This is a genomic window from Aurantiacibacter gilvus, assembly GCF_038289935.1.
GTDB classification, from domain to species: Bacteria; Pseudomonadota; Alphaproteobacteria; order Sphingomonadales; family Sphingomonadaceae; genus Alteraurantiacibacter; species Alteraurantiacibacter gilvus.
In genome coordinates, this window is the sequence record NZ_JBBYHV010000001.1 from 1,790,770 (window position 1) to 1,898,102 (window position 107,333).

Here is a 107,333-nt window from a genome sequence, read left to right on the forward strand (position 1 = left end):
GTGGGCCCAGCCGCGTTCCTCGTCCGTCTCGTGGATGGAACCCGCATCGATGGCGATGCGCAGGCTCATCTGGCACGGCGGCACCCCGTTCTCGCGCACGGCATAGCGCACCCCGTTGGGCAGTTCGCCGAACAGCCACTGCTCGTCGATGGGAATATCGGTGCCGCGATAGATCCATGGGTCGTCAGGGCGCGCGTATTCGGGTTCGTCCTGTCCCGGCACCGCCGTGATCGTGCAGCTTTCTTGCGCAAGGGCAGGCAACGGCAGCAGGAGGACGAAGGGGAGGAAGGCGGCGGCAACGCGCTTGGTAAAGGTCATGGCGGCCCAATAGGTAGGAAAGGGATGAAGGTCGGGTGAATAGGCAGGAAGATCAGCTTGCGCCACCAAAGGTTTTGCCAGCTTGCCCTGCGCCGCCTGCCTTCCTACATCGCTGATATGTTCATTGAGACCGAAACGACCCCGAACCCCGCCACGCTGAAATTCCTGCCCGGGCGGCAGGTCATGCCTTCGGGCACGCGTGACTTTGCCTCCCCCGAAGAAGCCGAGGCCAGCCCGCTGGCACAGGCCCTGTTCGACACTGGCGAGGTGACCGGCGTGTTCTTCGGCAGCAATTTCGTCTCGGTCACGGCCGCCCCCGGCGTTTCCTGGGGCGACCTGAAGCCGCAGGTGGTGGCCGTACTGCTTGACCATTTCGTGTCCGAAGCCCCGCTGTTCACCGGTGGTGATGCCAGCGGCTTCTCGGTCCCGCCCGAAAGCGACGACGGCGACCTCGGCGACGATGACGGCACCGAGGACGTGGTCGCCCAGATCAAGGAGCTGATCGAAACCCGCGTCCGCCCCGCCGTGGCCAACGACGGCGGCGACATCCGCTACCGCGGCTTCCGTTCGGGCGTGGTCTACCTGCAGATGCAGGGGGCCTGTTCGGGCTGCCCCAGCTCCACCGCCACGCTCAAGCACGGCATCGAAAGCCTGCTGAAGCACTACGTCCCGGAAGTGAGCGAAGTTCGCGCGGCGTGAACCAATGGCGCCTTGCGCCGTTGACTTGACGAACCCTCCCCTTTTCCGATTCCGGAGCTGATTTCTCATGTCCGCAACACTATCCGACGAAGCCCTCGACCTGATTTTCCGCGAGGCGCGCACCTACAACGGCTGGCTCGACAAGCCGGTCAGCGACGAACAGATCCACCAGATCTACGAACTGCTGAAGATGGGGCCGACCTCGGCCAACCAGCAGCCGGGCCGGTTCGTCTGGTGCAAGTCGCAGGAATCGCGCGAGCGCCTGGCGCAGCATGCGATGGAAGGAAACAGGGAGAAGATCCGCACCGCGCCGGTCTGCGCAATCATCGGCTACGACCTCGATTTCCACGAGCAACTGCCGTGGCTGTTCCCGCATACCGACGCCAAGAGCTGGTTCGAAGGCGACGAGGAAGGTCGCCGTGAACACGCCTTCCGCAACAGCGCCCTGCAGGGGGCCTACCTGCTGCTTGCCGCCCGCGCGTTGGGCCTCGATTGCGGCCCCATGTCGGGCTTCGACCAGGAAGCGACGACAAAGGAATTCTTCGCTGACCAGCCGCGCTACCGGGCCGACTGGCTCTGTGCCATCGGCTATGGCGATCGCACGACGATCTTCGACCGCAGCCCGCGCCCCGAATTCGACACCTTCAATCAACTGATCTGACGCGTTAAGCGGGGGGCGTGAGAACACTTGCAATAGAGTGCGCGACCGAGGCCTGCTCGGCGGCGCTGTTTGACGGCTCGACGCTGGTCGATGGCCGGTGCGAGGTGCTGGGGCGCGGCCATGCCGAGCAGCTGGTGCCGATGATCGCCGAATTGCCGGACAAGGGCCGCGCGGACCGCATCCTCGTTTCGCTCGGTCCTGGCAGCTTCACCGGCGTCCGTATCGGCATCGCCGCTGCCCGCGCGCTGGGACTGGCCTGGGGCGCCGAGGTGCTTGGCTATCCCACGCTTGAACTCGTCCGCGCCCACGCCAGCGCCAAAGAATCTCGCGCCATCACGGTCTGCATGAACGGCGGTCATGGCGAATTCTTCGTGCAGAACTTCGCTGCCGATGGCACGCCAGAGGGCGATGTTCGCTCGCTGGTGCCCGAAGCGGCCGCAAAGGCCTGCAACCACCGCGTCATCGCGGGCAACCGGGCGCAAGAGCTGGCAGACCTGCTGGGCGACGATCGCCTCGCCATCAACCTGCTGCCCGACGCCAACCAGGCCCACCAGCTGCGCGAGGCCCGGCTGACGCGCGACCTGACGCCGATCTACGGGCGGGGGCCGGACGCCACGCCGATGGACCAACGCAAGTGAACGACGCGCTCGACGCCATCATGCTGGTAATGCAGGAGGCTTTCGACAGCCGCTATGGCGAAGCGTGGACACGGCGGCAGGTGGCGGATTCGCTCGCCCTGCCGGGGACTCATTTCACGCTTTCGGGCGTTGAGCTCGGCGAACCCTTCACGCTGGACGAGGTGACCGGTTTCGCGCTCACCCGGCAGGTGCTCGACGAAGAGGAAATCCTGCTCATCGCCATCCGCCCCCGATTCCGCGGCCAGGGCAAGGGCAAGACGCTGTTGCAGGACGTTATCGACGCCGCCCGTGCCCGCTCGGTGGCGCGGATATTCCTCGAAATGCGCGACGGCAACTCCGCCGAACACCTTTACCGCAGCTTCGGATTCGAGAAGATCGGCCATCGACCCGGCTATTATCGCGGCGCAGTTGGCGGTCCGATCGACGCCATTACTTTCGCGAAGGCATTAACTCGCCAGTAGCAATTCGCCCCACAAAACAAACGGGTCGAAAATCTCCCGGGGAACTTCCCGCAATTACACCTATTCTATGCTTGTAGAGACCCAATCATTGGGCCATGGGCTTGCCGCCGGTCCGGACCGAGACCGGGACAACGGGTACGCACAACAGAGGTATTTATGGAAAATTCGGACAACGCCGCGAACGAAATGCTGATCACGCTGACAGCCGATATCGTCACCGCGCATGTCGCCAACAACAACACCGACGCTGACGCCCTGCCGTCGCTGATCGAGAACGTCTACGCGGCCCTGTCCGGCCTCGGCACCAGCGAAGCAGTCGAAGAAAAGCCCGAGCCGGCCGTTTCGATCCGCGCTTCGGTGAAGAAGGACAAGATCGTCTGCCTCGACTGCGGTCGCGACATGAAGATGCTGAAGCGGCACCTGTCGACCGACCACGGCCTGACGCCCGACGAATATCGCGAGCGCTGGAACCTGCCTGCCGACTACCCGATGGTCGCGCCGGCCTATTCGGACACCCGCCGCCAGCTGGCCAAGGATATCGGCCTTGGCCGCAAGCCCGGCCAGAAGCGCGGCCGCCGCAAGGCTGCTGCCAAGTAGAGCTTCGGTGACGGCCTTCGGGCCGCGCTTGAGTGAAACGCCTCGTGGTCCTATGACTGCGGGGCGTTTTCAATTTCTGCGACAGGAAGCCCATTGCACCAGCCGATCGACCTTGAAGCCCTCTGCGCCGAACGCGGTCTGCGGATCACCGACCAGCGCCGCGTGATCGCCAAGGTCTTGTCGGAAAGCACCGACCATCCCGACGTGGAGAAACTGCACGAGCGCGCCTCTGCCGTGGATCCCAAGATTTCGATTGCCACGGTCTACCGCACCGTGCGCCTGTTCGAGGAAGCGGGCATCCTCGACCGGCACGATTTCGGTGACGGCCGCGCGCGCTACGAAGCCGCGCCCGAGGCCCACCACGACCACCTGATCGACGTCGAAACCGGCAAGGTCGTCGAATTCGTCGACCCCGAACTGGAAGCCCTGCAGAAGCAGATCGCCGAGAAGCTGGGCTACCGCCTGGTCGATCACCGCATGGAACTCTACGGCGTGCGCATCGGCCGCGACGAGGACAAGGGCTGAGCCCGACGTGACCCGGGCGATTGCTCCCGAAATACGGCGCATCGCCCCGGCCGCCTACATGCTCATTGCCCTGCGGCTGGTCCTGATGGTCCTGCTGCTGCTGGTCTGCGTTCCCTTGCATTACCTGTGGCGCTTGGTCGGGCTGGACCGGCTGTGGCCGCGTGTGTTCCTGACCGGAATAGGCACCATCGCGGGGCTCGATCTGCGCCGGCATGGCAAGCGGGTGCCCGGCGCGCTGCTATTGTCCAACCATGTCAGCTGGCTGGATATCCCCGCGCTTTCGCATGCCGCCAACGCCGCCTTCATCGCGCACGACGGGCTGGCCCGGTTCGGTTTGCTGAAATGGCTGTGCGACATGAACGAAACCGTCTTCATCGCCCGCCACAAGCGCGCGGACGTGAGCAACCAGATGCAGGCGATCAAGGAAGCGATGGACCATGGCGGCACGCTGACCCTCTTCCCCGAGGGCACGACCAGCGACGGGACCGGCATCATTCCGTTCAAGTCCAGCCTGCTCGGCGCGCTGGAACCCCTGCCCGATGGCGCTGTCGTCCAGCCCGTGGCGCTGGTCTATGCCGATGTGCCTGAGGTCAGCTGGGTGGGAGACGAGCCCGGTCTCGACAATTTCAAGCGAATCCTCGCTCGCCTGCGCCCGGTGCGGGTGGATGTCCATTTCCTGCCAGCCATTGCCGGCGACAACCTCGCCAACCGCAAAACGATTACGGCTGCGGCACAGTATGCGGTGGGGGGCGTGCTGGATGCTGCGTCGGACGGTCAGCCGACTTAGGCTTCACCCTTCGCCCTGTATGGTATAGGGGCGCGCGCCATGAAACCCAGTGACACCCCCAAGACCTACCGGGTCAAGAGCTTCGGCTGCCAGATGAACGTCTATGATGGCGAGCGCATGGCCGAGCTGCTCGACGCCAAGGGCATCAAGCCTGCCGCCGAGGGCGAGGACGCGGACCTGGTGGTGCTCAATACCTGCCACATCCGCGAGAAGGCGACCGAGAAGGTCTATTCCGACATCGGCCGCATCGAGAAGGCCGGGCGTGCGGCTGGCAAGAAGCCGATGATCGCCGTAGCGGGCTGCGTGGCACAGGCCGAGGGCGAAGAGATCATGGCACGCGCGCCAGCCGTCGGCATGGTGGTCGGTCCGCAGGCCTATCACCGGCTGGGCGACATGCTCGATCGCGCGGTGAAGGGCGAGCGCAGTACCGACACCGACATGCCGGAGGACGCCAAGTTCGCCGCCCTGCCCCAGCGGCGCAAGGTTTCGCCCACGGCCTTCCTGACGGTGCAGGAAGGGTGCGACAAGTTCTGCACCTATTGCGTGGTGCCCTACACCCGCGGTGCGGAAATCTCGCGACCTTTCAGTGACCTGGTCGACGAAGCGGCGAAACTGGTCGATGCCGGTGCGCGCGAGATCACGCTGCTGGGGCAGAACGTCAACGCCTGGTCGGGCGAGGACGACAAGGGTCGCATGCAGGGCCTCGACGGGCTGATCCGCGAGCTGGCCAAGCTGCCGGACCTCAAGCGCATCCGCTATACCACCAGCCACCCCAACGACATGACCGAAGGCCTGATCGCCGCCCACGGCGAGGTCGACAAGCTCATGCCATACCTGCACCTGCCGGTGCAGAGCGGGTCCGACCGGGTGCTCAAGGCCATGAACCGCAGCCACACGGCGGAAAGCTACCTCAAGGTGCTCGACCGCGTGCGCGCCGCGCGTCCCGACATTGCGCTGTCGGGCGATTTCATCGTCGGCTTCCCCGGCGAGACCGAAGCAGAGTTCGAAGAGACGCTGAGCCTGATCGACGCGGTAGGCTATGCCGCCGCCTTCAGCTTCAAGTACTCGCCCCGCCCCGGCACCCCGGCCGCCTCCATGGACGGCCAGATCGCCCCCGAGGTGATGGACGAGCGACTGCAACGCCTGCAGGCGCACCTGGGTCGCGACCAGCTGGCCTTCAACGAGGCTTCGGTGGGCAAGACCTGCGACGTGCTGATCGAGCGCAAGGGCCGCAAACCGGGCCAGTGGCTCGGCAAGTCTCCGTGGCTGCAATCGGTGTTCTTCGACAGCGAACTGGCCATCGGCGATGTCGTGCGCGCCGAACTGGTCCATGCCGGACCCAGCTCGCTGCAGGGCCGTCTGCTGGAACGCGTTTCCGCCTGATCCACTCTCCGCTTTGTGGCACTTCGGTGACTTTCCACCGTCCATTTGCCGCACCACGCTTGCGACTCCCGCCGGGCGGCCTATTCTCGGTCCTGCCCAGTGCGAAAGGAAACGCCACAACACACATGGCTCGCAAAGCACACCCCGGTGACGGTAACCACGCTGCCACCATCGCCCATCCGGAAGAACGCCGCGACGCATCGCGCCGTGCACGGATTGAAGTCAGCTTCGATGACCAGGCCGTGCTTGGCGCGCTGTTCGGGGAATTCGACGCCAACCTCGTGCAGATCGAAAACCGCCTCGGCGTCTTTATCGCGGCGCGCGGGGACAAGGTCTCCATCGAAGGGCTGGAAGACGACGTGGCCCGCGCCCGCGACGTCATGCTCAAGCTGCACGAGAAGCTGGTGGCGGGCGAGGAAATGGATGCCGGCGCCATCGACGCGCTGATCAACATGTCCGACGAACCCATCCTCGACGGAATCATCACCGGCGACGCCAAGGTGCCGCCGATCATGATCCGTACGCGCAAGAAGACCATCACCCCGCGCAGCGCCATGCAGGGCGAATACATGCGCCAGCTGACCAGCCGCGACGTGATCTTCGCGCTCGGACCGGCCGGTACCGGCAAGACCTACCTCGCCGTGGCGCAGGCGGTCAGCCAGCTGATCACCGGCTCCGTGCAGCGGCTGATCCTGTCCCGCCCCGCCGTGGAGGCAGGCGAGAAGCTGGGCTTCCTGCCCGGCGACATGAAGGACAAGGTCGACCCCTACCTGCGTCCGCTATATGACGCATTGTTCGACTGCATGCCGCCCGAACAGGTGGAGCGCCGCATCGCCTCGGGCGAGATCGAGATCGCGCCCATCGCCTTCATGCGCGGGCGTACGCTGGCCGATGCCTTCGTCATCCTCGACGAGGCGCAGAACACCACGCGCGAACAGATGAAGATGTTCCTCACCCGCTTCGGCCAGAACAGCCGCATGGTGGTCTGCGGCGACCCGCGGCAGGTCGACATTCCCGGCGGCGACCGCATGAGCGGCCTCGCCGACGCGGTCCAGCGGCTGGAAGGCGTCGAAGGCATCGGCGTCACCCGCTTCACCGCCGCCGACGTTGTGCGCCACCCGATCGTGGGACGCATCGTCGAAGCCTACGAGGGCGACGGCCACGCGGATTGATCGCGATGGAACTCGAAATGGACATCGAAGACTGGCCCGCCGGGGACTGGGAGGCTCTGGCCGAGCGCGCTGCCGATGCCGCTTCGCAAGTCGTGGAGTCACTCGCCAACCCGCGCCTTGTCACCAGCCTGCTGTTCACCTCCGACGCCCGCATCCACGAACTCAACCGCGACTGGCGCCAGCGCGACAAGCCGACCAATGTCCTCAGCTTCCCCATGCTGGAACGCACCGACCTCGTCCATCTCGACCCGGACGGGCCGCCCGAAATGCTGGGCGATATCGCCCTCGCCTATGAAACCTGCGCGCGCGAGGCGGAGGAGAAGGGCGTGCCGCTGGAACACCACGCCAGCCACCTGATCGTCCACGGCCTGCTGCACCTGGCGGGCTACGACCATGAAATTTCGGACGCCGATGCCGAAGAAATGGAAGCGCTGGAGGTCAAGGCGCTTGCACTATTGGACATTGGCAACCCATATAGTGACCACGAAACGCCCTAGGGGGCTACGAAAGGGAATAGCGACAGGGCGATGCCCGACACAGACAGACCCGACGACTCCCAGACGGGAGAGTCAGAGAGTAGCAGCTCCCAGTCTACGGGAGGCGGATTGTGGACCGCGATCCGCGGCCTGTTCGAGGAGCAGTCCGACACCAGCCTGCGCGCGCAGCTGGAAGAGGCCATCGACGAGCACGAGGACGGCAACGGCAATGGCGACCATTCGCCTGGCACGGGTGACCTGTCATCGGCGGAGCTCGTCATGCTCAAGAACCTGCTGCACTTCAGCGAGCACGATGCCGACGACGTCGCCATCCCGCGCAGCGAGATCATCGCCATTTCGGCAGACGCCAGCTGGGACGACCTGGTCGCCATGTTCGCCGAGCACGGACATTCGCGCGTACCGGTCTACCGCGACCAGCTGGATGACGTGATCGGCATGATCCACATCAAGGACGTGTTTGCCTTTCTTGCCACCGGCGACACCCCGCCGCCGGACTGGACCGTGCTGCTGCGCCAGCCGCTCTACGTGCCGCAGGCGCGCAGCGCGCTCGACGTGCTCGCCGACATGCGCGCCAAGCGCATGCACCTGGCCATCGTGGTCGACGAGTTTTCCGGCACCGACGGCATCATCACCATCGAGGACCTGGTCGAGGAGATCGTCGGCGAGATCGAGGACGAGCACGACGAAACTCCGCAGGAGCTGGTCGTGCCGATCGACGACGGCGTGTGGGATGCAGATGCCCGCGCCGAGCTGGACGACGTGGCGAAGACCGTGGGCGATCCGGCGCTGGCCGAGGTCGAAGAGGCTGTCGATACGCTTGGCGGCCTCGCCTTCGTGCTGGCGGAGGAGGTACCGCAGCCCGGTACCGTGCTCATGCATCCCAGCGGCTGGCGAATCGAAGTGACCGCCGGCGATGAAACCCACGTCACGCGGCTGCGCCTGTACCGCCCAGAACCGCAAGAGGAGGCTGCAGAGGACTGATCTGGCGGCGGGCAGAAGCAATGTCTTGTGCACTGCAACAAAAATCTGTCGGTTGAGCGCACTTTACGCTCGACAGTTCGCCATTTCGCCACGAAGTTGCCGCAATGCGCCGCCTGCCACCCTTGCGAGCCCTGGAGGCATTCATCCGGGTTGTCCGGCTTGGCTCGGCGCGCTCGGCGGCCACCGAGCTGGGTCTCAGCCCCTCGGCGCTGTCGCGGCGGATCAGCAACCTCGAGAGTTTCACCGGGCGCAAGCTGTTCTCGCGTTCGGGGCAGACGATGAAGCTGACGGACGAAGGGCGCACTTTCTACGATGCCGTGGCGCCGCACCTCGAATCGCTGGCAGCGGCAGTGGAATCGCAGTCGGAGAACCTGCAGCTGCAGCGCCTGCGGCTGGGGGTCATGCCGCTGTTCGGCACGCAGCGGCTTTTCCCGCGGCTTAACGAATTGCGCGCGGTCCATCCGCGGCTGCATCTGGATATCGACACCAGCCCGCACCTGGTGGACCGCGTGGGAGACACGCTGGACGCCGCCATCGCCCTCGCGGTGCGCCCCGATCCTGTGCTCTATTCGGTCCAGCTGGACCAGAACATGGTGCATGCGATCACCAGCAAGGAACTGGCAGACAAGCTGGGCGAGAACCCGGATATCGAAGCCCTGCGGCAACAGACCTTCCTGCTGCATACCGACATGCCCAACAGCTTTGACGCGTGGAAGGCGGCGCTTGGCTTCGAAAGCCTGCAACCGGCGGCAGTCGACCACTTCGATTCGGGCCAGCTGATTCTCGAAGCCGCCGCCCAGGGCATGGGCATCGCCATGATGCACGACGATCACCTCGCCCGGAACAAGGACCCGCGCCTTGCCAAGCTGTTCGATGTCGAGGTGAAAAGTCCCTATTCTTACTGGTTCATGTGCCGGCCGGCAGACCTGGAAGCGCGGCCGGTCAAGATCTTCCACGATTGGATTGTCAGCGCAGGGCTCTAGCCTTTGGCCGCCGAATCGGGCAGGTTCGGGCAAAGTCAAAAAGAGGGGAACTGCCTGATGAAATTCACCAACTTGCTGCTTGCCGCCACGGCGGTGGTCTCGCTTGCCACGCCCGCCAGTGCGCAGATGCGCGCGCTCAGCGATCCCGTGGTGCCGCATCCGGATCCGGAAAGCCTGTTCACCAGCGACGATCCCGTCCTGCATCGCAACAAGCAGGCCGCCCTGCATATCCAGCGCAACCTGCTCAAGTGCAACGAGTGGGACCGCGCGCCCGAGTGGCTGACCGACGCCTATATCCAGCACAACCCCGTCGCCGCCTCCGGCCTCGAAGGGGTAATGTACTATTTCACCCAGGTCGCCCGCCGTCCGGTGCTCGATCCCTGCCCGGCCCTGAGCCCGGATGATCCCAACGGCGTGGTCGCGGTGATGGCGGAAGGCGACTATGTCACCATCCTCACCCGCCGTATCGTTCCCTACGCCGACGATCCGACGCAGACCTATACCACCACTTGGTTCGATACCTGGCGCTTCGTCGATGGGCGCGCTGACGAGCACTGGGACCCGGCCACCCTGCCCGATACCACCCAGCCGCAGGCGCTCGACGTCAACACCCTGCTGCAGGAAGCCCGCGACCGGGCCGAGATCGAGGCGCTGATGTGGAACTACGTCCGCGCCATCGACAGTTGGGATGCCGATGCCTACGCCGCGGTCTTCACCGAGGACGGCAGCTTCGGCAACACCGTCGGGCGCGATGCACTGCGCGACATGGTCTCCGGCATGGCTGCCGGACGTGCCGAGCGCGCGGAAGCGGGGGAAGAGGTGCTGCCGCTGCACCACGTCATGTCCAACCAGTCGATCGAGTTCCTCTCGCCCAGCGTGGCGGTGGTGAACTACTACTGGCAGACCGTGTCACGCGGTTCGCCGGGTGGTCCCGCTCCGCGCATGCTGGCGCAGGGCTGGGGCCGCGATGAAGTGGTCAAGGTCGATGGCGAGTGGCTGATCCGCAGCCGCGACGTGGCGCCCGACGGCGAATGATGAAGTCGCTGATGGCAGCAGCAATGCTGCTGCCGGGCGCTGCGGGTATGCCCGCGGCCGCACAGAACAGCGAACAGGACGCGGGGCCGGTCGGACCGGCCTCGCAGTTCGCCATGCTGGCCGAATTGCAGGGCGAATGGACCGTCGACCAGACCGAGCAGCTGCGCATCGTGTTCGAAGTCACGGCGGGCGGCACCACGGTGATGGAGCGGTGGATGGTGGGTGAACGCACCCATTCGCTGACGCTCTACCACCTCGACGGTGCGCGCCTGGTCGCCACCCATTACTGCCCGCAAGGCAACCAGCCCCGGCTGGAGGCGCAGGCGGATGGAGAGGGGGGAATCGACTTCGGCTTTGCCAGTGCCACGGACCTCGATTCGTCCGAATCCTACCAGCACGACCTGCATATCGCACCGCAGGCCGATGGCAGCGTGGTGCGGTCGGAGGTCTACTTCGGGCCGGACGGACCTGGCGATCCGTCAGCGCTGATCCTGCGCCGCGCAGGCTAGGAAGAGAAAGGGGCGCCGCAGCGGGCGCCCCTTCTTGTATCAGGCGACGGTCGCCTTGACGATCTTGCCGGGCGAGGCCGGCGGCTCGCCCTTGGGCAGTGCGTGGACGTGTTCCATGCCGCTCTCGACTTCGCCCCAGACGGTGTACTGGTTGTCGAGGAAGCCCGCGTCGGCAAGGCAGATGAAGAACTGCGAATTGGCGCTGTTGGGGTCCTGCGTGCGGGCCATCGAGCAAACGCCCTCGGCGTGCGGCGCACTGGAGAACTCCTGCTTCAGGTTGGGCTTGTCCGAGCCGCTCATGCCGGTGCCGGTCGGATCGCCGCCCTGTGCCATGAAACCGGGGATCACGCGGTGGAACACCACGCCGTCGTAGAAACCCTCGCCGGCCAGCTCGGTGATGCGGGCCACGTGGTTCGGCGCGAGATCGTCGCGCAGCTTGATCACGACATCGCCGCCCTTTCCGTCGCCGCAATCGAGGGTGAAGGTCAGTTTCTGGTCGGCCATGTAGTCAATCTCCTGTTGGGTGTGGCGGCGGATATAGGGATGGCAGCGCGAATGTCACGCCCATGCACAAGGGCTGCTTGCTTTTGCGGCTCATCTGCATAGACCCACGCCCATGGCCGAAACCGATCTCGAGGACCGCGATGTCGAAGCCCCGGTGTCCGGAGAACGGGTACAGGGCGAAGGCGAGCAGTTCGACGAGGAGAACCGGCTGAAGCCCGAATTCGTCGAGCAGGTGCGCGAGGCGCTCTACGACGAGATCGAGGACAGCGTCTACGACCTGGTCGAGCCGCTCCACCCCGCTGACATTGCTGACCTGTTCGAACTGCTCGACCGGCGTGAACGCACGGACCTTGCCGCTGCCATCACTGACCTGATGAGCAGCGAGGTGGTAGCCGAGCTCAACGACTATGTCCGCGAGGACATGGTCGAGTCCCTGCCGCATGGCGCTGTGGCCGATATCGTCGACCAGCTCGACACCGATGACGCCGTCCAGCTGATCGAGGATCTCGACCACGCGGACCAGCAGGCCATCCTCGCCGAGGTCGAGCCCGAAGACCGCGCCGCGATCGAGAACGCCCTCGCCTATCCGGAGGAGAGCGCCGGCCGCCTGATGCAGCGCGAGCTGGTGGCCGTGCCCGAGAGCATGACCGTGGGCGACCTGATCGACTACCTGCGCGCCGAGGACCAGCTGACCACCGAGTTCTGGGAAGTCTTCGTGGTCGATCACCGTTTCCACCCGGTCGGCACCTGCCAGCTGTCGTGGGTGCTGCGCACCCCGCGCGACGTGGCGCTGACCGACGTGATGAAGCGCGACCAGACGCTTATCCCGACCGACATGGACCAGGAAGAGGTCGCCCTGCGCTTCCAGAAGTACGCCCTGATCTCCGCCGCCGTGGTGGACGAGAGCGGGCGGCTGGTGGGCCAGCTGACGGTCGACGATATCGTCCACATCATCTCCGAAGAGGCGGGCGAGGACGCCCTGCTGATGAGCGGTGCAGGTGAAGGTGACATCAACGAGCCGCTGCGCGATGCCTATTCGGCGCGCGTGCGCTGGCTGGTGGCGAACCTCGGCACTGCGGTGGTGGCCAGCGCCATCATCGCCTTCTTCGGCGGTGCCATCGAGCAGCTTGTGGCGCTCGCCGTGCTCATGCCCATCGTCGCCTCGATCGGCGGCAATGCGGGGACCCAGACCATGGCCGTGACCGTGCGCGCCATCGCCATGAACCAGCTGACCAAGTCCAACACCAAGCGGCTCGTGATACGCGAGCTCAAGGTAGCGCTGATGAACGGCGTGACCGTGGCGGTGCTGATCGGCCTGGCAACATCGGCCATCTTCGACTGGCAACTGGGCGCGGTGATTGCGCTGGCCATGGTGATCAACATCATCGTCTCGGGCATGGCCGGCGTGCTGGTGCCCGTGGCCTTCGAGCGGATGGACCAGGACCCGGCGGTGGCCTCCAGCGTCTTCGTGACCATGATCACCGACTCGATGGGCTTCTTCGCGTTCCTCGGCCTTGCCGTGGCGAGCGGACTGGTGAGCCTCTAGGCCGCATTCTTCCTGACTTTCAACGGCTCCCCGGCTGCGCATCCGACGTCGCGGATGTGCTACAATGGCAGGGGAGTTGGAGGAGAAAGCAAATGAAGATCGATGCCATCAGGTTGGGCCTTGCCACTGCAATCGTGGTCGGGCTCCTCTGGATCCTGTGCAGCCTGTTCGTCTTTTCCATGCCCACAGGAATGTCGCAATTCGGCGGGCACATGATGCACATGGACTACGGCCACTTTGCGTGGACGCTTTCTTGGGGAGGATTCCTCTACGGGCTGCTGGCATGGTCCGTCATCGCCGGGCTGACAGCATGGGCGATAGCGGCCATCTACAACCGCCTCCTTGGATAGCGCGCCGGAGCAAGGCCATCAGGGGGTCACTGCCGTCTGAGCAGGGCGCGCACACAAGCCAGGCACGTCGCAACGTCGCCCTTCACATTTGTTGCCGCACTTGAATGCGACTACCGCCGCACGACCAGGCTCGCCCCCGCCACGAAGGCCCCGCCCGGACGCGGGCCGGTCAGGCTGGCGCCGACGCCGCCGCTGGGGCTTGGCATGCTTGCATCGCTGCCGTCGTCGACTACCAGCTTGACCCACAGGCCGTCGTCGGAAGCGAACCATGCGGTCTGGTCTGCCGCCTGAAGCGCCTCGGCGCTGGTGACTTGCAGCCCGCCGTCGGCAGCGGTGAAACCGGGAATCTCGACCACCAGCGAGGAGCCGTCATCCATCTCGCGCAGCGACAGCGCCAGTTCGTCGCGGCCCGTTTCCACGCGCACTTCGGAGCCGCTGCGGATGGTGGTCTCGCCGGTATATTCGAAGCGCCGCCCGTCGCGGCTGAGTACGACCGGATCGGCGATCGGGCCGTTGCCGAAGCCGAACTGGCCGCCCACGCTGAAGCGGCCCATGTCGCCCTCGCAGATGGCCGCACCCCATGCCGGGCGGATGTCGCAGGTCTCGCGGTCCGAGGCGATGCCGTTGTCGAGCACGATATAGGCCCCCGGAACGCCGCCCACCGAACCGTCACGATCGTGGATGGTCGCGCCGCGCCAGGCATTGCCGCGGCCAAGGTCCGACGCCCAGCGCTGGACAATTGGCGGGAAGCTGACCGGTTTGGAATTGACGAAGGTGGCGCCCTCCACCGCGTTCTCGGTGCTCATGCCGAAGCTGGTGTACATCAGGTACGACAGCGCCCCGGCATCGCGCAGTTCATTCGGCTGGTAGTTGACGAAGGTGGTGTCCACCACGTCGTGCCGCAGGTCGTAGTATTCGTAGCCGCGAATGGGGAAGTCCGGCAGGTCGTTGGGCAGGCTACGGCCATAGGCAATCTCTTCCGGGGTGCGCGGGTTGCCCACGTTGTCGCTCTCGCCCACGAAGATGCCGTTCTCCACCCGCGAGGTATATTCGGCGAAGCCGACACGCGATGCCGCGTGGGTGAAGCCGATGGCATTGTCCGCCGCGTGCAGGTTGGTGAACAGGTGCAGCTCGCCGCGCCCCCAGACGCCGCCGTTGCGGTTCTTGTAGGTGGTGAAGTCGGCGAAATGCGACACCAGCGGGGTGCTGTCGGGGTCAGCGGGATCTTCCGTGGGGAAGTGGTAGTTGCTGCCGCCGACGCTGAAGGTGCCGTCGGGGTTCGGCCCGCGGTCGAACATGAACCCGTCGTAGTTGGAATGGGCCGTGTTGCCGCTGAATTCGCGCACGCGGGTGCGGCGCGGCCAGGTGTTGGCGCTCTGCTCGGTGCCTTCGAAGGCCCCCGTCGGGTGGACCGGCAAGGCGAACCAGAAGCCGATCTGGTCAGACCCTGCCGCCACATTGTCGCGGTAGACGTTGTCCGGATTGGTGATCCAGAAGGTCGAGGCGGTGTTGTCCGACGGCAGCAGGATATGCTCGCTCTGCTGGCCGGTGCTGCCGAACTGCGAAGCCAGGACCGAACCGTCAGGCCCGAGGTTGGTCGGGTCGCAGGGCAAGGTCGGGTGACACTTGGTCTGGATGCCGAGGTTGCGGATGAACTGATTGCCCGTCTCCACCCCGTCTTCGAGGAAGAAGCAGTGGCCCACGGTGTTGAAGGTAACGTTGTTTTCCACCCGCGCGTTGTTGGTGCCGTGGACGGTGACGCAGCGGCTGTAGGTGTCGTGGATCGAGCTGTTCTGGATGTACTGCCCCGCGGCTTCGCCGACGAGGTGCCAGTGCATCGGATAGCGCGCCAGCGTCAGGTGCTGGCCCATGCGGCTGAGTTCCACGCCCGAGATGTTCACCGTGCTGCCGGCCATGGCCATGATGTGGCCGCCGAAATAGTCCTCGTCCGCGTCTTCCGAGGCCTGGATGCGGATATTGCGCGTCAGCAGGCCGACTTCGCCGCGCTGGTCCACGCCGTAGGTGACCTCGCCGAAGTGCATGTATTCGAGCGGTGCATCGAGCGTGAGGCTGTTGCCGCTGATGGCGGTGATCGTGCGGCGCTCGGCCTGGCGGGGGTCGAAGTCGGTGGAGGCGAGGACGATCTCGTCGCCCGTGCGCCAGCCGGAGGCATCGAGCACCTGGATCTGGTTCGCTCCCGCCTCAGCCGTGGCGGCGAGCTGGGTCCAGGTATGCTCGCGGTCGCCGTGCAGACTGATCGTACCCGCCATCGAAACGATGCCGCGGTCGCCCATGGTGTTGATGTCTTCGCCGGGAAACTCGTCGGTCAGGGTGATCGAAGCCTGGTGCGTGTATGGCTCATGCTCGCTGCCGATCTGCAGGGTGCCGCCGCGCAGGTAGATCCACTCGGTCTCGAGGCTGAGGTCGCGATCCTCGGCAAAGCGCAGCGCACCGTTGACGGTGATCGAACGCAAGGCCGGCGGACTGACGTCGAGCACCACTTCGGTGCCGCGCGGAATGGTGACGGCATCGCCCTCGCCCGGCACTTCGCCGTCCGGCCAGGCTGCGGGATCGGACCACATGACCGTGCGCAAGGCCGCAGCAGGTGCCGCCGCGGCGTGCTCCATCTGGGCATGGTCGTCCTGCGCCACTGCCGCCACCGGCAGGAGCGAAGCCGAAGCCAGCAGGCACGAAAGATACAGTCCAGGCTGCAGACGCATAACAGAAATCCCCTCATCCGGGGCTTTCCCGCCCCGTGCTAATTGATTCTGTCCAGTTTGCCGCAGAAAGACTGAAATGCAACTTCCAAAAGTGTCGCAGCTTGTAGCTACCCGGTGATGGGCGTCACGCGGTAGGACTCGCTGCCGTCATCGCGCGTCGTCATGAAGCTGCCGTCTGCGTCCGGCGGCGCGTTGGTCCAGCAGCGTTCCTGCTGCCCCAGGTCGTCGCCTTCGGGATCGAAGCACATGGTCGCACCCTCGGCGCTCCAAGTGCCGGTGCCGACGACCTCTTCGCCGTTCATGTCGACATAGGTGCCGTCGGCGTTCAGCTGCGAACGGCCGTATTCCGTGGTCTCGTCGCCCACGGCGTAGAGGCCAGGAGTGATCGCCGCGACACTAGCCTCGGCAGTTTCTTCGGTCGCAGCCGCTTCGACGTCCTCCTCCGCCGTTTGCCCGCAGCCGGCCATGGCCAGGGCCGCAGCAGCAATCGCAATGCGTTTCATGAGCCTGCCCCTCACCTGATGGCTACCGGATTGACGATCGCCTGCACGCTGCCCTGCAGGCGCGGGGCGCCGAGGACGAACATGAATTCGTGCGTGCCGTCCGCCGCCAGTTCGCGGGTGTCGACTGTTTCGAGGATATAGATGCCGTGCTCGGCAATCAGCGTGGCGTGGACCGGCAGGACCCGGCCTTCCGGATCGGGCGCGTTGGTTTCGCCCGAGGAACTGTCGGACCCGACGGCCACCACGCCCTGCTCCGCCAGCCAGTCCGCCGCGTCGCCATTGATGCCGGGTGCCTGGTTGATAAACACGTCGGGCTCGCCGATCCGTGCCAGCCAGCCGGTGTGGACCAGTACCACGTCACCGCGGCGCACCTCGACTCCCTGCGCCTCTGCCGCGGCCTGCAGGTCTGCCGCGCCGAAGCTGTCGTTCGGTTCGTTCACCTCGACGCCGCGATAGGCGGCCATGTCGATCATCACGCCGCGCGTGACGATGGGCGGGATGTTCTCCGCCCCGTAGCGCACCAGCCCGTCCGGCTGCACGACTTCGCTGCGCGGCACGCCGTTATAGTGCACCCCGGAAATGCCGATGTGCCCCAGCCCGTCGATCTGCGTGCCGATGCCGAGGTGGGTTGTCACGCGGTCGTCGTTGCCGGTCACCTCGTTGGGGCCGAACATGCCGAGGTCGATGATCTCCATGGCGTAGGAGCGGTCACCGAACACCGGGCTGTCGGGGCCGCTGACCACGCCAAGGCGGTAAACCTTGCCGTCGGTGACGAGGTCCGCCGCGTCGCGCACCATGCCCGTCGTCAGGTTGCCGGCAGCGCCCACGTCGGGATCGCTGTAAAGCTGCTCTCCCGGATCGCTCTCCGCCGTATTGTCCGCCGCCGGACTGCATGCCGCCACGGCGAGAGCCGCCATTGCCACCAGTTTATGCATCGATTTTCTCCCCGTTCCCTTTGCCGTCCAGACTGCGACGGGGATGCGCGCTTGGCAAGGCTTGTGGTGTTGGGCTTGTGGTGTTGGGCTTGTGGTGTTGGGCTTGTGGTGTTGGGCTTGTGGTGTTGGGCTTGAGGTGTTCGCCCGATGCCCTATCTAGTCCTCATGCCGCTCAACCTGACCAAGATCGCTTTCGGCGCCAAGAGTTTTGCCGATATCGAGGAATGGTACGCCAACCGTAAGAGCTTCAAGGTCAACACCCGCTATCGCCCGACGCGGTGGGAGGAGACCATCGGCGGCTCGCTCTACTGGATCCACGAGCACAACATCGTCGCCCGCTCGACAATTCTTGGCTACGAGCAGCAGGACAATGGCCGCTGGTGGATCAATGTCGAGCCCAGGCTGGTCCGCGTCATGCCGCGCCCCAAACGCGCACACCAGGGCTGGCGTTACCTCAAGGGCGAACCTCCGCGCGACCTCGGCGATGGAGAAGATATCGGCGAAATCATTCCCGGCAAGCTGGCGGGCAAGCTGTCGCGGCTGGGTCTGATCTGACAACCCGGCGCAATCTGGCAGGCCGGGCCTGAATCGGGACAGTCAGCACAGAATCGCTTGAATCCTTACCTGCTCAGGAACCATAAAGCTGCACGGTCCTTATTAAGGGGCTGGAGCGATTCTTATGACCGACCACAAAACCGTCCATCCCAATCCTGAGCTTATCGCACGCCTGCACGAAGCCTGCATGCCGTGGCTCAAGCATCGGCACCAGAGCGCGTTCACCTTCGCGCAGGGTGAAGAGGCGCAGATGGAACATGTGCTGGAAACACCGGGTAACTCGCAGCAAGTGGGGCAGCAGCCCGTTGCCAACGATTACGAGCCGGACAAGGCCTGATCATAGCCCGCCGCCGGCGGCACAGTTTCGGAACCTTGCGCTTCTCTGTCCCGTTGTCTGGGAAAGGAGAAAGTCGATGCCCGAACGCCAGAAAACCCATTCCGACAAGGACCTGATCGATCGCATGCGCGACGAGGAGACACCATCGCAGCAGGACCGTTCCGGCGGCGAGGTGAACACCCGCGTCGGCAGCCGCGACGAGCTCAAGCGCGCCACCACGCCCGACAACCGCGAACCGGTGGTCGGTAGCGACAATCCCGCAGAAGACGCGAAGAAGGGCCCGAAAACGCGGGCCGAGATCCAGCGCGAACGCAATAAGTCCTAGGCCGCTGCTTCCATATTGGCGATCTGGAGCAGTGCGCGGGCGAAAGCGTCGGGTTCCTGCGCGCCTTGCAGCATATACTTGTAATTGATGACGAAGGTCGGAACGGCAGTGATGCCGTGCTCGCGCCCGCGCTCTTCTTCCGAACGCACGGCAATGGCCAGCGCATCGTCATCGAGTGCCTCGGCGGCCTTGGCGCGGTCCAGCCCCGCTTCCGCGCACAGGCCCAGCAGCACCTCGCGGTCGCCCATGTTGGCGCGCTGCTGGAAGTGCGCGGCGAACATGGCCTCCTTCAGCGCGGTCTGCTCTGGCGGGCCATATTCGGCGAGTGCCCAGCGCAGCAGCTTGTGCGCGTCGAAGGTGTTCCACATCTTCGCGGGCGGTTCCTCGCCTTCCCCCTGCCATGCCATCGAGAAACCCACGCGCTCGGCCGCTGCGGCCAGTTGTGCGCGCATTTGCTCGATCTCTTCCTCGGTGCGGTTGTAGACCTTGGCGAGGTGCTTCGCCTGCTCGCGGCCTTCGGGGGCCATGTCGGGATTCAGCTCGAAGGGCATCCAGCGAATCGTCACGTCGACATCGTCGCCCGCCTGCTCGACGCCCAGCTTGAACGAGCGGTAGCCGACGAGACACCACGGACACATGACGTCCGACCATATGTCTACAACAATCGGTACACCCATCAGTCTTGCTCCAGCCACCAGGTCAGCATGTAGGAGGCAATAGCAGTGGGCAGCGGTGGAATGAAGCTCTCCGCATGGCGGCCATTCTCCATCGCCTCGGCCACTTCTGCGCGGGTGAACCAGCGCGCGTCCTCGATCTCGGTATAGTCGATGGTGAGCTCGCGGTTGTCGGTGAAACCGTGGCAGCCGATCATCAGCTGCGAGGGGAACGGCCACGGCTGGCTGGCGATATAGCTGACGTCGCGTACCTTAACGCCGACTTCCTCCAGCACTTCGCGCACCACGCCTTCCTCGATGGACTCGCCGGGTTCGATGAAACCTGCGAGCGCCGAGTAGGCGCGGTCGGGCCAGCCCTTGCCACGTCCCATCAGCAGGTCGCCCTCGTTCTCTACCAGCATGATTGCCACGGGATCGACGCGGGGAAAGTGCTGCCCTTCACAGGAGGTGCAATTGCGCTGCCAGCCGCCCTTGGCGATCTGCGTATGGCCGCCGCAGCGCGCGCAGAAACGGTGGCGGGCGTGCCAGTCGGCCACGCTTCGCGCACCGCCGAACATGGCCAGTTCCGCCGGGTCCAGCCGCATCAGCGCCAGCATGGTCTCGCGCAGGGTGACCGCCTGCCGCATGTCGCCTTCGGGCGGAACCTGCACGAACAGCGGCGCGCCGCCGCGCAGTCCGAGGTAGACCAGCTCTGTATCGTCGCCGATGCCAGACAGGTCGGAGATCACCAGCCCGTGCTCGTCGAGCTGCGGCAGCAACCCGTCGAGCACGAGCAGGCGCGCGTCGCCGCGGGCGCGCATGGCTGCCAGTCTTTCAGGGTCGGCACGGGTATGGTCGTCACGATCGAGGTCGTGACCGGTAAAGGAAAGGTGGGCCATCAGGCTCCCATCTGGTTGGCGGCGTCCGCGGCGACAACCAGCGGGAACTCGTTCTGCACCGGCAATTCGGTGGAGGGCATGTACTGCGTCATCAGGTTGTGGCGCAGGCCCCACTTCATGTTGACGAGGCCTGCCGTGCCGGCTGCACCGAACCAGCCGTATAGGCCTTCTGCCGTGCCAAGGCCCACGAGCCCGCCGGCACCGAAGCCGAAGGTGCGCCCGCCGCTGCTGAAGCCGTCGTCGCCGGCAAGGGTATCCGGGAACAGGTTGGAGGTTGCCAGCCGCACCGCCGGTTCGCTGACAACACGGTTGCCTTCGATCATGCCCCAGCCTGCCAGCATGCGCAGGAAGCGGTCGTAATCGTTGCTGCTGGAAACGAGCCCCGCCCCGCCGAAGGGGAAGGCCGGTTCGTCGAGGTAGATCGAGCTGTCTGGCAGGTCGATGGGCACCGGCACGTCGCCCAGCAGGAAGTAATTGGCCGTGAGGCGGCCCTTGTCCTGTTCGGCGACGCGGAAGGTGGTGGAGGTCATGCCGCAGGGGCCAAGGATGCGGTCCTGCAGGAAGGTGTCGAAGCTCTTCCCGCTCACCACCTCGATCACACGGCCCAGCAGGTCGAGCGAGACCGAATAGGACCAGCGCGTGCCCGGCTGGTGGACCAGCGGCATTGTGGCCAGCCGGTCCGCGAACAGTTCAAGGCTGTCCACCGCCTCGCCGCGGAAGGCACCGGGCAGCGGCAGGCGCGTGACCTGTCCGGGCACAAGTCCCGCCTCGACATAGGCATCGGCAATCGGTCCCTGCTGGACGATCGAATAGCCGAGGCCCGAAGTGTGCGTCAGCAAATGTCGGATGGTGATCTGCCGCTCGGCCGGTTCGAGATTATCTGCCGTGATCGGCCCGTCGTACTGGCGCTGAACCTGCATGTTGGAGAAGGCGGGAAGGATCTCGGCCAGCGGCTGGTCGAGCGACAGCAGGCCGTCCTCGATACAGAGAACCGTGGCGAGGCCGGTGATCGGCTTGGTCATCGAATAGATGCGGAACAGGGTATCGGCATCGACGCCGCCCGAGCCGCCGAAGCTGCGCTGTCCCACGGCAATGGTGTCGGCTTCCTGCTGCCCCCAGCCCATGGTGGCGATCATGCAGGCAACGTCGCCTTCGCCGACAAACCCGTTCACGAATTGCGCCACTCCCGGCCAGCGCGTCACGCTGCCTTCGCGCGCCCATGCGGCAGAGAACGGCAGCGATGAGAAGGCCGCGCCCGCTCCCATCATGGCGCTGCTGCGGAAGAGCGCGCGGCGGCTGAAAGCGGCGGTCAGGGTCTGGTGCTGCATGGAAAGGCATCCTGGCAATGTTTTGTGGCAACAGCCTTACGCAGCGATTTTTCCTGCGACAAGGTTGCAGGATGCCACTGTGTTATCTATGTATAACACATGCTGAACATTCTCTCGATCCTCATCGGACTCGTTTCGCTGGTTGTCGTGATTGTCGGGCAGATTCCCCTGCTCGGCTCGCTCAACTGGCTGGCCCTGCCATTCCTCGCCGTGGGCGCAGGCCTTGGCGCACTGTCGAGCAGCAATAGCGGGCGCAACTTCTGCCTCGTCGTGATGGTAATCGCCGTGATCCGCCTGTGGCTGGGCGGCGGCATCCTCTAGTCTAGTCCCGAGACGCCAGCACCAGCCGCGCCGCCTTGGCGAACAGGGTCGGCAGTCCGGCAGCTTCGATTTCCTCGACTGCCCACCACTCGCCTTCGCCTTCGATGACCGGTTTTTCGCCCGCATGAACGGCAACGCCCAGTTCGAGGTCGAAATGGGTGAAGGAGTGGCGCACCACGCCGCCCGCCTTCCACGCCCCTGCCAGCGGCGCGTCGCCATGGCCGTCGCCGCGCGCTGACCAGCCGTCGTCGGGCAAGGCGCGCATGCCTCCAAGCATGCCGGTGCCGGGCCGCTTGACCAGCCAGACCTCACCCTCGCGCTCGATCCAGAAGGCCGTGCCTGTCCGGCTGGGCTTGGCCTTCTTGGGCGCCTTGACCGGCAGCGTGAGCGGATCGCCTTCGGCCCTGCCCCGGCACTCGCCAGATAGCGGACAGAGCAGGCACTTGGCATCACGCGCCGAGCAAATGGTCGCGCCGAGGTCCATCATGGCCTGCGCGAAGTCGCCCGCGCGCTCGTCCGGCGTGATCGCATCGGCCGCCGCGCGGATTTCCTTGCGCGCGGCGGGCAACGGATCACGAATAGCGAAGAGCCGCGCCACCACCCGCTCGACATTGGCATCGACCACCACCGCGCGCTCGCCAAAAGCAATCGCGGCGACCGCAGCCGCGGTATAGTCGCCCAGCCCCGGCAGCTTGCGCAATTCGGCTTCGGTTCTGGGAAAGCCTCCCATTTCCGCGACTTGCCGCGCGCATTTCACCAGGTTTCGCGCTCGCGAGTAGTAGCCGAGACCCGCCCATGCGGCCATGACCTCCTCCTCCGGCGCGGCGGCCAGCGCCTCGACCGTGGGCCAGGTCTCGACGAACCCGGCGAAGTAAGGCGCGACAGCCGCCACGGTGGTCTGCTGCAGCATGACCTCGGACAGCCATACGCGGTAGGGATCCGGGCGCGGCGCACCTGGTCTCGCACGCCACTGCAAGTCGCGCGCTGAGCGATCGTACCAGTCCAGGAGCAAGGCAGAGACGGTGGCGGACACGCGCGCGCTATGGCATGGGAGCGCCAGCCATGGAACGCGATCCACCATCGAAGCCGGGGAAGACTCCGCCGAAGCGCCCTGCGCGCAAGACGGCGAAGCCCTACGAGCGCCCGCGCGGCGGTCCGGCCAAGCCTGTGGCGGACCTCGTGCCGCAGATCGGCCGCGCGGCCTTCCGCCGCTTCGGCTTCGTGCAGAGCTCGGTGGTCACCCGTTGGCCGGAGATCGTCGGCCCGCAGCACGCCAAGGTCTGCGCGCCGGAATCCATCCGCTTCCCGCCGGGCGAGAAGAGCGAAGGCATCCTGCAGCTGGTGGTGCTGCCCGCGCACGCGCCGCTGATCCAGCACGTGATTCCCGAGATCATCGAGCGGGTGAACCGCTTCTTCGGCTATCGCGCCGTGGTGCGGGCCAAAATCCGGCAAGGTGCGGTTAAGCCGCCGGCTGCTCAGGAAAAACGCACGGCCCCACCCTCGCTCAAGCCGATCCCTATGGAATTGGGCGACAGTCTGCGCGATATCGGCGATCCCGAGCTGCGCGCCGTGCTGGAATCGCTGGCGCGATCCGTCGCGCACCAGGAAGAGAAGGACGAACAGGAATGAAACGCTGGGCAATAGCCGCTCTGGCACTGGCGGTGACACCGGTCACCATGGTGGTAGCGCAGGACTGGAACCTCACCTACGAACAGACCGATCGCGGCCACCTTGTCGGCAATCCCGACGCGCAGCTGCACCTGATCGAATTCGTCAGCTACACCTGTCCGCACTGCGCGCATTTCGAAGAACAGTCGGATGCGGCCATGCGCCTGCATTACCTGCACCAGGGCCTGGCCCAGGTCGAAGTGCGCAGCTACCTGCGCAACCCGGTAGACCTTGCCGCCACGCTGGTGGCGCAATGCGGCGCGCCCGAAGACTTCTTCGGCAACCACCGCGCACTGATGCTGTCGCAGGACCGCTGGATGGAAAAGGCTCGCGAAGCCACAGATGCGCAGATGCAGCGCTGGTCGAGCGGCCCGATCCCGTCGCGAATGCGCGCCATCGGCGACGATCTCGACTTTCACGAACTGATGGAGCCGCGCGGCATGACCCGCGCCCAGGTGGACCGCTGCCTGTCCGACGAAGCCAAGACCCAGGAAATCATCGCCGCACACGAAGCCAACACCGCCGAATGGGACCTTGCCGGCACGCCGAGCTTCGCCATCAACGGCACGCTGCTTGACGGCGTGCACTCCTGGGAAGTGCTCCAGCACGTGATGGACGACCCTTCGCTGCTTGAAACCTCCGCCGAATAGGGGACAACCCTGTGCAAAAACGCCGATTCGCCCGGATCGGCGGTTTTCAAAGCCACCATAGACCGGTCTAAACTGGGAATTGCCCGGGGGCCGGACAGATCATGACAGGATTTTCGACATGACCATTTCGCGCCGTATCGCTTTCGCCACCCTCGCCGCGCCGCTCGCGCTGGCGCTATCCGCCTGTGGTGGCGGTGAAGAAGACGGCCCCGTCGCGGCGCTCGACCCGATCGAAGCGCCCGCCGGTTCCTTGTGGACCGAGACGGTCGAGATCACCGACAGCGACGGCTACCTGCTGGGCAACCCCGACGCGCCGATCAAGCTGGTCGAATATGCCTCGCTCACCTGCCCGGCTTGCGCCAACTTCTCGCAGACCGGCGAACGTCCGCTGGTGGAAGACTACGTCAGCACCGGCCTCGTCTCCTACGAACTGCGCAACCAGGTGCACAACATCTGGGACCTGGCGCTGGCGCGCCTGGTGCGCTGCTCGGCACCGGAAAGCTTCCACCCGCTGTCGAACCAGGTCTGGGCCAACCTCGGCCAGCTGCAGAACCAGATGGGCCAGTCGCAGCCGGTACTGCAGGCCATGGGTGACGTTGCCGAGGAAGAACGCTTCGTGATGGTCGCCCAGGCCTCCGGCTTCCTCGATTTCTTCGCTTCGCGCGGGATCAGCAACGACCAGGCCGTAGCCTGCCTGTCCGACGCCGAATCCGTGATCGCCATCGGTGACCGCTCGACCGAGCAGTCCGACGAACTGGGCATCAACTCCACTCCCACTTTCATCCTCAACGGCCGCGTGCTCGAAGAACGCTCGTGGCCCAGCCTCGAGCCCCTGCTGCAGAACGCAGGGGCGCGCCCGGCTGAAGGCTAAGGGGTAGCGGCAGGCGCCTATGGAGTTTCGCAAGCTTAGACTAAGCGGCTTCAAGAGCTTCGTAGAGCCTGCCGAACTGCGCATCGAACCGGGCCTGACCGGGGTCGTCGGCCCCAACGGCTGCGGCAAGTCCAACCTGCTCGAAGCGATCCGCTGGGTGATGGGCGAAAACTCGCCCAAGTCCATGCGGTCGGGCGGGATGGAAGACGTGATCTTCGCCGGCACCACCGCGCGCCCGCCGCGCGACTTTGCCGAGGTCCAGCTGCACGCCACCGACGACAAGGGCGAACCGCTCGAAGTTACCCGCCGGATCGAACGCGGTGCGGGCAGCGCCTACCGCCTCAACGGCGACGACGTGCGCGCCAAGGATGTTGGCCTGATTTTCGCTGACGCTGCCACCGGCGCACACAGCCCCGCGCTGGTGAGCCAGGGCAAGATCGCCCAGGTGATCGCTGCCAAGCCGGTCGAACGGCGCATGATGCTGGAAGAAGCGGCGGGAATCGCCGGTCTCCACGTCCGCCGCCGCGATGCCGAGAGCAAGCTGCGCAGCACCGAGAAGAACCTCGAACGCCTCGAAGACCTGATGGCGAGCCAGGACTCGCAGATCGCCTCGCTGCGGCGGCAGGCCAAGCAGGCGGAACGCTACAAGGTCCTGTCCGACCAGATCCGCGTCGCCGAAGCCCGCCTGCTGTTCGCCCGCTGGCGCGATGCTGCCGCTGCTGCCGAGGCTGCGCGCGAACAGGCACACACGGCGGAAAGCAAGGTTGCCGAGGCGCAGGAATTGGCGCGCGAGGCACAGAAGGCACAGGCCGCGCTGGCCGAAGGGCTCCACGAATTGCGTGACGAACTGGCGGACCGGCGCGACGATGCCTCGGCCCACGGCCACCGCATGGCCGCCCTCGCCAGCCAGCTCGAAGCCGCCGAAGAACGCCTGCGCGACCTCGACCGGCAGAAGGCGCGGCTGGAGGAAGACAAGGTCGATGCCGACCGCATGACGCGCGATGCTGCCAATGCCCTGCGCGAACTCGAAGTCGCGCTCGACAGCGGGGCCAAGGCGCTGGTGACAGACGAAGCACGGCGGCCCGAATTCCAGAACTCGGTCGAAAAGGCCGAAAGCGCCGCGCGCAAGGCCGAGCTGGCACTGGCCAACGCCACGGCAGACCATGCCGGTGTCGAGGCCGAATGGCGTGTGGCCGAAGCCGAGATCGCGCAGGCCAGGTCGCGGGTCGAACGACTGGAGGCCGAAGTCCGGCGGCTGGACGACGCGCGCACCGCGCTGCTGGGCGAAAGCGATCCCGAAGAGGATGTCGCGGCAGCGCAACAGGCGGTCGCCGCCGCACAGGCAGAGGTCGCCAGCCTGCGCGAGGAACTGGATGCCGCCCGCGCCCGCAAGGACGAGTTGACCGAAGCGCGCGATGCTGCCGGCTCCACGCTCTCCACCGCCAAGGCCGAACTGGCTGGCATCGAACGCGAATGGCAGGCGCTGAAGCGCGACCGCGAAGCGCGCGAGCGGCAGAAATCGGGCAAGCACGGCCTCCCCGCCGCGCTCGACAAGCTCGCCGCCGAACCCGGCTACGAGCGCGCGCTGGCCGCGGTGCTGGGCCGCGATGCCCGCTCACCGCTCGGCGCGCCCGAAGGCGGCGCCGATGGCCGGTTCTGGACCGGGTCCAAGCCGCCCTCGCCCGTGACGGACAGCCTCGCCCGGCACCTGCGCGACTGCCCCGATCAGTTGCAGGCACGCCTCGCACTTGTCCACGTCGCCGATGCCGACGACGGCCGCGACCTCGCTCCCGGCGAATGGCTGGTGACCAAGGACGGCTTCCTGCGCCGCTGGGACGGATTCGTCGCCCGCGGCGAAGGTGCTGCCGAAGCGGCCAAACTGGAAGCCGACAACCGCTTTGTCGCGCTCGAAGGCGAACTGCCCGCGCTGCGCGAAGCCGTCGACACCGCGACTGCCGCGCAGGACGCCGCCCAGGCCGAACTGGCCGAGTTGCAACGCGACCTTGTCGTCCGCGACCGTGCGCTGTCGCAGAAGATCGAGGACGAGAGGCAGGCCCTGCGCGCGCTCGACCAGGCCGAGAGCCGCCGCGAGCGCCTCGCCAACCGCCGCGCCGAACTGGCCCAGAGCGGCAAGGAACTGGAAAGCCAGCGCCAGCAGGCCGCCGACGAACTCAGCGCTGCCGAAGCGCGCAAGGCCCAATTGCCCGATCCCGAGGCTGGCCGCGCCGCGCTCGACGCTGCCCGTGCCAAGAACGAGGCCGCCCGCGAAAGCGCGCAGGCCGCCGTCGCCGCGCTTGCCGCACATGACCAGGCACTGGCCGTGGCCCGCGAGCGCGTCGCCACCCAGCGTGCCGACATCAAGGGCTGGCAGGCCCGCGCCGGCGATGCTGCCCAGCGGCTTGCAGGCATGGAAACCCGGTTCGAGGAAATCGAACAGGAACGCGCCGTAGTCGCTGCCAAGCCTGCCGGGCTGATGAAGGAAATCGAAGGCGGCGAAGCCGTGCGGGCGCGGCTGGGCGAAGAACTGGCCAAGGCCGAAGCCGCCGTCCGCGAAGCCGAAGAACAGGCACGCGAGGCCGACAGCCGGCTCGCCGACCTCAACGAGGCGCTCTCCACCGCGCGCGAAGCCCGCGCCACGCTGGCCACCCGCGCCGAGAACGAGGAACAGCGCCGCGAGGAAATGGCACGCATGTCGGGCGAGCGTTTCCAGTCGCCCCCGCCGCTGCTGCCGCAGAAGTTCGAATTCGCCGAAGAGGCGGTGAAGGATTCGCAGGCCGAGAACGAGGAGATGGACCGCCTCGTCGCCAGCCGCGAGCGGATCGGCCCGGTCAATCTGGTCGCCGCCGAGGAACTGGCGCGGATCGAGGAAGAACACGGCGCCAGCGCCGAGGAACAGGCCGAACTGGTCGAGGCCGTGGCCCGCCTGCGCGGCTCCATCGGCAACCTCAACCGCGAGGGTCGCGAGCGGCTGCGCAAGGCCTTTGACGAGGTGAACGAGCACTTCAAGCGGCTGTTCTCCCGCCTGTTCGACGGCGGCGAGGCGCACCTCGCGCTGATCGACAGCGACGATCCGCTCGAAGCCGGTCTCGAGATCTTCGCCCAGCCGCCGGGCAAGCGCCTGCAGTCGCTCAGCCTGCTGTCAGGCGGCGAACAGGCGCTGACCGCTACGGCGCTGATCTTCGCACTGTTCCTGACCAACCCGGCCCCTATCTGCGTGCTGGACGAAGTCGACGCGCCGCTCGACGATGCCAATATCGAACGCTTCTGCGACCTGCTCGATTCGATGAACCAGGAAACCGCGACGCGTTACCTGATCGTCACCCACAACGCCGTCACCATGAGCCGCATGCACCGCCTGTTCGGCGTGACCATGGTCGAACGCGGCATTTCGCGGCTGGTGAGCGTGGACCTTGGCGAGGCGGAAGCGCTGGCGGCTGAGTAGCGCCAGCCTTGGGAGCCCCGAGACCATGAGCAACGAGCCGCACCCGCTGGACGTCGTATCGCCTGCCCGCATCGCGCAACTGGTGGAAGACGTGGCGGTCCGCAAGGCCAAGCTCGGTTTCGTGCAGGTCTTCGCCCTCGCAGTGCTCGCGGGAGCCTTTATCGCCATGGGCGCAGCCTTCTTCACCGCCACGATCACCGGCAGCGAACTGGGCATGGGGCCAACCCGGCTGATCGGCGGGCTGGCTTTCTCGCTCGGCCTGGTGCTCGTCATCATCGGCGGCGCGGAGCTGTTCACCGGCAACAGCCTGATCGTGCTCGCGCGCGCTGACGGGCGGATCACCTGGGGCCAGCTGCTGCGCAACTGGGGCATCGTCTATGTCGGGAACATGGTGGGCGGGGTCGGTACGGCCGTGCTGGTGCACCTGACCGGCCTGCTGGACGGAAGCGACGTAGGGGCCACGGCCATCAGTGTCGCGGAAGCCAAGATGGCGCTGCCCGCCAGCGAGGCCTTTTTCCGCGGGGTGCTGTGCAACGTGCTGGTCTGCCTCGCCGTGTGGATGTGCTTCGCCGCCCATAGCGTGTCGGGCAAGATGGCGGTGATCGTCTTCCCGATCACGGCCTTCGTCGCGCTCGGGTTCGAGCACTCGGTCGCCAACATGTACATGATCCCCGTCGGCATCCTTGCCGGTGCCGAAGCCGATGTGGCCGGCCTGCTGGGAAACCTGCTGTTCGTCACGTTGGGCAACGTGGTCGGCGGCGGCGTGCTGGTCGCGCTGGTCTACTGGCTGATCTACCTGCGACCGGTGAAGGGATAGCCGCGATACGAACCGGCGCGGCGGAGGTCCTGACAGGGAAGCAGGCGGCGCCTACTTTTCCTTCAGCAAATTGTCCCGCTGCCACTTGCTCGGCGCCTTGTCGGTGCGATGAATGCAGCCCGGCCAGCAGCACGGGCGGCGCTTGCCTTCGAGCAGGCTCTCCACTGTTCGCGCGATGCGCTTCTCGCGAGTAGGAGCGCGCTTGGCGTCGTCGACCCAGCAGATGTATTCGTTGCGTGCCAGCGGGGTGAGGGCTTGCCACAGGGCCAGCGCTTCCTCGTCGGCCAGCAGCGCGGCCTGCATGTCTTCGCCCGCCACGTGGACTGTTCCATGGGAAAATGTCTCAGCCATTTGCGCAAGTTACCAATTCCCGAGCGGACCCGCAATCGCGCTCGCCGGACGCAAAAAGGCCGCCCCACCTCTCGGCAGGACGGCCCTTTCTTCCAGCCGGTGAAGGCGCGCGTCAGGCGGCTTTCTTGCCGGACATGGCGTGGACATCGCTGGCGCCCAGGCGCTGGCCGCCGATGGCCCAGTCGCCCTGTTCGACTTCCATGATCCGCACCCAGGTCACGGGGCGCATGGCTTCGCCTTCGACCTTCACCATGGCTTCGGTGACATTGTCGATCAGTTCGTGCTTCTGCTCTTCGGTGAAAACGTCCTTGATGACATCGATGGTAACGAGCGGCATTTCAATTCTCCTTGTTGGTGTTCGGGATCGGCTGATCCGATGACCGGGAGATACGCCCGCTTTTCCGGCAATGCTTGACGCGGGCATGAAGATGGCTGACCTTTTCATGAAGATTGCGGGAAGGGGCTGCATTTGTCGGGATCAGGCCAGCGAATCTACCGCTTCGGCGACTACGAGCTCGACGCCGCGCAGTTCGAGCTGCGGCAGGCCGGTGCCCATGTGCACGTCGAACCGCAGGTGCTCACCCTGATGCTGCTGCTGGCCGAGAACCACGGCCGCATGGTCAGCAAGGACGAGATCATCGACCAGGTCTGGGACGGACGGATCGTGTCGGAGTCCGCCGTTGCCGCGCGGATCAAGGCGGCGCGCAAGGCGATCGGCGACAACGGCAAGGACCAGCTGCTGATCCGGACGATCCACGGCAAGGGCTTCCGCTTCGTCGGCGAGGTCAGCGTCAGCGGCGCGGCACCGGCACAGGTGATCGAGGCCGCTCCCGAAGCGCCCGCCCCCGCGCCCCCGGCGCTGGACGGTCGCCCCTCGATTGCCGTTCTGCCGTTCCAGCTGGCCGGACCGAGCGGCCCGCACGATATCATCGCCGACGCCCTGCCCGCCGATGTGCTGATGGACCTGTCGCGCTTCGGCTGGCTGTTCGTAATCGCGCGCGGATCGAGCTTCCGCTTCCGCGCGCCGGATACCGATCCGGTCGCCGTTGGGAAACAGCTTGGCGTGCGCTACTGCCTCACCGGCACGGTCGAAACATTCGCCGACAGCGTCGCCGTTACCGCAAGCCTGGTCGATACCACGCGCGGCGGCACGATCTGGGCGGAACAGTACCGCAGCGGCCTGCGCGAGCTGCAGGACATGCGCCCCGAGATCGAGGCGCAGGTGGTCAACGCACTGGAAGTGCAGATTCCGCGTAACGAGGTCCGCCTGGCGCGCGGCCGGCCAATGGCCGACCTCGATGCATGGTCGGCCATGCACCTGGGGCTGGACCACATGTACCGCTTCAACAAGGCCGACAACGCCCGTGCGTCGGACCTGTTCGCCCATTCACTGCAGCTGGACCCGTGGTCCTCGCGCGCCATGGGCGGGCTGTCCTTCACCCATTTCCAGAATGCTTTCCTGAAATATGCCGGCGATCCGGCGGCGGAGATGGAGCAGGCCCGCCAGTTCGCGCACCGCGCGGTGGAGGCCGACCGGCTCGATCCCTTCGCGCACTTCAATGTCGGGCGCAGCCTGTGGCTCGACGGGCGGCTGGGCGATTCGGTCGACTGGTTCGACCGCGCCACGGGCCTCGCTCCCAGCTTTGCGCAGGGCCTCTACAATCGCGGGCTGGTCAACACGATGGCAGGCAAGGCGGAGGAAGCCGACCGCGACCTGGCCATGGCGCTGGACCTCAGCCCGCTGGATCCGCTGGCCTATGCCATGGTCTCCAGCCGGTCGCTGACGCACCTGCAGATGGGCGATATCGAGCGTGCCGCCGAACTGGGGACCAAGGCCGCCATGATGCCGGGTGCGCACAAGCACATCGAGCTGATCGCGGGAGTCACCGCGCAGCTTGCCGGTCGCCCCGAAGAAGCGGCCATGTGGCTGGCCAAGGTCAAGGCCGCCGATCCGGACTTCAAGGTCGAGACCTTCTTCCAGTCCTTCCCCTTCGCCCGGACCGCCGGGCGCGAGGTGATCGAACGCTGCATGAAGGACCTGGGGCTTTAGCCTCGAGTCCGGCACCGCGCCTAATCGAGAACGGCCCTCGGCCCCGGCCCCTTCAGGCCAAGCTGGTCATCCTTGTTGTAGAGCTGGCACTTCTGCAGGCTGAGGCAGCCGCAGCCGATGCACTGGTCCAGCTGGTTGCGGGTGCGGTTGAGCAGGCGGATCTTGTCGTCGATCTGCTCGCGCATGGCGCGGCTGATCTTCTGCCAGTCGGCCAGTGTCGGGTTGCGGCCCTCGGGCAGCTTGGCCAACTGCTCCTCGATCTCGGCGAGTCCCAGCCCCAGCTTCTGCGCGATCAGGACGAAGCTGACGCGGCGGATATCGCTCTTGAGGAAGCGCCGCTGGTTGCCGCCCGTGCGCAGCGGATGGAGCAGGCCCTTCTCTTCGTAAAAGCGCAGCGCCGATACGGCGACGCCCGTACGCCGCGAGAGGTGGCCGATGGTGATGAAGTTCGCTTGCGCCATGAGTCCCCGGTTGCGCCCCGCTTCAATAATTTTCCACAAAAGCTTGACCTCAACTTAGCTTGAGGTTGCATAGAGATGCAAGCAGTGATTCGCAGGCCCTCCACCAGGATTGCCTGCAACCATTGCAAGACAATGACTTGCACAAGGAAGCTTGCACCATGACTGAAGTAAGACCGACCGGGCGGATCGAACACGTAAACCTCACCGTCACCGACCCTGAACGCTCCGCCGCGCTGTTCGAAAAGCTGCTCGGCTGGAACATTCGCTGGCAGGGCCCGGCCATGAACGGTGGCCATACGATCCACGTCGGCGAAGAAAATACCTACCTCGCGCTCTATACCGACAGGCAGGATCACGCGGGCCAGACCAAGGGCCGGCCCTTGAACCATGTCGGCTTGCTGGTGGACGATCTCGACGCCGCCGAAGCCGTAGTGAAAGCGCACGGCTTCGAACCCTGGGGGCATGACGATTACGAACCCGGGCGGCGGTTCTACTTCTTCGACTGGGACGGCATCGAGTTCGAGGTGGTCAGCTATGCTTGAGCCGATGCGAACCCCCGAACGGCAATTCTTTGCCGCCGCGAGCCGCGATCACATCCCCGATGCGGCTCCTCGCGGCACCCAGACAGGGCGCATGAAAACGTCCGGGATTTCCTTTGTCCTGTGCCTGGCAATCGTCACGGCGCCGCTGTTCCTGCAGCACCTGTGCGAAGACGTCTGGCTCCAGGCGGCGAGCGTCGTCCTGCTCTAGCTGGAGCAGGAAGGCCCCCGCTGCGGCGGGCCTCAGAAGCTCTGTTCGTAGATGCGGCTGATGTCCCCGCCCCACGCGCCGTGGTAGAGATCGAGCAGCAGCTCGGCCGGCACCTTGCCGCTGTCCACAATCTCTCGCAGCGGGTTGAGGAAACCCGTTTCGTTGTCGCCCATGGAGTTCAGCCGCGCGCGCGCGGCCAGGCCTTCGTGGGCGATATCGAGCACTTCGCGGGCGAGGTCACGCATGGTGCCGCCGCCGGGGATCGGCGCTGACAGTGCCTGTGCGGGTACGGCGTCGCGCAATGCCTCGCGCTCTTCCATGGTCCAGTCCTTGACCAGGTCCCAGGCGGCATCGAGCGCGGTGCTGTCATAAAGCAGGCCCACCCACAGCGCGGGCAGCGCGCAGATGCGGTTCCACGGACCGCCATCGGCGCCGCGCATCTCGAGGAAGCTCTTGAGCCGCACTTCGGGGAAGGCGGTGGAGAGGTGATCCCACCAGTCGCTTTCGGTCGGCAGTTCACCCGGAAGCGCGGGCAGTTCGCCCCTCAGGAAGTCGCGGAAGCTCTGTCCGGCGGCGTCTATGTACACGCCGTCGCGGTAGACGAAGTACATCGGCACATCGAGCATGTAGTCGACATAGCGTTCGTAGCCGAAGCCGTCCTCGAACACGAAGGGCAGCATGCCGGTGCGGTGCGGATCGGTGTCCGACCAGATGTGGCTGCGGTAGGAAAGGAAGCCATTGGGCTTGCCTTCGGTAAAGGGCGAATTGGCGAACAGCGCCGTAGCGACCGGCTGCAAGGCCAGCGAAGTGCGAAATTTCTTCGCCATGCAGGCCTCGCTCGCATAGTCGAGGTTCACCTGGATGGTGCAGGTCCGCAGCATCATGTCGAGTCCGAGATTGCCCACGCGCGGCATGTGCCGCATCATGATCGAATAGCGCTGCTTGGGCATGACCGGCAGCTCTTCACGGGTCTTGTCCGGCCACATGCCGAGGCCGAGGAAGCCCACGCCCATTGCCTTGCCCACCTGCTTGCACTGGTCGAGGTGGCGGCCGGTTTCGGCGCAGGTCTGGTGCAGCGTTTCCAGCGGCGCACCCGACAGTTCGAGCTGGCCGGCGGGTTCGAGGCTGATCGTGCCATCGCTGCCGCTCATGGCGATGACATTGGTGGTGCCGTCTGGGCCCAACTCCTCGACCGGTTCCCAGCCGAACTGCTGCATGTCCATCAGGATGTCGTGGATGCCGCCCGGCTCGCTGTAGGACGGCGCGCGGAAATCGTCGGTCTTGTAGACCAGCTTTTCGTGCTCGGTGCCGATGCGCCAGCGTTCGGGCGGCTTCTCACCTGCTTCCATGGGCGCGACAAGCTGGTCACGGCTTTCGATCCGCGGTTCGTCCTTGTCCGATGCCTGGCGTGTACTCATCGTTTCTCCCTTGCGGCGCGCGGTTTAGCGGATCGCTTGCGATCCGCCACCCGCAATTTTGCCATAGGCGGGGACAAGGCCAGCTATCTTGCCAGCTGTCGGCTCAGTCGCTTGCCCAATCACCTGCCAGGCCCATCCACAATGTCGTTCCGGCAAGGGCAGCGGTTTCACCGCGCAGGATTCTCGGACCGAGCGAGATCGGGCGCGCCTGCGGGATAGCCCGGATGGCCTCGCGCTCGCCATCATCGAACCCGCCTTCGGGGCCGACCAGCAGTGCCGCCTTGTGCAGGCCTTCGCCGCGCTCGGGGAACTTGGCAAAAGCAAAGGCCTCGGCAGCGGGCTCCCCGCCCTCCTCGTCAGCGAAGAACAGCAGGCGGTCCCCCGGCCAATCGCACAACAAGGTGTCCAGCTTCACCGGCTCGTGAACCTCAGGCAAGGCGGTGCGCGCGCACTGTTCGGCGGCCTCGGTAACGATGGTGCGGGCGCGGTCGGGATTGAGCTTGTCGGCGACGCAGCGGCGCGTCACCACCGGGTGGATGGCCGCCACGCCCAGTTCGGTGGCCTTTTCCAGCACCATGTCGAAGCGGTCTTTCTTGAGCAGCGCGGGACAGAGCCAGAAATCGGGCACCGCCTCGCGGTGGCGCAACTGGCGTTCGACCGAAAGCACCACGTCGCGCTTGCCCGTTTCGACCACGCTCGCCAGCCATTCGCCGGTCCGGTTGTCGCAGAGGATCACCGCATCGCCCGGCGCCACGCGCATGACGCGGGCGAGGTAGTGCGCCTGCGGCCCGTCGAGCGGCACGCGCACCCCGTCGGACAACGGCAGATCGACGAACAGTCGCGGAGCGCTCTTGGGCGGCCAGGCGGGTGTGGCAGGCATGGCTTTGCACTAGGGCCAAGCGCGGCTAACAGGCAAGTCATGTCCGCCGACACCGTCACCCCCGACAGCCAGCACAAGTCGCTGGCCGAGCGCCTGCCGCAACCGCTGCGCGACTACGCCCTGCTGGCCCGTTTCGACCGGCCGATCGGCTGGTGGCTGCTGTTCTGGCCCTGTGCATGGGGCGTCTGGCTCACCGGAGCCGGTTGGCAGTGGCAGCTGGTACTGTGGATGCTGCTCGGCTCTGTCGCCATGCGCGGCGCAGGCTGCGTCTACAACGACATCGTCGACGCCGATCTTGACCGGCAGGTGGCGCGCACCGCCAGCCGTCCGGTTGCCAGCGGGCGGGTGAGCAAGACCGCCGCATGGCTGTGGCTGATGACACTCAGCGCGGTAGGGCTGGTAGTCCTGCTGATGCTGCCCAGCCTGCGCTCGCAGCTGGTGGCGCTTGGCAGCCTGGTGCTGGTCGCCGCCTATCCCTTCATGAAGCGCATCACCTGGTGGCCGCAGGCATGGCTGGGGCTTGTCTTCACCTGGGGCGCGCTGGTGGGCTGGACCGCGCTACGCGGCGACAATCTCGAGGTCATGTTCGCGCTCTACGCCGGGGCCTTCTTCTGGTGCATGGGATACGACACGATCTACGCCCTGCAGGACCGCGAGGACGATGCGCTGGTGGGGATCAAGAGTTCAGCCCTGCGCCTGGGCAGCAAGGTGAGACCCGGCGTCGGCGCTTTCTATGCCGCAGCTATCGGCCTGTGGGGCCTCGCCTTCTGGATGTTGCGCGGGGACTGGATCGCGCTGCTCGCGCTGATCCCGGCTGCCGCACACCTTGGCTGGCAGGTTCTGACGCTCGACCCCGCCGATGGCGCCAACCCGCTCGACCGCTTCCGCTCGAACCGCTTCGCCGGCCTGCTGGTGGCAGCGGCCTGCTTCGTCGTCGGGAATTCGGGCCTCTAGGCCCTATTCGGCCGGTTCGGGTACCGGGTCAGGCTTGCGCGGATTGAGCGCGCGCAGCAGGCGGACAAGGCGCGAGGTGATCACGCCGTTCTCTGCCATCCAGTCGTAGTATTCGCGATATTTCGGGTCTTCCGCCAGCAAGTGCGCCTCTTCCGTGCGCGCGCGCCAGTAGTAGATCGCGCTCACCACGCCGAGGAACAGCGAGTTGCGGACCGCGTCCAGCAGCGAGTGGCTGGTGACGAGGAAGGGCATGGTGCTGCACCACCAGAACAGGTTCTTCGACAGGTAGGCCGGGTGCCGCGTGTAGCGATAGGGCCCGTTGGTGATCACGCCGCGATAGGTGAGGTTGGAGAAGCGGATGCCGAAGGCCACGGTTGCCCAGGCATAGGCCGCGGTGAGGAACACCAGCCAGCCGGCCCAGACATAGAGCAGCGCGCGGCTATCCGCGAACCAGTAGGCCCAGTCGGCAGTGTTGTATTCGTACTGGATAATCCCGCTCTGGCCCATGATGCCATAGACGAAGGGCGGATAGCACAGCAGGGCTGCCACCCAGCCGGCGAAGAAGGGATTGCCGCTGCGGATATGGGCGTCGAGCGGGCGCAGGGTCAGCAGGTAGCCCACAGTGCCGATCTGCACGTCGATGACAAACAGCAGCTCGAACAGGCTCACGCCAAGTCGCACCGGATCGTGCAGCATGGCATTGCCGTCAGCTTCCACCACGGCGGCGAAACCGGCGGGCAGGATCGAGATCATGAAGGCGGAGAAGAAGCCCTTGATGATCCAGGCGCGCCAGTGCTTCTTCACCTGTTCGCCGTCCCACGCCTCGCGGCCGACCAGCATTGCGCCGAAGTGCCAGCAGTGGTCACGCGGGTTGACCAGCACGCGGTCGAGCCAGATCACGTAGGGGATCGAGAGGATGAACAGCGGCACCGCGGCCGCACCGATAACCTGCATGGCGAAGAGGTAGTTGCCCTCCCAGTACCAGCGGCCGAGCACATAGATCGCGCCGATGATGAACCAGGTGGCCCAGAGCCCGGCCAGCTTGGTGATCGACACGTCGAGCACCTCCGACACCGCGCGCTTGCGGCTCCAGTCGATGCCGGTCGTGGGGTTGCGGTGGACCTTTTCCACCAGCACCGACCAGGTCGCCATGGCAAGGCCGGTCAGCGTCATCGTGGCCAGGGCGGCATTGGGGCCGGACAGGCGGCCACGTTCGTTGGCCCAGCCCATCCACTCGCAAATATCCGGCCACAGACGTGCCAGCAGCACGCAGCTGAGCAGGGTTACGAGCCCGACAAGGCCCACCCATGGCGAGACATCGCTACGCGGCGGCTGCGAGGCAGTAATCCCCGGGGCGGAAGAGCGCGATTTTTCCATCGCGCCCGATCTAGGCAGCGAAGGTTAAAGGCCGGGTAACAGGTTGGGCCCGCATCAGGCCCGTCCCGATCTTGGACAGTTTGCCGAGCAGGTCAGCGCCCGCTCGCCACCCGCTTACCGCGCAATTACCTCCAGGCGTGGATCCTGCCGCCGTTGTCGAGGATGTAGAGCGTGTTGTTGGCCACCACCGGCGGCAGCGACACACCGTCGTCGAGACGGACGAAATCGCTCGCCTCGCCGGTCATCACGTCGACCGAACGCACCTGTCCGCGGCTGCTGGCGATCCACAGGCGACCACTGGCCAGCACCGGACCGGTCCAGAAAATCGGGCCTTCACGGTCTTCCGGCTCACGCCAGCGCTCTTGCTGCGAGATCCAGCGGATACGGCCGGTATTGCGCTGGATGGCCAGCAATTGCGCATCGTCGGTGAGAGTGAAGACCCATTCACCGATCACCGTGGGGGTGGAAATGCCTGCCAGCGTAAGTTCCCAGATGCGCTGTCCGGTCAGCAGTTCATAGGCAGCCATACGGCCGCCCTGCCCCAGTGCGTAAACGCGGCCCTGATCGATAATCGGGTCGGCGTCGACGTCGGTCAGCGTGCCGACCTGCGTCGAGATCGAGGTACGTGCCAGCGCGTCAGACCACAGCTCACGGCCGTTTTCGTAGCGATAGGCCACCAGTTCACCGCTGGAGAAGCCCGCGATCACCGTGCCCTGGCCAGCCGCCGGAGCAGCCACGCCGAACACGCCGGTCTGGCCAGAAGCCGCGGCGCGCTGCCACAGGATATCGCCGCTGTCCGCGTCCAGCGAGAAGATCTGGTTGTCCTGTGTCATCACGAAGACGTTGTTGAAGGCCACGGTCGGCGAACCGCGCAGCGGACCGGCAGGCTTCACGCGCCACAGCTCGCTGCCGTTGGTGGCATCCAGCGCGACGACGTCGCCCACGCCATTGGTGGCGTAGATGCGGCCGTTGTCGTAGCTGGCGCCGCCACCGAAGGTCGCGTCTTCGAGGTCACCGGTCACCTGGATGCGGTGCGCCCACTGGCGGGCGCCGGTACTGGCGTCGAAGGCGTAGATCACGGCACCCGTATCCACCGCGAACAGCATGCCGTCGGCGATCACCGGCGCGGCGGCGAGACGACGGGTCTTGGTCGAACCGGCAATGTCAGCCGTCCACAGGCGGCTGGGCGAAGTCGACAGCGTGACGTGGCCGGGCACCTTGGCGGCATTGCCGCCAGCCTGCTGCCAGGTGGTGTTGGTCGTCGCGGGAGGGACGATAACTGCAGTCGATGCGAGCGCCGGATCGGGGGTGATGTCAGTCGCGATGCGCGACAGGATCGGGACGCGGTTGCCGACGGTCGGAGTCTCGGGATCGTCGTCGTCACCGCCGCCGAACAGGCCGCCCCCGGCACAGCCGGCGAGGGCCAGGGCCATGATCGGAACGGCAAGGCGGGTGGCCGTGCGGCGCAGGATTTTCATTGTCATCATCTCGCTTTTATTCGACCAGCTCTGCTGTCGCGGCGTTCACGTCCTGCCCGGTAATCTCGGACAATGCTGCATTGACGTCGTCAATGGTGTCGACACCCAGCACACCAGCCATCTGGCGCGCACGGCCGCGAATGGACTGCGGCACGTCCTCGTTCCGCACCAGGTCCGCCAGCAGGGCGCCGGCCTCGGCTTCCTTGCCCTGGGCAAGATAGGCATGGGCCACCAGTTCACCGGCGCTGCCGTAAAAATCGTTATCCGGCACGGCAAGCGGGCCGACGCGGTCGATCACTTCCTGCGGATCGAGATCGTCGAATTGCACCGTGACGCTGCGGATCGTGGCAACGTCGCGCAGCTCCGCCGGGACGTCGGGGTTGGCGCTAATTTCGTCATAGAGTGCTGCGGCATCGTCGGGGCGGTCACCCTCGATGGCGATACCGGCGCGCAGCATGGCAGCCATGGTGGCCACCCCGCCCTCGCCTTCGGCCAGCAGGGCCAGCTCGCCGTCGGCAATGTCGATATTGCCCGCTTCCAGCTCGTCGATTGCCAGGATGAAGGCCTCGGACTGCGTTTCCAGCTCGTCTTCGGTCTGCCCCTGCCAGAACAGGAAGCCGCCAAAGGCGGCCAGGCTAAGGCCGAAAGTGATGCCGATAGGCCAGCCCCACTTCTTGGCAAAGCTGCTCACCTCGTCCTGGCGGACCGCCTCGTCCACCTCGCGCATGAGCATTTCCTGCTCCGCGTCGGCGCGACTTTCGGGCTTGTTCCTGGCGGGTTGTTCTATCGGGGTCGGTGTCTTGGCCACGTTTGGTCAATCATGCTGGAAAGAAAGGTCAGGCCGCGCTCTTTAACGGATAGGGCGGGCATTTCAATCGAAGAGCGAGTCCTGTCCCCGCACGGGTGAATGCCCGATGAAGCCTGGCGAGCGGGCGCTATTGCGGTTTCGGGTACTTTTCCATCAGGCCCCAGTAGAGCGCCTGGTAGCGTTCGATCATGCGCCGCTCGTCGAATTCCTCGCGCGCCTTCTTGCGGTTGGCCTGCCCCATGCGGTCGCGCGTGACCGGGTCATCCGCCAGCCGCGCCAGTGACTTGGCAAGCGCCTTCTCGTCGCCCGGATCGACCAGCGCGGGGCCATTGTCGCTCGCCACCATGGCGCCGATATCGCCCACGCGCGGGGCGACCACGGGCAAGCCCGCCGCCATGGCCTCCACCACCGAGATGGGGAACTGTTCGGACAGGCTCGACAGCGCGAAGATGTCGAACAGGCCGACCAGCTTCTGCGGTTCGGCCACGAAACCGGGCAGGTGCACGCGGTCCTCGACCCCCAGCCGTTCGGCTTCGGCGAGCAGGTTTTCCCGCTCCGGCCCTTCGCCCGCAATCACCAGCTGCCATTCGGCGGGCATGCGGTCCATGGCGCGCACCAGCACGTCGAGCTGCTTGACCGCCCGCAGGCCCGCCAGGGTGCCGACCCAGAATTCGTCCTTGTGCTTGATCAGGCCGGGCAGGATGTCGCGCTTGGCGGGGGCGGCAAAGGCGCGGGTATCAATGCCGTTGGGAATGCGCCGCACGCGCGTGCGCGGCTGTGACCAGGTGTTGAGCGCGATGTCTTCCAGCTTGGCCGAGGGCACCACCAGCGCTGCCGCGCGCCCCAGCGCGATCTTGCGATACCAGTTGCGGCGCTTCTTCAGGCGCTTGGCCTCGTCCTCGTTGAAGCCGTCTTCGTGGTGCACCAGCGGCGGAAGCTTGAAAACGTCGGCAAATACCGTGTGCGCCATCACCGCGTCGATCGCGCCCCAGTTGTAGGTGCAGATGAGGTCATACCCGGCCATGGCCTTGGCAAGGGCGGCCAGCCGCCCCGGCGTGGGCTTGCCCTGCAAAGAGGGGAACTTGGGCCACGAGACCTTGGCCTTGTTGCCGATCAGCCGCGCCGCACCGCGCTTTTCGAGGTCTCCCGACACGATGGCGTGGTCCGCGGCCTTGCCCCAGGCGTTGATCAGCCTGACATTGCGCAGTTCCTTGCCCCCGGCATCGAAGGTCGAGTGGATATGCAGTATCTTCGGCACCTTGCTCATGCCACGCGTCCCAGCAGGCGGGCGATGGCTTCGAGCGCAACCGGCTCTTCCAGCGTCGGCGTGTGGCCGACCCCGGGCACGGTGACTGCCTCAACGTTGTCGCTTTCTTCCGCCATGCGCCGGAAGGTCTCCTCCGAGAGCAGGTCCGACAGCTCGCCGCGCAAGGCCAGTACCGGACGCGCCGCCAGTGCGCGCCATGCGGGCCACATGTCGAAATCGACGGGACCGTCCGCTTCGAGCATGGGTTCGGCGATCTTCATGTCGTAGTCGAAGGCGATGCGGCCGCTGCCCGATACCACCATCAAGCGCTTGGCCAGTCGCAGCCAGTCGGCAGTCTCGAAGGCGGGATAGATCTGGCTGGAACTGTCCTTCATCGCGCGGGCGGCGTGCATCCAGGTGGGAAAGCTGCGGCCCTGCCCGACATAGTCCTTGATCCGCTCCAGTCCCTCGGGCTCGATCACCGGGCCGATATCGTTGATGACGGCCCCTGCCAGCCGGTCGCCATGCGACAGCGCCAGCAGCATGGTGATGATCCCGCCCAGCGACGTGCCCAGCACCACGACCTTGTCCAGCCCCGCCTGGTCCAGCAGGGCAGCAATGTCGGCGACATATTGCGCGGGGACATAGCTGGCCGAATCCCTGGCATAATCGCTTTCGCCGCGCCCGCGCAGTTCGGCGCAGATCACGCGCCATTCGCCCGCGAAGGCATCTGTCACGGGCTCGAAATCGCGGGCATTGCGCGTCAGGCCGGGGATACACAGGATCGGCGGGCGGTCCCCAAGTCCTTCTGGGCGCCCGGGATAGTCACGGTAGTGCAGCGTCAGTCCGTCGCCGCTTTCCCAGCTGCCGTCCGTGTAGGCGGTTTCGCTCAAGTCCGGTCCTCTTGGAATCGCCCTGCCAAGCGCAGGCCCCTGTCGAACCGCACTAATGGATGCATGCGCGGCGAAGGGCAACCGGCTGTTTGCAGCGCAGCAAGGGTCGGAAAGTAGGGGGGCTGTGTTCTCGGCGCAGGACTGATAGGCTGCCTTCATCCGCAAGTGCGACCCGAAAGGAAGATAATGCGCAAGCTTACGCCCAAACTGACTGTTGGCCTCGTCGCCCTCACCATCGCCGCCTCTGCCGCCGCCATCGAGCCCGGCAACTGGGAGGCGACCACCCGGGCCACCGATATCCAGCTGTCCAGCGAGATCCCGCCGCAGGTGGCAGACATGATGCGCGATGCCATGGGCAACCGCACCTTCTCCAACACCAGCTGCGTCACTCGGGAAGACATCGACGGTGCACCGGAGCGCATGTTCGAGGAAAGCGGCGGCGATTGCCGCTACACCGAGTTCGACATGAGCGGCGGCACCATGCACGGCGTCGCCCAGTGCGATACCGACCAAGGCACCATGACCATGACCATGGACGGCACCTACACCGACACCTCCTACGACATGACCATGACCATGAACGGCGATGTCGGGATGGGGCCCATGTCGATGACCTACGAGGTGACCGGTCGGCGCCTGGGTGCCTGCAGCTGATCGGCTCGCCCTTCTGCCGGAATCGCCGGTTACAAGTGTTACGATATGAACCGTGGGGTTTAACCGCGACTTTGCGTGCACACCTTAGTTTCTCTAAGGGCCGTTCCAGCACATCCTGATACGAAGGGCTTTTTCGCCTTGGCCGAAACCAATGAGCTGATTTCCTACGAGCCCGCCACGGGGGCCGAACTGTGGCGCGGCAAGCACGGCGATGTCGACGATATCGTCGACCGTGCCCGCCGCGCCTGGCCTGCATGGGCGGCGGAACCGCTGGCCAAACGGATCGAGCTGGTCCGCCGCTTCGCCAACGAGGTGCGCAAGGAACAGGACGAATTTGCCGAGCTGATCGCGCGCGAAACCGGCAAGCCCCTGTGGGAAGCCCGCACCGAAGTCGAAGCCGTTATCGCCAAGGTCGAGATTTCCGTGCGCGCCTATGCCGAGCGCACCGGCCAGCGCAAACTCGATTCCGCACTGCAGGGAACGGCAGCACTGCGGCACAAGCCGCACGGCGTTATGGCCGTGCTGGGCCCCTACAACTTCCCTGCCCACCTGCCCAACGGCCACATCATCCCGGCGCTGATCGCCGGCAATGCGATCATCCTGAAACCGAGCGAGAAGACCCCGGCGGTGGGCGAGAAGCTGCTGACCTTCTTCAACCGTGCGGGCATCCCCGCCGCGCTGGTGCAATGCCTGATCGGCGGACCCGACGAAGGCAAGGCACTGGTTGCCCACCGCGATGTCAACGGCGTGCTGTTCACCGGATCGGCGCAGGTCGGCATTGCCATCAACCGCAAGCTGGCGACTGATCCCGGCAAGATCGTCGCCTTGGAAATGGGCGGCAACAATCCCATCGTTCTATGGGACACGCCCAAGATTTCCGACGCGGCGGCACTGGTGATCCAGTCGGCCTTTACCACGGCCGGACAACGCTGCACCGCCGCGCGCCGCCTGATCGTGAAGTCCTCGATGTATGACGAAGTCGTGGATGCGGTGAAGACGCTGGCCAAGCGGATTATCGTGGGTGCGCCCTTCGACGAGCCGCAGCCGTTCATGGGCCCGGTGATCGACAACAACACCGCCGACCAGCTGACCGAGAGTTTCCTCTACCTGATGTCGAACGGCGGCAAGGCGATCAACCACATGCGCCGCACGCAGGGAGACGACTTGCCCTTCGTCTCGCCCGCGATCATCGATACCACCGCGATGCAGGAACGCCCCGACGTCGAGCTGTTCGGTCCGATCCTGCAGGTAATCAAGGTGGACGATTTCGACCAGGCGATTGCCGAGGCAAACAACACTCGGTTCGGCCTGTCGGCCTCGCTGGTGGGCGGCACCCCGCAGCAGTACAACCGTTTCTGGGCCAATATCCGCGCCGGTATCGTCAACTGGAACCGCCCCACCAACGGCGCCTCCAGCGCCGCGCCGTTCGGCGGGATCGGCTTTTCGGGCAACCACCGTCCGGCGGCCTTCTACGCGGCAGACTATTGCGCCTACCCGGTCACCAGCACCGAGATGGAGCAACCGCGCGCGAGTGTGGGCGTGGGCTTCAAGAACAGCTGATCCATGGGCAATCAAGGCGCCCGGGCAATCAAGCCCGGGCGCCTTGGCGCGGCCCTCCTAGACACGACCCGGAAAGCCGCGCGCCGATGCTGCCGAACAGGGGAAGCAGCACCGCATCCGAATTTGCGCTGGCGCGCAATTCACAGGAGCCATACGAGTATAATCGAATGATTCTGAACTCGACGCAACCGTCAGGAATAATTGAGGAAAGTTGTTTGCATGGGTGACGGGGCGGTCAGCACGGGAGGGGAAATCAGCCAGCGCCGCGCTCTTCTTGCTGCGCTCGGCACCCATGCGATCTGGGGCAGCCTGCCGATTTACCTGCTGCTGGTCCACGAGGTGCCGCCGCTGGAATTCGTCGCCTGGCGCACGATGTTCACCCTGCCGGTATGTTTCCTGTTCCTGATCAGGATGCGGCAGCTGCCGCAATTGCGCTTGGTGCTGTCCGACTGGCGTACCATGCGGGTGCTGCTGGCCAGTGCCACGCTGATAGCGATCAACTGGTTCATCTATGTCTGGGCGATCCAGACCGAGCACGTCTATGCCGCCAGCCTGGGCTATTACTTCCTGCCATTGGTGATGATGCTGCTGGCGCGAGTGTTCCTGCACGAGCGGCTCAGCCGCTGGCAGGCGGTCGCCGTGGGCCTGGCGGCGCTCGGCGTGGGTGCGCTCGCCATCGGCGCCCAGACCACGCTGTGGGCCAGCATGACGCTGGCGGTGACGTTCGGCGTCTACGGCCTGCTGCGCAAGACCGTCAGCGCGGGGCCACTGGTGGGCCTGACCATCGAAGCACTGATCCTGCTGCCGCTGGTAATCGGATATCTCACCTGGCTGGGCCTCGCCGGCGGCGGCGTAACCATGGGTCGCGACTTCGTGGAAAGCACCGCGATCGTGTTCTCCGGCGCGTTGACCGCGATCCCGCTGATCCTCTTCGCCACGGCCGCCCGCGCACTCCCCTACACGGTGATCGGCTTCCTGCAGTTCCTGTCGCCGACCTTCATCTTCCTGTTCGGCCTGACGGTGTTCGGCGAGGAGCTCAAACCGGCGCAGCTGGTCTGCTTCATCCTGATCTGGTCCGCGATCTCGCTGTTCAGCTGGGACCTGTGGCGCGGTTCACGGAAGCGCGCGAAGGCGGCAGCTTAACCGGCGAAGCGCCAGCGCAGTGTCTCGCCTGCATGGAAGGGTACCAGCTCGGTGTCGGCAGTGGCGATGGTAGCCGGAACCGGCGTATCCACCTTTTCGAACGCCACCGTCGCCTGGTTCTCCGGTAAGCCGTAAAAGCGCGGGCCGTGGAGGCTGGCAAAGCCTTCGAAATGCGCGATGGCCTCCTCTTCGTCGAACACGGCGAGATAGCTCTCGAGAGCATAGGGGGCATTGAAGATGCCCGCGCAGCCGCAAGCACTTTCCTTGGCTTCGCGCGCGTGCGGGGCGCTGTCGGTGCCGAGGAAGAACTTCGGGCTGCCGCTGGTCGCCGCCTTGCGCAGCGCCAGCCGGTGCGCCTCGCGCTTGGCCACGGGCAGGCAATAGGCGTGCGGACGGATGCCGCCCACCAGCATGGCATTGCGGTTGATGTGGAGGTGCTGCGGCGTGATCGTGGCCGCGACATTGTCCGGTGCGCTTTCCACGAAAGCCACGGCCTCGCTGGTGGTGATGTGTTCGAACACGATCTTCAGCGAGGGCAGGCTCGCCAGCAGCGGCGTCATCACCCGCTCGATGAACACGGCCTCGCGGTCGAAGATGTCGATGTCGGCGCTGGTCACTTCGCCGTGGACGCACAGGACCATGCCGATCTCGGCCATGACTTCCAGCACGCCGCGAATGTTGGCGACGTCGGTGACGCCCGAGTCCGAATTGGTGGTCGCACCCGCCGGATAGAGCTTGCAGGCGGTGAACACGCCGCTTTCGAAGCCGCGCCGCACTTCTTCGGGGTCGGTATTGTCGGTGAGATAGCAGGTCATCAGCGGCTCGAAGGCCAGTCCCTCGGGCACGGCGGCGAGGATGCGGGCCCGATAGGCCTCTGCCGCTTCCACCGTGGTAACCGGCGGGGTGAGGTTGGGCATGACAATGGCGCGGGCGAACTGCCGCGCGGTGTGGGCCACGACGCCTTCCAGCATGGCGCCATCGCGCAGGTGAACGTGCCAGTCGTCAGGGCGGCGGATGGTGAGGGATTCGCTCATGCCATTGCCTATGCCGCGCCCCGCCCTATCTGTCACCCATGACCGAAGGACATCCAGCAACCCGCTTGGCCAACCGTGCCGTAGTGCGCGTTACGCCCACCGATGACAGCGAAGATGCCGCCAAGTTCCTGCAAGGACTGCTGACCAACGACGTGACCGGCGACCTGCCCGTCTATGCCGCGCTGCTCACCGCGCAGGGCAAGGCCATGTTCGACATGATCGTGTGGCGTGACGGTGCGGCCATGCTGCTCGACTGCGAAGCAGCGACGGCAGAGGACCTCGCAAAGCGCCTGGCGCTCTACCGCCTGCGCCGCAAGCTGGAGATCACCGTGGACGACAAACTGGCCGTGCATTGGGCCGTCGCTGACGATGGCAATTTCATCCCCGGAAAGGCACCGGGCGAACAGCTGATCCCGGTGACCTTGAAGGCGCGCGATCCGCGCCTGCCCGGGTTGGGAGTCCGCTGGATCGCACCTCGCGATGCCAATCAAGAGAGCGCAGACAAAGCCTACCGCGCCCACCGCCTGTCGCTGGGCGTACCCGAAGGTCGCGAAGAACTGGGCGAGACCCTGTGGCTCGAGACCAATGCTGCCGAGCTCAACGGCGTCAGCTTCACCAAGGGTTGCTACATCGGGCAGGAGAACACCGCCCGGATGAACTGGCGGCAGAAGGTCAACCGGCGACTGGTGGTCGTCCCGCTCGACCGTTCGGAGGAAAAGCGCCGCAAAGCCGCCTATCCGGAGCTTGGATTGGCCGTGGATCACCTGCGGGTGGACGATATTCCCGCCGAGCTTGTACCCGCGTGGATGTCGCTCTCGGCCGAGGGCTAGGCCTCGACCCCGTAAGCCTTGCGGAAGGCCGCCACCAGCATCTCTTCGGCGCGATCGCGCGCGACCGAGCGTTTCACCGACAGCGATTCGGCCATGGCCTCGCCCAGCAGCGCATCGCCCAGCGCCAGCAGCACCAGCGTGAAGGTATTTTCGTGCATCGTCAGCTCGGTTTCGCCGTGCACTTCGTTGGGCCGCAGGTCGTGCACGAGCGCGTGGATGGTCTCGACAATCGGGTCGAGCGCGTCCTCGTTGCCGGAGGCGAGCATCCAGCTGGCCAGCGCTCCGCCGCCTTCGCGCCCGAAAGCGTCGAACGTCAGGTCCACCACTTCGCGCGGGCTGCCGATACCTGCCCGCGTAGCCCGCACCGCTTCACCGATCGAATCGCACACTGTTTGCGCGAGGTGCCGCGCCAGTTCCTTCTGCAACCCGGAGGCCGAGCCGAAGTGGTGCAGCAGGTTGGCATGGGTGCGTCCGACCCGCGCGGCAACGGCTTTCAGCGTCACCGCCTGCGGCCCTGCTTCGATCAGCAAGGCACGAGCGGCCTCCAGCGCCTGCGCGCGACTCTCTTCCGGGCTTAACCGCCTTCTTATTGACATTGATGTAAGTCCACTCCAGAAAGTCGGTCTAGCGATGGCCGCAGTTGATTCGGACAGCGATATGACCGCAAAGACACCACCCAAGGCAAGCCCCGAGGACATAACGCTCACCGTGCGTGATCGCCGCTTCGGCCGCAACACCCGGCGCGAACGCGGCGGCGATCCTGTTGCATCGGCCTGGTTTCTCGCCCTGTCAGCCTCCTTCCCGCGCGGCGAAGCCATGTTCATCGAAGCGGTAAAGGCTCACCGTGACGGCACCCCTCCCCGCCTTGCCGCAGAGATCCGCGAATTCATCCGGCAGGAGGTAAACCACACGCGCGAACATGTCGCCTTCAACCGTGTGGCCACGGACGCGGGCTATGACATGAGCAATATCCAGCAACGCGTGAACGCCCTCACGAACGACGCGCTGCAGGCTCCGCCCGTCGTTACGCTCGCGATCACAATTGCACTGGAACACTTCACCGCGATCATCGCCCACCTTTTCCTGACTGACGAGGAAAGCCTGTTGAGCGAAGGCATGGGCGATCCCGACCTGTGGCGCTGGCACGCCGCCGAAGAGATCGAGCACAAGGGCGTCGCCTTCGACACCTGGCAGCATGCCACCCGCAACTGGAAGCCCCGCAAACGCTACGTGATGCGCTGCATGGTCATGCTGCAGGTGACGTACCGCTTCCTGCGCAACCGCATGCGCGACGCGCTGGAACTGATGGAGCAAGACGGCGTGAGCGGCTGGAAGGCCCGCTGGAAGCTGTTCGCCTACCTGGTCGGCAAGCCCGGCATGTTGCGGCGAATTTTCCCGAGCTGGCTCAGCTACTTCCGTCCGGGCTTCCATCCGTGGGACCATGACAACCGTGCGCTGATCCAGTTGCACGACAGCGCCTATGTCGACGCCAACATGCAAGCCATACCCGCCGAATAGTCTGCATTTCGCTCCGCCACTGGCGGGGCGAAATGCACGCTAGGCGGCCTGGCAGGACTGCTCCGCCATCTGCGGATTCAAGCGCTCGTAACGGCGGGCCAGGACAAGTTCGTGGTTGCGGGCCGCGCAGGATTCCGGGCGGATCTCGCCAGTGTCGGTGAACCCGACCGACCGCAGCACCTTACCGCTTGCCGGGTTCTCGAGATAATGACCCGCTTCGACCCGCTCGATACCAAGGGCATCGGCGACAGACAGCGCTCCGCGTGCCGCTTCGGTGGCATAGCCGCGGCGTTGCCACTTCTTGCCGATCCAGTAGCCCAGCTCATGCGCGTTGTCGCCGAAGGGCTCGATACCGATCATGCCGATCACCGGCGCGCCAGAGAGTTCCGGCAGGGTCACCACGAACTTCAGTGCCCCCTTCGGGGCCGGCTTGCGGCAGAAGGCCTGGGCATCGATCGGGCGATAGGGCCAGGGTGCGCGCGCCAGCATGCTGACGACGTCGAAATCGGCGATGCCGCGATAGACCTCGCGCCAGTCTTCGGGGAACAGGGGCCGCAGGAACAGCCGTTCGGTACGCATGAACATTGGTATTCTCCCCATTGGCCGGGTGCCCGCCTCCAGTGGGCCTCCGGACAGAAATCGGAAGGAGAATCAAAAAAGGAGACGGGGCGGCCCCATCTCCTTCCAAATTCCAAGCCAGTTGCCGCTCGGAGGGGCCATCCCGGTGGATGGCCCCTTCATCGAGTCATCCGATTATTCGGCGGCTTCCGCCATGGCGTCGACCGATACGTACTTGCGGCCGAGCTTGCCGTCGTGAAAGCGTACGACGCCTTCTGCGAGCGCAAACAGCGTGTGGTCCTTGCCCATGCCGACGTTGACGCCCGGGTAGAACTTCGTGCCGCGCTGGCGCACGATAATGTTGCCGCCGATCACGTCCTGACCGCCGAACTTCTTCACACCAAGGCGACGACCTGCTGAGTCGCGACCGTTACGCGATGAACCGCCTGCTTTTTTATGTGCCATGGTTCGAGATCCTTACTTCTTGCTCTTCGCCGCTTCGGCCTTGTCGACCGCAGCGCGCGGGGGCTTGCCGGCAAGCAGTTCTTTCGCCTGCGCGACCCATTCGTCCTTCACCGGGCGATTGCCCAGCTTGAGCTCTTCGTTCATCTTTTCCGCGGTGGCTTCGTCCCACGCGGCGATGTCTGTCCAGTCCTTGATACCGGCAGCGTGCAGCTTCTTCTCGATGGTCGGGCCGATGCCCGAGATCAGCGACAGGTTGGTCGTGTCGAGATCAGCCTTGGCCGAGCCGGCAGCTTCCTTCACCGGAGCAGCCTTGTGCGCCTTGGGCGCAGCCTTCTCTTCCGAAGTATCCTTCTTGGGAGCGGCCTTGGTAGCCTTCTTGGCGGCAGCCTTGCCTTCGCCAACGCCCACGATGCGCAGCAGGGTCATCTGCTGGCGATGGCCGTTCTTGCGGCGATAGTTGTGACGGCGACGCTTCTTGAAGACCGTAACCTTCTCGCTCTTCGCCTGGGCGATCACTTCAGCCGACACGCTGACCTTGGCGGCATCGGCGAGGGTATCGCCTTCGCCAGCCAGCAGGACATCGTCCAGCACAATCGTATCGCCGGCCTCACCAGCCAGCTTCTCGACTGCGATCTTGTCTCCTTCGGCGACGCGATACTGCTTGCCGCCCGTGCGCACTACTGCGAACATGGTGCTCAATTCCGTTTCTACTGGTGTCTTCTGCCTCGCGCCAATCGGGGTAGAACCCCCACCAGTTTGCGGCAATGACAAAAAAGGCGCCCAACGGGCACCGGAAAGTGCGACGCCGTTAGGACAAGCTCCTTGGGCTGTCAACCACGACATTGGTGTTTAGGGCACCAATTGGCCAAAGAAAATGGATGCTGGAAAGCAGTCGGCGAGGAATGTAGGGCGGAAGTCCGATGTCGCATGTAAATCACCTGATATACCTGGCGCTCCCGGCCTTGCTGGCAGGGTGCGCCGCGCCGCAGGGGGAATATCCTTCGCTGGCCGTGCGCGATACCGAGCGGGTCAGCGGCACCATGGAAGTGGCACCGCCCCCTCCCCCGCCACCCGCACAGCCGCCCGCCACGCTGGAACGGCTGGACCAGCTGGTGGCAGACGCCCGTGCTTCGCACACCCAATTCCTCGCCGCCGCTCCCGCCGCGCGCACCTCTGCGCAGGCTGCCGGCGGTGCCGCAACCGGCAGCGACAGCTGGGGTCGGGCGCAGGTTGCCATTGCCGATCTCGAGGCCCGACGCTCGAACGCCATGATCGCCCTGGCTGACCTGGACCGCCTCTACGTCAACGCTGCCAGCGCGGCTGAAGACTTGACCCCGATCGTCGCCGCCCGTGACGAGATCGGCGCCTTGGTCGACGAGCAGAATTCCATTATCGATTCGCTGCTGGGAGAACTGCAGCCATGAGCCTTGCCTGTGAAACCTGTGCCGTACGCGAAAGCGCCGCCTGCTCGGTGCTGGACCATGACGAGCGCGAAGCCTTGTCCAAGGCGGGCCGTACGCGCGAACTGACGCGCGGCGAAGTGCTGTTCGCGGCCGGCGACGAAGACGCTGCCTGTGCCACCCTGGTTACCGGCGCGCTGAAGGTCTGCTCCTATGACGAGGACGGCAACGAGCGCATCCTGGCGCTGATCCACCCCTCGGGCTTTATCGGCGAAATGTTTGCGCCCTTTGCCGCCCATGACGTGGTGGCCCTGACAAAGTCGACGCTGTGCGTATTCGCCAAGGCCGACATGCAGCGCGCGCTGGACGATCATCCCAAGCTGACCCGCGCCCTGCTGCGCCGCTCGCAGGAAGACCTCTACTGGGCGCGGCAGCTGCTGGCACTGGGATCGGGCCGCAGCGCGACCGAACAGGTCGGCACTTTCCTGCTGGCACTGGCCCAGGCAGCCAGCGATTCGCCGTGCCACCCGTCGCAGAGGTTCGAGCTGCCGCTGACACGCGGTGAAATGGCCTCGATGCTGGGCCTCACCATCGAGACCGTCAGCCGCGCCATGACCACGCTGGAGAAGCAGGGCGCCATCCGCAGACACGGAGCGCGCGGAATCGAACTGGTCGATCCCGCGCGCCTGGAGGGTTCGGTCTAGGTCGGGAGACGTTCAGACCAGCGCGGCGATTACCACCACGCTTACCCCCCACAGGAAGATCAGCACCGGCAGGATCAGCACCTGCACGCTGGCGTCGCGCGCCGTGGCGCGGCCCGATGCCGTCATCACGCCTTCATGCTGGAAGCGCGCCCAGGTCTTGTTCTTGCTGACTGTCTCGGGTGCAAGACGGGTCCAGACCAGCGGCAGGCCGAAGCCGGCGATGACAGAGAGGCCGAAGATCACGGCGAGGATCGTCAGTTCGGGGTGGGCAAAAGTCACCGCCAGCATGGCGATGAAGCCGAGGTAGAGACCGACCGTCGCGACGTAGAGCCCCTTGGGAAGCTCGAAGGTGCGATCGACACTTGTCGGTACGCGCGGCGCCTCGGTACGGATGTCTGCGGTGCGGGCAAGCTGCTCGCGGGAAACCAATTCTGCCATGGGTAAGCTCCTTCCTGGGCGGTCAGGATTGGAGCGAATCGGCCGCGGCCGCCTTGATCTTCGTCAATCGTCCCAGCGGGCGAGATCGGTATGGTCTTCGGTGCGCGGCTCGATCCACGACCAGGTGCCGCCGCGCAGCTCGCGCTTCCAGAACCACGAGTCCGACTTGAGATGGTCCATGCAGAAATCGACCGCGTCGATGGCCCCGCGCCGGTGCCTGGCACAGGCCGAGACCAGCACGATCGGCTCGCCCGGATGCATCACACCGGTGCGGTGGACGACCAGCAGGCCCATCAGGCCGAACCGGTCAGCCGCCTGCTGCGCCAGCGCCTCCATGCCCGGCAGGGTCATGCGTTCGTAGTGCAGCAGTTCGAGCGCCTCGACGTCTTCCTCCCCGCGCACTTCGCCGACGAAGGTGCAGACGCCGCCAAGGCCGGGGTGGGCATTGGCGAACGGCCCGACGAATTCACCGGGGTTGAACGGGGCCTCAAGCAACTTGACCGTCACCGCCACGGGTTCAGCCCCCGCTGACGGGCGGCAGCAGCGCGACCTCGTCGCCGTCGCCGGCGTTGAGCGCGGTCTTGTCCGCGAGCAGGGCCCCGTTGACAGCAACCTTGGTTCGCTCGCCTGAAACGGCGGTCGCCAGTTCTGGCTCCAGCGTTGCGAGCAGAGCCTCCCAGTCGAGCGGTGCGGGTCGCTGGCGTTCACCCTCGCCTGCAAGGTCCGCCAGTTTGCCAAGAAATACGACGGTGACGCTCACGTCACCCCCCCGTCACCGACATGTGTCGCGGCTGGGCGGGAGCGGCACCGCGGACGTGGTTGAAGTGGTGGCGTTCGGGCTTGATGCGCATGGCCTCGTCGAGCGCGGCAGCCACATTGGCATCCGGCGCATCGGAGCGCAGCGCAGCGCGCAGGTCCACCTTCTCCGCCCCGCCGAGGCAGGCGTAGAGCTCGCCCGTCGCGGTCACGCGGATACGGTTGCAGGTGGCGCAGAAATTGTTGGTGAGCGGGGTGATGAAACCCAGCCGTCCGCCGGTCTCCTCTACCCGCACATAGCGCGCAGGACCGCCGGTGGTGTCCGCGATGTCGGTGAGCGTGAAGCGCTCTTCCAGCACGTCGCGCACGGCGGGCAGCGGCAGGTAGTGGTCGACCCGCTCGCCTTCGACCTCGCCCAGCGGCATGACCTCGATCAGCGTCATGTCATGGCCGTTGGCGCCCGCCCATTCGACGAGAAAGGGGATCTCGTCCTGGTTGATGTCCTTCAGTGCGACGGTGTTGATTTTCACCTTCAGGCCGACGCGCTTGGCCTCGGCAATGCCGCGCAGCACGGGCAGCAGCCGGTCGCGGCGGCTGAGTTCCTCGAACAGCGCCCCATCCATCGTGTCCAGGCTGACGTTCACGCGGCGCACGCCCGCTTCGAAGAGGGGCTGCGCGAATTCTTCCAGCCGGGTGCCGTTGGTGGTGAGCGTCAGTTCGTCGAGACCGTCGCCCAGCTTGCGGCCCAGCGCCTGTACCAGCTCGATCACGTCGCGCCGCACGAGCGGTTCGCCGCCGGTCAGGCGGATCTTGGAAATCCCGCGGTCGATGAAGGCGAGGCCCAGCTTGTGCAGTTCCTCCAGGCTGAGCACGTCCTTCTTGGGCAGGAAGGTCATCCGCTCGGGCATGCAGTACGAACAGCGCAGGTCGCAGCGATCGGTCACCGACAGGCGGAGATAGGAAATGCGGCGCTGGAAAGCGTCAACAAGGGGCTGCGAACAAGACATGGGGCCTATCTACGCACTATCGCGCGAATTGCCATCCGTTTGCAGCAACTGTCCGGTTACACCGGGCGCGGCGGCGAGATAGGCGCAGACTTCGTCCACCGCCTGCCCTTCCCGCCCGGCAACGCCGTTGACCCGGTTCGGGGCCGCCTCGCGGGCCAGTTCCTCCACCACCGCGCGGCGCCAGCCGAGATGGGTGTGGTCGGCGAAATCGAACAGGATCGCGAGGTCGCTTCCCGCGGCCTTGCGGACTTCGGGAACCACGCGGGCATGGAAAGCGGCCGCGGCGTCGAGCGGGGCAGCCGGCAGGCCGCGCGCGTCGATCCGCACCAGCGCGCTCACTTGCGCTCGCGCACCAGGGTGATGCCGATCAGCTCGTCACCTTCGGACAGGGCGAGCTTCTCGATCTTCACGCTGACTTCCTCGACCCGTTGGTCCTGCAGGAACAGCGTTTCGCAGACGTGGTCCGCCACGGCCTCGATCAGCTTGTAGTGCCGGTCACCCAAGGCCTCCGAGCAGGCGAACTTCAGGTCCATGTAGTTCTTGCTGGCGTCGAGCGGGGTATCGGGATCGTAATGCCGCTCCACCTTCAGCTTCACGCGGACGGTGAAGCGCAGGGGCTGCGGTTGGCCGGTCTCTTCGGAATAGATCCCGGTGTGCACCATGTGCGTGAAATCGACGAGCTCGAGATGAAGGCTATCGGCCATGCCGCGCCTCTGGCAGCGCAGGCGCATATTGGCAAGCCGGAGGAGACAGCCCTAGGTCGCAGTTGACGCGCGGTCAAAATTGGAGTGAGTCCGAGCACAAACACGGACTGGGGAGCAGATCATGGCAGATGCAGTAGAAACCGAAGGTGCGGAGGCACCCCCTCCGGCAGGTGAGACCCTGTCCCCGCGCTGGCCTTTGTGGCTTAGCAACTTTGCCTTGGGCGGCGCCATCCTGGTGGTCATCTATGCCCTCGGCGGGCTGACTTTGGCCCGTTATGACATGATCGCGAAGATCGACGGCTTCCGGGCTTTCATGCAAACCATGATTCCCGCCGCAGTCGTGGGCGGTGTTGCCATCCTGGCCATAGTCTTCGCCGTATGGCGCAAGTCGGCCGGCAAGGTGAAGGCGGGCATTGCCGTGGTGCTTTCTGCGACCCTGCTCCTGGTCATGTACACGCAGGTCATGCTGCCGGCAGGCAAGGTGCCGCCGATCCACGATATCAGCACCGACCTTGGCGACATGCCGCAGTTCACCGCGCTCGATGTCGACAATCCGGTCAGCACCGGTCCGTTCAGCGAGGAGGAATGGCGCGCCTTCCACGAGGGTGCCTATAGCGATATCGGCCCGATCGTGATCGACAAGGCTCCCGCCGCCGTTCTCGCAGATGCCCAGGCCCTGGCCGAAGCGCGTGGCTGGGAGATCGCCGGCTACGATGCCGAAGCCGGACGCCTCGAAGCGACGGCCACGGCTGGCTACCTGCGCTTCTACGACGACGTGGTGGTTGAAGTGACCCCGGTTACCGACGGCAGCACGCGCGTCGACATGCGCTCCGTCAGCCGCGTGGGGGTTAGCGATCTTGGCTACAACGCGGCGCGCATCCGCGAATTCCTGGCAGACCTGCAGGCTGCCTAATCGTTCGACCACCGCGCGAAGATCGCGGTGGGCAGCAGGCGGCCGTCCGGGCCATCCTCGCGCACGGCAAGGTCGCCGTGTTCGATTGTGCCCGGCAGGTCCTTGAACACCTCTGCCAGCAGCCCGCCAATGGCGAGCGATGACATGCGCACGGCATATACCGTCAGGAACAGGAACCTGCTGTCGGCATCGAGCAGCTGGCGGCAATCGCCGATCAGGCCGGGCAGGCCCTCCTCGATGCGCCAGGTCTCGTTCTTGGGGCCGCGTCCGAACTTGGGCGGGTCGAGGATGATGCCGTCGTAGCGGTTCTCGCGCCGCACCTCGCGCGCGGTGAACTTGGCGGCATCGTCGACCAGCCAGCGGATCGGGCGATCCTCCATCCCCGCCAGCGCGGCATTCTCGCGCGCCTGGGCGACCGACTTCTTGCTGGCATCGACATGGGTGACGGGACCGCACTGGCTCAGCGCCAGGCTGCCGACACCGGTATAGCCGAACAGGTTGAGCGTCGAGGCATCGTCCCGCCCCGCCAGTTGCCCGCGCATCCAGTGCCAGACCGGCGACATGTCGGGGAAGAAACCGAGATGGCGGAACGGCGTGCACTGGGCAGTGAACCGCACATTCTCCCATCCCAGCGGCCAGCCTTCGCGCGGCACGTCGCGAGAGAACTGCCAGCGTCCGCCGCCGTCCTCGTCGCTGCCGGGCACGAATTCGCCGTGGGCCTGCCAATCAGATTGGCGCGGGGTCCACATGGCCTGCGGTTCGGGCCGGATGAAGCGGTAGTCGCCGTAGCGTTCCAGCTTGCGGCCATTGCCGCTGTCGACGAGGCCGTAGTCGTCCCAGCCCTCGCCAGCCATGACCAGCGGTTCGGTGACGAGCCGGGCCATCAGGCGCTGGGCGTTGCGTGGGCCGCCACGAATTCGGCCACGGCTTCGTATTCACCGGGCAACTCGACCAGCGCCTCGGTGCGTTCGAACAGGTCGCCCACGCGGGCGGGCAGCGAGGGGCGGATGCCGGTGGCGCGTTCCACCGCGTCGGGGAACTTGGCCGGGTGCGCCGTTGCCAGCGTCACCACGGGGATCGCCGCGGCCACGTCCGAGGCGCGCGCGGCAGCAAGGCCAATCGCGGTGTGCGGATCGAGCACTTCGCCGCATTCCCGCGCGGCCCAGGCCATGGCCCCCGACATTTCCGCCGCATCGACGCGGGCACTGGTGAACAGCGCCGCCGCACCCTCGCGCTGGGCATTGGTCAGCAGCATGGCCTTGGTAGCTTCGAACCCGCGCATCTGCTCGGCCATGGCATGGCCATCGCGGCCGCCGAGGTCGAACAGCAGGCGCTCGAAGTTGGAGCTGACCTGGATATCCATGCTCGGCGCAGCCGTCGGCGTGACGGTGCCGGCGGAGTAATCACCGCTCGACAGCGCGCGGTGGAGGATGTCGTTGACGTTGGTCGCCACGATCAGCCGCTCGATCGGCAGGCCCATCTGCGCCGCGACATAGCCCGCGAAGACATCGCCGAAATTGCCCGTGGGCACGCTGAAGGCAACCTTGCGGTGCGGTGCGCCCAGCTGGAGTGCCGAGGCAAAGTAGTAAACCACCTGCGCCATCAGCCGCGCCCAGTTGATCGAATTGACCGCGCTGATGCGGAACTTGCCGCCCTTGGACGAGGCCATCTCCGGGTCGCCGAACATGCGCTTCACCATGGCCTGCGCATCGTCGAAGCTGCCTTCGATGGCGAGGTTGTGCACGTTGGGCGCGCGCACCGTGGTCATCTGGCGGCGCTGCACGTCGCTGACGCGGCCCTTGGGGTGGAGCATGAAGATGTCGACCCGATCACGCCCCGCCACGGCGTCGATCGCCGCGCTGCCGGTGTCGCCGCTGGTGGCACCGACGATGGTCAGGTGGTCATCGCCCTTGGCGAGGAAGTGTTCGAACAGGCGGCCGAGCAATTGCAGCGCCACGTCCTTGAAGGCCAGCGTCGGGCCGTGAAACAGCTCCAGCACATAGTGCTGCTGGTCCAGCTGCACCAGCGGGGTGACCGCGGCATGGCTGAATCGGCCATAGGCACGCGTGCACAGCTCGCGCAGCTCGTCCTCGGTGAGCGAGCCTGCGACGAAAGGGCCCATCACCTTCACCGCCAGCTCGACGTAGGAGAGGCCCGCCATGGCGTCGATCTCGTACTCGGAAAAGCGCGGCCAGTGCTCGGGCACATAGAGGCCGCCATCGGACGCGAGGCCGGCCAGCGTCACGCCTTCGAAATCGAGCGCCGGAGCGCTGCCACGAGTGGAAATGTACTTCATTGTGCAGCGGCGGTTAGCGGCAGCATGCGCGGGCCGCAAGAAAGCTGTTGTTTGATGTCGCCGTTTCAGCCTTGTGCGGCGCGATCACGCCAGCGGCGGCGCAGGGCCAGTCCGTAGATCACCAGTGCCGTCAGGGCGAAGAAGAACCACTGGAAGGCATAGGCGAGGTGGTTGTTCGGGAGATCGTTGGGATCGGGCCGGGCACTTGCTTCCAGCCCTGCATGGGCAGTCTCGGAAACGAGCTTGAAGTCGTCGCCAAGCGGGACGAGCACGCCTTCCAGGTCACCGCCCTCCCATGCCGGTCCGTCCGGACCGCGGGACCAACCGATCTCGCCATAGATGACAGCGCCTGTTCCTGGCGCGGCCTGGCAGGCGAAGCGATGGACATAGCCGGTCTGGCCATCTCGGTTGCGTCCGGCAACCGCCGTTGGACCGGAGGGCTCCGGGCAAGCCATACGGACTGTGCGGAATGCCAGTCCATCGGCCTCTCTCACATTCGCCAGATCGGTAACGGGCAAGTCTGCGGCCGCCTCGTAGCTGGCAATCAGAGCCTCCTTCTCGTCCAGCCGCCCGAGCTGCCAGAATCCGAGACCGATCATGGTGATCACCGCAGCGATCACCACAACAGTGGCAACGATCGGCACCTTGCGCATCGGCTTTCCGCTCACGACAGGTCGCTCCCGTCATGGCGGTGCTCTTCGGCGCGGCGGACAAATTCGCTGCCCAGAAGCCAGGCCTTGGTCACGCGCAGGGCAGCAATCACCCCGAACACGATCAGCGGCAACCACAGGAGGACGTGGACCCACCACGGCGGCTCGAACGTAAGTTGCAGCCATAGCGCCAGCGCCACGACAACGCCGCCGATCCCCATGGTGACGAAAGCTGCCGCGCCGTCACCCACGTTGAAGCGCGAAAAGTCGAGGCCGCAGCCCGGGCACTTGTCGGCGAACTTCAACATACCCGCGAACAGCGTGCGCTTGCCGCAGCGCGGGCAGCAACCGAAAAGGGCGACCTCGCGCATGGCGGGCCGCCCTTCTTGTGTTTCCGGAAAATCGGTCACGAATGGGCCTAGTGCGGTTCGAGACCCCAGCCCCCCCAGACGTAGACGACGATGAACAGGAACAGCCAGACGACGTCGACGAAGTGCCAGTACCAGGCAGCCGCTTCGAAGCCGAAGTGCTGCCGGGGCGTGAAGTGGCCCTTGTAGGTGCGGACGAGGCAGACGATCAGGAAGATCGTGCCGACCAGCACGTGGAAGCCGTGGAAGCCGGTCGCCATGTAGAAGGCCGAGCTGTAGTTGTTGCCACCGAAGCCGAACGAGGCGTGGCTGTATTCGTAAGCCTGGATGCAGGAGAACAGGATGCCGAGGGCGATGGTTAGCCACAGGCCCTTCTTCAGGCCGTCACGGTCGCCATTGATCAGGCTGTGGTGCGCCCAGGTCACCGTGGTGCCCGAGCACAGCAGGATCAGCGTGTTGAGCAGCGGCAGGTCGAAAGCGTCGAGCACCTCGATGCCGTCCGGCGGGAAATGCGTGAGGGCCGCAGCACCTTCCTGGCCGATAAGGTTCTGCCAGATCGGGCCGTTGTCCGTGCTGATCATCTCGATTGGCGCCGGGAACAGCGAGAAATCGAACCACGACCAGAACCAGCCGACGAAGAACATGACTTCCGAGGCGATGAACAGGATCATGCCGTAACGCATGTGCAGCTGCACCACCGGGGTATGATCGCCGCTCTGCGCTTCGTTCACGATCTTGGAGAACCAGCCGAAGAAGGTGGCGATCAGGCCGGCAATGCCGAGGCCGAGCACCACGCGCCACAGGCCTTCGGGGAAGGCGCCTTCGTCGGCATGCATGAACATCACCATGCCGGTCGTGAACGTCAGGCCCGATAGCGCACCCACGAAGGGCCAGATGTCGGGCGGAAGGATGTGGTAGTCGTGGTTCTTGGCGCCGGCCATGAGTTCTATCCTGATGCTTGTCCCGTGACGGGGTTTGATGGGCCTGTAATGCGTGCTTGCGCTCGGGTCCAGAGCCTAGCTGGCTCTATCCTGCTCTTCTTCGACCTGGGCAACTTCCGGTTGCTCGGGAGCACGGTGGAAAGTGTAGGAGAGGGTGATCTGTTCCACCCCTTCCATGTTCGGATCGTCCAGTGCCGCCGGGTCGACGTAGTAGAGCACGGGCATGCGCACTTCCTCGCCCGGCTGCAGTGTCTGCTCGGTGAAACAGAAGCACTGGATCTTGTTGAAATAGCGTCCGGCCTGTTCGGGCTCGACGTTGAAGGTGGCCGTGCCGGTGACGGGCACGGACGAATTGTTGCGCGCGATGTAGAAGGCCATGTCGCGCTGGCCGATGGCGACCGTATCGGTCACCTGCACCGGGCGGAAAGTCCACGGCATGTCGCGCGAGGTATTGGCGTCGAAACGGATCGAATAGGTCGTTCCGCCCGCGCTGGCCGCCATGCGTTCGGCAAGGTCTGCATCGGCCTCGCTCGCCACCTGGGTGGTGCCGCCGAAACCGGTGACGCGGCAGAACAGGTCGTAGAGCGGTACGGCCGCATAGCCGAGGGCCAACATGCCCAGGGCAATGCCGAAAGCGATCAGCATGGTGCGCTTGTTGCGCGCTTCGAGGGCCATGGTCGTCATCAGTCGCCCATCCTCACGATCGTAATGGCGTAAAACAGAATTACGAAACCCAGGAGCACCAGACCGATCACCTTGTTGCGGGCCTTGCGGCGGCGGATGAACTCTTTCTGTTCCTCAGGGGTCATGACAGCACCATGCGATCTGCGACAAGCGCGGTAAAGAGGGCAAAAAGGTAGATGACCGACCAGGCGAACAGCCGCTTCTCGGGCTTCATGCTGTCCTCCGGCCGGGTCGTGCGCAGGCCAACCGGCACCGAGAGCGCCACGAACAGGCCCGACAATACCAGCGCGCTGATACCGTAGATCAGGCCAGCGCCCTCGATCAGCCACGGCAGCAGCGACACGCCGAACAGCACCACCGAATAGGCGAGGACCTGGCGGCGGGTGGACTTCTCGCCCCGCACCACGGGCATCATCGGAATCCCGGCGTCGGCGTAATCGGTCTTCACGAACAGCGCGAGCGCCCAGAAGTGCGGCGGCGTCCAGATGAAGATAATGGCGAACAGCAGCACCGGCATCAGGGTGATATCGCCCGTCACCGCGATCCAGCCGATCAGCGGCGGAAAGGCCCCTGCCCCGCCGCCGATGACGATGTTCTGCGGCGTGCGCGGCTTCAGCCAGATGGTATAGATCACGGCGTAGTAGAAAATACTCAGCGCCAGCACCACGGCGGCCAGCCAGTGGATCGCCACCAGCATGACGAAGACAGAGGTGGCCGACAGCAGCACCCCGAAATCGCGCGCATCGTCGCGGCGCATGCGGCCAGCGGGAAGCGGTCGCTTGGCGGTCCGCTTCATCTTGCCGTCGATTTCGCTTTCCCACCACTGGTTGAGCGCGGCAGCCCCGCCCGCGCCCATGGCAATGCACAGGATGGCGGTAAAGCCGAGCACGGGGTGAATCGAGCCGGGCGCCGCGAGCAGGCCCGCCAGGCCGGTGAAGACCACCAGGCTCATCACCCGCGGCTTCGTCAGCGCGAAGAAGTCGCGCCACTCGGTGGGCAAGGGGGTTGCTGTCGGGACGGCGGTCATGGTCACTTCGGTTGCGCCTCTTGGCGGTGTTTCAAATGAAAGGGGCGCCCCGTCTCCGGCGCGCCCCCTCCCGTTTTCATTCAGGCGAGGGCCCGCTTTACGCGGTCGCCGGCTTCTCGCTGGTGTGATCGTCGGCGCTGTGGTGGTCTTCGATCACCGGCAACGTCTCGAACTGGTGGAACGGCGGCGGGCTGGACAGGCTCCATTCCAGCGTCGTCGCGCCTTCGCCCCAGTAGTTGGCCGGAGCCTTCTTGCCGGCCACGAAGGCGTAGATGATGTTGATGAAGAACACCGCCACCGAGATCATGGTGATCTTGTAGCCGAGCGTGGCGACTTCGTTCCACTGCGTGAAGGCATCGGCATAGTCGGGATAGCGGCGCGCCATGCCTTGCAGGCCGAGGAAGTGCATCGGGAAGAAGATCATGTTCACGCCGACGAAGAAGATCCAGAACTGCAGGTGCGACAGGAACTCGCTGTGCATGCGGCCGAACATCTTGGGGAACCAGTAGTACCAGCCGGCGAACATCGAGGTCACGGCACCCAGCGACAGCACGTAGTGGAAGTGCGCCACCACGTAGTAGGTGTCGTGCAGGTTGTCGTCGACGCCGCCGTTGGCCAGCACCACGCCGGTCACGCCGCCCACGGTGAACAGGAAGATGAAGCCCATGGCCCAGACCATCGGCGACTTGAACTGGATGGACCCGCCCCACATGGTGGCGATCCAGCTGAAGATCTTGATGCCCGTGGGCACCGCGATGACCATGGTGGCCGCGGTGAAGTACATCTTCGTGTTCACGTCGAGGCCCACGGTGTACATGTGGTGCGCCCAGACGATGAAGCCGACCACGCCGATCGCGACCATGGCATAGGCCATGCCGAGATAACCGAACACCGGCTTGCGGCTGAAGGTGGCGACGATCTGCGAGATCATGCCGAAGCCCGGCAGGATCATGATGTAGACCTCGGGGTGGCCGAAGAACCAGAACAGGTGCTGGTACAGGACCGGGTCACCGCCACCGGCGGCGTTGAAGAAGGTCGTGCCGAAGTTGCGGTCGGTCAGCAGCATGGTGATGGCGGCAGCCAGGACCGGCAGCGCCAGCAGCAGCAGGAAGGCCGTGACCAGCACCGACCACACGAACAGCGGCATCTTGTGCAGGGTCATGCCCGGCGCACGCATGTTGAAGATGGTGGTGATGAAGTTGGTCGCACCCAGGATCGAACCGGCACCGGCGAGGTGGAGGCTGAAGATCGCGAAGTCGACTGCGGGACCGACGGAGCCGGTGGTCGACAGCGGAGCATAGACCGTCCAGCCGACACCTGCGCCCATGCCCGTGCCGCCCGGCACGAACATGGAGAACAGCAGCGACAGGAAGCCTGCCACGGTCAGCCAGAACGAGATGTTGTTCATGCGCGGGAAAGCCATGTCCGGCGCGCCGATCATCAGCGGGACGAACCAGTTGCCGAAGCCGCCGATCATGGCCGGCATGACCATGAAGAACACCATGATCAGGCCGTGGGCCGTGATCAGCACGTTCCACATGTGGCCTTGCTGGTCGAAGCTGGTGCCGTCACCGCCCAGCATGTCGACGAACATGCCCATGTACTGCAGGCCGGGTTCGGCCAGTTCGACACGCATGGCACCCGAAATGGCACCACCGACCACACCCGCGATGATCGCGAAGATCAGGTAGAGGGTGCCGATATCCTTGTGGTTGGTCGACATGAACCAGCGGGCGAAGAAGCCCGGCTTGTGATCCGCATCGTGTGCGTGATCGTCGTGGTGGGCGTCGAAACCTTCAGCGGTGGTGGCCATAACTGCAGGGACCTTGTCGTTACTGTTCGTTCAAAAAATCAGGCGGCGGGAGCGGCTTCGTCGGCAGCGGCTTCGTCTGCCGGAGCCTCTTCCTCGGCCGGAGCCGGCGCAGCCTCGGCAGCAGCCGCAGCAGCGACCTGCTCGGTCGTCATGCCACCCGGCTGGGTCTGCACCCAGGCGTTGTAATCTTCCAGCGTGCGCGCTTCGATGGCGATCGGCATGTAGCCGTGACGCGCACCGCACAGTTCCATGCACTGGCCGTAGTAGATGCCCGGTTCGTTGATCGTCAGCATGCGTTCGTTGATGCGGCCCGGAACAGCGTCGAGCTTGAACCACAGCGCGGGGATGCCGAACGAGTGGATCACGTCGGCGCCGAAGGTCTGCAGGCGGATCGGCACGCCGACCGGCACGACCATGCGGTTGTCGACGGCCAGCTGGTGCGGCTCGCCCGCTTCCAGCGCGGCATCGGCGTCGAGCATGTTCGACACGACTTCGAAGCCGCCGTTGTCGACATATTCATAGCCCCAGTACCACTGGTAGCCGTTGGCCTTGATGGTGATGGCGTCTTCCGGCGGTGATTCATACTGGCGTGACAGCAGGGTGATCGACGGCACGGCGATGACCACCAGGATCAGCACGGGAATGACAGTCCAGATCACTTCGATCAGGGTGTTGTGGCTGGTCTTGGACGGCACCGGGTTGGCACGCTTGTTGTAGCGTACGATCACCCACAGCAGCAGCGCGAGGACGAACAGGCTGATGACCGTGATGATCGGCATCAGGATATAGGTGTGCATATCGTAGGCGTAGTTGCCGTCGTTGGTGAACTGCGGCTGGAAATCGATCCCGCCGTCTTCCGGCTGGCCGAGGATCATGTCAGGGCCGAAATGCTCGAAGGCCGGAGCCTCTGCAGCAGCCTCTTCCGTAACGGCTTCGGCCGCTACATCGTCTTGCGCCAAGGCAACCTGCGGCATCGCCGCCAATCCAAGGGTGAAGACCGCCAAGAGGGCCATGAAGTTGAGCTTCTTGCGGGCAAATGCGCCGAAAATCATCGCGTCAATGCTTCCCAATTCTAATCCCGGCCTCGTAGGGCCACAGGCCCCGGAAAGGAGCCGCCTGCGCCGCGCCTATACGCGCGCTTGCCCCATGCCTCAAGCGCCTCTAGGGACTTTTTTCCAGTTAAGCGATCCAGTTCATTAGCAAAACCGCATATGACGGCGAAAGGCAGCCTGCGCAAACCCATGACACAAGACGAAGTGCTCAACGAATTCCGCGCGAGTGGCGCGCTGCTGGAAGGCCATTTCAAACTCTCCTCCGGACGGCACAGCGGGCATTACCTGCAGTGCGCACGGGTGCTGATGAACCCGCATCGGGCTGCGAAACTTGCCGCGGCACTGGCTGAAAAGATCCCCGCCGACATCCGCGATTCGCTCGATGCAGTGGTCTCGCCGGCCATGGGCGGAATCATCATCGGCCAGGAGATGGGCCGCGCGCTCGGTCTCGATGCCATGTTCCTCGAACGGCCCGACGGCGTGTTCCACCTGCGCCGCGGATTCGCGCTGGAGCCGGGTGCCAAGGTGCTGATGGTGGAAGACGTGGTCACTACCGGCCTCTCCAGCCGCGAAGCGATTGCCGCGGTCGGCAACGAAGGTGGCGAAGTACTGGCCGAAGTTTCGCTGGTCGACCGCTCGAACGGTACCGTCGACCTTGGCGTGCCCTTCTTCCCGCTTATCGACATCGACTTCCTCACCTATGCCGAAGACGAGCTGCCGCCCGAACTGGCGGCGATCCCTGTCACCAAGCCGGGCAGCCGGAAGTAAGCGCGTGACCAATCGGCTCCGCCTCGGCGTCAATATCGACCATGTCGCGACCATCCGGAACGCGCGCGGCGGCGACCATCCCGATCCCGTGCGCGCGGCGGAGATCGTTGCGGCTTGCGGCGGCGACGGCATCACCGCGCACCTGCGCGAAGACCGCCGCCACATCCGCGACGACGACCTGCGCCGCATCCAGGACGCGACGGACCTGCCGCTCAACCTGGAAATGGCCGCGACGGAGGAGATGCTGGCCATCGCCCTCGCCCACCAGCCGCACGCCGCCTGCATCGTCCCCGAAAAGCGCGAGGAGCGTACCACCGAAGGCGGGCTGGATGCAGCAGGCCTGCACAACCAGCTCGCGCCGATCGTGTCGCGGCTGAGCGATGCGGGTATCCGCGTCTCGCTGTTCATCGAGGCGACCGAACGCCAGCTCGACGCCGCGCTGCGCCTCGGCGCGCCGGTGGTGGAGTTCCACACCGGCGAATATGCCCATGCCGAGGGCGAGAAGCGCGCCGCGATCCTGAAGCAGATCGCCGATATGTCCGCCCTCGCCGCCAAGAATGGTATCGAGCCGCACGCGGGCCACGGCCTCACCTACGAGAACGTCCAGCCCATCGCCGCCATCCCGCAGCTGGCCGAGCTCAACATCGGCCACTACCTGATCGGCGAGGCCATCTTCGAAGGGCTGGAGCCCGCCGTGCTTAAGATGCGCGAACTGATGGATCTGGCCCGATGACCGATCATCCAGCAATTTCCGGCATCTGCAAATTCGCGTTGGTGTTGGCGGTTGTTTGCCTGATCGTGTCACTGTTCATGACTGCCATTGCGGCACCGCTACTGGTGGCTGGAGCTACCGTTAGCGCCGTCCCCGTCTTGATCCTTGTAGGATGGATCGCTCTTACCGCATGCCAGTTCTGGCTATTCTTCAGAGGCCTAAACTGGCGCACAAAGGGCGCGCCCTCAGTAGCAATGAGCTACTTTGCTTGTTCAACGCTACCCTTCGCAGTCGCAATCTGCGTGATCTCACTATGATCATCGGCCTCGGCTCCGACCTCTGCAATATCGAGCGGATCCAGAACTCGCTCGACCGCTTTGGCGAGCGGTTCATCCGGCGCGTCTTCACCGATATCGAGAACGCCAAGGCCGCGCGCCGTCCGCACACCATGGCGGGCACCTATGCCAAGCGCTTCGCCGCCAAGGAGGCTTTCTCCAAGGCCGTGGGAACCGGGTTCAAGCGCGGCGTGTTCATGAAGGATATCGGGGTGATCAACGCTCCGTCGGGCGCGCCCACCCTTGCCCTTACCGGCGGGGCGGCGGCGCGGCTTGAACAACTCACCCCGGCAGGCCACATGGTATCCATTCATCTCACCCTCACTGACGATCATCCATGGGCGCAGGCCTTCGTGATCATCGAAGCCCATCCGAAAGCCTGACACGCGGCCATGAGTGACAAGAAGGACAAGAAGCCGGTCAACTGGCTCGCGGAGATACGCGGGCTGGTGCTGATGCTGCTGGCCGTGCTGGCCTTCCACACCTTCGTCGCCAAGCCGTTCTACATTCCCAGCGCCAGCATGGTGCCCAACCTGATGGTGGGCGACCGGCTGGTGGTGTCGAAATATCCCTATGGCTGGTCATGGGTCTCGGCGAGCTTCCACCTGCTGCCGCGCGACGACTGGCGCATCGCCCCCTCCACGCCCGAGTACGGCGACATCGTGATCGTCGTGCCGCCGGAGGACCCGAAGCAGCCCGCCAGCGATTACATCAAGCGCGTGGTCGCCTTGCCGGGAGATACCATTGCCGTGGTCGGCGGGCAGATCGTTCTCAACGGCGAGCCCGTGCCGCAGGAGCAGGAACCTCCGGTCCGCCTGCCGGTAGAGCACGACAACAACTGCGAGCAGTACGGCTTTGCCCACCCCTGCCTCGACGATTTCGCCGAATACCGCGTGACCCTGGAAGACGGCACCGAGGTCTACGAGCCGCCGACCTACCGCGAGACAATGCCCAATGGCGCGAGCTACCTCATCATCGATCATATGCGGCAGCGTTTCGACAACATGGACACGATCACCGTGCCCGAAGGCCACGTGTTCCTGATGGGCGACAACCGTGACCATTCGGCGGACAGCCGCGCGCCGTCCTCGCTCGAAGGCGGCGTGGGCCTTGGCGGGCCGGTGCCGCTGTCCGACGTGGGCGGGCGCGCCGAAATCATCACCTTCTCGCTCAATGGCCGCGCAACATGGAACCCGCTCAGCTGGTATCAAGCCTTGCGCGGCGAGCGCGCTTGGACCAGCTTGCGTCCCGAACTGCGGGGAGCAGATAGCGAGTGAGCAAGGACGACGGCGATAGCGAACACATGGGCGCGAGCCCGACACGCATCTCCACGCCGGAATTGCGTCTGGAAGCCTGGCGCGCGCTGACCTGGACAGCCGTGGTCGGGCTCGTGGTACTGGCGGTCTACCTTTCGCAGAGCCTGCTGGTGATCTTCGGCGCCATGGTCTTCGCCGCGACGGTGGATGGCGGCGCGCGATTGCTGGGGCGCGTCCTGCACATCGGGCGCGGCTGGCGCCTCGCCATCGTGCTGCTGTCGGGGATCGCTTTCCTCGCCTGGCTGGCCACCTTCGCCGGATCGCAAATTTCGCAGGAAGCCGCCGAATTCCCCCGCATCGTGCAGGAACAGGCGCGCGTGCTGTTCGGCTGGATGCGCGAACAGGGTTTCGAGATCAACATGGACAGCGTGCAAGCCATGGCCAGCCAGGCCGTCAGCGGCTTTGGCACCGTAACCCGCGCCCTCGGCGGTATCCTTGGCGGGCTGACCACGCTGGTGCTGATCGTGATCATCGGCATCTACGTGGTGATCGAGCCGCGCCTGTACGAGCGCGGCGTGGCCTGGATGCTGCCCAAGCAGCGCCGCAACGAGTTCTACGAAACCGCCAACCGCATGGGCTATACCATGCGTCGCCTGATGTTCGGGCGCCTCGTCGGCATGATCTTCGAAGGTGTATTCACCTACATCATGCTGGTCGGCTACGGCCTTGTGACCGGCGACCCCATTCCCATGGCGGCGCTGCTGGCCATTCTCACCGGCCTGCTGGCCTTCGTCCCCAATATCGGCGCGGTGATTTCCGGCGGCCTGATGGTGCTGGTGGGCTTCTCGGGCGGCGCGCAGATGGGCATCTACACCATCATCATCTACTTCGCCGTGCAGAACATCGACGGCTACTTCGTCATTCCCATGATCGCCCGCAAGACGGTGGACCTCGCCCCGGCGCTGGTGCTGGGCATGCAGCTGATCATGGGCATCCTGTTCGGCATTCTCGGACTGTTTCTCGCCGATCCACTGCTGGCCATGATCAAGGTGGCGCTGGAACAGCGCGCCAGGGCCAAGGATGCGGAAGACGCTGCTGACCAGGCAAAGGAGGCGTACCCTGCGTAAGTTCCTCTACACCGTCGCCATCCTGATCGTGCTGTTCATCGCCGGGCTGTTCGTCCTGCGCATCTACGCCGAGGAGCTGACCGAGTTCGCCATGGTGCCGCGCGTGGACTTCGTTGAGCAGGAAGCGCTTGAGCCCAATGCCTACCAGGACCCGGCCATGTGGTTCAGCCGCCCCGGCATGGGCGCGGTGAACGATCCCTCGCGCTGGCAGCCCAGTTACGCCGAAGGAACGGAGCCCGCGGAAGGCGTCGATGAAGAGACCCCCGGTTTTGCCGTCTTCTTCGTCCACCCCACCAGCTTCACCGAGAACGACGCCTGGAACGCCCGGCTTGATGACGAACTGTCCCAAGACCGGGCGCGGGTAATGGTGCGCGGCATGGCCAGCGCCTTCAACCAGGCGAGCGAGATCTGGGTGCCGCGCTATCGCCAGGCGACCTACGGCGCGTTCCTGACCGACGCGCCCGAAGCGGGACGTGCGCTGGACCTCGCCTATGCGGATGTGTCCGCTGCCTTCGACTTCTTCCTCGAATCGATCCCGGCTGACGAGCCCATCGTGCTCGCCGGGCACAGCCAGGGCGGATACCACGTCGTGCGCCTGCTGCTGGAGAAACTGAAGGGCACGCCGCTGATGGACCGCGTGGCAGTCGCCTATCCGGTCGGCATGCCCATTTCGATCGAAACCGACCTGCCCGAACTGGGCCTGCCAGCCTGCGCTTCGCCCGGGCAGGCCGGCTGCGTGGCAAGCTGGGCCAGTTTTGCCGAACCTGCCGATACCACCCAGTACCTGCGGCTCTACCGCGATACACCGGGCCTCGACGGGAATGCGCGCACCGGATCGCCGATCCTTTGCTTCAATCCGCTGACCGGTGGCATCGAGAACTCGGCGGAGGCCTCCAGCAACCTCGGAACGCTCGTACCCGAGGATGACCTGAGCGGCGGCGAACTGGTGCCGGGCGGCGTGCCGGCGCGGTGTGATCCGACGACCGGCGTCCTGCTGATCGGCGAGCCGCCCGCGCTCGGCCCCTATGTGCTGCCGGGCAACAATTACCACGTCTACGACATCCCGCTGTTCTGGAAGAACCTGCAGGTCGATGTCGTCGAACGGGTGCAGGCATGGCAGCCGAACCGGCCCTCCTGACCGAAAACGCGGGCGAGTTTCGCGACGCGCTGCCCGAGGGCGGAGTACTGCTGGGACTCGACCTTGGCACCAAGACCATCGGCACCGCGCTGTGCGATGCCGGGTGGAGTTTCGCCACGGCCGGCAAGACCCTGCCCAAGGGCAAGTTCACCCGCGACAAGGCGGCGCTGGAGGATATCTGCAAGGCGCGTTCCGTGGCCGGCGTGGTGATCGGCCTGCCGCTCAACATGGACGGCTCCAGCGGGCCGCGCGCGCAGGCCAGCCGCGCCTTTGCCCGCAACCTGCTGGCCATGGGCCTGCCGGTGCTGCTGTGGGACGAGCGCTGGTCCACCACCAGCGCCGAACGCGACATGATCGCGCAGGACATGAGCCGCGGCAAACGCGCCGAACGCATCGACAGCCATGCCGCAGCGGTCATCCTGCAAGGCGCGATCGACCGGCTGGCGGGCGGGATACTCTAAAACAGCGCCAGCTCGCGCCGCCGCCGCGTCGCTTCCATCGCCACCAGCCTGCTGCCCGATTGCTCGGCCCGCTGCCACAACCGGTCGCGCCCGGCCTCGTCCAGCACGCCTTCCTGGGCTTCGAGCGCGACCAGCCGCATCCGGTCACTGGGGTGCGACCCGGCGAAGGTGTGCGCAAGGTCGCGCGCCTCTTCGCCCCCCAGCCCGACTGCCACCCGCAGGAAGATCTCGCTTCCTCCCGGGCTGACAATGCCGCTGATCTCGTCCTTCTCGACGTCGAACTTGTACTGGTCGAGCCAGCCCTGCGCCCCGCCCGCGTGCATCACGTTGAGCGAGACGGAGAGGCTTTCGGGTGGCAGCTGCGAGTGCACGTCGACGTGGGCGCGGTAGTGCATCAGCTTGCCCGGCTCGAGCGTGGAGCGCTCGATGAACCGCAGGCCCGCCTTCTCGCCGATGCTGCCCACCACCTTGTCGTAGTCGTACTCGTAGTAATCGCTCGAATAGCCGGGGCCGAAGTAGCCGACGGTGAGGAAATCGAAGTTGTGATCGTGCGGCAATTCATAGCTAAAGGCCGACTTGCCGCTGGCGCGGAACATGTGCTCCTCGCGGCTCGGCCAGAGATTGGCGCGCATGTAGTATTCGTGGCCAAGCTGGCTGAGCATGACCACCTGCGGGCCATAGCTGGAGGCTTCTTCCGCTGCCTTTACGCCTTGTTTGAGTTCGTCCAGCAGCAGGTCGCCCAGGAATGCGCGGTTGTTGCCCAGCCGCCGCAGCCAGGTGGCGGCATGGAGCAGGCTTTCCTCCTCGTAGGGCTTGAAGCCGTTTTCGTTAAGCGCGGCGAGGCAATCGCCGAGGTCGCAGGACGCATCGTCCCGGTAGTCGATCACGCGCGGCATCAGGCGATCTCCAGCTGGGCAAGTTCGGGATGGGTTTCGAGCAGCTGCGCGCGCAAGGCGCCGGCCTGGTGCGCCAGCGGATCGCCCGCGCGACGGGCAAGTTCGCCCAGCAAGCGAAAGCCGGTCGCGCTGTCGAGCGCCAGCGCCTCGCGCACGGCTTGCCAGCGCAGCGACGTGTCACCGCCCGACCGGGCGAGGTCGGCAATGGCGGGAGCGGCGTCGGTCCGGCCCATGCGGCCAAGCAGGGCGAGGATAGTTTCCTGCCGGCTGATAGCAATGGTCGCCGCGCTCTGGTGCAGCATGCGACCGCTGGCGGCGCAGAATTCGCGTCCCGGGTGCGGTTCTTCGGCAGTCCGCAGCAGGCGCAGCGCAACGAGGCGACGTGCGACTTGGTCGATCACCAGGGTGTCGCTGGACAGGTCGAAGGCGTAGCGCTGGCCTGGGCGCAGACTGACTGCCTCCTCGGCAAAACGCGCCTGCCCGTCGTGCTCGCTGACCTTGCGCACGATCCGTGCCTCGGCCTCGCCCGCGAGGACGGCGTCGAAGCGGGTGGCGTCGGAGAAGACGTATCCGGAATGGTGCATGTCGCCCGGCTCGCGCGCCTGCAGCATGAGCTGCGCACGTTCGCAACGCGCCAGCAGGATAGAGCTCGCCATGCCGTCGAAGCCGTTGCGGAAGGGCGGTTGTCCGATGGGATTGGCGGCCATGGCCTTGCAGTAGTGGCGCGACAGGGCGTCCATCAGCCGCTCGGCTTCGCCCTGCCCGATGAAGACGGCTTCCAGCATGGCGCAGCATTCGAACGGCGCGCCGCGGCCATAGGCCTCCAGGTCCGCCAGCAGCTCGCTGGCACCGGGTTCCTGCGCCCAATCCTGCTTCGCGCCTTGGATGACCGCCTGGGCTGCGCGTTGCGGAGCACGGTCGCTCCGCAACGCGGCGATATCGGGGTGCACCTGCATCGCGCCGTCCCGCTCAGATCAGTCCGCTGCCCGGAGGCGTGTTCTCGTAGATGATAGTGGCGAGCACAACGATGGAGTCGTCGTGACCGGGTGTCTGGGTCGTGCCGAACAGTCCGGTGAGCGTGTCGAGGTCGGGCAGGTTCGACAGGTCGATCTTGGGCAGTTTCATGGATTATCTCCCATCCGAAACGGGCTGGCCTCTTGCCAACCACTGATGAGAGACTGCCTTCTCAATTCATGGGGTCGAAGTTAAATTATTGTAATCACTGTAATTTCAAGCGCTTCGCAGGATAACGACCAGTCCCCCGGGTTGTTCCCCGGCATAGGGCAGGACCAGCCTCGCAGCGTCGGCCCGCGCCCGGTCGAGTATCGCGGGAGACACGGCTGGATCGGCGATGACCGCGTCGGCGCAACCGAGCAGCCGTGCCTGCCGGATGGTCAGGTCCTCGGGGTCCTGGCTGGTGAGCGTGAATTCGTGGACCGCGTCACCATCCGCCGCTTCGGGGTTGGCGAGCCATCCTTCCACGCGCCCCGCACCGCCGCTGGCCATGACGTCCAGCGGCCCACCTTCATCGAGCGCTGCATCCAGCGCGCGGCGGCGGTCCGCCATGGCCGGGAAGCGCGCGCGCAAGAGCTCGCGTGCAGTCGAAAGCTTGTTCGCCAGTTGGCCAAGATCGGCGGGCAGCATGCGTTCCAGTCGCAGTCGCAGCTGCTTGGCGAGCCCTGCCGAGGCTCCGCCGGTTCCCACGGCCACAAGCACTGGATCGCGGTCGAGTACGCTGGGGGTGGTGAATTCGCACAGGTCCGGGCGGTCGACCACGTTCACCAGCAGCCCTGCACCGCGCAGGCGGATGGCGTCGCTTTCGCACATGGCGGCATCGTCGTGCGCCACAAAGGCCAGCCGCGCGCCCTCGTCGATGCCTTGCTGAATGTCGGTGATGACGCGGCCGCCCGCGCGTTCGACCAGGCGGCGCTTGGGCTCGGCCATGTCGCCCTCGCCCAGCACCAGTACCGGCTGTCCGGCAATGGTGTGGAAGAGCGGCAGTTGCTGCATCAGTCGTCCAGCAGGAAGTCGGGTACGCGCTCGGCGTCCATGATCGCGTCTGCCGGGATCCGGTCTGCCACCACGGCGAACTGCTCCCCGTCGACCAGCACCTCGGGCACGAAGCCGCGCGAGTTGTAGCTGGAGGCCATGGTCGCGCCATAGGCACCGGCGGTGCGGAACACCGCCAGCTCGCCCGATTGCAGCGCGTCAACCTCTCGGTCCGTGGCAAAGGTGTCGCCGGTCTCGCAGATGGGGCCGACAATGTTGGCCACCATCCGTTCGCCAGTTGGCATCACGGCATCGAAATCGTGCCAGGCACCGTACATTGCCGGACGCGCCAGGTCGTTCATCGCCGCGTCCACAATCACGAAGGGCGGGCCGTTGCCGCCGCGCTTCACGCGTACCACGCGGGTCAGCAGCACACCGGCATTGCCCGCGATCACGCGGCCCGGCTCGAAAGTGAGGTGCACGTCCCAGCCCACCGTCGCGCGCGCGACCATGGCGCCGTATTCGGCGGGGGTCGGCGGAACTTCGCCGTCCTTGTAGGTGACGCCCAGCCCGCCGCCGAGATCGACGTGGGTGATCGTGTGGCCGTCTGCGCGCAGGTCTGCCACCAACTGGCCGACCTTGGCAAAGGCAGTTTCCAGCGGTTCAAGATCGAGCAGCTGGCTGCCGATATGCACGGCGACACCGCGCAGGTTGAGTCCTTCCAGCGCGGCCAGTTCGCCGAACACCTCGCGTGCGCGAACCAGCGGGATGCCGAACTTGTTCTCGGCGCGGCCGGTGGAGATCTTCTCGTGGGTCTTGGCGTCGACGTCGGGGTTGATGCGCAGGGTCGCCTGGGCAACCCGCCCCTGGCTCGCCGCCAACTCGGCCAGTTCGCGGCCTTCTTCCGAACTTTCAATGTTGAACTGGCCGATCTGCCTGTCGAGGCCCAGTTGCAACTCGGCGCGGGTCTTGCCCACGCCCGAGAAGACGATCTTGTCCGCCGGCACTCCAGCGGTCATGGCGCGCACCAGCTCACCGCCCGAGACCACGTCCGCCCCGCAACCCGCGCGGCTGAGCACGCGCAGCACGGCGAGGTTGGGGTTGGATTTGACGGCGAAAGCCACCAGCGGCTCACGCCTCGTGGCTTGGGCTACCGGCGCCAGGCCTTCGCGGAAGACGCGCGCGTGACGTTCCAGCGTGGCGCGGGAATAGACATAGACAGGCGTACCGACCTCGTCCGCAATGCGCGAAAGGGGCACGTCCTCGGCGTAAAGCTCGCCGTTCTTGTAGGTGAAATGGTCCACTTAGGCTTCCGGTGGCAGGTCGAAGGGATCGTCTTCGCGCTCTTCGCTCTCGCGGCGCAGTTCGACGGAACGTTCGGGCGCGGCTTGCGGATCAAGCTCGAGCAATTCGTCGGCGTCGAGCGGCTCGCTCGCGCCATAGGGCGGTGGCGGCAGTTCCGCACCGGCTTCGGGCCGCAATTGCGCCCGCTGTCCGCAGGCGGCGAGCGTCAGGGCGAGTGCGGTGATGATGGCAAGGCGCTTCACTGGTCCATCCCCAAATGCTGGCGCGCCTCGGCCACGCGCTTGCGGACTTCGGCAGGTGCCGTGCCGCCGTGCGACGCGCGCGCGGCGACCGATGCCTCGACAGATAGCGCGGAATAGACCCGCTCGTCGATGCGGCTGTCGATGGCCTGGAGTTCGTCGAGCGTCAGCGCCTCCAGCGCCACGCCCTTGCCCTCAGCCAGCTTCACGGCGGCGCCGGTGATGTGGTGTGCTTCGCGGAAGGGAATGTCCGCCTGCCGCACCAGCCAGTCGGCCAGGTCGGTGGCCGTGGCATAGCCCAGCTCAGCCGCCTGCCGCATCCGGTCCGTCCTGAAGGTCGCGCCGTCGACCATACCGGTCATGGCAGCGATCGACAGGTTGAGCAGGCTGGCAGCTTCGAACACCGGCGGCTTGTCGTCCTGCATGTCCTTCGAATAGGCGAGCGGCAGGCCCTTCATCGTCACCATCAGGCTGGTAAGGCAACCGACGATACGGCCAGCATGGCCGCGCACCAGTTCGGCGGCGTCGGGGTTCTTCTTCTGCGGCATGATGGAGCTGCCGGTCGACAACGTGTCGGGCATGCGCACGAAGCCGAAGGGCTGGCTGGCCCAGATCACCATTTCCTCCGCCAGCCGCGACAGGTGCAGGCTGCACTGCGCGGCGGCCTGCAGGTAGTCGAGCGCGAAGTCGCGGTCGCTGACGGCATCGAGGCTGTTGTCGGTCGGCTTGGCAAAGCCCAGCGCCTGCGCGGTCATCTCGCGGTCGATGGGAAAGCCGGTGCCGGCCAGCGCGGCCGAGCCGAGCGGGCACTGGTTCAGGCGGCGGCGTGCATCGCTGAAGCGCGACACGTCGCGCGCGGCCATCTCGTAATAGGCCATCAGGTGGTGGCCCATGGTCACCGGCTGCGCGGTCTGCAGGTGGGTGAAGCCGGGCATGATCGATTCGGCATGTTCGCCTGCCCGCGTCACCAGCGCGCGTTGCAGGGCGGCGAGGCCTGCCAGCGCCTGGTCCATGGCATCGCGCACCCACAGGCGGAAATCGGTTGCCACCTGGTCGTTGCGGCTGCGCGCGGTGTGCAGGCGTCCGGCAGCGGGGCCGACCAGTTCGGCCAGCCGCGCCTCGGTGGTCATGTGGATGTCTTCGAGGTCCCAGTCCTCGGGCACGCCATTGGCTTCGTATTCGCCGGCGATGGTCTCCAGCCCGTCGATGATCGTCTCGGCGTCGGCATCGGTGACGATGTCGCAGGCCGCCAGCATGGCCACATGCGCCTTGCTGGCGGCAATGTCCTGTCGCCACAGCGCCTTGTCGAAGGGAATCGAGGCGTTGATTTCGCGCATGATGGCACTAGGTCCTTCAGCGAACCTGCCGCCCCACATTGCGTTGGAGGAGTTGTCCTTGCCCAAAGCTCGCCTTGTCCTGTCCAGCTTCGCCGCGCTTGCGGCATTGTCTCTCGCGGGCTGCGATAGAGATGGCGGGCAAGTGGCGCAAGAAAGCGACGCTGTCGATGGGGCAAGTGAAACTGCCGTACTGGTGGGCGAGCCCGACCCGATCTTCAGCGGGACGGAGATTCCGGCAGTCACGCTGATCGATCCCGAAGGTGCGGAACTGGCGTTGGCCGAGATTGGCGAGCCGGTGCTGCTCAACCTCTGGGCCACCTGGTGCGCACCCTGCGTGGTGGAAATGCCGCTGCTGGACGAACTGGCGGTGGATTACGAAGGCCGCCTCAACGTCATCACCGTCAACGAGGATGGCCGCGGCGCGGAAATCGTGACCCGGTTCTTTGCCGAGCACGACCTGTCCAACCTGCCGCAGTGGATCGATCCCGACTTTGCCCTGTCCGAAGCCTTCGGCGGCGGCCCGGGCCTGCCGCTTACCGTCTTCTACGACGCGGAAGGCGTGGAGGTCTGGCGCGTGATCGGCGACTACGACTGGGCGAGCGAGGAAGCCCGCGCGCGGATCGACGAGGCACTCGCCGCCAGCGCCGGGTAGTCCGGCGCGGCCAGTCCCAGCCGAGCGAGCGGCGATCCCAGCAGGCCGGAAAGGGTCGCGGCCTTCAAACGCCGGAACGGCCCGAGGCGCGATCCCGGTGCCATGACATGATCGCGGAACACCGCGGGCCAGATCGAGTCGGACTGGAACGGCGGGGTGAAGGCCCAGGTCAGCCACTGGTAGAGCCACACATGGTCCCGGCGCAGGTGGAGGAACTGTGCGAGCGCGGTTTGCAGCGAGTCGGAACCGCCCAGCGCCGGCGAGAGCGCCCAAGCATCGAGCAGCGCCATGTTAGCCCCCTGCCCCAGTTGCGGGCTCGCTGCGTGCCAGGCATCACCGAGGTGGACGATCCGCTCGCCGACAGGATTGCGCGTGGTGCGGTGAGCATAGCGGGCAAAAGTCAGCTGCTCCTGCTCCTGCAATTGCCCTACCGCGACTTCGCAGGCTGGCCATAGCTGGCAAACCCTGGTGCGCCAGGCTGCCATGCCGCTTTCCTGCCAGCCTTCGTGATCCGCGCCCTTGAGCGACCAGAAGAAAGCCGCCTTGCCCTCGCCCAGTGGCAACAGGCCCGCCATCTGTTCGGCGCGGGCATAGCGCTGTTCGAGCAGGCGCCGGTCGAACGGTCCCCCTGCGGGCCAGTCGATCGTCGCCCAAAGCGCGCCGAACGGCAGCCACTCGGCTGGCTTGGGCACCAGCGTGGACCCCAGTCCGGCGGCGTCGATCACGAGGTCGTAGACCGGCGATTGCGAACCGTCGGCAAAGACAATTCGGCGGCCCTCGCCGTGCAGGTCGCTCCCGGCGGCCGCGTGGCCGGTATGGATCGCGATCCCTTCAGCCTGCACCGCATCGTAGAGCGCACCGAACAGGCTGGCGCGGTGAATGCCGAGGCCGAAGGCTTGCGGCATGGACAGGTCGGCATAGCTCGCCTCCAGCACCCTTTCGCCTTCGGTGTTGAGGCCCAGCAGGGCATCGACCTGCGCGCCGGCGGCCACGACCTCCTCTGCCAGCCCCAGCTGAGCCAGCACGGCCAGCCCGGTCGGCTGGATCATCAACCCCGAGCCGACCGGTTGCGGCGCCTCGAAGCGTTCGTAGAGCGTGACAGCGTGCCCCTGCCGGTGCAGCAACAGCGCCGCGGCCAGCCCGGCAATCCCGCATCCGGCGATCGCAATGTCGAGCCTGCGCATGATCCCCCTTGACCCCCGTCAACCTTCCGCTAATGCGCGCGGCCTATACAGTGAAACCCACGCTGTTGGGGCGATTAGCTCAGTTGGTAGAGCATCTCGTTTACACCGAGAGGGTCGGCAGTTCGAGCCTGTCATCGCCCACCAGTCTTCACTAGGCGAACCAGTCCGGGGGACCGGTTCGCGTGACAACTCCCGAATGAAGCGACGGGCACGGCCTTCGCCAATCCCGCAACCTCCACTACCGCGCCAGTATCGCCCGCAGGGCCGCCATCCGGCTCGTCTGCCGCTGCGTTACGCAGGCGGCGTCATGGCAATTGGCCTTCATCGCGTTGAACCATGCGCGCTGTTCGGAGTTGAACGCGCGCAGGGCCGTCTCGTCCCCTGCCAGTGCTTCGCGGACCTGGCCGATCAAGGTGCCGATCTCTCGGGCACGGGAGCCGAGCGTGGGATCGGCACAGATAAGGTACTCGGTATCGGTGGCCGCACCGCGGCAGGCGTCGACCACGCGTTGCAGCGGGCCGGCGGCTGCCGGTGCTTGCGTGGGGGTTGGCGACGGCTGCGGGGCAACCGTGACCTGCCGGATCGGCGCAGAGGTGGGCGCGGTTGTGGGTGTCGGGCCGGGTTCAGCCTCGGCCAGTTCCTCGGGTTCCCCCGAGACCGTATCCGGTTCAGGCGTGACTTCCTCGGCCGACTCTGCCGCCAGTTCGGTAGTGTCCTCGTCCCCGCCCTGCGTCGCCACGATCCACGTAACGGCAACAACCGCCACGAGCGCCGCCAGCGCCGCCGCGATCCATGCCCAGGGCTTCGGCTTGCCGCCCCCAGCCTCTGCAACCGGACGATGCGACTGCGGGATCGGACCGTCGATGGCCGGCACCACGGCGGCATATTGCCGCGCCTGGTTGGCCACGCGGTCCATTACCGCCTCGCGCCGGTCGATCCAGTCGATCCACTGCGAATCGGCAAGATGGTAAGCTAGCTCGCCCGGATTGATCGCTTCAAGGCGCAGGGGGATGATCGGCCGCGCGGCCGTGTCGGCCAGGATCAGTTCGCGCTTCACGTGGCGGCTGCGGTCGGACTGTTCGCAGAATAGCAGCAAGATCGCCGCACTTCCGTGGATGGCATTGCTGATGGCCTTGTCGAAGGGTTCGCCGGGCTCGACGTCACGCGGGGCGATCCAGCAAGTGACACCGCGGCGGGCGAGCAGTTCCTCCACCTGCATGGCGGTGTCGTAGGTGCTCGAGTGGTGGCTGACGAACAGCCGGACCTCTTTCGCGCTGTCTTCCTGCATGAGCCCCCCAATTCCCGATTGGTCTGCCAAGGCTAGCGCGGTTGGCACCCGCGCGCCAGCCCGCGCCGTCATGGCTGGATAAGCGGGGCATAGGCGGCTATCGGCTCGCAATGAGCCATGCTTCGATCAAGGTCCTCGCCACCGGCGGCACGATTGCCGGACAGGCGGGCTCGGCCACCCGGCGCGACTATCGCCCCGGGCAGATCGATATCGCCACCTTCCTTGCCGCGCTGGCGGAACTGGGCGTCGCCGCGCACCTGACCGGAGACCAGGTCGCGAATATCGATTCGGCGAACATTGGCCCCGACATCTGGCGGCAGCTGCACGAAGGCGCGCTGGCGGCGATTACCGATCCCACCTGCGACGCGGTGATCATCACCCACGGTACCGACACGGCGGAAGAGACCGCCTTCCTGCTCGACCTGACCCTGCCGACGACCAAGCCGGTTGTGCTGGTGGGCGCCATGCGGGCTGCCGATGCCGTGGGCAGCGACGGCCTGCGCAACTTTGCCAATGCCGTGGTGGTGGCGAGCGATCCCGATGCCGCCGGTCGCGGCGTGCTGCTGGTGATGGGCGACCAGGTGCTGGCTGCGCGCGATGCCCGCAAGGCGCGCACGACCGGCTCCAACGCCTTCGAGGGCTTCCCGCGCGGGGCCGTGGCCCTGGCCACGCCCGCCTCGCTCGACTGGTTGCAGCCGCCGTGGCGGCTCGACGAACCGGCGCGTTACGCCTTCCCGGACGACTTCGCCGAGGTGCCGATCCTGCATGCCTATGCCGGAATGGGCGCGGACAGCGTGACGCGGCTGGTGGAAGCCGGCGCGCGCGGCATCGTGCTCGCCGGCATGGGCGACGGCAATGCGCCCGATACCGTGCGCAAGGCGCTTGCCGATGCGGCGAGCAAGGGCGTGCTGGTGGTGCGAGCTACCCGCGTTGACGAGGGACTCGTCGACCGCGATCCGGAAGACGAGGCCAACGGCTTTGTCGCCGCCCGCGCACTGGGTCCGGCCAAGGCAAGGATCCTGCTGCAAGTGCTGATCGCCAATGGCGTGACCGATCCCGCCCTGGTGCAGGCTGCCTTCAGCCGCCGCTGACCGCGACGGATTGGCTTCGCGACAGGCGCAGCCATTCATGCTACTGCATCCGCATCTTGCCAGAGATGCAACCATCCACCCATCCCTCGCGGCGGTCAGTCATGATCGGCGGAGCGGGAGCCGTGCTCTCGGCAACACTGATCGGAAGGCCAGCCATGTCCACCGCAGCCCACAGGTTTGATCGCGAACAGTTCGTTGCCGATTGCGTCGCGGCGCGCGGCGACGGAGGAATGCCGGCAGTGCGAGAGGTGCTGCAACGCGCCGTGAGCGATCATCGCGCGGTGCTGGATGCACTGGGCCAGCCCACCGGGGCGGCGATGGACGTGTTCCTGCAGTCCCCCACTCTGACGATCTTCACCGCGCACTGGACGCCGCGGATGAACCTGCTGCCGCACGATCACATGATGGAAGCGCTGATCGGCATCTACACAGGGCGCGAGGACAATATCCTCTGGCGGCGCTCGGAGGAGGGCTCGATCGAGGCCCACGACGTCAATTGCCTGTTCGAAGGCGATGTCGCGGCCCTGCCCGCCGACGCGATCCATTCGGTCACCAATCCGCTGCTGCGCTTCACCGGCGGCATCCACATCTACGATGGCGACTACTTTGCCGCCTACCGCCACCAGTGGGATCCGGACACGCTGGCCGAAGAGCCATCCGACGGCGAATTCATCCGCCAGATGTTCGCGGACGAGAACCAGCGCTACCAGGAAAGCATCTTCCGCTAGCGGTCAGACGAGGGCAGCAGCGTCCTGCCCCAGCTCGGCAAAATAGCGGGCCATGGCGTCCGCCGCCTTGTCGGTGAGGCGGATGAAGGCGCGGCGACGGTCGGTGTCGTCCTCCACCCGTTCGAACAGGCCAGCCTCGGTCAGCTGCCCGATCCAGCGCAGCGCCGTCGTGGGTGGCACACCCGAGGCGATACACAGCGAGGTCACCGACACCCGCTGGTGCTCCACCCGCGCTGCCGTCAGGTCCAGCAGCATGTCCCAGGCGGGATCGGCGAAGAGGCCCATATCGAGGAACTTTGCCCGTGCCTTGCGGGCAGCGATGATCTTGCGCACCAGCCGCGCTGATGGAAGCGGCGGACGCGGCTTGCGCAGCAGTTCCGCCTCGTGCCCACCGGCGCGGTAGGTGTCGACAGGGCTCTCGAAACGGAAGGCGCTGCCAGCGGCATTCTTGCCCCAGCCGTTCCGGTCGATCCCGTCGAGCCGCTCGGCCAGCTTGCCGACCTGTTCGGTAAGCCGCAGCAGGGCCAGCCGGTCCGTCTCCGTCAGTTCGCGCAGGCGCAGGCTTGGCAGTTCGGCGAGCATCCGCCCGATGGCGATTACCCGTTCGGCACGGAGCGGATCGACCAGGATCTGCGGACGCGATTCGGTGCAGGCGGCAAAGACATCTTCCAGCCCGTCAATCGAAGTCGCCACGATCATTCGTGCCCCGGCGTGGGCAACGCGGGAATCGAGCCGGATCAGCGCTGCGAGCCCTGCCCCGTCGGGCTGCGGACAGTCGACCAGCACCAGTTCGCCCAGTGGACACGCCGCGCCATCGGCCAGCCAAGCCAGCCCGCCGCACTCAAGGGTGGAAAAGCCTGCGGCCACGACATCCTCCTGCATGGAGCCACGCACGTCCGCATCGTCGGCAAAGATCGAAACGGCCAACGGCAAGCCCGCAGCATCGGCTGCCACTTCATATGCGAAATCGACCTGCGCCATGTTCCGAGTCTCCTGATTCTATGAGAACAGGTGTAGAACAAATAGCGATCACGTCAAGATTTCGGCATGCTATCGCATTGGTGCTTGAACCTTTTGCCTTTCCGGCGCGACTTACGGTTCATGACGGGAAAGGCACCAGCTAGCGCAGGGCTCTACGAGGAGTACCTCGTGACGCTGGCCATTGGTGGCGACCGCGAGGCGGCTGACCGACTGGCAAGGAGATTTCAGCCGCGCCTGCTCCGCACCGCGCGGCGGATGCTGGCCGATAGCGAACTGGCCATGTCGGTGGTGCAGGAAGCCTGGGTGTCGATCCTGCGCGGCTTGCCCAGACTGCGCGAACCGGCAAGCTTTGCCCCTTTCGCCTTCGGCGTACTGCGTCGCCGCTGCGTCGATGCCATCCGCAAGGTGCAGCGCAGGCGCGCGGTCTTTGACGAGGGCGCGGAAGCGGCGGGTGGATCGGCTGGAAGGCCGGACGACGCCATTGCCATAAAGCAGGCTTTTGCCGGCTTGCCACCAGACCAGCGGCTGGCCGCACACCTGTTCTTTGTCGAAGGCCTGACCCTGGCCGAGATCGCCCAGGTGCAAGGCGTACCCATCGGCACCGCCAAGTCCCGCCTGTTCCACGCGCGGCAGAAACTGAAGGCCGCGCTCGCCCCATTCAAAGGAGAAGTGCCATGACTGACATTGACGACCGTATCCGCAGCGCATTGGACGAAGACGATCGCGCCTTCCTCGACAGCCTCGAAGATCGCGGACTGTTCCGCCAGCTGGGTGACAGCCTGGGCGGGCCATTGGGAGGGTGGGCGAAGCTGGTCTTCGTCATCACCTTCCTGATGTCCCTGGTGATGTTCTACGCCGCCTGGCAGGCTTTCCATGCCGAGGACCTGCGCGCGACGATCCTGTGGGCGGCTGGCTCGGTGGCGTTGATCACCGGCATCGGCTTCCTCAAGCATTGGCTGTTCAGCCGCATGAACATGTTTACCGTGCTGCGCGAAGTGAAGCGGCTGCAGGTGCAGGTCGCCATGCTGGCAGAAAAGGACTGACGGCCTGCCTCAGTCGGCAAACGGATCGCGCACCAGGATGGTGTCGTCACGCTCGGGGCTGGTCGATACCGAGGCCACGGGACACTCGATCAGTTCCTCGATGCGGCGGATGTACTTGATCGCCTGCGCGGGCAGGTCCGCCCACGAACGAGCACCGACGGTGGTGCCTTCCCAGCCTTCGAACTCTTCGTAGATCGGTTCGACCGCAGCCTGCTCCTGCGCGCTCGAAGGCAGGTAATCGAGCACCCTGTCGCCCAGCTTGTAGCCGGTGCAGATCCTGATCGTGTCGAACCCGTCGAGCACGTCGATCTTGGTCAGCGCGATACCGGTGACGCCCGACAGCGCGCAGGTCTGGCGCACCAGCACGGCGTCGAACCAGCCGCAGCGACGCTTGCGCGAGGTGACCGTGCCGAATTCGTGGCCGCGCTCGCCCAGCTTCTGGCCGACCTCGTCTTCCAGCTCGGTGGGGAACGGACCAGAACCAACGCGGGTGGTATAGGCCTTGACGATCCCCAGCACGAAGCCCGCCGCACCCGGACCGAGGCCGGAGCCGCTGGCCACGGTGCCGCTGACGGTGTTGGAGCTGGTGACGAAGGGATAGGTGCCGTGGTCGACATCGAGCAGCACGCCCTGCGCCCCTTCGAACAGGATCTTCGCGCCTGACTTCTTCACTTCGTTGAGGCGCTTCCACACCGGCTGGGCAAACTGCTGCACGAAGGGCGCGATCTCGCGCAGGTCATTGATCAGCCGTTCGCGGTCGATCGGTGGTTCGTTGAAGCCCGCGCGCAGGGCATCGTGGTGCGCGCAAAGCCGGTCCAGCTGCGGGGTCAGGTCATCGAGGTGAGCCAGGTCACAAACGCGGATCGCGCGGCGGCCGACCTTGTCCTCGTAGGCCGGGCCGATGCCGCGACCCGTGGTCCCGATCTTGCCCTTGCCGGCGGCGGTTTCGCGCAGCACGTCAAGGTCGCGGTGGATCGGCAGGATCAGCGGGCAGTTGTCGGCAATACCGAAGTTGTCCGGCGTGATCGAAACGCCCTGCGATTCGAGCTTGGCGATCTCGCTTTGCAGCGCCCAGGGGTCCAGCACCACGCCGTTACCGATCAGGCTGAGCGTACCCGTGACGATGCCGCTGGGAAGCAGGCTGAGCTTGTAGGTCTGGTCACCCACGACCAGCGTATGTCCGGCATTGTGGCCGCCCTGGAAGCGCACCACCGCGTCAGCACGGGCCGCCAGCCAGTCGACGATCTTGCCCTTGCCTTCATCGCCCCACTGGGCGCCGATCACGGTGACGTTGGCCAATGCAGAATCCTTTTCGAGAGAAACCCGCCGCGCCCTAGGCAATGAGCGGGCAAAGGGCAACTGGCACGGTGGCCAAGGTCCCCGTGCGTGTAACCTTTTGCCAGCCGCAGGCGAAGCGGAAGTGATAACCTCTGGAGGAAATCCCATCACCGTCATCGCCCTGCTCGCGTTTGCTGCTGCCTTTCTTGCTTTCTCCAACGGCGCGAACGACAACTTCAAGGGCTTCGCCACGGTCTGGGGCAGCGAGACCCTGTCCTTCCGCCGCGCGCTTGTGCTGGCAACAGGTGCCACGGTACTCGGCGGCATCGCCTCACTGGTGATCGCAGAAAGCCTGCTGCAGCAGTTTTCCGGCAAGGGGCTGGTGGGCGACGAGCTGGCCAATACTCCCGGTTTCGCGCTGGCCGTGGCCGGCGGGGCGGCGACCACGGTAATGCTGGCCACGCGGCTGGGCTTTCCCATCTCCACCACCCATGCCCTGGTCGGCGGACTGGTGGGCGCCGGGCTGGCGCAGAGCGAGACGCCGATCAACTTGGCCAACCTGGGTACTGGGTTTGTCCTGCCACTGCTCTCCAGTCCCTTCATCTCGGCTGGTCTCGGCTATGCCGCCTACCGGCTGCTGCGCGCCGCGCGAGAGCGCAACGCAAGAATGCCGACGCTGAGTTCGGCTGCCACTACCGAGATCGCCCACACCCGCACGCTGGACGGCGTTCACCTGCTTTCGGCCAGCGTCATCTGCTTTGCCCGCGGGGTGAATGACACCCCCAAGCTGGCCGCCCTGCTGCTCGCCTCGCAACTGGTCAGCGGCACGGGATCGGCACTGGTGGTTACGGTCGCAATGGGTGCCGGCGGCTGGCTGTTGTCGCGGCGCGTGGCAGAGACGATGAGCCACCGGATCAACCGGCTCGACACCGGCCAGGGCGTATCCGCCAACCTCATCACCGCCGCGCTGGTGCTGTTCGCCAGCCGGCTGGGCATGCCGGTTTCGACCACGCACGTCTCGGTCGGTTCGATCATCGGTACCGGCGGCGCCGCAGGCACGTTGCACGGCCAGGTGGTACGCAACGTGCTGCTGTCGTGGGTGGCGACGCTGCCCATCTCCGCCGGCATTGCCTATGCGATCAGTTGGGTGGTCTAGCACAACGCTGCCCTGCACGGCTTGCTGGCCGATTAAACGCGCACCGATCCTGCGACAAATTGCGGCAATTCGAGACTGGCCTTGCCCTTCAAATCAGGCGGAAAAGGATGGCGATTGGAGACCCGCCATGCAGATCGCCCGCAACCTGATAGTCCGACTGGTTTTCTCGCTCGCCTTGCTCTTCGCCCTTGCCGTGGCCGTGTCACCAGCATTGGCACAAGACCGCACCGCCGCCATGCAGCGCGTGTCCTATGGCGAGGACCGTTTGCAGGGCCTGCTTTACTGGCCGGGCGCGGATGACGACGCGCCGCTGGTGGTCTTCGTCCATGGCGGGGGATGGTCGCGCGGTGACATGCGCATGATGGAGGGGTCTGCCAAGCTCGAGCACTGGCAGTCGCTCGGCTACGCGGTCGCTTCGGTGAACTACCGGCTGGTGCCCGATGCCACTGTCGAAGAGCAGGCCGGCGACGTGGCGAGCGCCCTCGCCTACCTCAAGCGCAACGCAGGCCGCCTCGGCTTCGATGCCGACAGGGTCGCGTTGACCGGCCATTCGGCAGGCGCGCACCTCGTGGCGCTGGTGGGCACCGATCCGCAGTACCTGCGTGCCGTGGGCCTTTCCTTCGCGGACCTGCGCGGCGTACTGCCGCTGGACGGCGCCGCCTATGACGTGGCGCAGCAGATGGATGACGGCGGACGGCTGATGCAGGGCCGCTACCGCGATGCCTTCGGCACCGAGCCTGCCCGCCAACGCGCGCTGTCACCCGCGCTGCACGCAGCCGCGCCGAACGCGCCCGATTTCCTGATCCTGCACGTCCAGCGCCGCGACGGGCGCACACAGAGCGAGGCGCTGGGCGCCGCCCTGCGCGCTGCAGGAACGCCTGCCGTGGTGCAGGAATTCCGCGGGCGCGGCTTGCGCGGCCACCGCCAGATCAACGTGCGTCTGGGCGATCCCGACTACCCGGCAACGCCGGTGGTCGATGCTTGGCTGGCACGGATATTCCGCTGATCAGAGCGGCTTGGCCGCGTCACCTTCGAGCAGGTGCGAGCAGCCGAGCGCGGCAGCGTCGTCGGTATCGGAAAGCGCGGCGACAGTGCGCCAGCCATCAGCGCGCAGCCTGGCTGCAGCCGAGCGGTCGTGGCCCAGCGGCAGGAACAGCTTGTCGCCCAGCCTCTCGTCCGCCTTCACCGCCTCGACGAGGTTTTCCGGATAGAGCGAGAAGCCGGTGGCGGGCTCGTCGCTGCCACCGATGCAATAGGTACCGCCGCGCCCAAGCGCGCCCCGCACGTCGTCAGCGTAGAGAGTGAAGCCGAACCACGACTGGTATTCGAAGCCGTGGCGTTCCGAAGGGTCGAGCGTCAGCCGGGCGCGGTCGCCCACGCGGGCGGCGATTTCGCGCAGGCCGGCGATGCGGCTGTCGAGCACCCCAGATCCATCGAGCGCTTCCAGCCGGGCAATCGACTGGTCGAAGTCGCCGGTCGCGTGGATCAGCGGCAGGTAAGCCTCCCCGCCTGCGTCCACGAGGCCGCCAGCGTCCTTCATGTCCAGCTCGCGCCGCACGCGGTCACGCGCTTCGGCACCCAGCGGCAGCGGGCCGTCCGCCAGCGTGTCGACGAGGTCCGGCAGGGTGAAGTCGACCGAGATCCCCGTCGCACCCGCCGCTTCCAGCGCAGCAATGGCCAGTTCCACGATCTCGCTGGCGGCGGCCACGGTATCGCTGCCGATCAGTTCGGCGCCCACCTGCAGGTCTTCGCGGCGCGGTTCGAGCTTGCTGCCCCGGATGCGCGCCACCTGCCCGGCGTAGCACAGCCGCAGCGGCCTCGCGGCACCGGCAAGGCCGGTGGCGGCGATGCGGCCGACCTGCACAGTCATGTCGTTGCGCAGGGCCAGCGTCCGCAGGCTGGAAGGATCGACGAAGCGGAACATGTGCCGCGTCATCAGCCCGTCCATGCGGCCCGAAATGGTCTTGGCCATCGAGCGTTCGAACTCGATCAACGGCGGGCGCACGCGGTCGTAACCGTGCGCACCCATCACTTCGAGCATGGCACGTTCGATACGGGTCGCTGCTGCCGCGCTTTGCGGCAGGCGATCTTCCAGCCCTTCGGGCAAGAGGTCCTGCGTGGGATCGGTCATGCGAAGGCCCCTAACCCCTTCGCGCCTTCAGTGAAAGACGCGAAGGGATAGTGCTTGCCTCAGAAGTGCAACGGCCAGACGCGCTGGACGTTGGGCACCTTGCAGATCTTGTCGAGCAACTCCTGCGGCACCTTGTTGTCGACCGAGAGCAACAGGATGGCGTCGCCGCCCTGTTCGCGCCGGCCCAGGTGGAAGGTGCCGATGTTGATGCCCGCTTCGCCCAGGATCTGGCCGACCGAACCGATGAAGCCCGGCATGTCGCGGTTGGCGATGTAGAGCATGTGCCCGGCGAGGTCGGCCTCGATCGAGATGCCGAACATTTCCACCAGCCGCGGAGCGCCGTTGGAGAACAGCGTACCGGCCACCGAACGGCGGCCCTGGCTGGTCTCCACCGTCACGCGGATCAGCGTGTGGTAGATGCCGCCGCGATCGTTGCGGATCTCGCGGATTTCCATGCCGCGTTCCTTGGCGAGATAGGGCGCGTTGACCATGTTCACACTGGAAGAATAGCGCTTCATCAGGCCCGCCAGCACCGCGCCGACAATCGGCTTCTGGTTGAGCTGGGCGGCGGCGCCTTCGGTCTCGATGGAGATCTTGGGCAGTTCGCCATGTGCCAGCTGGCCCACCAGTGAGCCGAGGTTTTCGGCCAGCGCCATGTAGGGCTTCAGCTTCGGGGCTTCCTCGGCCGAGAGGCTCGGCATGTTGAGCGCGTTGGTGACGCCGCCGTTGACGAGGTAGTCGGCCATCTGCTCGGCCACCTGCAGCGCCACGTTGACCTGCGCTTCGGTGGTCGAGGCACCGAGGTGCGGGGTGCAGATGAAGTTCTGCGTGCCGAACAGCGGGTGGTCGGGAGCCGGCGGCTCCTTGGCAAACACGTCGAGCGCGGCACCGGCCACGTGACCCGAATCGAGCAGGTCCTTCAGCGCGGCCTCGTCGACCAGGCCGCCGCGGGCACAGTTGACGATGCGGACGCCCTTCTTGCACTGCTCCATCCGCTCGCGGCTGAGGATGTTGCGGGTCTCGTCGGTCAGCGGGGTATGCAGGCTGATGAAATCGGCGCGCTCCAGCAGGGCGCCGAGGTCCACCTTTTCCACGCCCAGTTCGACGGCGCGTTCCGGCGTGAGGAAGGGATCGTAGGCAGCGACCTTCATCTTCAGGCCCAGCGCGCGGCTGGCGACGATCGAACCGATGTTGCCGGCACCGATCAGGCCCAGCGTCTTGCCGGTGACTTCCACGCCCATGAAGGCGCTCTTCGGCCATTCACCGGCCTGGGTGCGGGCATTGGCCTCGGGAATCTGGCGGGCGAGCGCCATGATCATGGCGATGGCGTGTTCGGCAGTCGTGATCGAATTGCCGAACGGCGTGTTCATCACCACCACGCCGCGCGCGCTGGCAGACGGTATATCGACGTTGTCGACACCGATGCCGGCGCGGCCGATCACCTTCAGGTTGGTGGCCGCTTCGAGGATCTCGGCAGTCACCTTGGTCGACGAACGGATGGCAAGGCCATCGTACTGGCCGATGATTTCCTTCAGTTCTTCCGGCGTCTTGCCGGTGATGACGTCGACGTCGCAGCCGCGCTCCTTGAAGATGCGGGCGGCGTTGGCGTCCATCTTGTCGGAAATGAGGACTTTGGGCTTGGTCATTTTATGTCTCCGTCGTCCCGGAACACGCCGGGACGCATGGCCTCAATGGGCCAGCAAAAGGGGGAAAGCGGTCCCGGGTCAGGCCCGGGACAACGCCGAAATCAGAGGTTGCCGGCCTTGAGCTCTTCGTAAGCCCATTCGATCCACGGCAGCAGGCGGGCGATGTCTTCGCTTTCCAGCGAACCACCACACCAGATGCGCAGCGACGGCGGCGCATCACGGTAGCCGTTGAAATCGTAACCGATGTCCATCTCTTCGAGCTTGCCGGCGATCTTCTTCGGCACGGCAGCCGCGTCTTCCGCCGAGAGGCTGTCGATCCAGTCACCCTGGAAGCACATGCACACGCCGGTGTTGGTCTGCTTGGCCGGATCGTCGACCATGTTGCGCAGCCACGGGGTGGCCTCGATCCAGTCCTTGACGATCTTGGCGTTGGCATCGGCACGGGCGAACATGGCCTGGCGGCCACCGATCGACTTCACCCACTCGAGAGCGGCGATGTAGTCTTCGGTTGCCAGCATCGAGGGCGTGTTGATCGTCGCGCCCTCGAAGATGCCCTTGTTGATCTTGTCACCCTTCTTGAGGCGGAAGAGCTTGGGCAGCGGCCATTCGGGATCGTAGCTTTCGATGCGCTCCACGGCCTTGGGGCTGAGGATCAGCATGCCGTGCTGCGCTTCGCCGCCCAGCACCTTCTGCCACGAATAGGTGGTGGCATCGAGCTTGGCCCAGTCCATCTCCATGGCGAAAATGGCGCTGGTGGCATCGTTGATGGTCACACCCGTGCGATCCGCCGCCAGCCAGTCGGTGTTGGGGATCTTGGCGCCCGAGGTGGTGCCGTTCCAGGTGAATACAACGTCGTTCTCTTGCGGCACCTGGCTGAGATCGGGGATTTCGCCGTAGCCCGCGTCGAGGACCTGCAGGTCCTTCAGCTTGAGCTGCTTGACTGCATCCTGGATCCACACGTTGCCGAAGCTTTCCCATGCGGCGACGGTCGCGGGGCGCGCGCCAAGCATGGTCCACATGGCGCATTCGAGCGCGCCAGTGTCGGAGCCGGGCATGATGCCGACGAGGTAATCGTCCGGCACGCCCAGCAGTTCGCGGGTCAGGTCGATGGCGTATTTCAGCCGGCCCTTGGCATATTTGCTGCGGTGCGAGCGACCAAGCGACTTGAGGTCAAGCTTGTCGACCGACCAGCCCGGAGGCTTGCATGTGGGACCGGATGAAAAGAAAGGGCGCTCCGGACGGAGCGTCGGCATAGCAGTCATTTGTATTCTCTCCTTACAGAGAGCTCGCGCGGCGTTGGGACCGCGTGGCCCGCAGCGGCCACTAGTTTCCGCGCAGATAGAGTCAAACGAAATTGCGGTTTCTTGTGTAACCGCAGGGATGACCGGATGGTCATGGGTTTCATATCCGTCGCCGGTGCGTTAACCATGTCTGGGCGCAGGGAATTAACCACGGACGGGGCATGGGAATAACCATGAAACGTGCAGTCCTGCTATCACTTGCAACGCTTGCCCTGTCGGCCTGTACGCTAGTGCCGCAAGCCTCCGGCGGCCAGCCCGCTGCAAGCAATTCGTCAACCACTTCCGGCAACCGCTCGACCGCGGGCGCTCCGGCCGTGCGTTCGAACAACCAGCTGCCCATGGTCCGCAACAATGCCGACAACCAGTGCCTAGCGCAGCTGGGCCAGGCCGGCGCGCGGTTCGAGGCCCTGCCCGATCGCTATTTCGACCAGGGGTGCAGCACCCTTGGCACGGTACAGATGCATGCGCTGTCGAGCGACAACGGATCGCTGGAGCTGCGCAACCTTGGCCCCGTCACCTGCCCGGTCAGCACGGCCTTCGCGGCCTGGGCGCGCTTCGGCGTTGACCGCGCTGCGCAACAGATCTTCGGCCAGCGCGTGGCCACGATCCAGACGATGGGCAGCTATGCCTGTCGCAACGTCGCGGGATCGAGCCGTCGTTCGGCTCACGCCAGCGCGGATGCCATCGACATCGCCGGTTTCGTGCTGGAAGACGGCACCCGCATCAGCGTATCCGACGGCTGGAATGGCAATTCCCGGGAACGCGAGTTCCTGCGCGTCGTGCAGCGCAGCGCCTGTCGCCGGTTCGATACGGTGCTGGGGCCGGACTACAACGCAGCCCACCGCGATCACTTCCATCTCGAAGGGGTGATCGACGGCAATTCCTATTGCCGCTGAGGGTTGATCGGCCCGGTCAGTAAGGGGCGCGGCGCGTGGCCGGCATTTGCGGCGCCTCGTCATCAGGCCGGTAATCGTCCCATCCAGCTTCCAGCCGCAGGCGCACGGCGTCAGCGGCATGGCGGGCGCCCAGCTTGCCCATCATGTTGGCGCGGTGGATTTCGACGGTGCGCGGGCTGATTTCGAGATTGCGGGCAATCGCCTTGTTCGAGCACCCCTCGCTGAGCCAGTCGAGCACCTCGCGCTCACGCTTGGACAGGGCGCCGATACGGCGGCGCGCGTCGATCAAGCGGCGACGCGCCTCGGCATGACGGCCGGCATCGCTGTGCACGTGCCTGATCATGCGCAGCAATTCGTCTTCTTCCAGCGGCAGTCGCAGGAAATCAAGCGCCCCGGCCTGGATAACCGCAACCACTTCCTCGACGCTGGGGTCAGCCTTGGCAGCCACCAGCGGCAACCAGATACCGGCATCGGCCAGCTCTTCCAGCAGGTTTGCGATCCCGTCTTCCAGCACGTCGTCGCTCGCAATGATCACGCCGGAGCGCGGGGGACAATCGACCAGTTCGACGAGGTCGGCATAGACTTCCGCATGGTGCCCCATCGCCAGGATCATGCGCGACTGCTCTGCGCGCGAGCGGCTGTTGCCGCCGATGACATGGATGGAAATGCGTGGTTCCATAACCGGGATTCTGCGCGAAATCCCATGCCGAAACACTCCGTATTAGTCCGGAATACCACTTATAAGCGATTGATGTAGAACGAAAGGCTAGTTTTACCTAGGGACAGGCCATGTCCAAAATGGAGCTTTCTCGATAGAACAACGGGTTGGCCCGTCGGCCATGGGGACAATTTCCTGCCTCGCCCTTTGGCCCAGCTAGGTGGAACTACCTACCTGGTCAAAACTGTAATCGGGCAGCGATTGGAAAGCGCTGCGCAAGGCATCGCTCCAGCTCGAAGAAATTTCCGTGAAATAGGGATCGGTGACTTCGATCCGCCGCTCGTGACTGGGCGAGAACCGGTCCCGCTCCAGCACCAGCAGGTCCAGCGGCAAGCCAACCGAGAGATTGGCCTTCAGCGTCGAGTCGAAACTGACCATCAGCAACTTCACCGCGTCTTCGAAGCTCATGTCGCGGTCGTAGCCGCGGATCAGGATCGGGCGGCCGTACTTGGTCTCGCCGATCTGGAAGAAGGGCGTGTCGAAGCTGGCTTCGATGAAATTGCCTTCGGGGTAGATCATGAACAGGCGCGGCTCCATGCCCTTGATCTGTCCGGCAAGGATGATCGAGGCAGTGAACCGGCCGCTGCCCTTGGGTCCGTTGTCTTCCTGCGTTTCGGCAATGGTCTCGCGCAGCAACCTGCCCACTTCGCAGGCGACCTGGAACATGGTGGACAGTTCCATCAGCGAGTTCTGCCGGTCTTCCGGTGCCTTGCTGCGTTCTTCGAGTCGGCTGATCACAGACTGCGTGGTGGCAAGGTTGCCCGCCGTCATCAGCGTGATGATACGCTCCCCCGGCACCGACCAGCTGACCATCTTGCGGAACACGGAGATGTTGTCGACGCCCGAATTGGTGCGGGTATCGCTCATCAGGACAAGGCCCTTGTCCAGCATCAGGCCAACACAATAGGTCATTTCTTGTTATCTCCGCGCGAGCGGGCAGACTCCGAACACATCACTGCTGCTGCTGTTCTTCCATCTGCTGCTCGACTGCAAGATCTACCGTCAGGTCTTCGGTTGCGGAGCCGAAACTTATCCCCGTAATCGGCGCGGCATCCGTATAATCGCGGCCGGTGGCCACGCGCACGTAACGCGGATCGGGGCTGATGCCGTTGGAGATGTCGAACCCGACCCACCCGAGTCCCTGCACGAAAGCCTCTGCCCAGGCGTGGGTAGCTTCCTGATCGATGCGGTCGTTCATCATCAGGTAGCCCGAGACGTAGCGCGCCGGGATATCGAGGCTGCGTGCTGCAGCAATGAAGATGTGCGCATGGTCCTGGCAGACGCCATGGCCGGCGACGGCAGCTTCTTCGCCGGTGGTGGTGACGATGGTCTTGCCGGTTTCGTAGGCGACATGGTCGCGGATTACGGAAGACAGGTTGTGCAGCGTGCCGACCATGCCATCCTCGCTGCGCTCGACCTCGGCGATCATTGACTTGATCTTGGGTCCCGGCTTGGTGAGCGGGGTCTGGCCGAGGAAGGCCCACAAGGGCAAGTGACCGGCGTGATGGCCGATCACCCCATGGTTGTCTTCGGTGTGGACCATCCCGTTGCAGGAAACCACGACTTCCTGCGTGCCCTCCTCCACCGCCACCAGGGTGACGTGGTTGAAGTTCTGGTCGTCGTAGGACAGTTGCTCGTAGGCGCCTTCGAAGTCCATGTTCCATTCAAGGATCTTCTGGCCCTGGGTCTCCTTGGGCGTCAGCCGCAGGCGCTGGATGCCATGGGCAACCGGTTGCGCGAAACGGTAACGCGTCGTGTGTCTGATCGAGAGGCGCATGGTCGTGTTCTCCTCCTCAGCTCACGAAGCGATAGTCTTGCGCGATGGCACCGGCCAGTCGCTGGTTGTCGGCGATGAATTCGAGCAGGAACTGGTGCAGCCCCTGTTCGAAGATGTCTTCAACGGTCTTGTCGTTGAGCCGCAGGTCCGCTTCGCGCATCGCGGCATGGCATTCGCCTTCCGCGCCGTGCAACTGCGCCAGTTCGGCAAGGTTTTCCCGCAAGGTCGAATAGCAGAATACGAGGCTGCGCGGGAAACGGTCGTCGAGGATCAGGAAGTCGGCGATCGAGCGCGCGTCCATCCGCCCGGCGTTGAGCCAGCGATAGGCGCGCTCTGCCGAAAGCGAGCGCAGCACGTTGTCCCACTGGCCGCTGTCGAGCGGCGTGCCGACATAGGAAATCGACGGCAGTAGCAGGTAGTACTTCACGTCGAGGATGCGTGCGGTGTTGTCAGCCCGCTCGAGAAAGGTACCGAGCCGGGTGAAGCAATAGGTCTCGTTGCGCAGCATCGAACCGTGCGTGGCACCGCGCGCCAGAGTGGATTCGCGCCGGATTGCGCCGAGCGCCGCTCCCAGCGTCGCGTCGCGTACCGGTTTGGCCAGCAGGTCGCGCAAGGTCATCCAGCCTTCGTTGACGGCTTCCCAAACCTCCGCCGTCAGTGCCGATCGGCAGGTGCGGGCATTGGTGCGCGCCCGCTCCACCATCGACAGGACGCTTTCGGGATTGTGCTTCGACCGCAGCACGAAATCGCAGACATGCGCGCCGGTGTAATCTTCGAAGTGCTCTTCATAGGCCGGCCGCAGGCCCAGCGTGGTGAGCACCGACTTCCATTCGCTGTCGGCCAGATCCTGCCCGCGCGTCAGGGCCATGCGCTGCCCGGCCGCCAGCAGGCGCGCAGTGTTCTCTGCCCGTTCGAGATAGCGGTACATCCAGAAGATGCCGTGAGCGACGCGTCCTAACATCAGTCGTCCAGCACCCAGCTATCCTTGGTGCCCCCGCCTTGCGAGGAGTTCACCACCAACGAGCCCTTCTTCAGCGCGACACGGGTCAGGCCGCCGGGCGTGATGTCGACGCCATCGGGCGAGCAGAGCACGAAGGGCCGCAGGTCGACGTGCCGCGGGGCCAGCCCCTTCTTCGTGAAGATCGGGCAGGTCGACAGCGAAAGCGTCGGCTGGGCGATGTAATTGTCCGGATTGTTCTCCAGCTTCTTGCGGAAGGTGGCGATATCCTTCTTGCTGGCCGTGGGGCCGATCAGCATGCCGTAGCCGCCCGAGCCGTGCACTTCCTTCACCACCAGATCCGCAAGGTTGTCGAGCACGTACTTGAGACTGTCGGGATCGGCGCACCGCCAGGTCTCGACATTGGGCAAGATGGCCTCCTCGCCGGTGTAGAACTCGACGATCTCGGGCATGAAGGAATAGATCGCCTTGTCGTCGGCGACGCCCGTCCCCGGGGCATTGGCAATGGTGATATTGCCGGCACGATAGACATCCATGATGCCCGGCACCCCCAGCACGCTGTCGGGGTTGAAGGACAACGGATCGAGGTATTCGTCATCGACGCGGCGATAGAGCACGTCGACCGGGCGGAAGCCGACGGTCGTCCGCATCTGCACCTTGCCATTGACCACGCGCAGGTCACTGCCTTCGACCAATTCGGCACCCATCTGGTCTGCCAGGAAGGCGTGTTCGTAATAGGCCGAGTTGAAAATGCCCGGCGTCAGCACCGCGATCGAGGGTTTCGGCCCGGCACCTTGCGGTGCGCAGGCCGCGAGGCTCTTGGCCAGTCGCCGCGGATAGTCCGAGACATCGCGCACCTTCACCGTGCTGAACAGCTCGGGGAACATGGCCATCATCGTCTCGCGGTTCTCCAGCATGTAGGAGACGCCGCTGGGGGTGCGGGCATTGTCTTCCAGCACCATGAATTCGTCCGGGCCGGTACGCACCAGGTCGATGCCGGTGATGTGCGTGTAGACCCCGCCCGGCGGCGTGAAGCCCACCATCTGCGGCAGCCAGGCGGCATTGTTGCGGAAAAGGCGTTCAGGCAGCCGGCCGGAGCGGATGATCTCCTGCCGGTGATACAGGTCATGCATGAAGGCGTTGAGCGCGCGCACGCGCTGCTCGATGCCCTTGCTCAGCCGCCGCCATTCGCCGCCACTGATGATGCGCGGCACCATGTCGAACGGGATCAGCCGTTCTTCGGCATCGTTCTCACCGTAGACATTGAAAGTGATGCCGGTGCGCCGGAAGAAGCTTTCGGCTTCGAAGTCCTTGCGCTTCATCCAGCCGTCTTCCTGCTGCTCCAGCCACCGCTGGTAACCGCGGTAGGCCTGGCGCACCGATCCGTCCGGTGCATGCATCTCGTCGAAATTGGACGGCTCGGAAGCGGTCACATATACCCCTGTTCAGTGCGGGAATCGGCTCATCTCGCAGTTGCAACATGCGCCATTCAGTCTCTTAGTCAAAGACTCAATCGCGCTTCAGTTCCTGATCAAGTGCCATGATGACCTCGCCAGAGTTGCAAAAGCCCATGTGCGTGCACCGCAAAGCGACCGCGCGATCGCGTTCTCCCGGCAGGCCGCAAGCCGCGCGGCGCGAGATCACGCCGTCGCGCGGAGACCAGAAGGCAACCGTCTCCACGGGCGGCTTTTCATGCATGGTGACGTCCACCGGCGGGGCCTCTACGCTGTGGCCGACGGTTACCTGGTAGATGCGCCAGATGTTGTTGGAATAGGGCGAGTGGCTGAAGGGGGTGCCCATGGTGATGACCTTGGCCACGCAATCGGGGTGCATCTTTGCCACCTCGCGAGCGAAGATCCCGCCGAGGCTCCAGCCGATCAGCACCACTTGCTGCCCGTAACGCCGGCGCACTGACTGCACGCGCTCGGCCAAGATGGCGATGTTCTGCGGTGTCGGCCCGTAGTTGTAGCCCAGCCCCCAGCGCTTCACCTTGTGCCCCGCGCGTTCAAGCTGCTGCGCCATGAACTTCATTCGCCACGGCGCGGTGGCGAAACCCGGCAGCAGTATGATGACTTTGGGATTGTCCGCCGGCTCGATCGGTAGCGGGGGCGAGAATTTGCGTACCAAGGGGGTCAGCAGGAAGCCTGCTTCGGCAAGGAACAGGCGCAGCGGCGGCGTATGTACGTTCTGCGGCGCATTGCCCGTCACCAGCCGCGCACGGCGCGTGAGCGAGGTGCCGACGCCGCGAGCGAAGGCGCCGAGGCGATGCCCAAGCGGTGGACGGGGATCGTCCGCCGTAGTCATGAGTGCGCCGCACCAAGAGCGGCAGCGCATAGCGGACCGGAAATCAGTACAATGCGGCTCATGACCGCAAGTCTAGCCTTGCCTAGCTGCAGTCACCAGTGCGTTCGGTTGTGACCCGCAAGACAATGTTGGCCTCGCCGTGGCCGGGGATCGGCTGGACCGTCTCCATTTCGAGAGTGGAGCTGGTTTCCCCCTGCGTCCCCGTCAGCGTGATTTCGCCCTGCGGACCGTTCTCGGCGAGGCACGACATGGCCATCGAGATATCGGTGCCATCGGCATTGAGGCGCGAGATCGTGCAGCTGTTGTCGGTCATGGCCGAGATCCATGCTTCCCGGTCCATGGCTTCGGTGACGCAGAAGCTGGGCTGCTCGGCCGCACCTTCGGCGAAGGCAGCGCGCAAGGCATCCATGTCCACACTCGAGGCACCGGGCACTTCAAAGGATATCAGTTCGACATCGGTGCTGTATTCGCCCGGCATCGGCAGGGCGATGTTGTCAACGTTTTCCGACAGGACCTCGTCCATGGTCAGGGCTTCGTCGGCCAATTCCTCGTCGGTGTCGCTGCCGCAGGCAGCCAGGGCGACGGCGGCCATGAGCGGCAGGGCCCGGGTCAGAGCCGGTGACAGGGCATGGGTGAGGCGCATCGGTAATCCCCTATAGGCAAGTGGCGGAAAACCCGCCGAGTTTCGCCTGCAGGGTTACCGTCGCGCCCTCACCCTGCCAATTGCGGCAAGCGGCAGCGTCCCAAAACCGGGCACCTGCGCCCGGACATGGTTACCGGCTGCGGCCTAGCTGCAGTCGCCCGTGCGTTCCATGCCGATGCGCATGGACAAGCGGCGTTCGCCACCCTCGGCTGCTTCGACTGCGGTCATTGTCATTTCCGAGGAGGTCGCAGTCTGTGTGCTGTCGACAGTGACGGTGGCTGTCCCACCGCCGTCCGACTGACAGCTCATCTCGGCATTCATGTTGCTGCCGGCAGAGTTCATGCTGGTTACCTCGCAGTCACCGTTCTGCATGGACTCGGCAATGTCCATCATGCCGCCGTTGAGGTCTTCCTCGGTCATGCACTGCGGCGGGGCCATCGAACCCATCATCTCGAAGAAGGCACGCGCCTGCTGCAGCTCTTCGGGGCTCGACTCCGGGTCTTCCAGTTCCAACACTTCCATGCTCAGCTGGTAATTGCCCGGCTGCATCGGTTCGCGATCCGCGACCGCTGCGGTCATCTCTTCAGCCGAAATGACACCGTCACCGTCAGCATCGGCACTTCCGGTTTCGCCGCAGGCGGCAAGGGCCAGACCGAGAGCGATCGGCGCGGCGAGAACAATACGCATTTGAAATTCCCCTCAAGGGCGCGTGGCACCGTGCCAACGCGTCTTTCAAGGCAATGGATAACAAGCGCTTGGCAAAGTGCCAACGCGCTTGCGCATATTTCTGTCGCTAGCAGTCGCCGGTGCGGGTGCCTTCCTGCACGGCGATCACCCGATAGGTATGCGACTGGCTGGTGGCCGGATCGACCAGCGAACCTCCATCGACACCACCATCCGGTAGCTGTCCTCCGCCTGGTCGATCCCCACCGTCAGGCGCGGGCTGGAGGTCATGCTGCCCTGCCCGATCTGGCACACGCCGCTGCCATCGACGCGCGTGGGCGTGACCGTGTAGCTTTCCATGGTGCATTCACCCATGACCTGCCGGTTGATGTCGTCTTCCTGCCAGTCGACGTCGGTGAACTTGGGTTCGCCGCAGCGGTTCTCACTGCCTTCGATGGCGGCGAATTCGGGCGGCATCTGCTCCAGCGGCAGGATCATCGCCGAAACAGCCCGCCAGGGCGGGCAGTGCCAGCAGCGGCAGGATTACAGACTTGCGCATCGGGTCCCCCTTCGATCGCCCGGATGGATAGGTGGCGGAAATATCGGACAAAGTGGTAAAGATCAGGCAAACCGCGTTGCCATTTCGTTCCCGGTGACCCATATCCCCGCCCATGGCAGAACTCGTCATCCGTCGCGGGCTGGAAGAGCCGGATACTTCCGGCGAATTCACCCCGCACCGGCCCGCGCGGCCGGACAAGGTCGAAGGCGGCAAGCCGTTCAAGCTGGTTTCCGAATACGAGCCTTCGGGCGACCAGCCGACCGCCATCGCCGAACTGGTGGCAGGCGCCAGGGACGGCGAGCAGACGCAGGTGCTGCTGGGCGTCACCGGCAGCGGCAAGACCTTCACCATGGCCAAGGTGATCGAGCAGTTGCAGCGCCCCGCGCTGGTGCTGGCCCCCAACAAGATCCTCGCCGCGCAGCTCTATGGCGAGTTCAAGAGCTTCTTCCCCGAGAACGCGGTCGAGTATTTCGTCTCCTACTACGACTACTACCAGCCGGAAGCCTACGTGCCCCGGTCGGACACCTACATCGAGAAGGAAAGCTCGGTGAACGAGGCGATCGACCGGATGCGCCACTCGGCGACCCGCGCCTTGCTGGAACGCGACGACGTGCTGATCGTCGCCTCGGTCTCGTGCCTCTACGGTATCGGCTCGGTCGAGACCTATTCGGCCATGATTTTCGACATCAAGGCGGGCGACACGGTCGACCAGCGCGAACTGATCCGCAAGCTGGTGGCCCTGCAGTACAAGCGCAACGATGCCGCCTTCGCGCGCGGCAACTTCCGCGTGCGCGGCGACAACCTGGAGCTGTTCCCCAGCCATCTGGAAGACACCGCCTGGCGCATCAGCTTCTTCGGCGACGAGATCGAGGACATTGCCGAGTTCGATCCGCTGACGGGCAAGAAGGGCCAGAACCTGGGCAAGGTGCGCGTCTATGCAAACTCGCACTACGTGACGCCCGGTCCGACGATGAAGCAGGCTACCGAAGCCATCAAGTTCGAGCTGGCGCACCGGCTGGAAGAACTGGAGGCCGAAGGCAAGTTGCTCGAACACCAGCGGCTGGAACAGCGCACCAATTTCGACCTCGAGATGATCGCCGCCACCGGCTCCTGCGCAGGGATCGAGAATTACAGCCGCTTCCTGACCGGCCGCCTGCCCGGCGAGCCGCCGCCCACCCTGTTCGAATACCTGCCCGAAAACGCCCTGCTCTTCGTCGACGAGAGCCACCAGACCGTGCCGCAGATCGGGGCCATGTCGAAGGGTGACCACCGGCGCAAGATCACGCTGGCCGAATACGGCTTCCGCCTGCCCAGCTGTATCGACAACCGCCCGCTGCGCTTCAACGAATGGGACGCCATGCGCCCGCAAACCGTCGCCGTCTCGGCCACGCCGGGAAGCTGGGAAATGGAACAGACCGGCGGCGTCTTCGCCGAACAGGTGATCCGCCCCACCGGCCTGATCGACCCGCCGGTTGAGATCAAGCCGGTCGAGGACCAGGTGCAGGACTGCATCGCCGAGGCCAAGGCCGTGGCCGCCAAGGGCTACCGTACGCTCGTCACCACGCTGACCAAGCGCATGGCCGAGGACCTGACCGAATTCATGCACGAACAGGGCGTGCGCGTGCGCTACATGCACTCCGACGTGGAGACGCTGGAACGCATCGAACTGATCCGCGACCTGCGGCTTGGCGTCTATGACGTGCTGGTCGGCATCAACCTGCTGCGCGAAGGCCTCGACATTCCCGAATGCGGCCTCGTCTGCATCCTCGACGCCGACAAGGAAGGCTTCCTGCGCAGCGAAACCTCGCTGATCCAGACCATCGGCCGCGCCGCGCGCAACGTCGACGGCAAGGTCATCCTCTATGCCGACCGCATTACCGGCTCGATGGAACGCGCCATGGCGGAGACCGATCGTCGCCGCGAAAAGCAGCGCGCCTACAACGAGGAACACGGAATCACCCCGCAGACGATCAAGCGCGCCATCGCTGATATCGTCGCCCACACCGCCTCGCAGGACGGCGTCACCGTCGATACCGGCGACGACGAGCGCAACAACCTCGTGGGTCACAACCTGCGCGCCTATATCGAAGACCTCGAGAAGCGCATGCGCGCCGCCGCTGCCGACCTCGAATTCGAGGAAGCCGGCCGCCTCCGCGACGAAATCCGCCGCCTCGAGAACGAGGAACTGGGCCTCGAAGAAAAGCGCGCACCGATGGTGGGCCGCAGCAACGAGGGCAAGCCCGGCACGCGCAAGATGCGTTACGGCAAGACCCAGCGGAAGATGCGGTAAACACTTGCCATTTCGACCAGCCGCAATCGCCGTTCGACCAACGGCAAGTCGCCCGATTGCCCGCCGCGCCGCGCCCGCACACTATCCCCCAGATAACTTCGGGGGTTCCTGCATGCGTTATTCACTTCTCACCGGCGTTTGTTTCGCCGTCGCCATGGCCTTTTCCGCGCCCGCGCTGGCGCAGGTCTCGATTGCCGAGGCCGTAGCCTCGCCCGACCGTTACGAAGGCGCGCTGGTGATGGACGAAGGGCGCAAGCCTGCCGAGGTGCTCGCCTGGGCGAGGATCGAAGCAGGCATGGACGTCGCCGACATCATGCCCGGCCTTGGCTACTGGACCGAGATAATGGCCCCTATCGTCGGCCCCGAAGGCTCGGTCGCCGCGCTGCAGCCGGAGCAGTTCTACAACGAGGACCGCGCCAATGCGCTGTGGGATTCGATCCTCGCCGCCAACCCCGGTGCGGCCCGTGTGCGCTATCCCTTCGACCAGTTCAGTTACGCCGCCGACAGCTTCGACCTCGTGCTGATCAACAACAGCTACCACGACATCTACTGGCAGTCCGAGCAGTACCGGATCCCGCTGTCCGACCCGGACGTGCTGGTCACGGGCCTGTTCGCCGCGACCCGTCCCGGTGGCCATGTTGTGGTGATCGACCATGCGGCCGACGCGGGCAGCGAACCGCGCGCCTCGGTGGATGCCATGCACCGTATCGCCGCCGACGTGGTAATCGCCGACTTCGAACGCGCGGGCTTCGTTCTGGTGGACCGGAGCGACCTGCTCGCCAATCCGGCGGACGACCATACCCGGAGCGTGTTCGACGAGGCGCTGGACGGCTACTCCGACCGCTTCATGCTGAAGTTCCGCAAACCCGCTGCCTGAGGATCCCGGTGGCGGATTGACCTCGGCGCGCCCAGCCGCCAATCCGTTGCCCATGAAACTCACGCACCTGCTCACCGCCACGGCAGCCTTCGCGCTTGCCGCCACCGCCACGCCCTCCCTGTCGCAGGACCAGGAGGCCGCCAGTCCCGCCGCACCCGAGCCGCAAGTGCGCACGGTGGACATGTCGGGCACCTTCGGCGGCCAGCGGATCGACTACCGCGTCACCATGCAGGAGAACCTGCTCACCGCCGACGACGGCACGCCGGAAGCCATGGTGGTCACCACCTCTTACGTGCGCACCCCGGTCGACAGTGCGCGCCCGGTCTTCTTCCTGTTCAATGGCGGTCCCGGTTCGGGCTCTGTCTGGTTGCAGATGGGCGCTTTCGGACCGGTGCGCGTGGCGATCCCGTCGGACGCGCAGGACGATGGCGGCCCGCCCTATCCCATCCTGCCCAACGCCGACAGCCTGCTGGACGTGGCCGACCTCGTCTTCATCGATCCGCCGGGCACGGGCTTCTCCTACCTGCTCGAAGACACCGATCCCTCGCGCTATTACGGCCTGACGCAGGATGCCGAGGCCGTGGCGCAGGTGATCCGCCTGTGGCTGAACGAGAACGGCCGCTGGAACAGCCCCAAGTACCTTGGCGGCGAAAGCTACGGCACCACCCGTACGGCAACCGTGGTGAACCAGCTGGAAGGCGGAACCTACAACGACGTCGGGCTGAACGGGCTGATCCTGATCTCCACCATCCTCGACTTCGCCGCGCGCGAGCCCACGCCGGGCAACGAGATGGCCTATGTCGTCACCCTGCCCAACATGGCCACCGCCGCCTGGTATCATGGCCGGGTGCAGGCCGAGAGCGCCGCGGCCATTGCCGAGGAAGCGCGCCAGTTCGCTATCGGCCCCTACATCACCGCCCTGCTGCAAGGCGCAGACCTGCCTGCCGAGGAACGCGCCGCGGTTCGTGCCGAGCTATCGCGGCTCACCGGCCTGTCGGAACGCTATCTCGAACAGGCGGACCTGCGTGTAACCGACCAGCGGTTCTACAAGGAGTTGCTGCGCGACCAGGGGCTGACCATCGGGCGGCTCGACGCGCGCTATACCGGCACCGATTTCGACGATGCAGGCGAAACGCCCGACGACGATCCCAGCTTCTATGGCATCGACGCCGGCTATACCGCCGCGATCAATACCTGGTCACGCGAGAGCCTGGGCTGGGAGACGCGGCGCGAGTACCAGTCGATCGGCAGTATCGGCGGAATGTGGGACTGGACGCTCCGCGGACAGGGTCGCAATGCCTATCTCAACGTGGCGCCCTATATCGGACAGGCCATGCGCCAGAACAGCGGACTGCGCACCTTCGTGGCGCAGGGCTACTACGACTTCGCCACGCCGTTCTTCGGGGCCGAATTGTCGCTCAACCGCATGGGCATCCCGCAGGACCGGGTACAGTTCCACTACTACGACGCGGGCCACATGATGTACGTGCGCGACGAGGACCGGCATCGGCTTGCCGAAGACATCCGCGCTTTCATCCGCTCGCGCTGAGTCAGCCGGGCGCGGCTATTCGTCGCACCCGGGATAGACCTGCTCCCCGGCAACCGCCCGCTGCAGCTGGGCGAAGGTCCATTCGTTGCCCGCCGTGAAGAAGCCTAAAATCGTTTCCCACTCGGGGCCGATGCCATAGCCGAGACCCCACATGGTCAGACGTGTCTGGTCAGGCGAGACCGCCTCGAACTCGATCACGGAGTAGAGGTTATCGCGGCGGGCATAGATCGTCTCGTTCATCCACGATGCTTCGCGCTGGGGCTCGAGATTGGCCTGCAAGGTGATCATGCGCTCGGGCACGAAGTTGACGATGGTGTTTTCGATCCAGCCATCGTCTTCGGGTTCGGCGCAAGCATTGTAATTGGTGCGGATCATGCCGCCGGTGCGCAGGTCGACATAGCCGACGGGTGCCATCCAGCTGGAGACACCGGCGTCGGTAGCAAACAGGTTCCACAGGTCAGCCAGCGGCGCATCCAGCACCAGCGTCTGGCGCAAGGCCTGCTCGTCCTCGCTGACCGGGTTGCGCTCGCTCTGCACATCTTGCGCAGCGGCAGGCAGCGACAGGACCAGTGCTGCGGCGGCAAGAATAGGTTTATGAATCATGGCGCTGATTGTTCGGGCGGATCCGCAAACAAGCAAGCCCAAATCGCGGCAACCTATCGCTCCACCGGACAGTACTGCTCCACCACCGCCAGCAATTCGTCGAAATTGCCGTCGGAGCGGTTGGTCTCGATATTGATGTCGCCGAAGTCGCCGGAGCTCTTGTTGAGCTTGGCGATCTTGCGCGCCATCGGCCTGATCGGGAACCTGTCGGCATCGCTGATATCCACGGACAGCACGCGGTAGATGCTCATCTTGCGTACGGCGATCCGCACGATGCGGTCCCACGGCAGCACCTCTTTCAGCGCTGGCGGATAGGTGATGCCTTCGGGGCCGACGTGGATTTCGACGCCGCGCCGCAGGATGCGCGGCACGAAAGCCGCCGCCACCACGATCGCGAACCAGCCGATCCACGGGGCGACGAAGGCGAGCACCTCCAGCGAGCGATAGCGGCGCGACCCGCTGGTGGTCAGGCCGTCGCCCGGCACCAGCGACGATGGGTCGACCAGCACCAGCAGCCCGCCGAGCATGACCAGCAGGCCCACCATCAGGATCATCTTCTTCGGAGAACGGTGCGCAGTGAATTGTGCAACTTCGGCCATTGGATACCCCTGTGAAACCAGAGGCAGGATATGCCCGCACGGCCGGGCCGCCATGGCATGCTTATGGCTGCCACAGGCATGGGTCATGCCGGACAGAACACGGAAGTTCGGGACAAATAACGCTTCCCGCTTGATACCGGACGAGTGGCGGAGCATCGGGTTGGCCATGCGGCGCACCCTGCCCCTCTTCCTTGTCCTGCTTGCGGCCTGCGACCGGCAGCCCGAACCTCCGCGTGATGACGTGCAGCGCGTCTCGCTGGAGGACATGGAGCCGCGACAGCCCCTGGCCGATCCCTCGCCCGATACGAGCGCGGCCAGCTGGAGCGTGGCGGCCAACGGACAGGCGATCCGCTTCGGCAACGAGGGTGAACCGCCGCTGCTGACGCTGGCCTGCATGGTCAATGACGAGCCGCCCGAAATGGTCATCATTCGTCATGCCCGCGCCTTGCCGGGACAAGGCGCGCTGTTCCCCGTACTGGGCAACGGCATGACCAGCCGCTTCATGGTCGATGCCACGCTGGGCGACAACGAATGGCACTGGGAAGCGCGGCTGCCTGCCGAGGATCCGCAGCTCGACGTCTTTGCCGGCCCCCGCGACCTGGTGGCGACCTTGCCGGGGCGCGGATCGCTGGAGATCGCGGGCAGCCGGATACCGGGCGAATTCCTCGAATGGTGCCGCGTGGGCGGCCAGACGCCGCAGGTCGAGAATGATCCGTCCGAGCCGGCGGGAGAACCTGCCGCCTAGTTCGCTTGCGCCGCGAGGTTCGCCAGCATGTCCGGCGTCAGCACCTGCGGCAGTTGCTCGCCTTCACCGCTTGCCGGATACCACATGTAAAGCGGTACGCCCGCCGCGCCGCGCGCCTCGAGGTAGCGGGTGATTTCCGGATCGTTGCGCGTCCAGTCACCGCGCATGGCGACGACGCCAGCCTCCTCGAAGGCCGCGCGCGTCGCTTCGCGTTCGATGGCGACCTGTTCGTTGACCTTGCAGGTCAGGCACCAGTCGGCAGTGAACCAGAGGAACACCGGCTGTCCGGCAGCGCGCGCTTCGGTCAAGGCCGCTTCCGAATAAGGCACAGGGTCGAGCAGGCTTTCCGCGGAGACGACCTGTTCTTCGACCCGGAAGGGCAGCGAGACCGCGAAATAGAGCACGGCAATGCCCGCCAGTCCCGTCATCACGCCACTGCGCTGGCGCAGCGAGACGATAATCACGATGGCCAGCACGCCGACGGCCGAGGCACCAAAGGCAAAGTTCTCACCGCCAAGCCGCCAGGCCAGCCAGACCAGCGCCAGCGCAGTCAGGCCCATGGGGACCGCCATCACCTTGCGGAAGGTCTCCATCCAGGCACCCGGCTTGGGCAGTAGTCCGCGCAAGACCGGCACGAAGCCGAGCAGCAGGAATGGCAGTGCAAGGCCCAGTCCCAGCGCTGCGAAGAGCAGCATAGCCTGCGGTGCGGGCAGCAGCAGCGCCGCGCCGAGCGCTGCCGCCATGAACGGCCCGGTGCACGGAGTCGCGACCACGGCGGCGAGCAGGCCGGTCATGAAGGCTCCGCCCTGGCCGCGCGAACGGATCGGCAGGCTGGGCAGTTCGAAGAACCCCGCAAAATTGGCGGTAATCATGACGGCCAGCACCAGCAGCGCGGCGACCACGAGCGGCTCCTGCAGCTGGAAGGCCCAGCCGACCTGCGCCCCGCCCGCGCGCAGCACCAGCATCAGCGCGCCCAGCGCCAGGCAGGCGAGCATGACGCCAGCGGTGTAGGCCAGCGCCTCGATCTTCGCCTGCCGCTCCTCGCCCCCGGCGCGCGCCAAGGTCAGCGCCTTGAGGCTGAGGATGGGGAAGACGCAAGGCATCAGGTTGAGCAGCAAGCCGCCCAGCAGTGCGCCGCCGAGCAGCAACACGAGCGGCGTTTCCAGTGCGCGGTTGGCGATGCGCGTCCCGCCGGTTGGCACTTCGCCCGTCTCGGCAGCGAAGCGCAGGCCCTGTCCGCCGGCGCCGAAGGACAGCAT

121 protein-coding genes, 1 tRNA gene and 1 pseudogene (2 of these 123 only partly in view) are annotated in these 107,333 nt (G+C 65.5%); 57 read left to right on the forward strand and 66 right to left on the reverse strand.

Going from position 1 to position 107,333, the window contains the following annotated elements:
• Positions 1-318: the 5' portion of a M16 family metallopeptidase gene (locus tag AAEO60_RS08855; protein WP_341673286.1), read on the reverse strand. It extends 2,613 nt beyond the left edge of the window; the window shows 318 of its 2,931 coding nt (coding positions 1-318); the start codon lies at positions 316-318; the stop codon falls past the left edge of the window.
• 117 nt (positions 319-435) lie between these two features.
• Between AAEO60_RS08855 and AAEO60_RS08860 the strand changes: the two genes are divergently transcribed.
• From AAEO60_RS08860 to AAEO60_RS08925, 14 genes are all read left to right on the forward strand, one after another.
• Entirely contained in the window at positions 436-1,017 is a 582-nt protein-coding gene (locus AAEO60_RS08860; protein WP_341673287.1) for a NifU family protein, read from the forward strand.
• 67 nt (positions 1,018-1,084) lie between these two features.
• Positions 1,085-1,678 (forward strand): malonic semialdehyde reductase, encoded by a 594-nt coding sequence (locus AAEO60_RS08865; RefSeq protein ID WP_341673288.1) that lies wholly within the window; start codon positions 1,085-1,087, stop codon positions 1,676-1,678.
• Positions 1,679-1,695: 17 nt separating this feature from the next.
• Positions 1,696-2,316 (forward strand): tRNA (adenosine(37)-N6)-threonylcarbamoyltransferase complex dimerization subunit type 1 TsaB, encoded by a 621-nt coding sequence (gene tsaB / locus AAEO60_RS08870; protein WP_341673289.1) that lies wholly within the window; start codon positions 1,696-1,698, stop codon positions 2,314-2,316.
• Positions 2,313-2,777 carry a GNAT family N-acetyltransferase gene (locus AAEO60_RS08875; RefSeq protein ID WP_341673290.1) on the forward strand — a complete coding sequence of 155 codons (465 nt, stop codon included), beginning with the start codon at positions 2,313-2,315 and terminating at the stop codon, positions 2,775-2,777. Before tsaB ends, AAEO60_RS08875 begins: the two co-directional genes overlap by 4 nt.
• Before the next feature lie 156 nt (positions 2,778-2,933).
• Positions 2,934-3,374, forward strand: a complete 441-nt coding sequence (locus AAEO60_RS08880; protein ID WP_341673291.1) for a Ros/MucR family transcriptional regulator — start codon at positions 2,934-2,936, stop codon at positions 3,372-3,374.
• A gap of 93 nt (positions 3,375-3,467) precedes the next feature.
• Complete coding sequence (locus AAEO60_RS08885; protein WP_341673292.1) at positions 3,468-3,899, forward strand: Fur family transcriptional regulator; 432 nt, start codon at positions 3,468-3,470, stop codon at positions 3,897-3,899.
• A 7-nt stretch (positions 3,900-3,906) separates the two neighbouring features.
• A complete protein-coding gene (locus AAEO60_RS08890) occupies positions 3,907-4,686 on the forward strand; it encodes a lysophospholipid acyltransferase family protein (RefSeq protein WP_341673293.1) in 780 nt (259 codons plus the stop codon).
• 39 nt (positions 4,687-4,725) lie between these two features.
• The gene (miaB, locus tag AAEO60_RS08895; RefSeq protein WP_341673294.1) at positions 4,726-6,069 is read left to right on the forward strand and encodes a tRNA (N6-isopentenyl adenosine(37)-C2)-methylthiotransferase MiaB; all 1,344 of its coding nucleotides are present in this window, start codon (positions 4,726-4,728) and stop codon (positions 6,067-6,069) included.
• A 125-nt stretch (positions 6,070-6,194) separates the two neighbouring features.
• Entirely contained in the window at positions 6,195-7,241 is a 1,047-nt protein-coding gene (locus AAEO60_RS08900) for a PhoH family protein (RefSeq protein WP_341673295.1), read from the forward strand.
• Positions 7,242-7,246: 5 nt separating this feature from the next.
• A complete protein-coding gene (gene ybeY / locus AAEO60_RS08905) occupies positions 7,247-7,738 on the forward strand; it encodes an rRNA maturation RNase YbeY (protein ID WP_341673296.1) in 492 nt (163 codons plus the stop codon).
• Between the two features lie 30 nt (positions 7,739-7,768).
• Positions 7,769-8,719, forward strand: a complete 951-nt coding sequence (locus tag AAEO60_RS08910; protein ID WP_341673297.1) for a hemolysin family protein — start codon at positions 7,769-7,771, stop codon at positions 8,717-8,719.
• 104 nt (positions 8,720-8,823) lie between these two features.
• Complete coding sequence (locus AAEO60_RS08915) at positions 8,824-9,702, forward strand: LysR substrate-binding domain-containing protein (RefSeq protein ID WP_341673298.1); 879 nt, start codon at positions 8,824-8,826, stop codon at positions 9,700-9,702.
• A 57-nt stretch (positions 9,703-9,759) separates the two neighbouring features.
• Entirely contained in the window at positions 9,760-10,737 is a 978-nt protein-coding gene (locus AAEO60_RS08920) for a nuclear transport factor 2 family protein (RefSeq protein ID WP_341673299.1), read from the forward strand.
• Positions 10,734-11,246 (forward strand): hypothetical protein, encoded by a 513-nt coding sequence (locus AAEO60_RS08925; RefSeq protein ID WP_341673300.1) that lies wholly within the window; start codon positions 10,734-10,736, stop codon positions 11,244-11,246. Before AAEO60_RS08920 ends, AAEO60_RS08925 begins: the two co-directional genes overlap by 4 nt.
• A gap of 39 nt (positions 11,247-11,285) precedes the next feature.
• On the opposite strand, the gene AAEO60_RS08930 is transcribed toward AAEO60_RS08925, so the two are convergent.
• Positions 11,286-11,750 carry a peptidylprolyl isomerase gene (locus tag AAEO60_RS08930; RefSeq protein WP_341673301.1) on the reverse strand — a complete coding sequence of 155 codons (465 nt, stop codon included), beginning with the start codon at positions 11,748-11,750 and terminating at the stop codon, positions 11,286-11,288.
• A 112-nt stretch (positions 11,751-11,862) separates the two neighbouring features.
• On the opposite strand from AAEO60_RS08930, the gene mgtE reads away from it, so the two are divergent.
• Complete coding sequence (mgtE, locus tag AAEO60_RS08935) at positions 11,863-13,296, forward strand: magnesium transporter (protein ID WP_341673302.1); 1,434 nt, start codon at positions 11,863-11,865, stop codon at positions 13,294-13,296.
• Positions 13,297-13,388: 92 nt separating this feature from the next.
• The gene (locus AAEO60_RS08940; protein WP_341673303.1) at positions 13,389-13,646 is read left to right on the forward strand and encodes a DUF5676 family membrane protein; all 258 of its coding nucleotides are present in this window, start codon (positions 13,389-13,391) and stop codon (positions 13,644-13,646) included.
• A gap of 110 nt (positions 13,647-13,756) precedes the next feature.
• Here AAEO60_RS08940 and AAEO60_RS08945 read toward each other — a convergent pair whose 3' ends face one another.
• The 3 genes from AAEO60_RS08945 to AAEO60_RS08955 form a co-directional block, all read right to left on the reverse strand.
• Positions 13,757-16,366 carry a G8 domain-containing protein gene (locus AAEO60_RS08945; protein WP_341673304.1) on the reverse strand — a complete coding sequence of 870 codons (2,610 nt, stop codon included), beginning with the start codon at positions 16,364-16,366 and terminating at the stop codon, positions 13,757-13,759.
• A gap of 107 nt (positions 16,367-16,473) precedes the next feature.
• Positions 16,474-16,869, reverse strand: a complete 396-nt coding sequence (locus tag AAEO60_RS08950) for a hypothetical protein (RefSeq protein WP_341673305.1) — start codon at positions 16,867-16,869, stop codon at positions 16,474-16,476.
• Between the two features lie 11 nt (positions 16,870-16,880).
• A complete protein-coding gene (locus tag AAEO60_RS08955) occupies positions 16,881-17,804 on the reverse strand; it encodes a cyclase family protein (protein ID WP_341673306.1) in 924 nt (307 codons plus the stop codon).
• Between the two features lie 165 nt (positions 17,805-17,969).
• Between AAEO60_RS08955 and AAEO60_RS08960 the strand changes: the two genes are divergently transcribed.
• From AAEO60_RS08960 to AAEO60_RS08970, 3 genes are all read left to right on the forward strand, one after another.
• The gene (locus AAEO60_RS08960; protein WP_341673565.1) at positions 17,970-18,359 is read left to right on the forward strand and encodes a DUF1489 family protein; all 390 of its coding nucleotides are present in this window, start codon (positions 17,970-17,972) and stop codon (positions 18,357-18,359) included.
• Positions 18,360-18,483: 124 nt separating this feature from the next.
• A complete protein-coding gene (locus AAEO60_RS08965) occupies positions 18,484-18,696 on the forward strand; it encodes a hypothetical protein (protein WP_341673307.1) in 213 nt (70 codons plus the stop codon).
• A 76-nt stretch (positions 18,697-18,772) separates the two neighbouring features.
• Positions 18,773-19,021, forward strand: coding sequence for a hypothetical protein (locus AAEO60_RS08970; RefSeq protein WP_341673308.1), 249 nt, complete (start codon positions 18,773-18,775; stop codon positions 19,019-19,021).
• Here AAEO60_RS08970 and AAEO60_RS08975 read toward each other — a convergent pair.
• The 3 genes from AAEO60_RS08975 to AAEO60_RS08985 are packed head-to-tail and all read right to left on the reverse strand — an operon-like array spanning position 19,018 to position 21,901.
• On the reverse strand, positions 19,018-19,698 hold the full coding sequence (locus tag AAEO60_RS08975) for a DsbA family oxidoreductase (protein WP_341673309.1): 681 nt from the start codon (positions 19,696-19,698) through the stop codon (positions 19,018-19,020). The genes AAEO60_RS08970 and AAEO60_RS08975 overlap by 4 nt on opposite strands.
• Complete coding sequence (nudC, locus tag AAEO60_RS08980; protein WP_341673310.1) at positions 19,698-20,573, reverse strand: NAD(+) diphosphatase; 876 nt, start codon at positions 20,571-20,573, stop codon at positions 19,698-19,700. The genes AAEO60_RS08975 and nudC overlap by 1 nt, the downstream gene beginning before the upstream one ends.
• Positions 20,573-21,901: a serine hydrolase domain-containing protein gene (locus tag AAEO60_RS08985; RefSeq protein WP_341673311.1), complete on the reverse strand. Its 1,329-nt coding sequence runs from the start codon at positions 21,899-21,901 to the stop codon at positions 20,573-20,575. The genes nudC and AAEO60_RS08985 overlap by 1 nt, the downstream gene beginning before the upstream one ends.
• A 99-nt stretch (positions 21,902-22,000) precedes the next feature.
• On the opposite strand from AAEO60_RS08985, the gene AAEO60_RS08990 reads away from it, so the two are divergent.
• The gene (locus AAEO60_RS08990) at positions 22,001-22,222 is read left to right on the forward strand and encodes a hypothetical protein (RefSeq protein WP_341673312.1); all 222 of its coding nucleotides are present in this window, start codon (positions 22,001-22,003) and stop codon (positions 22,220-22,222) included.
• A gap of 1 nt (position 22,223) precedes the next feature.
• Here the strand turns inward: AAEO60_RS08990 and AAEO60_RS08995 are convergent, their stop codons facing one another.
• Positions 22,224-23,303 (reverse strand): A/G-specific adenine glycosylase, encoded by a 1,080-nt coding sequence (locus tag AAEO60_RS08995; protein ID WP_341673313.1) that lies wholly within the window; start codon positions 23,301-23,303, stop codon positions 22,224-22,226.
• Here AAEO60_RS08995 and AAEO60_RS09000 point away from each other — a divergent pair.
• From AAEO60_RS09000 to AAEO60_RS09020, 5 genes are all read left to right on the forward strand, one after another.
• Entirely contained in the window at positions 23,285-23,851 is a 567-nt protein-coding gene (locus AAEO60_RS09000; RefSeq protein WP_341673314.1) for a DUF721 domain-containing protein, read from the forward strand. The genes AAEO60_RS08995 and AAEO60_RS09000 overlap by 19 nt on opposite strands.
• Entirely contained in the window at positions 23,848-24,540 is a 693-nt protein-coding gene (locus AAEO60_RS09005; RefSeq protein WP_341673315.1) for a DsbA family protein, read from the forward strand. The genes AAEO60_RS09000 and AAEO60_RS09005 overlap by 4 nt, the downstream gene beginning before the upstream one ends.
• Before the next feature lie 118 nt (positions 24,541-24,658).
• On the forward strand, positions 24,659-25,411 hold the full coding sequence (locus AAEO60_RS09010; protein ID WP_341673316.1) for a thioredoxin domain-containing protein: 753 nt from the start codon (positions 24,659-24,661) through the stop codon (positions 25,409-25,411).
• Positions 25,412-25,430: 19 nt separating this feature from the next.
• Entirely contained in the window at positions 25,431-28,853 is a 3,423-nt protein-coding gene (locus AAEO60_RS09015; RefSeq protein ID WP_341673317.1) for an AAA family ATPase, read from the forward strand.
• Between the two features lie 25 nt (positions 28,854-28,878).
• Positions 28,879-29,670: a formate/nitrite transporter family protein gene (locus AAEO60_RS09020; protein ID WP_341673318.1), complete on the forward strand. Its 792-nt coding sequence runs from the start codon at positions 28,879-28,881 to the stop codon at positions 29,668-29,670.
• A gap of 51 nt (positions 29,671-29,721) precedes the next feature.
• Here the strand turns inward: AAEO60_RS09020 and AAEO60_RS09025 are convergent, their stop codons facing one another.
• Both AAEO60_RS09025 and AAEO60_RS09030 read right to left on the reverse strand, forming a co-directional pair.
• Entirely contained in the window at positions 29,722-30,021 is a 300-nt protein-coding gene (locus AAEO60_RS09025; RefSeq protein WP_341673319.1) for a YdeI/OmpD-associated family protein, read from the reverse strand.
• A 112-nt stretch (positions 30,022-30,133) separates the two neighbouring features.
• On the reverse strand, positions 30,134-30,358 hold the full coding sequence (locus AAEO60_RS09030; RefSeq protein WP_341673320.1) for a tautomerase family protein: 225 nt from the start codon (positions 30,356-30,358) through the stop codon (positions 30,134-30,136).
• A gap of 132 nt (positions 30,359-30,490) precedes the next feature.
• Here AAEO60_RS09030 and AAEO60_RS09035 point away from each other — a divergent pair, with 132 nt between their 5' ends.
• A complete protein-coding gene (locus tag AAEO60_RS09035; RefSeq protein ID WP_341673321.1) occupies positions 30,491-32,071 on the forward strand; it encodes a winged helix-turn-helix domain-containing tetratricopeptide repeat protein in 1,581 nt (526 codons plus the stop codon).
• A gap of 20 nt (positions 32,072-32,091) precedes the next feature.
• On the opposite strand, the gene soxR is transcribed toward AAEO60_RS09035, so the two are convergent.
• A complete protein-coding gene (gene soxR / locus AAEO60_RS09040) occupies positions 32,092-32,532 on the reverse strand; it encodes a redox-sensitive transcriptional activator SoxR (RefSeq protein WP_341673322.1) in 441 nt (146 codons plus the stop codon).
• A 158-nt stretch (positions 32,533-32,690) separates the two neighbouring features.
• On the opposite strand from soxR, the gene AAEO60_RS09045 reads away from it, so the two are divergent.
• Together AAEO60_RS09045 and AAEO60_RS09050 are read left to right on the forward strand one after the other, a co-directional pair.
• Positions 32,691-33,074: a VOC family protein gene (locus AAEO60_RS09045; protein ID WP_341673323.1), complete on the forward strand. Its 384-nt coding sequence runs from the start codon at positions 32,691-32,693 to the stop codon at positions 33,072-33,074.
• Positions 33,067-33,282, forward strand: a complete 216-nt coding sequence (locus tag AAEO60_RS09050) for a hypothetical protein (protein WP_341673324.1) — start codon at positions 33,067-33,069, stop codon at positions 33,280-33,282. Before AAEO60_RS09045 ends, AAEO60_RS09050 begins: the two co-directional genes overlap by 8 nt.
• A 32-nt stretch (positions 33,283-33,314) precedes the next feature.
• Here the strand turns inward: AAEO60_RS09050 and AAEO60_RS09055 are convergent, their stop codons facing one another.
• Entirely contained in the window at positions 33,315-34,700 is a 1,386-nt protein-coding gene (locus AAEO60_RS09055; RefSeq protein WP_341673325.1) for a glutamate--cysteine ligase, read from the reverse strand.
• A gap of 103 nt (positions 34,701-34,803) precedes the next feature.
• Positions 34,804-35,580 (reverse strand): 16S rRNA (uracil(1498)-N(3))-methyltransferase, encoded by a 777-nt coding sequence (locus tag AAEO60_RS09060; protein ID WP_341673326.1) that lies wholly within the window; start codon positions 35,578-35,580, stop codon positions 34,804-34,806.
• Between the two features lie 39 nt (positions 35,581-35,619).
• On the opposite strand from AAEO60_RS09060, the gene ubiA reads away from it, so the two are divergent.
• A complete protein-coding gene (ubiA, locus tag AAEO60_RS09065) occupies positions 35,620-36,534 on the forward strand; it encodes a 4-hydroxybenzoate octaprenyltransferase (protein ID WP_341673327.1) in 915 nt (304 codons plus the stop codon).
• A 3-nt stretch (positions 36,535-36,537) separates the two neighbouring features.
• Here the strand turns inward: ubiA and AAEO60_RS09070 are convergent, their stop codons facing one another.
• The 5 genes from AAEO60_RS09070 to AAEO60_RS09090 all read right to left on the reverse strand — a co-directional run bounded on the left by AAEO60_RS09070 (position 36,538) and on the right by AAEO60_RS09090 (position 42,336).
• Positions 36,538-37,911, reverse strand: a complete 1,374-nt coding sequence (locus AAEO60_RS09070) for a methyltransferase family protein (protein WP_341673328.1) — start codon at positions 37,909-37,911, stop codon at positions 36,538-36,540.
• Positions 37,912-38,036: 125 nt separating this feature from the next.
• A complete protein-coding gene (locus AAEO60_RS09075) occupies positions 38,037-39,389 on the reverse strand; it encodes an outer membrane protein assembly factor BamB family protein (RefSeq protein ID WP_341673329.1) in 1,353 nt (450 codons plus the stop codon).
• A gap of 16 nt (positions 39,390-39,405) precedes the next feature.
• Positions 39,406-40,197 carry a tetratricopeptide repeat protein gene (locus tag AAEO60_RS09080; RefSeq protein ID WP_341673330.1) on the reverse strand — a complete coding sequence of 264 codons (792 nt, stop codon included), beginning with the start codon at positions 40,195-40,197 and terminating at the stop codon, positions 39,406-39,408.
• 127 nt (positions 40,198-40,324) lie between these two features.
• Positions 40,325-41,464 carry a glycosyltransferase gene (locus tag AAEO60_RS09085; RefSeq protein WP_341673331.1) on the reverse strand — a complete coding sequence of 380 codons (1,140 nt, stop codon included), beginning with the start codon at positions 41,462-41,464 and terminating at the stop codon, positions 40,325-40,327.
• The gene (locus AAEO60_RS09090; RefSeq protein WP_341673332.1) at positions 41,461-42,336 is read right to left on the reverse strand and encodes an alpha/beta fold hydrolase; all 876 of its coding nucleotides are present in this window, start codon (positions 42,334-42,336) and stop codon (positions 41,461-41,463) included. The genes AAEO60_RS09085 and AAEO60_RS09090 overlap by 4 nt, the downstream gene beginning before the upstream one ends.
• A gap of 186 nt (positions 42,337-42,522) precedes the next feature.
• Here AAEO60_RS09090 and AAEO60_RS09095 point away from each other — a divergent pair, with 186 nt between their 5' ends.
• The 3 genes from AAEO60_RS09095 (at position 42,523) to rarD (ending at position 45,693) form a co-directional block, all read left to right on the forward strand.
• Positions 42,523-42,990 (forward strand): DUF3617 domain-containing protein, encoded by a 468-nt coding sequence (locus AAEO60_RS09095; protein ID WP_341673333.1) that lies wholly within the window; start codon positions 42,523-42,525, stop codon positions 42,988-42,990.
• A 138-nt stretch (positions 42,991-43,128) separates the two neighbouring features.
• Positions 43,129-44,550 carry a succinylglutamate-semialdehyde dehydrogenase gene (astD, locus tag AAEO60_RS09100; protein ID WP_341673334.1) on the forward strand — a complete coding sequence of 474 codons (1,422 nt, stop codon included), beginning with the start codon at positions 43,129-43,131 and terminating at the stop codon, positions 44,548-44,550.
• Positions 44,551-44,769: 219 nt separating this feature from the next.
• Complete coding sequence (gene rarD, locus AAEO60_RS09105; protein WP_341673335.1) at positions 44,770-45,693, forward strand: EamA family transporter RarD; 924 nt, start codon at positions 44,770-44,772, stop codon at positions 45,691-45,693.
• Here the strand turns inward: rarD and pyrC are convergent.
• Positions 45,690-46,727, reverse strand: coding sequence for a dihydroorotase (pyrC, locus tag AAEO60_RS09110; protein WP_341673336.1), 1,038 nt, complete (start codon positions 46,725-46,727; stop codon positions 45,690-45,692). The two genes, rarD and pyrC, sit on opposite strands and share 4 nt — an antisense overlap.
• Before the next feature lie 38 nt (positions 46,728-46,765).
• On the opposite strand from pyrC, the gene ygfZ reads away from it, so the two are divergent.
• A complete protein-coding gene (ygfZ, locus tag AAEO60_RS09115) occupies positions 46,766-47,557 on the forward strand; it encodes a CAF17-like 4Fe-4S cluster assembly/insertion protein YgfZ (RefSeq protein ID WP_341673337.1) in 792 nt (263 codons plus the stop codon).
• Here ygfZ and AAEO60_RS09120 read toward each other — a convergent pair.
• Positions 47,554-48,153 carry a TetR/AcrR family transcriptional regulator gene (locus tag AAEO60_RS09120; protein ID WP_341673338.1) on the reverse strand — a complete coding sequence of 200 codons (600 nt, stop codon included), beginning with the start codon at positions 48,151-48,153 and terminating at the stop codon, positions 47,554-47,556. The genes ygfZ and AAEO60_RS09120 overlap by 4 nt on opposite strands.
• Before the next feature lie 61 nt (positions 48,154-48,214).
• Between AAEO60_RS09120 and AAEO60_RS09125 the strand changes: the two genes are divergently transcribed.
• Complete coding sequence (locus tag AAEO60_RS09125; RefSeq protein WP_341673339.1) at positions 48,215-49,075, forward strand: metal-dependent hydrolase; 861 nt, start codon at positions 48,215-48,217, stop codon at positions 49,073-49,075.
• Between the two features lie 39 nt (positions 49,076-49,114).
• Here AAEO60_RS09125 and AAEO60_RS09130 read toward each other — a convergent pair whose 3' ends face one another.
• The 3 genes and pseudogenes from AAEO60_RS09130 to rplU all read right to left on the reverse strand — a co-directional run.
• On the reverse strand, positions 49,115-49,660 hold the full coding sequence (locus tag AAEO60_RS09130; protein WP_341673340.1) for a GNAT family N-acetyltransferase: 546 nt from the start codon (positions 49,658-49,660) through the stop codon (positions 49,115-49,117).
• Between the two features lie 168 nt (positions 49,661-49,828).
• Entirely contained in the window at positions 49,829-50,098 is a 270-nt protein-coding gene (rpmA, locus tag AAEO60_RS09135; RefSeq protein WP_341673341.1) for a 50S ribosomal protein L27, read from the reverse strand.
• A gap of 285 nt (positions 50,099-50,383) precedes the next feature.
• Positions 50,384-50,788, reverse strand: a pseudogene (rplU, locus tag AAEO60_RS09140) (50S ribosomal protein L21); the annotation flags it as partial.
• Between the two features lie 230 nt (positions 50,789-51,018).
• Here rplU and AAEO60_RS09145 point away from each other — a divergent pair.
• Positions 51,019-51,522, forward strand: a complete 504-nt coding sequence (locus AAEO60_RS09145) for a hypothetical protein (RefSeq protein ID WP_341673342.1) — start codon at positions 51,019-51,021, stop codon at positions 51,520-51,522.
• Positions 51,519-52,202 (forward strand): Crp/Fnr family transcriptional regulator, encoded by a 684-nt coding sequence (locus AAEO60_RS09150; protein WP_341673343.1) that lies wholly within the window; start codon positions 51,519-51,521, stop codon positions 52,200-52,202. The genes AAEO60_RS09145 and AAEO60_RS09150 overlap by 4 nt, the downstream gene beginning before the upstream one ends.
• Positions 52,203-52,214: 12 nt before the next feature.
• Here the strand turns inward: AAEO60_RS09150 and AAEO60_RS09155 are convergent, their stop codons facing one another.
• From AAEO60_RS09155 to AAEO60_RS09180, 6 genes are all read right to left on the reverse strand, one after another.
• Entirely contained in the window at positions 52,215-52,640 is a 426-nt protein-coding gene (locus AAEO60_RS09155; protein WP_341673344.1) for a hypothetical protein, read from the reverse strand.
• A gap of 63 nt (positions 52,641-52,703) precedes the next feature.
• Positions 52,704-53,153, reverse strand: a complete 450-nt coding sequence (locus tag AAEO60_RS09160; protein ID WP_341673345.1) for a molybdenum cofactor biosynthesis protein MoaE — start codon at positions 53,151-53,153, stop codon at positions 52,704-52,706.
• Between the two features lie 4 nt (positions 53,154-53,157).
• A complete protein-coding gene (locus tag AAEO60_RS09165) occupies positions 53,158-53,400 on the reverse strand; it encodes a MoaD/ThiS family protein (RefSeq protein ID WP_341673346.1) in 243 nt (80 codons plus the stop codon).
• A gap of 1 nt (position 53,401) precedes the next feature.
• Positions 53,402-54,403 carry a GTP 3',8-cyclase MoaA gene (gene moaA, locus AAEO60_RS09170; RefSeq protein ID WP_341673347.1) on the reverse strand — a complete coding sequence of 334 codons (1,002 nt, stop codon included), beginning with the start codon at positions 54,401-54,403 and terminating at the stop codon, positions 53,402-53,404.
• A 9-nt stretch (positions 54,404-54,412) separates the two neighbouring features.
• A complete protein-coding gene (locus AAEO60_RS09175) occupies positions 54,413-54,742 on the reverse strand; it encodes a Rossmann fold domain-containing protein (RefSeq protein WP_341673348.1) in 330 nt (109 codons plus the stop codon).
• Entirely contained in the window at positions 54,739-55,107 is a 369-nt protein-coding gene (locus AAEO60_RS09180; protein WP_341673349.1) for a dihydroneopterin aldolase, read from the reverse strand. The genes AAEO60_RS09175 and AAEO60_RS09180 overlap by 4 nt, the downstream gene beginning before the upstream one ends.
• A gap of 121 nt (positions 55,108-55,228) precedes the next feature.
• Here AAEO60_RS09180 and AAEO60_RS09185 point away from each other — a divergent pair, with 121 nt between their 5' ends.
• Positions 55,229-56,020, forward strand: a complete 792-nt coding sequence (locus tag AAEO60_RS09185) for a DUF1499 domain-containing protein (RefSeq protein ID WP_341673350.1) — start codon at positions 55,229-55,231, stop codon at positions 56,018-56,020.
• Here AAEO60_RS09185 and AAEO60_RS09190 read toward each other — a convergent pair.
• The 10 genes from AAEO60_RS09190 to coxB form a co-directional block, all read right to left on the reverse strand.
• Entirely contained in the window at positions 56,017-56,904 is an 888-nt protein-coding gene (locus AAEO60_RS09190; RefSeq protein WP_341673351.1) for a class I SAM-dependent methyltransferase, read from the reverse strand. The two genes, AAEO60_RS09185 and AAEO60_RS09190, sit on opposite strands and share 4 nt — an antisense overlap.
• Positions 56,904-58,316, reverse strand: coding sequence for a threonine synthase (gene thrC / locus AAEO60_RS09195; RefSeq protein ID WP_341673352.1), 1,413 nt, complete (start codon positions 58,314-58,316; stop codon positions 56,904-56,906). The genes AAEO60_RS09190 and thrC overlap by 1 nt, the downstream gene beginning before the upstream one ends.
• Before the next feature lie 65 nt (positions 58,317-58,381).
• The gene (locus AAEO60_RS09200; protein ID WP_341673354.1) at positions 58,382-58,984 is read right to left on the reverse strand and encodes an SURF1 family protein; all 603 of its coding nucleotides are present in this window, start codon (positions 58,982-58,984) and stop codon (positions 58,382-58,384) included.
• Positions 58,981-59,376, reverse strand: coding sequence for a DUF983 domain-containing protein (locus tag AAEO60_RS09205; RefSeq protein ID WP_341673355.1), 396 nt, complete (start codon positions 59,374-59,376; stop codon positions 58,981-58,983). The genes AAEO60_RS09200 and AAEO60_RS09205 overlap by 4 nt, the downstream gene beginning before the upstream one ends.
• An 8-nt stretch (positions 59,377-59,384) precedes the next feature.
• Positions 59,385-60,275, reverse strand: a complete 891-nt coding sequence (locus tag AAEO60_RS09210) for a cytochrome c oxidase subunit 3 (RefSeq protein ID WP_341673356.1) — start codon at positions 60,273-60,275, stop codon at positions 59,385-59,387.
• A 75-nt stretch (positions 60,276-60,350) separates the two neighbouring features.
• Positions 60,351-60,959 carry a cytochrome c oxidase assembly protein gene (locus tag AAEO60_RS09215; protein ID WP_341673357.1) on the reverse strand — a complete coding sequence of 203 codons (609 nt, stop codon included), beginning with the start codon at positions 60,957-60,959 and terminating at the stop codon, positions 60,351-60,353.
• Entirely contained in the window at positions 60,959-61,084 is a 126-nt protein-coding gene (locus tag AAEO60_RS09220; protein WP_341673358.1) for a hypothetical protein, read from the reverse strand. The genes AAEO60_RS09215 and AAEO60_RS09220 overlap by 1 nt, the downstream gene beginning before the upstream one ends.
• Entirely contained in the window at positions 61,081-61,986 is a 906-nt protein-coding gene (locus tag AAEO60_RS09225) for a heme o synthase (RefSeq protein WP_341673359.1), read from the reverse strand. Before AAEO60_RS09225 ends, AAEO60_RS09220 begins: the two co-directional genes overlap by 4 nt.
• A 97-nt stretch (positions 61,987-62,083) precedes the next feature.
• Positions 62,084-63,799 carry a cytochrome c oxidase subunit I gene (ctaD, locus tag AAEO60_RS09230; RefSeq protein ID WP_341673361.1) on the reverse strand — a complete coding sequence of 572 codons (1,716 nt, stop codon included), beginning with the start codon at positions 63,797-63,799 and terminating at the stop codon, positions 62,084-62,086.
• Positions 63,800-63,837: 38 nt separating this feature from the next.
• Complete coding sequence (gene coxB / locus AAEO60_RS09235) at positions 63,838-64,851, reverse strand: cytochrome c oxidase subunit II (RefSeq protein ID WP_423970143.1); 1,014 nt, start codon at positions 64,849-64,851, stop codon at positions 63,838-63,840.
• A 189-nt stretch (positions 64,852-65,040) separates the two neighbouring features.
• Between coxB and pyrE the strand changes: the two genes are divergently transcribed.
• From pyrE to ruvX, 7 genes are all read left to right on the forward strand, one after another.
• Positions 65,041-65,619, forward strand: coding sequence for an orotate phosphoribosyltransferase (gene pyrE / locus AAEO60_RS09240; protein ID WP_341673363.1), 579 nt, complete (start codon positions 65,041-65,043; stop codon positions 65,617-65,619).
• 4 nt (positions 65,620-65,623) lie between these two features.
• Positions 65,624-66,352 carry a pyridoxine 5'-phosphate synthase gene (locus AAEO60_RS09245; RefSeq protein WP_341673364.1) on the forward strand — a complete coding sequence of 243 codons (729 nt, stop codon included), beginning with the start codon at positions 65,624-65,626 and terminating at the stop codon, positions 66,350-66,352.
• 292 nt (positions 66,353-66,644) lie between these two features.
• The gene (gene acpS, locus AAEO60_RS09250) at positions 66,645-67,049 is read left to right on the forward strand and encodes a holo-ACP synthase (protein ID WP_341673366.1); all 405 of its coding nucleotides are present in this window, start codon (positions 66,645-66,647) and stop codon (positions 67,047-67,049) included.
• Between the two features lie 9 nt (positions 67,050-67,058).
• Complete coding sequence (lepB, locus tag AAEO60_RS09255; RefSeq protein ID WP_341673367.1) at positions 67,059-67,943, forward strand: signal peptidase I; 885 nt, start codon at positions 67,059-67,061, stop codon at positions 67,941-67,943.
• Positions 67,940-69,049: an AI-2E family transporter gene (locus tag AAEO60_RS09260; RefSeq protein ID WP_341673369.1), complete on the forward strand. Its 1,110-nt coding sequence runs from the start codon at positions 67,940-67,942 to the stop codon at positions 69,047-69,049. The genes lepB and AAEO60_RS09260 overlap by 4 nt, the downstream gene beginning before the upstream one ends.
• Positions 69,003-70,187 carry a DUF3089 domain-containing protein gene (locus AAEO60_RS09265; RefSeq protein ID WP_341673370.1) on the forward strand — a complete coding sequence of 395 codons (1,185 nt, stop codon included), beginning with the start codon at positions 69,003-69,005 and terminating at the stop codon, positions 70,185-70,187. The genes AAEO60_RS09260 and AAEO60_RS09265 overlap by 47 nt, the downstream gene beginning before the upstream one ends.
• Entirely contained in the window at positions 70,163-70,648 is a 486-nt protein-coding gene (ruvX, locus tag AAEO60_RS09270; RefSeq protein ID WP_341673371.1) for a Holliday junction resolvase RuvX, read from the forward strand. The genes AAEO60_RS09265 and ruvX overlap by 25 nt, the downstream gene beginning before the upstream one ends.
• On the opposite strand, the gene AAEO60_RS09275 is transcribed toward ruvX, so the two are convergent.
• From AAEO60_RS09275 to argH, 7 genes are all read right to left on the reverse strand, one after another.
• Positions 70,645-71,544, reverse strand: a complete 900-nt coding sequence (locus AAEO60_RS09275) for a transposase (RefSeq protein ID WP_341673372.1) — start codon at positions 71,542-71,544, stop codon at positions 70,645-70,647. The two genes, ruvX and AAEO60_RS09275, sit on opposite strands and share 4 nt — an antisense overlap.
• Complete coding sequence (locus tag AAEO60_RS09280) at positions 71,544-72,500, reverse strand: hypothetical protein (protein ID WP_341673373.1); 957 nt, start codon at positions 72,498-72,500, stop codon at positions 71,544-71,546. The genes AAEO60_RS09275 and AAEO60_RS09280 overlap by 1 nt, the downstream gene beginning before the upstream one ends.
• A gap of 13 nt (positions 72,501-72,513) precedes the next feature.
• Positions 72,514-72,669 (reverse strand): hypothetical protein, encoded by a 156-nt coding sequence (locus AAEO60_RS09285; RefSeq protein WP_341673374.1) that lies wholly within the window; start codon positions 72,667-72,669, stop codon positions 72,514-72,516.
• A gap of 105 nt (positions 72,670-72,774) precedes the next feature.
• Entirely contained in the window at positions 72,775-73,554 is a 780-nt protein-coding gene (locus AAEO60_RS09290) for a precorrin-2 dehydrogenase/sirohydrochlorin ferrochelatase family protein (protein WP_341673375.1), read from the reverse strand.
• The gene (lysA, locus tag AAEO60_RS09295; RefSeq protein ID WP_341673376.1) at positions 73,554-74,837 is read right to left on the reverse strand and encodes a diaminopimelate decarboxylase; all 1,284 of its coding nucleotides are present in this window, start codon (positions 74,835-74,837) and stop codon (positions 73,554-73,556) included. Before lysA ends, AAEO60_RS09290 begins: the two co-directional genes overlap by 1 nt.
• Positions 74,838-75,080, reverse strand: coding sequence for a hypothetical protein (locus AAEO60_RS09300; protein WP_341673377.1), 243 nt, complete (start codon positions 75,078-75,080; stop codon positions 74,838-74,840). It abuts the gene before it with no gap.
• Complete coding sequence (argH, locus tag AAEO60_RS09305; RefSeq protein WP_341673566.1) at positions 75,077-76,453, reverse strand: argininosuccinate lyase; 1,377 nt, start codon at positions 76,451-76,453, stop codon at positions 75,077-75,079. The genes AAEO60_RS09300 and argH overlap by 4 nt, the downstream gene beginning before the upstream one ends.
• Positions 76,454-76,472: 19 nt before the next feature.
• Between argH and AAEO60_RS09310 the strand changes: the two genes are divergently transcribed.
• Positions 76,473-77,066, forward strand: coding sequence for a TlpA family protein disulfide reductase (locus tag AAEO60_RS09310; protein WP_341673378.1), 594 nt, complete (start codon positions 76,473-76,475; stop codon positions 77,064-77,066).
• Here AAEO60_RS09310 and AAEO60_RS09315 read toward each other — a convergent pair.
• Complete coding sequence (locus AAEO60_RS09315; protein WP_341673379.1) at positions 77,000-78,250, reverse strand: FAD-dependent oxidoreductase; 1,251 nt, start codon at positions 78,248-78,250, stop codon at positions 77,000-77,002. The two genes, AAEO60_RS09310 and AAEO60_RS09315, sit on opposite strands and share 67 nt — an antisense overlap.
• 68 nt (positions 78,251-78,318) lie before the next feature.
• On the opposite strand from AAEO60_RS09315, the gene AAEO60_RS09320 reads away from it, so the two are divergent.
• Positions 78,319-78,394 (forward strand) — tRNA-Val (locus AAEO60_RS09320).
• A gap of 94 nt (positions 78,395-78,488) precedes the next feature.
• Here AAEO60_RS09320 and AAEO60_RS09325 read toward each other — a convergent pair.
• The gene (locus AAEO60_RS09325; protein ID WP_341673380.1) at positions 78,489-79,538 is read right to left on the reverse strand and encodes a TIR domain-containing protein; all 1,050 of its coding nucleotides are present in this window, start codon (positions 79,536-79,538) and stop codon (positions 78,489-78,491) included.
• A gap of 110 nt (positions 79,539-79,648) precedes the next feature.
• Between AAEO60_RS09325 and AAEO60_RS09330 the strand changes: the two genes are divergently transcribed.
• Positions 79,649-80,629, forward strand: coding sequence for an asparaginase (locus AAEO60_RS09330; RefSeq protein WP_341673381.1), 981 nt, complete (start codon positions 79,649-79,651; stop codon positions 80,627-80,629).
• A 155-nt stretch (positions 80,630-80,784) separates the two neighbouring features.
• Complete coding sequence (locus AAEO60_RS09335; RefSeq protein ID WP_341673382.1) at positions 80,785-81,357, forward strand: hypothetical protein; 573 nt, start codon at positions 80,785-80,787, stop codon at positions 81,355-81,357.
• A 3-nt stretch (positions 81,358-81,360) separates the two neighbouring features.
• Here AAEO60_RS09335 and AAEO60_RS09340 read toward each other — a convergent pair whose 3' ends face one another.
• Complete coding sequence (locus tag AAEO60_RS09340; RefSeq protein ID WP_341673383.1) at positions 81,361-82,338, reverse strand: winged helix DNA-binding protein; 978 nt, start codon at positions 82,336-82,338, stop codon at positions 81,361-81,363.
• A 120-nt stretch (positions 82,339-82,458) separates the two neighbouring features.
• Between AAEO60_RS09340 and AAEO60_RS09345 the strand changes: the two genes are divergently transcribed.
• Together AAEO60_RS09345 and AAEO60_RS09350 are read left to right on the forward strand one after the other, a co-directional pair.
• On the forward strand, positions 82,459-83,016 hold the full coding sequence (locus AAEO60_RS09345; protein WP_341673384.1) for an RNA polymerase sigma factor: 558 nt from the start codon (positions 82,459-82,461) through the stop codon (positions 83,014-83,016).
• Positions 83,013-83,381 (forward strand): DUF6768 family protein, encoded by a 369-nt coding sequence (locus tag AAEO60_RS09350; RefSeq protein ID WP_341673385.1) that lies wholly within the window; start codon positions 83,013-83,015, stop codon positions 83,379-83,381. Before AAEO60_RS09345 ends, AAEO60_RS09350 begins: the two co-directional genes overlap by 4 nt.
• 9 nt (positions 83,382-83,390) lie before the next feature.
• Here the strand turns inward: AAEO60_RS09350 and AAEO60_RS09355 are convergent, their stop codons facing one another.
• Positions 83,391-84,680, reverse strand: a complete 1,290-nt coding sequence (locus AAEO60_RS09355; RefSeq protein WP_341673386.1) for an adenylosuccinate synthase — start codon at positions 84,678-84,680, stop codon at positions 83,391-83,393.
• Between the two features lie 121 nt (positions 84,681-84,801).
• Here AAEO60_RS09355 and AAEO60_RS09360 point away from each other — a divergent pair, with 121 nt between their 5' ends.
• Together AAEO60_RS09360 and AAEO60_RS09365 are read left to right on the forward strand one after the other, a co-directional pair.
• On the forward strand, positions 84,802-85,815 hold the full coding sequence (locus AAEO60_RS09360; protein WP_341673387.1) for an inorganic phosphate transporter: 1,014 nt from the start codon (positions 84,802-84,804) through the stop codon (positions 85,813-85,815).
• Between the two features lie 127 nt (positions 85,816-85,942).
• Positions 85,943-86,821 carry an alpha/beta hydrolase fold domain-containing protein gene (locus tag AAEO60_RS09365; protein ID WP_341673388.1) on the forward strand — a complete coding sequence of 293 codons (879 nt, stop codon included), beginning with the start codon at positions 85,943-85,945 and terminating at the stop codon, positions 86,819-86,821.
• Here AAEO60_RS09365 and AAEO60_RS09370 read toward each other — a convergent pair whose 3' ends face one another.
• The 3 genes from AAEO60_RS09370 to AAEO60_RS09380 form a co-directional block, all read right to left on the reverse strand.
• Complete coding sequence (locus AAEO60_RS09370; RefSeq protein WP_341673389.1) at positions 86,822-87,946, reverse strand: ATP phosphoribosyltransferase regulatory subunit; 1,125 nt, start codon at positions 87,944-87,946, stop codon at positions 86,822-86,824.
• A gap of 59 nt (positions 87,947-88,005) precedes the next feature.
• Positions 88,006-89,592: a phosphoglycerate dehydrogenase gene (serA, locus tag AAEO60_RS09375; protein WP_341673390.1), complete on the reverse strand. Its 1,587-nt coding sequence runs from the start codon at positions 89,590-89,592 to the stop codon at positions 88,006-88,008.
• 101 nt (positions 89,593-89,693) lie between these two features.
• Positions 89,694-90,854 (reverse strand): phosphoserine transaminase, encoded by a 1,161-nt coding sequence (locus AAEO60_RS09380; RefSeq protein ID WP_341673391.1) that lies wholly within the window; start codon positions 90,852-90,854, stop codon positions 89,694-89,696.
• 212 nt (positions 90,855-91,066) lie between these two features.
• Between AAEO60_RS09380 and AAEO60_RS09385 the strand changes: the two genes are divergently transcribed.
• Positions 91,067-91,789: an extensin family protein gene (locus tag AAEO60_RS09385; RefSeq protein WP_341673392.1), complete on the forward strand. Its 723-nt coding sequence runs from the start codon at positions 91,067-91,069 to the stop codon at positions 91,787-91,789.
• A 16-nt stretch (positions 91,790-91,805) separates the two neighbouring features.
• Here AAEO60_RS09385 and AAEO60_RS09390 read toward each other — a convergent pair whose 3' ends face one another.
• The 9 genes from AAEO60_RS09390 to AAEO60_RS09430 all read right to left on the reverse strand — a co-directional run bounded on the left by AAEO60_RS09390 (position 91,806) and on the right by AAEO60_RS09430 (position 99,350).
• On the reverse strand, positions 91,806-92,468 hold the full coding sequence (locus AAEO60_RS09390) for a response regulator transcription factor (protein WP_341673393.1): 663 nt from the start codon (positions 92,466-92,468) through the stop codon (positions 91,806-91,808).
• 195 nt (positions 92,469-92,663) lie between these two features.
• Positions 92,664-93,419, reverse strand: a complete 756-nt coding sequence (locus AAEO60_RS09395; protein WP_341673394.1) for a proteasome-type protease — start codon at positions 93,417-93,419, stop codon at positions 92,664-92,666.
• Between the two features lie 40 nt (positions 93,420-93,459).
• A complete protein-coding gene (locus AAEO60_RS09400; RefSeq protein WP_341673395.1) occupies positions 93,460-94,284 on the reverse strand; it encodes a transglutaminase family protein in 825 nt (274 codons plus the stop codon).
• Between the two features lie 16 nt (positions 94,285-94,300).
• Complete coding sequence (locus AAEO60_RS09405) at positions 94,301-95,245, reverse strand: alpha-E domain-containing protein (RefSeq protein WP_341673396.1); 945 nt, start codon at positions 95,243-95,245, stop codon at positions 94,301-94,303.
• Positions 95,245-96,642, reverse strand: coding sequence for a circularly permuted type 2 ATP-grasp protein (locus tag AAEO60_RS09410; RefSeq protein WP_423970144.1), 1,398 nt, complete (start codon positions 96,640-96,642; stop codon positions 95,245-95,247). The genes AAEO60_RS09405 and AAEO60_RS09410 overlap by 1 nt, the downstream gene beginning before the upstream one ends.
• A 109-nt stretch (positions 96,643-96,751) precedes the next feature.
• Positions 96,752-97,546: an esterase/lipase family protein gene (locus tag AAEO60_RS09415; RefSeq protein ID WP_341673398.1), complete on the reverse strand. Its 795-nt coding sequence runs from the start codon at positions 97,544-97,546 to the stop codon at positions 96,752-96,754.
• Between the two features lie 82 nt (positions 97,547-97,628).
• Positions 97,629-98,189 carry a DUF3617 domain-containing protein gene (locus tag AAEO60_RS09420; RefSeq protein ID WP_341673399.1) on the reverse strand — a complete coding sequence of 187 codons (561 nt, stop codon included), beginning with the start codon at positions 98,187-98,189 and terminating at the stop codon, positions 97,629-97,631.
• A gap of 144 nt (positions 98,190-98,333) precedes the next feature.
• Complete coding sequence (locus AAEO60_RS09425; RefSeq protein ID WP_341673400.1) at positions 98,334-98,876, reverse strand: DUF3617 domain-containing protein; 543 nt, start codon at positions 98,874-98,876, stop codon at positions 98,334-98,336.
• Between the two features lie 144 nt (positions 98,877-99,020).
• A complete protein-coding gene (locus AAEO60_RS09430; RefSeq protein ID WP_341673401.1) occupies positions 99,021-99,350 on the reverse strand; it encodes a hypothetical protein in 330 nt (109 codons plus the stop codon).
• Positions 99,351-99,523: 173 nt separating this feature from the next.
• Here AAEO60_RS09430 and uvrB point away from each other — a divergent pair, with 173 nt between their 5' ends.
• From uvrB to AAEO60_RS09445, 3 genes are all read left to right on the forward strand, one after another.
• Positions 99,524-101,701 carry an excinuclease ABC subunit UvrB gene (gene uvrB / locus AAEO60_RS09435; RefSeq protein WP_341673402.1) on the forward strand — a complete coding sequence of 726 codons (2,178 nt, stop codon included), beginning with the start codon at positions 99,524-99,526 and terminating at the stop codon, positions 101,699-101,701.
• Between the two features lie 112 nt (positions 101,702-101,813).
• Complete coding sequence (locus tag AAEO60_RS09440; protein WP_341673403.1) at positions 101,814-102,578, forward strand: class I SAM-dependent methyltransferase; 765 nt, start codon at positions 101,814-101,816, stop codon at positions 102,576-102,578.
• A gap of 52 nt (positions 102,579-102,630) precedes the next feature.
• Positions 102,631-104,127: a S10 family peptidase gene (locus AAEO60_RS09445; protein ID WP_341673404.1), complete on the forward strand. Its 1,497-nt coding sequence runs from the start codon at positions 102,631-102,633 to the stop codon at positions 104,125-104,127.
• Between the two features lie 15 nt (positions 104,128-104,142).
• On the opposite strand, the gene AAEO60_RS09450 is transcribed toward AAEO60_RS09445, so the two are convergent.
• A complete protein-coding gene (locus AAEO60_RS09450) occupies positions 104,143-104,730 on the reverse strand; it encodes an SRPBCC family protein (RefSeq protein ID WP_341673405.1) in 588 nt (195 codons plus the stop codon).
• A 53-nt stretch (positions 104,731-104,783) separates the two neighbouring features.
• A complete protein-coding gene (locus AAEO60_RS09455; protein ID WP_341673406.1) occupies positions 104,784-105,329 on the reverse strand; it encodes a hypothetical protein in 546 nt (181 codons plus the stop codon).
• Between the two features lie 166 nt (positions 105,330-105,495).
• Here AAEO60_RS09455 and AAEO60_RS09460 point away from each other — a divergent pair, with 166 nt between their 5' ends.
• Positions 105,496-106,074 carry a hypothetical protein gene (locus tag AAEO60_RS09460; protein ID WP_341673407.1) on the forward strand — a complete coding sequence of 193 codons (579 nt, stop codon included), beginning with the start codon at positions 105,496-105,498 and terminating at the stop codon, positions 106,072-106,074.
• Here AAEO60_RS09460 and AAEO60_RS09465 read toward each other — a convergent pair.
• On the reverse strand, positions 106,071-107,333 hold the 3' portion of the coding sequence (locus AAEO60_RS09465) for a protein-disulfide reductase DsbD family protein (RefSeq protein WP_341673408.1). Its footprint extends 807 nt past the window's final position; the window shows 1,263 of its 2,070 coding nt (coding positions 808-2,070); its start codon lies beyond the right edge, outside the window — the gene reads right to left on this strand; it ends in the stop codon at positions 106,071-106,073. The two genes, AAEO60_RS09460 and AAEO60_RS09465, sit on opposite strands and share 4 nt — an antisense overlap.

What these genes read in the sequence shown, in the direction of transcription:
- AAEO60_RS09120 (WP_341673338.1), bottom strand. Translation starts at nt 48,153, where the DNA reads ATGTCAATAAGAAGGCGGTTAAGCCCGGAAGAGAGTCGCGCGCAGGCG.
- AAEO60_RS09370 (WP_341673389.1), bottom strand. Translation starts at nt 87,946, where the DNA reads ATGACCGATCCCACGCAGGACCTCTTGCCCGAAGGGCTGGAAGATCGC.
- AAEO60_RS09275 (WP_341673372.1), bottom strand. Translation starts at nt 71,544, where the DNA reads ATGCCGCGCGTGATCGACTACCGGGACGATGCGTCCTGCGACCTCGGC.
- AAEO60_RS09265 (WP_341673370.1), top strand. Translation starts at nt 69,003, where the DNA reads ATGCGGAAGACGCTGCTGACCAGGCAAAGGAGGCGTACCCTGCGTAAG.
- AAEO60_RS09220 (WP_341673358.1), bottom strand. Translation starts at nt 61,084, where the DNA reads ATGACCCCTGAGGAACAGAAAGAGTTCATCCGCCGCCGCAAGGCCCGC.
- AAEO60_RS09015 (WP_341673317.1), top strand. Translation starts at nt 25,431, where the DNA reads ATGGAGTTTCGCAAGCTTAGACTAAGCGGCTTCAAGAGCTTCGTAGAG.
- AAEO60_RS08990 (WP_341673312.1), top strand. Translation starts at nt 22,001, where the DNA reads ATGCTGAACATTCTCTCGATCCTCATCGGACTCGTTTCGCTGGTTGTC.
- ctaD (WP_341673361.1), bottom strand. Translation starts at nt 63,799, where the DNA reads ATGGCCACCACCGCTGAAGGTTTCGACGCCCACCACGACGATCACGCA.
- AAEO60_RS09400 (WP_341673395.1), bottom strand. Translation starts at nt 94,284, where the DNA reads ATGCGCCTCTCGATCAGACACACGACGCGTTACCGTTTCGCGCAACCG.
- AAEO60_RS09395 (WP_341673394.1), bottom strand. Translation starts at nt 93,419, where the DNA reads ATGACCTATTGTGTTGGCCTGATGCTGGACAAGGGCCTTGTCCTGATG.
- AAEO60_RS09280 (WP_341673373.1), bottom strand. Translation starts at nt 72,500, where the DNA reads ATGCAGGTGCACCCCGATATCGCCGCGTTGCGGAGCGACCGTGCTCCG.
- AAEO60_RS09390 (WP_341673393.1), bottom strand. Translation starts at nt 92,468, where the DNA reads ATGGAACCACGCATTTCCATCCATGTCATCGGCGGCAACAGCCGCTCG.
- ygfZ (WP_341673337.1), top strand. Translation starts at nt 46,766, where the DNA reads ATGACCGAAGGACATCCAGCAACCCGCTTGGCCAACCGTGCCGTAGTG.
- AAEO60_RS09330 (WP_341673381.1), top strand. Translation starts at nt 79,649, where the DNA reads ATGAGCCATGCTTCGATCAAGGTCCTCGCCACCGGCGGCACGATTGCC.
- AAEO60_RS09325 (WP_341673380.1), bottom strand. Translation starts at nt 79,538, where the DNA reads ATGCAGGAAGACAGCGCGAAAGAGGTCCGGCTGTTCGTCAGCCACCAC.
- uvrB (WP_341673402.1), top strand. Translation starts at nt 99,524, where the DNA reads ATGGCAGAACTCGTCATCCGTCGCGGGCTGGAAGAGCCGGATACTTCC.
- AAEO60_RS08920 (WP_341673299.1), top strand. Translation starts at nt 9,760, where the DNA reads ATGAAATTCACCAACTTGCTGCTTGCCGCCACGGCGGTGGTCTCGCTT.
- AAEO60_RS09290 (WP_341673375.1), bottom strand. Translation starts at nt 73,554, where the DNA reads ATGCAGCAACTGCCGCTCTTCCACACCATTGCCGGACAGCCGGTACTG.
- AAEO60_RS09415 (WP_341673398.1), bottom strand. Translation starts at nt 97,546, where the DNA reads ATGACTACGGCGGACGATCCCCGTCCACCGCTTGGGCATCGCCTCGGC.
- AAEO60_RS09125 (WP_341673339.1), top strand. Translation starts at nt 48,215, where the DNA reads ATGACCGCAAAGACACCACCCAAGGCAAGCCCCGAGGACATAACGCTC.
- AAEO60_RS08880 (WP_341673291.1), top strand. Translation starts at nt 2,934, where the DNA reads ATGGAAAATTCGGACAACGCCGCGAACGAAATGCTGATCACGCTGACA.
- nudC (WP_341673310.1), bottom strand. Translation starts at nt 20,573, where the DNA reads ATGGCCCACCTTTCCTTTACCGGTCACGACCTCGATCGTGACGACCAT.
- argH (WP_341673566.1), bottom strand. Translation starts at nt 76,453, where the DNA reads ATGTGGGGCGGCAGGTTCGCTGAAGGACCTAGTGCCATCATGCGCGAA.
- AAEO60_RS08860 (WP_341673287.1), top strand. Translation starts at nt 436, where the DNA reads ATGTTCATTGAGACCGAAACGACCCCGAACCCCGCCACGCTGAAATTC.
- AAEO60_RS09430 (WP_341673401.1), bottom strand. Translation starts at nt 99,350, where the DNA reads ATGATCCTGCCGCTGGAGCAGATGCCGCCCGAATTCGCCGCCATCGAA.
- AAEO60_RS08985 (WP_341673311.1), bottom strand. Translation starts at nt 21,901, where the DNA reads ATGCAGCACCAGACCCTGACCGCCGCTTTCAGCCGCCGCGCGCTCTTC.
- AAEO60_RS09460 (WP_341673407.1), top strand. Translation starts at nt 105,496, where the DNA reads ATGCGGCGCACCCTGCCCCTCTTCCTTGTCCTGCTTGCGGCCTGCGAC.
- AAEO60_RS08945 (WP_341673304.1), bottom strand. Translation starts at nt 16,366, where the DNA reads ATGCGTCTGCAGCCTGGACTGTATCTTTCGTGCCTGCTGGCTTCGGCT.
- AAEO60_RS08965 (WP_341673307.1), top strand. Translation starts at nt 18,484, where the DNA reads ATGACCGACCACAAAACCGTCCATCCCAATCCTGAGCTTATCGCACGC.
- AAEO60_RS09380 (WP_341673391.1), bottom strand. Translation starts at nt 90,854, where the DNA reads ATGACTGCTATGCCGACGCTCCGTCCGGAGCGCCCTTTCTTTTCATCC.
- AAEO60_RS09060 (WP_341673326.1), bottom strand. Translation starts at nt 35,580, where the DNA reads ATGCCTGCCACACCCGCCTGGCCGCCCAAGAGCGCTCCGCGACTGTTC.
- AAEO60_RS09095 (WP_341673333.1), top strand. Translation starts at nt 42,523, where the DNA reads ATGCGCAAGCTTACGCCCAAACTGACTGTTGGCCTCGTCGCCCTCACC.
- pyrC (WP_341673336.1), bottom strand. Translation starts at nt 46,727, where the DNA reads ATGAGCGAATCCCTCACCATCCGCCGCCCTGACGACTGGCACGTTCAC.
- AAEO60_RS08995 (WP_341673313.1), bottom strand. Translation starts at nt 23,303, where the DNA reads ATGGTGGATCGCGTTCCATGGCTGGCGCTCCCATGCCATAGCGCGCGC.
- AAEO60_RS08910 (WP_341673297.1), top strand. Translation starts at nt 7,769, where the DNA reads ATGCCCGACACAGACAGACCCGACGACTCCCAGACGGGAGAGTCAGAG.
- AAEO60_RS08865 (WP_341673288.1), top strand. Translation starts at nt 1,085, where the DNA reads ATGTCCGCAACACTATCCGACGAAGCCCTCGACCTGATTTTCCGCGAG.
- AAEO60_RS09190 (WP_341673351.1), bottom strand. Translation starts at nt 56,904, where the DNA reads ATGGCCCGGCTCGTCACCGAACCGCTGGTCATGGCTGGCGAGGGCTGG.
- AAEO60_RS08915 (WP_341673298.1), top strand. Translation starts at nt 8,824, where the DNA reads ATGCGCCGCCTGCCACCCTTGCGAGCCCTGGAGGCATTCATCCGGGTT.
- AAEO60_RS09030 (WP_341673320.1), bottom strand. Translation starts at nt 30,358, where the DNA reads ATGCCGCTCGTTACCATCGATGTCATCAAGGACGTTTTCACCGAAGAG.
- AAEO60_RS09420 (WP_341673399.1), bottom strand. Translation starts at nt 98,189, where the DNA reads ATGCGCCTCACCCATGCCCTGTCACCGGCTCTGACCCGGGCCCTGCCG.
- AAEO60_RS09010 (WP_341673316.1), top strand. Translation starts at nt 24,659, where the DNA reads ATGACCATTTCGCGCCGTATCGCTTTCGCCACCCTCGCCGCGCCGCTC.
- AAEO60_RS08960 (WP_341673565.1), top strand. Translation starts at nt 17,970, where the DNA reads ATGCCGCTCAACCTGACCAAGATCGCTTTCGGCGCCAAGAGTTTTGCC.
- rarD (WP_341673335.1), top strand. Translation starts at nt 44,770, where the DNA reads ATGGGTGACGGGGCGGTCAGCACGGGAGGGGAAATCAGCCAGCGCCGC.
- mgtE (WP_341673302.1), top strand. Translation starts at nt 11,863, where the DNA reads ATGGCCGAAACCGATCTCGAGGACCGCGATGTCGAAGCCCCGGTGTCC.
- AAEO60_RS09335 (WP_341673382.1), top strand. Translation starts at nt 80,785, where the DNA reads ATGTCCACCGCAGCCCACAGGTTTGATCGCGAACAGTTCGTTGCCGAT.
- AAEO60_RS08925 (WP_341673300.1), top strand. Translation starts at nt 10,734, where the DNA reads ATGATGAAGTCGCTGATGGCAGCAGCAATGCTGCTGCCGGGCGCTGCG.
- AAEO60_RS08955 (WP_341673306.1), bottom strand. Translation starts at nt 17,804, where the DNA reads ATGCATAAACTGGTGGCAATGGCGGCTCTCGCCGTGGCGGCATGCAGT.
- AAEO60_RS09045 (WP_341673323.1), top strand. Translation starts at nt 32,691, where the DNA reads ATGACTGAAGTAAGACCGACCGGGCGGATCGAACACGTAAACCTCACC.
- AAEO60_RS09425 (WP_341673400.1), bottom strand. Translation starts at nt 98,876, where the DNA reads ATGCGTATTGTTCTCGCCGCGCCGATCGCTCTCGGTCTGGCCCTTGCC.
- ybeY (WP_341673296.1), top strand. Translation starts at nt 7,247, where the DNA reads ATGGAACTCGAAATGGACATCGAAGACTGGCCCGCCGGGGACTGGGAG.
- AAEO60_RS09055 (WP_341673325.1), bottom strand. Translation starts at nt 34,700, where the DNA reads ATGAGTACACGCCAGGCATCGGACAAGGACGAACCGCGGATCGAAAGC.
- AAEO60_RS09085 (WP_341673331.1), bottom strand. Translation starts at nt 41,464, where the DNA reads ATGAGCAAGGTGCCGAAGATACTGCATATCCACTCGACCTTCGATGCC.
- AAEO60_RS09410 (WP_423970144.1), bottom strand. Translation starts at nt 96,642, where the DNA reads ATGCATGCACCGGACGGATCGGTGCGCCAGGCCTACCGCGGTTACCAG.
- lepB (WP_341673367.1), top strand. Translation starts at nt 67,059, where the DNA reads ATGAGTGACAAGAAGGACAAGAAGCCGGTCAACTGGCTCGCGGAGATA.
- AAEO60_RS09365 (WP_341673388.1), top strand. Translation starts at nt 85,943, where the DNA reads ATGCAGATCGCCCGCAACCTGATAGTCCGACTGGTTTTCTCGCTCGCC.
- ubiA (WP_341673327.1), top strand. Translation starts at nt 35,620, where the DNA reads ATGTCCGCCGACACCGTCACCCCCGACAGCCAGCACAAGTCGCTGGCC.
- soxR (WP_341673322.1), bottom strand. Translation starts at nt 32,532, where the DNA reads ATGGCGCAAGCGAACTTCATCACCATCGGCCACCTCTCGCGGCGTACG.
- AAEO60_RS09025 (WP_341673319.1), bottom strand. Translation starts at nt 30,021, where the DNA reads ATGGCTGAGACATTTTCCCATGGAACAGTCCACGTGGCGGGCGAAGAC.
- AAEO60_RS09150 (WP_341673343.1), top strand. Translation starts at nt 51,519, where the DNA reads ATGAGCCTTGCCTGTGAAACCTGTGCCGTACGCGAAAGCGCCGCCTGC.
- AAEO60_RS09385 (WP_341673392.1), top strand. Translation starts at nt 91,067, where the DNA reads ATGAAACGTGCAGTCCTGCTATCACTTGCAACGCTTGCCCTGTCGGCC.
- AAEO60_RS08940 (WP_341673303.1), top strand. Translation starts at nt 13,389, where the DNA reads ATGAAGATCGATGCCATCAGGTTGGGCCTTGCCACTGCAATCGTGGTC.
- rpmA (WP_341673341.1), bottom strand. Translation starts at nt 50,098, where the DNA reads ATGGCACATAAAAAAGCAGGCGGTTCATCGCGTAACGGTCGCGACTCA.
- AAEO60_RS09020 (WP_341673318.1), top strand. Translation starts at nt 28,879, where the DNA reads ATGAGCAACGAGCCGCACCCGCTGGACGTCGTATCGCCTGCCCGCATC.
- AAEO60_RS09215 (WP_341673357.1), bottom strand. Translation starts at nt 60,959, where the DNA reads ATGACGACCATGGCCCTCGAAGCGCGCAACAAGCGCACCATGCTGATC.
- AAEO60_RS09345 (WP_341673384.1), top strand. Translation starts at nt 82,459, where the DNA reads ATGACGGGAAAGGCACCAGCTAGCGCAGGGCTCTACGAGGAGTACCTC.
- moaA (WP_341673347.1), bottom strand. Translation starts at nt 54,403, where the DNA reads ATGTCTTGTTCGCAGCCCCTTGTTGACGCTTTCCAGCGCCGCATTTCC.
- AAEO60_RS08970 (WP_341673308.1), top strand. Translation starts at nt 18,773, where the DNA reads ATGCCCGAACGCCAGAAAACCCATTCCGACAAGGACCTGATCGATCGC.
- AAEO60_RS09130 (WP_341673340.1), bottom strand. Translation starts at nt 49,660, where the DNA reads ATGTTCATGCGTACCGAACGGCTGTTCCTGCGGCCCCTGTTCCCCGAA.
- AAEO60_RS09440 (WP_341673403.1), top strand. Translation starts at nt 101,814, where the DNA reads ATGCGTTATTCACTTCTCACCGGCGTTTGTTTCGCCGTCGCCATGGCC.
- AAEO60_RS09000 (WP_341673314.1), top strand. Translation starts at nt 23,285, where the DNA reads ATGGAACGCGATCCACCATCGAAGCCGGGGAAGACTCCGCCGAAGCGC.
- serA (WP_341673390.1), bottom strand. Translation starts at nt 89,592, where the DNA reads ATGACCAAGCCCAAAGTCCTCATTTCCGACAAGATGGACGCCAACGCC.
- ruvX (WP_341673371.1), top strand. Translation starts at nt 70,163, where the DNA reads ATGGCAGCCGAACCGGCCCTCCTGACCGAAAACGCGGGCGAGTTTCGC.
- AAEO60_RS09180 (WP_341673349.1), bottom strand. Translation starts at nt 55,107, where the DNA reads ATGGCCGATAGCCTTCATCTCGAGCTCGTCGATTTCACGCACATGGTG.
- miaB (WP_341673294.1), top strand. Translation starts at nt 4,726, where the DNA reads ATGAAACCCAGTGACACCCCCAAGACCTACCGGGTCAAGAGCTTCGGC.
- AAEO60_RS09405 (WP_341673396.1), bottom strand. Translation starts at nt 95,245, where the DNA reads ATGTTAGGACGCGTCGCTCACGGCATCTTCTGGATGTACCGCTATCTC.
- AAEO60_RS09070 (WP_341673328.1), bottom strand. Translation starts at nt 37,911, where the DNA reads ATGGAAAAATCGCGCTCTTCCGCCCCGGGGATTACTGCCTCGCAGCCG.
- AAEO60_RS09075 (WP_341673329.1), bottom strand. Translation starts at nt 39,389, where the DNA reads ATGAAAATCCTGCGCCGCACGGCCACCCGCCTTGCCGTTCCGATCATG.
- pyrE (WP_341673363.1), top strand. Translation starts at nt 65,041, where the DNA reads ATGACACAAGACGAAGTGCTCAACGAATTCCGCGCGAGTGGCGCGCTG.
- acpS (WP_341673366.1), top strand. Translation starts at nt 66,645, where the DNA reads ATGATCATCGGCCTCGGCTCCGACCTCTGCAATATCGAGCGGATCCAG.
- AAEO60_RS09145 (WP_341673342.1), top strand. Translation starts at nt 51,019, where the DNA reads ATGTCGCATGTAAATCACCTGATATACCTGGCGCTCCCGGCCTTGCTG.
- coxB (WP_423970143.1), bottom strand. Translation starts at nt 64,851, where the DNA reads ATGATTTTCGGCGCATTTGCCCGCAAGAAGCTCAACTTCATGGCCCTC.
- AAEO60_RS09450 (WP_341673405.1), bottom strand. Translation starts at nt 104,730, where the DNA reads ATGATTCATAAACCTATTCTTGCCGCCGCAGCACTGGTCCTGTCGCTG.
- thrC (WP_341673352.1), bottom strand. Translation starts at nt 58,316, where the DNA reads ATGAAGTACATTTCCACTCGTGGCAGCGCTCCGGCGCTCGATTTCGAA.
- AAEO60_RS09340 (WP_341673383.1), bottom strand. Translation starts at nt 82,338, where the DNA reads ATGGCGCAGGTCGATTTCGCATATGAAGTGGCAGCCGATGCTGCGGGC.
- AAEO60_RS09445 (WP_341673404.1), top strand. Translation starts at nt 102,631, where the DNA reads ATGAAACTCACGCACCTGCTCACCGCCACGGCAGCCTTCGCGCTTGCC.
- AAEO60_RS09050 (WP_341673324.1), top strand. Translation starts at nt 33,067, where the DNA reads ATGCTTGAGCCGATGCGAACCCCCGAACGGCAATTCTTTGCCGCCGCG.
- AAEO60_RS08950 (WP_341673305.1), bottom strand. Translation starts at nt 16,869, where the DNA reads ATGAAACGCATTGCGATTGCTGCTGCGGCCCTGGCCATGGCCGGCTGC.
- AAEO60_RS09155 (WP_341673344.1), bottom strand. Translation starts at nt 52,640, where the DNA reads ATGGCAGAATTGGTTTCCCGCGAGCAGCTTGCCCGCACCGCAGACATC.
- AAEO60_RS09315 (WP_341673379.1), bottom strand. Translation starts at nt 78,250, where the DNA reads ATGCGCAGGCTCGACATTGCGATCGCCGGATGCGGGATTGCCGGGCTG.
- AAEO60_RS09225 (WP_341673359.1), bottom strand. Translation starts at nt 61,986, where the DNA reads ATGACCGCCGTCCCGACAGCAACCCCCTTGCCCACCGAGTGGCGCGAC.
- AAEO60_RS09285 (WP_341673374.1), bottom strand. Translation starts at nt 72,669, where the DNA reads ATGAAACTGCCCAAGATCGACCTGTCGAACCTGCCCGACCTCGACACG.
- AAEO60_RS09005 (WP_341673315.1), top strand. Translation starts at nt 23,848, where the DNA reads ATGAAACGCTGGGCAATAGCCGCTCTGGCACTGGCGGTGACACCGGTC.
- AAEO60_RS09350 (WP_341673385.1), top strand. Translation starts at nt 83,013, where the DNA reads ATGACTGACATTGACGACCGTATCCGCAGCGCATTGGACGAAGACGAT.
- AAEO60_RS08900 (WP_341673295.1), top strand. Translation starts at nt 6,195, where the DNA reads ATGGCTCGCAAAGCACACCCCGGTGACGGTAACCACGCTGCCACCATC.
- AAEO60_RS08930 (WP_341673301.1), bottom strand. Translation starts at nt 11,750, where the DNA reads ATGGCCGACCAGAAACTGACCTTCACCCTCGATTGCGGCGACGGAAAG.
- AAEO60_RS09185 (WP_341673350.1), top strand. Translation starts at nt 55,229, where the DNA reads ATGGCAGATGCAGTAGAAACCGAAGGTGCGGAGGCACCCCCTCCGGCA.
- AAEO60_RS08975 (WP_341673309.1), bottom strand. Translation starts at nt 19,698, where the DNA reads ATGGGTGTACCGATTGTTGTAGACATATGGTCGGACGTCATGTGTCCG.
- AAEO60_RS09455 (WP_341673406.1), bottom strand. Translation starts at nt 105,329, where the DNA reads ATGGCCGAAGTTGCACAATTCACTGCGCACCGTTCTCCGAAGAAGATG.
- AAEO60_RS09210 (WP_341673356.1), bottom strand. Translation starts at nt 60,275, where the DNA reads ATGGCCGGCGCCAAGAACCACGACTACCACATCCTTCCGCCCGACATC.